Here is a 112,784-nt window from a genome sequence, read left to right as displayed (position 1 = left end):
TTTTTTTTATATTTTACTCACTTAATCATTATGTTCCTCTATAACATCTTCATCGCGATATTTACAACAAGGATGTACCGAATTATAAGCTAAATCTGTAGCTTTTATTTCTTTTGAATCATGCCCAACATCTGCAATACTCTGTGTTATTGTTTTAATATCTGTTTTGCGCTCATCAAAAATTAACTTAAGCTCGTGTGTTTCTACATTCCAAATAGCAGACTTAACGCCTTTAGTATTTAAACTCGCCTTTTCAATTCTTTTTTTACACATTAAACAAACGCCATCTACTTCTATAGAGGTTCTTGCATTTTTATTTTGAGCAAATGTTAAAGATGCCATTAGTAATGCTAAAACGAATACTGTACTTTTTAATATTTTCATTGATTTCATATTATTATAATTTAAAATTATGAGGCTCGAACCTCAACTCTAATTGTTTTACTTAATTTTATATCTCAGTCCTGCAAAATAGTTAGCTCCAAATATTGGGCCATATACAAAAGTAGTATCAAAACTTGAACCAAATGGATTATCTGCAGAAACTATTGGATTATCTTGTCTTACATTAGTTATATTTTCTCCTCCTAAATATATTTCAAATTTTGGAGAAAACACTCTTGTAATCTGAGCATTAACTGTTGCTAATGATGGTGAATACTCTGACAACTGATACGCTTCGGGATTATTTTCTGTTGAAGAAAAACGCTGTTTCCCTAACCAATTGTATGTCGCATCAAATTTCCAATTCGAATTATTTCTTACTACAGTTTCGTATGATGCATTAGCAAAAAAACGATGCTTAGCTGTTAACGCTTTTTCTAATTCACCAGAATCATATTGCGTTTTTACATCGTAATTCTTATATGCTATTCTCGTATTAAATTGATTAAAAGGCGAATAATTTAATTCTATTTGAAAGCTATTAGCATAACTATCTCCTTTTAAATTATAGAAATTCACTTCTTGAGCATTTTCATAATCTACAACCACTTGGTTTTTAAAATCTGTTCTATAAAAATCTGCCGTTACTTCTGCTTTTCTTCCAAAAACTCTAAAACCTTGTAAAAACGATACGCCATAATTCCATGCTATTTCAGGATCCAATCCGTAAATACTTCCTGTTGTATCTAAAATATTTATGTTTCTAGACGTTGCAAATATCTTTTGATTTTCGGCAAATATATTAGCACTACGCTTTCCTCTACCTACAGAGGCTCTAAACACACCTTTTTCCCATGTTGTATAACGTAAATGCAAACGCGGTGTAATAAATGTGCCTAATAAATTATGTCTATCTATTCTTAATCCAGCAGTAACATTTAACTTATCTAAATTAAAATAGTTATACTCTAAAAAGGCACCCACCGAATTTTCTGTACGTTTAAAATTAGAGGTATTTACTAACTCATCATAATGATCGTAAGTATAGCTTAACCCTGTTTTTATTTTATGCCTAGAATCACCAATAATACTGCTATACATTACATTTGCGTATAAACTATTATGCTTAATATCGTAGACATTTAAACCGTAATACGACTCCTGTTTATGCCCACTGTAAGCAGTTTGCACTCCAATACTTTGCCAAGGTAATTCCGGATTTACATAACCCAGTTTTGTTGAAAGTTCATAACGCTCTGTATCTATTTCACTTCCCCAATTATTGGCTGTTAATTTATCGGTATCAGGATCAAAATCTAGTTCTCCAGATTGTTTTTCATCATTTAAATACTTCAAATTAATAAAACTAACCAATCCTTTTTCTGGGTTTGTATATTGCCAACGGTTCATCACATTAACTTGATTATACATCGGCATATCTAAAAAGCCATCATTATTAACATCATGTTTTTTATTATGCGAATTACCATGTAAATAAATTCCAGTATCCCATTTATCGCTCACTTTTGTATTAAAATGTGTATTAAGCTCAAAACGCTCACTATTTGCACCATAAAGATTAAGAAAAAAGGTGTTATCTGTAGTAGGTTTAACCAACTCCGTGTTAATTTGGCCAGCAATACTCTCATAACCATTAACCACACTACCTGCTCCTTTTGTAATTTGAATACTTTCTACCCAAGTTCCCGGAATAAAACTAAGTCCAAAAGCTTGAGATGCACCACGAACAGATGGAATATTCTCTGTCGCTATTAAAATATACGGACTCGTTAAACCCAACATCTTAATTTGCTTAGTTCCTGTTACAGCATCTGCAAAATTCACATCTATAGAAGGATTGGTTTCAAAACTTTCAGCTAGATTGCAACAGGCCGCTTTTAACAACTCATCACTACTAACTGTAATAATATTTTGAGATGATAAATAAGAACTTGAAGTCGCTTTGTTTCTAGAGGTAATATTAATTTCTTCAAGTTCACTCGCTGGTTTTAAGCTATGTTTTATTGGTTTTACACTGCTAATAGTAAGCGTATCAGTTTTATAACCAACAAAACTAACTACTAACTTAGTGTACTCTTTTTTATAAGGTAAAGAGAATTCACCATTAAAATTAGTAACGTTTCCAACCTTTGTTCCTAACCAAAACACATTGGCTCCTGGTAATGGAGATTGATTACTACTCTTTTCTAAAATAACTCCTGACAATTGTTCTTGAGACAATGCAAACACGGGTAATAACAGTAGTATATAAATTATCCTTCTCATTATATATAAGTTTTTAATAGCATAATTATAGCCATAACAATCATGATTGTGTTTTCAATAAACGTGGCCTTCGTCATTGGTAATTTTAAAGCAGTACCCAAACAAGCACATTGTATTGCCTTTTTATCTAATAGTGTTTTTGTTACTCCAATTGTTGTAATTCCTAAAATAATAATGGTTATTATTAAAGCAACAGGAATTTGAATACGCATTAAAAACAGTACTCCTAATGCTAATTCTAAAAACGGATAAATTTTAGCGTAGGTAGGAATTGCTTTCGCTAAAGGATCGTACATTTTAAAAGACTCTGGAAACCCTTTTAAATCTAGTATTTTAAAGAAGCTAAAAACAACATAGAATAAACCCATAAAATCGAGCATAAAACTATTCCAGTTCCATTGTTTATAATGCAATAGTACCGATGCAACAGTTATATAACCAAAGATTATAAATAATGGTTTTAATTGCTGAAGGTCGCTTTTTACTTCATCATCATGTGAAGTTGAAAAGACGTTTTCTATTTGTTTTTCTGAAATTGAAAATTTTTCTGGTAAAGTATCCTTTAATGCTTCTATTGAAACATGTTGAGACATCTCAACGGTAGCTTCACTTTTTTCAAGATTTACTGAAGCGTTTATTACGCTTGGCAAAGCATTCAAATGTTTTTCAACCGAAGCTTTACAGCCATTACAGGTCATACCTGTAACTGTATATGTATGTATCATTGTGTGATTTTAATAAATTATTTCATGATTTAGTATTTCCGCAAAAGCGAAAAAAAAAAAAAATAAAATATCAAATTAAAAAAGTCTCATCCAGTACTTGGATATCGAGAATAAGGTTGGGTGGCCTATATTCCTCATGTAAAACAACTTGTTTTGGCAAGGTTACAAATAAAGAAACATAACTGTAAGTAAAAGATGTAAGAAATAGTTGGTGTTGTATATCTAGATCGTCAAAAGTATTTAACTTTAGTTTATCTTGACCTTTAACAACCTCAACTTCATGTTTACAACAATCTTTCATTGTAAACTCTTGGTCTATGGTATTGCCTCCACAAACTTTAACTTTTGTAAAAACTGCTGTATCTATTAAATAATCTCCACAATAATGAGACTCAACAGTAAATGATAGTGTTGAAAACAACACCACAAATGCCATTAAAAAAGACAATCCTTTATTTAATAAACTAATTTTCACATTGCAAAGTTAATGAAATCTCTTTTAAAAAACCTTAAATTTATGCTTAAGCACTTTTTCTTTGGTAGTAAAATGCTGGAAGCAATAACAATAGTAGTAATGGTTGTATTAAAAATCTTCGAATATTAAAAAACATATAATAATCTTCTTGCTTTGGATTGAAAACAAAGTATAGAAACAAAACTAAAAGAATAATATAAGAGAGTGTGTAAACAATTACCGAAAACTTAACAATACTCTTATCTTTAAAAAAGACATATAAAATTGCTAATGAAATTACCGTATTAATTAAATAACGTAATGTTGTAAATAACGTTAGCTTAAAAATTTCTCTTCTTGGAGAATCTAAATACAAATAATCATTTTGAAAAAATCGCAAGTAGGGATCATAAAACAATTTACTCTCGAAAGCGCGCACCAAAACCAAAAGCCCGAAAAGGAAAAACAGCCAAATATACTTTTTATACTTACCCATTTTTTTTACCAATATTAGAGAATTTATTTACCCAAAGCATCCATAACAAAAATACTATCCCATAAATAATTGCAGGAAAAACAACAGTATGTAAAATATTACTCCGCCATGGATAATGATATAAACCAATAGATAGAATTACAATTCTGATAAGATTTACAGCATAAATAAGTACGCTACCAGTTAATAAAAACAAAACAGTTGTTTTTAATTTACCTGAAAAAGCAATTATAAAAGATATAAATAAGATAATTACACTAATAGCATTGCAGCCCTCTATTATTTTAGCAATATACTTACCATTAACTAATAATTTCATAGAAGGTTCGTCTGGATGTCTTACAACCTCGGTATTATAACCTACTGTGTTTAATAATGCTTCACTTTGGTAAGCGACCAAATTAGTTACATAATCTGGATAATATTGAGAACCAACCGAAGCATTTAAATAGAGTTTATAAACTATCGATAAGCCTATATACACTGCTAAAAATGTAAGGATAAATTTTATTACAGACTTATATTTTATAAAGAGTGATTTCAAATTTATTTATGAAAAGATTTAGATTTTGAAAGGTTGAAATTACGTCTTTTTAAATACTTTTACCAAAATTTTTATTTTTATGATTTTCGATACATTAAAACCACAAGTTGAAGCAATACTTTCTAACAACAAAAACACCACAGATGAACGTTTATTGAAAGTTTGCGAATTATTAGATGCTAACATTAGTTACTACAATTGGGTAGGTTTTTATTTTAAAAATGGAGATAAAAACGAATTAAAAATTGGTCCTTACGTTGGAGAACCTACAGACCATACTATTATTCCTTTTGGAAAAGGTATATGTGGACAAGTTGCAGTTAGTAATGAAAATTTTGTTGTACCAGATGTTGCTGCTCAAGATAATTACATTGCTTGTAGCATATCGGTAAAAGCAGAAATAGTAGTTCCTATTTTTGTAAACGGAGAAAATATTGGACAAATAGATATTGATTCCGGTACACCAGATCCTTTTACAGAAAAAGACGAAAGATTTTTAGAATTTGTTTGCGCTAAAGTCTCAGAAATACTATAGTTGTTAATAACTAGTCGTTTTAGTTAAAAAGCTTTGTCTTTTTAGCTAAAACTCATTTCGTTTTTACGTAAATTTGCACGCTTATTAACACAACTACTAATGAGCAATAACAAAACAATTAAATCTGCATTAATTTCTGTATTTAGCAAAGACGGCTTAGAGCCAATTGTTAGAGAACTAGATAAACAAGGCGTTACCATATATTCTACTGGTGGCACAGAAAAATTTATTAATGATTTAGGCATAAAAGTCGTTCCTGTAGAGGACGTGACTTCATATCCTTCAATTCTTGGGGGTCGTGTAAAAACATTACACCCAAAAGTATTTGGTGGTATCTTAAACCGTCAGAATCATGAAGGTGATGTTGCCGAAATGAAAGAATTTGATATTCCACAAATAGACGTAGTAATCGTCGATTTATATCCTTTCGAAAAAACAGTAGCTTCTGGAGCTCCAAACCAAGATATTATTGAGAAAATTGATATTGGAGGTATTTCTTTAATTCGTGCAGCAGCAAAAAATTATGCTGATGTTATTTGTGTATCGTCTGTAGATGATTATGCTGAGTTTTTAGAATTAATTACAGACAAAAAAGGAGATTTAACTGAAGAAGACAGAAGAGCATTTGCTGCAAAAGCATTTAACGTTTCTTCTCACTACGATTCTGCAATCTTTAATTACTTTAATGCAGACCATAAAATAGCTGCTTTAAAAATTTCTGAAACTAACGGAAAAGTTTTACGTTATGGAGAAAACCCTCACCAACGTGGTTTTTTCTTCGGAAACTTTGACGAAATGTTCACCAAACTTCATGGTAAAGAATTAAGTTACAACAACCTTTTAGATGTTGATGCGGCAGTAAGTTTAATGGACGAGTTTAAAAACGATGCGCCAACTTTTGCTATTTTAAAACATAATAACGCTTGTGGTTTAGCACAACGCGACACCTTACACCAAGCCTATACAGATGCTTTAGCTGGTGATCCTGTTTCTGCTTTTGGTGGTGTATTAATTTCTAATACTGAAATTGATGCTGCAACTGCCGAAGAAATTCATAAGTTATTTTGCGAGGTTGTAATTGCTCCAAGTTTTTCTACTGAAGCTGAAGCTATTTTAAAAGGAAAGAAAAACAGAGTACTTTTAGTCTTAAAAGATGCTGCTTTTGCTCAAACAACAGTAAGAACATGCTTGAATGGTGTTTTAGTTCAAGATAGAAATAATATAACAGATAAATTAGAAGATCTTAAAACAGCAACAACAAAAGCACCAACATCTGCTGAGCTAGATGATTTAATTTTTGCATCTAAAATTTGTAAGCACACAAAATCTAATACTATTGTTTTAGTAAAAGGAAGACAATTATGTGCAAGTGGAACTGGACAAACTAGTCGTGTAGATGCTTTAAACCAAGCAATACACAAAGCTCAATCTTTTAAATTCGATTTAGAAGGATGTGTTATGGCAAGTGATGCATTCTTTCCGTTTCCAGATTGTGTAGAGATTGCTAAAAACGCAGGTGTTTCTGCAGTTATACAACCAGGTGGTTCTATAAAAGACCAATTAAGTATCGATTATTGTAATGATAATGAAGTTGCAATGGTATTTACTGGGACACGTCATTTTAAGCACTAAAACATCTCTTAAACTAAGGGAAATATATAAAGATTCTTCGCTCCGCTCTGAATGACAAAATAATTCTATTTGTTATTTATAAAGAAGCTTGCCAAAGAATCTAAAATAATTAAAAGCTTCAGTTTAAACTGAAGCTTTTTCTTTTAGTACAACTTAAAAAAACCCATCGTAAAAGAAACACTCAATTAATTAATCTCACCTTTAAAATTTCATCATTTAGCAATTCCGCGAAAGCGAAAAACAAAAAAATAAACGTCTAAAATTATTGTTCGTGCGTATATCTATTTTCGATTGTATTATAAATCGTTCAGTTATAAAAATTTATATTACAACTATCAACAATTAACGCTGTTTTTTTGGTTAGTTTTATTACTTTTACAGCAATTCAATAATAACTTCATAAATTACTACTTAACGCATGGGATTTTTTGACTTCCTAACAGAAGAAATCGCAATAGATTTAGGAACTGCAAATACACTAATTATACACAACGATAAGGTTGTTGTAGATGCACCTTCCATTGTGGCGAGAGATCGCATTTCTGGAAAAATAATAGCAGTTGGTCAAGAAGCCAATTTAATGCAAGGAAAAACGCACGAAAACATTAAAACAATTAGGCCATTAAAAGATGGTGTAATTGCAGATTTTGATGCTTCGGAGCAAATGATAAGCATGTTTATTAAAAACATTCCTGCGCTTAAAAAGAAGTTGTTTACACCGTCTTTACGTATGGTAGTTTGTATTCCTTCTGGAATTACAGAGGTAGAAATGCGTGCCGTAAAAGAATCTTGTGAACGTGTAAATGGTAAAGAAGTGTACTTAATACACGAACCAATGGCAGCGGCTATTGGTATTGGAGTTGACATTATGCAACCTAAAGGTAACATGATTGTTGATATTGGAGGTGGTACAACCGAAATTGCTGTTATTGCATTAGGTGGTATTGTTTGCGACAAGTCTGTTAAAATTGCAGGTGATGTTTTTACAAACGATATTATTTATTACATGCGCACACAACATAACCTTTATGTTGGTGAACGTACTGCCGAAAAAATTAAAATACAAATTGGGGCTGCTACCGAAGATTTAGATTTACCACCAGAAGATATGAGCGTTCAAGGACGTGATTTATTAACTGGAAAACCTAAGCAAGTACAAATTTCTTATAGAGAAATTGCTAAAGCTTTAGATAAATCTATTCTTAGAATTGAGGATGCTGTAATGGAAACATTATCGCAAACGCCTCCAGAATTGGCTGCAGACATTTATAATACGGGAATTTATTTAGCCGGTGGTGGTTCTATGCTTCGTGGTTTAGACAAACGTTTATCTCAAAAAACAGATTTACCAGTTTATATTGCTGAAGATCCTTTACGTGCTGTTGTACGTGGAACTGGAATTACGTTAAAAAACCTACCGAAATACAAAAGTGTATTGATAAAATAAAATCTAGTTTAATACATGCAACAAATAGTAAACTTTATACTTAGAAACAAATCGTTTCTTCTGTTTGCGCTATTGCTATTTATTTCGGTGATGTTAACCATACAATCTCATAGTTATCATAGAAGTAGGTTTATAAATTCGGCTAATTTTTTAAGCGGCGGTGTTTTTAACACTTCTAATAATATAAGTGACTATTTTGGTTTAAGAGAACAAAATAAATTACTTCAAGAAGAAAACAATAAATTAAAGTCTATTCTTTTTAATACTGAAAAAAATAAGGATTCTACTTTTGTAGATAGTTTAAGCTTTGCTAATCATTATAAATTTACAGCTGCACAAGTAATAAGAAATAGCTATGCTGCTACGAATAATATTCTACTTTTAAACAAAGGGAATAACGATAGTATTAAACAAGATTTTGGAGTTATTTCAAGCAAAGGTATTATTGGAATTATTGAAAAAACGAATGCTAAATACGCAACAGTACTATCTATATTAAATACCACAAGTAGTATAAGTGCTAAACTTAAAAAGACCAATCATTTTGGGTCTATAAAATGGAATGGAAAATCACCAAACCACATACAACTTAGTGAAATACCTAAAATTGCACCTGTAGCTACTGGAGATACCATTACTACTTCTGGGCGTTCTACAATTTTTCCTAAAGGAATTCCTATTGGTACCATTTCTAATTTTAAATTAGATACGGCTGAAAATTATTATGAAATTGAAGTTACTCTTTTTAATGACATGACAAATATTGAGCACGTTTACATTATTGAAAATACAGATTCGAAACATATAGAAAACTTATTAGATACTAATGACTAATATCTTATCTATACATACCGCCCGTTTTATAATATTGCTTTTATTACAAGTACTATTATTGAGTCATGTAAATTTTATGGGTTACATAAATCCGTATCCATATATTTTATTCATTTTACTATTTCCTATTAAAAACAACAGAATGCTCTTTATACTATTAAGCTTTCTATTAGGCTTATGCGTAGATATGTTTTTAGATTCTGGAGGTATACATGCTGCAGCAGCTGTAACAATAGCTTTTATTCGCCCAGTAGCTTTAAAGTTTACTTTTGGAGCGGTTTACGACCATCAATCAGTGAAGTTTAATAATGTCGATTTTGGGCAACGCATTACTTACATTTCAATATTAACAATTGTTCATCATTTTATTTTATTTTCATTAGAAATATTTAACTTTTCAAAAATACTTTTAGTCTTAAAAAACACGTTATTCTCTAGTATATTCACTATTTTATTGTGCTTGTTAATTTCAATAATTTTTAGTGGCACAAATAAAAAATGAGACAATTTCTACTCTTCCTTTCTGTTATTCTTGTTGGTATAATTTTTACTGTCAGACTATTCTATTTACAAGTTTATAATTCTGATGCTGATAGTATTCTAAATGACAATGCTATTAGAAAGGTTTACGATTACCCAAAAAGAGGTTTTGTTTACGACAGAAACGGAAAGCTTTTAGTAGCCAACCAGCCCTCTTACGATGTTATGGTTATACCAAGAGAAGTAGAACCATTAGATACTTTAGAGTTTTGTCGATTATTAAAGATCGATAAAGAACGTTTTGATAAGCAGTTAAAAAAAGCCAAACATTATTCTTGGCGACTACCTTCTCCTTTTGTTTCACATTTATCTAAAGAAGATTACGCTATACTTCAAGAAAAAATGAGAAAATTTACTGGATTTCATATTCAGAAACGTTCTTTACGTCAATACGAAACAACCATTGGAGCTAATGTATTAGGTGATATTGGAGAAGTAAATAATAAAGATATAAAAAATGACCCATACTATAAAATGGGTGATTTAATGGGAAAGCAGGGTGTCGAGAAATCTTACGACTCTATTCTTCGAGGAAGAAAAGGTATAAAATTTATTCAAAAAGACAGATTTAATAGAAATATTGGACCTTACAAAGAAGGAAAACTTGATACCATACCAGAACAAGGTAAGGATATAAAAATTACAATAGATTCTGAACTACAAGCCTATGGCGAATGGCTAATGCAGAACAAACGCGGTGGTATAATAGCTATAGAACCAAGCACTGGTGAAATTTTAGCTATGATTGCAGCACCAACTTACAATCCAAATGATTTAGTAGGTAGAAAGCGCTCTAAAAATTACACAAAACTATATAACGATTCTATTGCAAAACCACTTTTTAATAGAAGTTTGCAAGGTGTATATAGTCCTGGATCTCCATTTAAATTAATGAATGCATTAATTGCTTTACAAGAAAATGTAGTAACTACCAACGAGAAAATAGCTTGTAAAAACGGTTATAATTATGGTAATCGCCATATGGGTTGCCATTGTGGAAGTGGATTAAGAGATATGTCTTTAGGTATTCAAAAATCATGTAATGCATATTTCGCTACTGTTTATAGAAGAATTTTAGACAAACCAAAAAATGCAAGAGAAGGTATACAGTTATGGAGTAACCATGCAAAAAGTTTTGGCTTAGGAAACTTTTTAAATAATGATTTAGCCGTTGGACAAAAAGGAAGAATTCCTGACAAAGCCTATTATAAAAGAGCCTATCCAGAACGTTTCTACTCTACGTATACAATTTCTAATGCTATTGGTCAAGGAGAAGTATTAACTACTCCAATACAATTAGCAAACATGATTGCAGCTATAGCAAATAGAGGCTTCTATTACACACCACACATTGTAAAAGCAATAGAAGGAGAAACGCTTCCAGAAAATTTCACCAAGCCAAAATACACAACAATAGATAAAAAACATTTTGAACCTGTTATTGACGGTATGTTACAAGTTTACAAAAAAGGAACAGCAAACAGCCTTCAAATAGAAGGTCTTGATATTTGCGGAAAAACGGGTACTGTCGAAAATTTCATGAAAATTGATAGTGTAAAAACACAATTAACAGACCACTCTATTTTTGTTGCTTTTGCTCCAAAAGATAATCCTAAAATAGCTTTAGCAGTATTTGTAGAAAACGGTTATTTTGGAAGCCGCTTTGCTGGTAAAATTGCTAGTTTAATGATAGAAAAATATGTTAATAAAACCATTACTAGAAAAGATTTAGAGAAATGGCTACTAACTCATAGTTTAGAAAACGAATATGCAAAACCATATTCGGGTGAGCCTTTTCAAATTAATCGCGGATCGCAATATCAAGTGATTCCAATGGAAGACGTTATCGATTTACCTAAAGAAACAAATATTAAACTATAAAAGGTAAATGAGACAAACCGATAGACATTTTAAATTCGATTGGATTACCATTATGCTTTTCTTTATGTTAGCAGGTTTTGGGTGGCTAAACATATTATCTGCTTCACACACAGGTGAAATTATAGACTACTTAAGTTTTACAGAGTTTTATGGTAAGCAGTTAATCTTTATAATTCTTTCGGTTGTATTAATCATTCTTATTCTATCTATAGACGCCAAGTTTTACGAGCGGTTCTCGAGTGTAATATACTTTGCCTCCCTACTCTCCTTGGTTGGCTTATTTGTATTCGGAAAGAGCATCAATGGAGCAACTTCTTGGTACGACTTAGGAGGTATGACATTGCAACCAAGTGAATTTGCAAAAGCAGCAACAGCATTAGCTGTCGCAAAATATGTAAGTGATTTGCAAACAGACATAAGGCAATTTAAGCATCAAATTCGCATTTTCATTATTATTGTAATACCTGCATTTCTAATTTTACTTCAAAAAGATGCTGGTAGTACTCTAGTATATGGTGCCTTTTTCTTTGTATTATATCGCGAAGGTCTTCCTAAAATATATTTAATTATAGGATCACTATTAATCGGTTTGGCCATTTGCGCACTAAAATTTGGAGTTATAATCACGATGTTTATTAGTGCTATTATTGTATTTGGTTATTATTTTTCTAAAAAGAAAAAATCTTCTTTTTTACAACCAATTATAACTTTGGTTATTGCATTAATTATTTCGTTTCTAGTACGTTTTACTTACGATACACTTTTACCTTTCCATCAAAAAGATAGGATCACTATTTGGTTAAGTCTTGAAAAAGATGCTGCAAAACTAGAGCAGATGAAAAAGAAAGCGGCATACAATCTTTTAGAAAGTGAAAAAGCTATTAGTGCTGGAGGCTGGAAAGGGAAAGGCTTTATGGAAGGCACACGAACTACAGGTAAATTTGTACCAGAACAACATACAGATTATATTTTTACAACCGTAGGTGAAGAATGGGGATTTATAGGCAGCTTTGCCGTAGTACTCGTTTTTGTACTCCTTATTTTACGAATATTACATTTAGCCGAACTCCAGAAATCGCAATTTAGTCGTGTGTACGGTTATTCGGTTGGAGCAATACTATTTATTCACTTTTTAATAAATATAGGCATGGTTATGGGCTTAATACCAACTATTGGTATTCCATTACCTCTATTTAGTTATGGTGGCTCTGGCCTTTGGGGATTTACTATTCTAGTATTCATTTTTGTAAAACTAGATTCTAATCGAATTAATGAGTGGTAGATTATAAGTATATTAGCAGCTTTAAATAACCTATTTTTTAAAATTGAAAATAACTGAACAAATAAAACAACCTATTGCCTACGAAATGGACCTTTTTGAAAAAAAGTTCCGTTTAGCTATGGCATCTAAAGTTGCTTTATTAAACCGAATTACACACTACATAGTAAACCGTAAAGGCAAGCAAATGCGACCAATGTTCGTGTTTCTAGTTGCCAAAATGGTATCTAATGGCGATGTTAAAGACCGTACTTATCGCGGTGCTTCAGTTATAGAATTAATTCACACAGCTACTTTATTACATGACGATGTTGTAGACGATAGTAATAAACGTCGTGGTTTCTTTAGTATTAATGCACTTTGGAAAAATAAAATAGCAGTACTTATTGGTGATTTTCTATTATCTAAAGGTCTACTACTTTCTATAGATAATGAGGATTTCGATTTACTAAAAATTATCTCTGTTGCAGTAAGAGAAATGAGTGAAGGCGAATTACTTCAAATTGAAAAAGCCAGACGATTAGATATTACCGAAGACATTTATTACGAAATCATAAGGCAAAAAACAGCGACGCTTATAGCTGCTTGTTGTAGTCTTGGTGCAGCCTCTGTAAAACCTGGATCACCAGAAGTTGAAACCATGCGCAAGTTTGGAGAACTTATAGGTATGGCTTTTCAGATTAAAGACGATTTATTCGATTACGGATCTACAAGCATAGGCAAACCCGTAGGAATAGATATCAAAGAACAAAAAATGACTTTACCACTTATTCACGTGCTTAACACCGTGAGTAAAAAGGAGAAAAAGTGGGTAATTAATTCTATTAAAAACCATAACAAAGACAAGAAACGTGTAAACGAGGTAATTGCTTTTGTTAAAAATAATGGTGGCTTAGAATATGCTGTTACAAAAATGAAAGCCTTTCAAGCTGAAGCCTTACAAATACTACAACAATTCCCAGAATCTGATTATAAATCTTCTTTAGAATTGATGGTGAATTACGTGATTGAGAGAAAGAAGTAAAAGGTCTTTTACACTGTAATAAACTATCTTTATAGAATAACGACAACTATAACGTTTACTTATCCTGTTTTATTTACGAAATATCGACAATAAAAACACCTATATATAGAGAGAGAGTTAACAAAGCAAGACAAACATTGAGAACATTATTAAACTTACTACTTATCCTTTTGTTTGTGATTTCTTGCAAACCTAAAAACACGGAACTGAATTCAGCCGAACCTCAAACCTTTAAACGAATCAATGGCAATAAAACTTGGGGATTTCTAAACCAAAATGGAGACACAATTATACCTCTTAACAAATATAAATTTCTCAATCCAATTGACGAGGAAGGTATGATTCTAGCGCATAAAAATGGAAAAGATGGCTACATTGATATAAATGAGAACATCTTAATTCCTTTTGTATTTAACGATATTGGAGTTTTTGGAGAAGGTCTTGCACCTGTTCGTAAAACTAAAAACGGTAAAGAAGGATATATTAATAGAAAAGGTAAAATAGTTATTGAGTACCAATTTGATAATGCCTCATACTTTTATAAAAATGGAATTGCTGAAATTCAAGTCAATAATAAGATTGGATACATAAACAAAAAAGGAGACAGAATAATACCTGCAATTTACGATTACGGAATACATACAAAAACTGATGATTTTGTAGCCGTAAGTAAAAATAAAAAATTGGCTTTTTTTTCTAATAAAGGAGAACAAAAAACTAAGTTCGAATTTGATAAAGTGTTTAAACATTCCGAGAATAAGGGATATGTTGTTGGTGCAAACGGTTTAATTTTAGTTGAAAAGTCTGGACAATTTGCTTATCTAGACTCTAACTTTAGTATTGTTGTTCCTTATGGTAGGTACGATAATGCATTCCCTTTTAATGTAAACCATTTAGCAATTGTACAAGCGAATAAAAAATATGGAATTATTGATAGTTTAGGAACTTTAATAATTCCTTTAAAATATGACCTAATCGAACATCCAGCGATATACTCAAATAAATTTGCAGAATTTTTAACCAATGATTCGGGAAAGTATGGATTACTTGATTCCAATGGAGATACTCTTCTCGAAAACAAATACGAAGAAATTATCTGGGATAGACTCAAACGAGGTGAAAACCAACAAAACTATTTTATCTATAAAGAGAAAGGAAAATTTGGAGCTATAAGTACTAAAGGAGAAATAATTATACCTTTTGAATATGAACAATTATCAAATTTTAGATATCAAGATTTTACGATAGCAAAAAAGAATGGCAAATTTGGCGTTATTAACTCATTTGCCAAAACTATTATTCCTTTCGAATATAACTCAATAACTTGTAATGAAAGAAAACAATGGTGCAACCTTTTAATACTTGAAAAAGATGGTAATGTAGCTTTATCAGACTTAAAAGGACAATTAAAAATCCCTGCTATTTACCAAGAAATATTACCTTGCTTTTACGATGAAACCAATAGGTTTATTGTAAAAAAAAGCAACCTTTTTGGGATAATAGATATTGATGAAAATATAATTATTCCAATAGAATATGATGAAATATCTAATTGGGTGGAATATGGTCCAGATGAACATTTTGTAACAAAGAACAAAAAGAAAGGATTAATTAGCAGAGAGGGAGAAATAGTAATTCCACCTATTTATGATAAGATTTTAGTAAATAACTCTAAACTAATTAAAGTTAAAAAAAACAATTTATTTGGAACAATCAATTGGAAAAACGAAATAGTTAATCCAATTGAATACGAACAAATTTTATGGGAATGGCCTTATCTTACAAATAAAGAATTGGATACTATTTATTTAAAAAAGAATGGTAAATATTTTTCAGCTGACACTAAAGGAAAAGTTTTAGAGCAAAAGGTTAGCACGAAATTGATTAATGAAAAATTTAGTTATATATTAAATCACCGATAAAGCCCAGTTACTAACATCGCAATAAAAATCTACAAAATACAACTATTAATAAACATTAAATTTAATTTATATTCACAAAAAAAAAGTCAGCAACTAAAATTAGTTACTGATCTTTTTTTTATTTATTATCAATAGAAAACCTTTTAATCTAAAATTATAAAAACATGGTAATATCTAAGCTCCAACCCTACTTTTTAAATTAATTGTAAATTACATTCTTTTAACAAAATATTTTTTTTCAATCCTCAGGCAACCTTTTCTATAAAGTTTGCGTCTTTATAAATAGAACCACTAAACTAACTGTTTTTTGAAAGTTATTCAACTCTATAAAAATGAACCGAAGCTCATAAAAAGAGCTCAAAAAAACAATCGTGAAGCACAGCACGTATTGTATGAATTACATGCACCAAAAATGTTAAGCGTTTGCAGATATTACATTAAGGATTTACAACATGCAGAAGAAGCGATGTTAAATGGATTCTTTAAAGTATTTACAAATATAAAAAGTTTTAAAAACGAAGGTAGTTTTGAAGGTTGGATAAGACGTATTATGGTAAGAGAGTCTATTTCTTTTTTAAGACAGAAAAAAAACATAGAATTTGCTGTTGAAAATGTAGACATTAAACACGACCATACTAACAATATTAATAGCGAAATTGAGGTAGAACATATCCAAAAACTAATAGATAAACTACCCGAAGGCTATAAAGTGGTTTTTGTTATGTATGCAATAGAAGGCTATAAACACAGTGAGATTGCAACCTTATTAAATATAAATGAAGGCACCTCTAAATCACAATTATTTAAAGCACGAAAAATGCTTCAGCAAGAGATTAATAAATTAAATACATCGAGTTATGGCACCAATTAAATATGAAGAAGACATAAAAAGCAGGCTCGATAAAAGAACTATTAAGCCTTCTGTTAAATCTTGGGATACTTTATCGCAACGTTTAGATAACGAAGAAAAAAAGAACAATAAAAAAGGCTTTTGGTGGCTTGGTATTGCTGCTAGTGTAATTGGTGTGTTATTGGTTTCTAATTTCTTTTTAAATATTAAAACAACAAACAATATAAACACTACTGTAGTTGAAGAGATCACTACAATAGATACTTTAAAAACTGAAATTGAAAACAAAAAAAATAATTATAAAACTGAAGAAGTTATTGTTGACACAGAAGAAAGTTTAAAAGTAAAAAACAGTACAAAGTCAGCTAGAAAAAATATTAAAACTAACAATTATTTAGCTAAAAACAAAAGCTCTAAAAAAGTAATTACCAACAAAAAAGAAGCTTCTAATATTCAAATTGTAAAGTCTTTAGTTTTAGAAGAAAGCACTATTACAACCAATCAACCTTTAGTTTCTATTGAAAACACTAAACAAGAAGTAAAAACTAAAAAACTTAATATAATAGATAACGAAATAAATAACTTACTCGCTCAAGCAACAGAAGATATTGCTAGAGAAAAATCTAAAATCGTTAAAATACCAATAGACTATAACGGTTTACTTATAGCCGTAGAAGATAATATAGACGAAAGCTTTAGAGATAAGATTCTAAAAGCAGTAAAAAAAGGTTACGAGACAGTTAAGGAATCTGTTGCCGAACATAACGATTAACATAAAGAAATCATCAATTTAAAATCAATATCAACAACTGCTGATAGTCCTATCAGCGTCAAAAAACGAACAATTATGCAAACAATTACAAAGTACATTATCGCTCTATTATTAAGTTTATATATTTCAAATGTTACAGCACAAGAAACTAATGAAACATTAGCTAAATCTAAAAAAGAGGAGCAAATAATACTTTTAAAAGACAAAATAAGAGCACATGAAAAAGACGCTTTAAAAGTTGAAGTAGAGAACATTAATGATCGTGTTATAAAAAAGGAAATTACTTACGAGAAAGGAGAAGATTTAAAACAAGAAGCTGCAAAAAAACGAGCACTAAATATTGAAAACAGAATTGCACTTTTTGAAAACAAATTAGCCTTCCATGAGAGAAATAATCTACCAACACCTTTTGATGAAGACGGAAACTTGAAGAGAAAAGAATTTGACCTCACCTTTAAAAATTTAAATGACGTAAGCAACTTTACCGGTTTTACCGTCATAGACTCAGTAAAGACTCAAGTAAAATATGATCTTCGTACAACAAACGAATTGATGTTTGCTGGAGGTTATAATAATGCTATTGTAGATGGAGGGAGTTTAAAAAGTTCTCCTTACAAAATAAACCAATCTGGTTTTATGGAAATAGGTTGGAACTGGAAAACAAGATTAGGATTATCTGGAAACTCACCAAGAATTAAATATGGTCTTGCATTGCAAGTAAACCGATATCAACTTGAGGATAACAAAATTTTTGTTCAAAACGGAAATACAACAACACTAGAAACCTTTAGCGAAGACTTAAAACTGTCTGAACTAAGAATTACAAATTTAGTTGTACCTGTATATTTCGAATTTGGAAAAATGCGTAAAATTGAAAAACCAGATCGTGTACGTTACATTAATGATGGGAAATTTAAATTTGGGCTTGGTGGTTATGCTGGTTTAAGAACAGGTACTATGCTAAAACTAAAATACAAACAAGAAGGTGATAATGTAAAAGAAAAAATAAAACGCAATTACAATACTAATCCTTTTATTTATGGTGTTGGTGCTTATGTTGGCGTTGGAGATTACAGTCTATATATGAAATATGATTTATCTGAAACATTTAAAAATGATGCTCTAAAACAAAACAACATCTCACTTGGTGTGAGAATGGATTTCGATTAGTTTTTAACTGAATTAGTTAATTTAAAAAGCCGCTTCATATAACTTTGAAGCGGCTTTTGTTTATAAACTTATTTCATAAAATAAGTTTATAAAGCATAGATATTTTCAAAAACCTCTCGAAATATATTACATTTACAGCGTAATTCCGCGCAAGCGATAAACCCTCCACAATTGATATCAAAATCCTCCATAGACCAAGTATACGAAACTGCTCGATTAGAAGAGGTTATTGGCGATTTTGTTAATTTAAAAAAAGCGGGAAGTAATTTTAAAGGTCTAAGTCCGTTTAGTGAGGAGCGTTCACCAAGTTTTATGGTATCGCCTGTTAAGCAGATTTGGAAAGATTTCTCTACTGGAAAAGGAGGAAATGTAGTTGCTTTTTTAATGGAGCACGAACATTTTACGTATCCTGAAGCTATAAAATACTTAGCTAAAAAATACAATATTGAAATTGAAGAAACCGAGCAGTCTAACGAGCAAAAAGAAGCACAAGACAAACGAGAAAGTCTTTACTTAGTTAGTGAATATGCAAATACTTATTTTAAGCATATTTTGCATAATACCGATAAAGGTAAAGCTATTGGTTTGAGCTATTTTAAAGAGCGTGGCTTTACAGATGAAACCATTAAAAAATTCGAATTAGGCTATTGTACTGATGCCTGGAGTGCTTTTACAGATGAAGCTTTAAGGAAAGGTTACAAGATGGAATTTCTTGCAGGAACCGGACTAACTATAGACAAAGGAGATAAGCAGTTCGATAGGTTTAAAGGACGAGTAATGTTCCCAATACAAAGTATGAGTGGCCGCGTTTTAGGCTACGGAGGACGTATTTTAACCAACGATAAAAAAGCTGCTAAATACTTAAACTCACCAGAGAGCGATATTTACCATAAAAGTAAAGTGTTATATGGTATTTACCATGCAAAACAAGCCATTGCAAAAGAGGACAATTGTTATTTGGTAGAAGGTTATACAGATGTAATACAATTTCATCAAACTGGAGTAACTAACGTCGTTTCTTCTTCGGGAACTGCTTTAACAAGCGACCAAATTAGGTTAATAAACAGACTTACAAAAAACATAACTGTTCTTTTTGATGGTGATGCTGCTGGACTGCGTGCCTCTTTAAAAGGTATCGATCTTATTCTAGAACAAGGCATGAATGTTAGAGTTTGCTCATTCCCTGAAGGCGAAGATCCGGATAGTTTCGCCAAAACAAATACATTAGAAGAATTAAAGCATTATCTAGATGAAAATGCTAAAGACTTTATACAGTTTAAAGCTAATATTTTATTTGAAGATTCTAAAAACGATCCTATAAAAAAGGCAGATACTATTAGAGATATTATTAATAGTATTGCCAAAATTCCAGATCGTATTAAGCGTGAAGTGTACATTCAGGAATGTTCAAGAATTATGGATATTAGTGAAGGTGTTCTTTTTAGCACATTAGACCAGCTTACTCAAAAAGAAGCAAACAAAAGCAATAAATCTAGCCAAGAAAGACCACCAGAAGCTTTTGAGGTTATTAGGCATGAACAACCACCAGAAAAGGTAGACGTACAATATATTTTAGAACGAAAAATTATAGAGATTCTTTTACTTTACGGTAATAAAACTGAAGATTTTGAAGATTTGGTTTTAAAAGAAAATGAAAGCGGAGCTCTTGTTTTAGAACCTGTAACACATGAAGCTAAAGTTTTTGAGAAAGTGTTTTTAGACTTGCAAGACGATGAAATGGAATTCTCGAATCCACAGTTTAAAGATATTTACTATAAAATTATAGAAACACTTAATCAAAATCCAGATTTCTCTTCTGAGCGTTTAATAAATACTGTAGACGCTAAAATTGGACATGAAATTACAAACATTTTAATGGAAGACGAACGTCATTTTCTATCCGATTGGGAACGAAAAGATATTTTTCCGAAACTTAAAAAAGATTCAGTTGCACAATTTGTAAGCGAAACGATTCTATGCTTGCGTTGCCATTTAATTGATAGAAAAGTTATTGGCTTCCAACAACAAACTCTAGAAAACAGAAACGAGGTTAATAGAAGTGTTTTAGAAGAAGTTAAAGACTATTCTGGATTAAAAATGCTACTGTCTAGAAAATTAAATCGCGTATTATAATTGCATTGTATTAGATTGATTAACAAGATCAACTAAATTATCTACATTTAGTTTTTTCATTAATCGCGCGCGATAAGTACTTACCGTTTTCTCGTTAATTTCAAGTTCTTTAGCAATATCTTTATTACGTTTACCTGAAGCTAACAACTTTAAAACCTCTACTTCTCTTGTAGATAGTTTCTTGTAATAAGCACTCCCTTTTAAGCCTTTAGAGTTTTTATTTAAATGCTGCATTAACGTATCGCTTAAATACATACCGTCTTTATAAACTTTTAAAATAGCCTCTCTTAGTGTAATTATTCCTGCTGTTTTAGGAATAAAACCATCTGCTCCAGCTTTTATAGAACTAACGGCATAAACCTCTTCAGACTGCCCACTAAACATAATAACTTTTGTGTCTGGAAATTCACTTTTAATTCTCCTAATTGCGGTGAGTCCATTAAGTTTAGGCAAATCGATTTCTGTTAACACAACATCAACAGGAGTACTTTTAAGAAATTCGAAGATAGCCTCTCCATTATCTACACTGCCCATAAACTTTATATCGCGCGTCGCGTTAAATACAAGTTCTAGACCTTTGCTTACAATAGGATGCTGATCAACCACAAGAAGTTTGACCATAATATTTTTAAGTTTTTATTTTATTTTAAGTAGTTAAACTCAAAAAAAATTGATAATAGATAAATAAATAGCAGCGTAAAGATAAGTAATATTATAATATTTTTAACTTTTACTTAAATTCATTAGGAATTCCGCAAATTGGAATAGGTATCATCTTGTGTTTGTTAGAGTTATTGTAATTCTTAAAAATTTTAAACACTTCCTTTTCTCTTCCTTCAAAATCATTTTCTGTCATACCATTCTCACTTTTTCGCATTGCCCATTCTAGTTCTGGATATGATGCTCCTATTTGATCTTCATCACTTCTAGTATCGCCAAAAAGGCCATCGCTTGGAGCCGCTTTCATAATTGAGCTTGAAACGCCTAAATACTCTCCAATAGCATAAACTTCACTTTTTAGCAAATCGGCAATCGGACTTAAATCTACTCCTCCATCTCCGTATTTTGTATAAAAACCAACACCAAAGTCTTCCACTTTATTACCAGTTCCTGCAACAAGTAAACCTAGTAGTCCTGCATGATAATACAACGTTGTCATCCTTAAACGTGCACGTGTATTTGCTAAGGCCATATCTACAGTTTCTTGTTTACCGTCAAGAGACACTTCTGTTTTAAACTCCTCGAAAACAGGTGTTAAATCTGTTCTTGTTTCGCTAACATTAGGAAATTGTGCTTTTAACAACTTAATATGTTCTTGTGCTCTCGACACATGGCTAGCAGCTTGATGAATAGGCATTTCTACACATAAAACATCTAAACCTGTTTTTGCACATAACATAGAAGTTACTGCAGAATCTATTCCGCCAGAAATTCCCACAACAAAACCATTAACTCTTGCGTTAAGAGCATAGTCTTTTAACCAATTAACGATATGATTTACTACTTTTTCTGTTTGCATTTTCTTAAGTATTTTAAACAAAGAATAGTACCTTTGCCTAACAAAAATAAAGCAAACACTTTAGGAATAAAAATGAAAAGCCTTTTGAAACCTATTTATTTTCTTCTACTTACCTTTTTAAGCATTCTTTCTTGCGAAAAAGAAGATAAAACTGAAACCGAAATTGCCAAAATAAACATCGATTTTACTATTGAACGTTTTGACAAAGCTTTCGCTGAAGCTAAGCCTGAAAACTTACCTGAATTGAAAGAAACGTTTCCTTTTATGTTTCCTCAAAAATATGATGATTCTTTTTGGGCTAACCAAATGGTAGATACATTACAACTTGAAATACAAAGTGAGGTTCTTAAAAAGTTTAAAGACTTAAAAACGGAAACGTCAGAAATAAAATCTTTATTTCAACATTTAAAATATTATTTTCCTCAGTTTAAAACACCTAGAATAGTTTCTGTGGCCTCAGATGTAGATTATAGGAACAAAGTTATTGTTACAGATACTATTGTAATTTTACCTTTAGCCAACTATTTAGGTAATGAACATTACTTCTACCAAGGCATCCAAGAATATATTATAGAAGATTTAGAACCTGAGTTTATGACAGTAGATTTAGCTGATAACTATGCTAAATACTATACTTTTCAGCAAAGAAGAAAAACCTTTTTAGACGATTTAATCTACGAAGGAAAACTACTGTATTTTAAAGATAAAGTAATTCCGTTTAAAACAGATGCTGAGAAATTAAACTATACAGAAGACGAATATAAATGGACACAAGCTAACGAAGAGTACATTTGGCGTTATTTTGTGGACAAAGAAGTACTTTTTAGTACAGACGCAAAGTTACCAAGCCGTTTTATTAATCCTGCTCCTTTTTCTAAATTCTATCTCGAACAAATAGACACTGAATCTCCTGGAGAAATTGGTAAATATATCGGTTGGCAAATAGTACGTGCTTATATGGATAAGAATACAATATCCTTTAAACAAATGCTTACAAAAAGTACGGAAGAAATTTATGATAACGCAAATTACAAACCAAAAAAATAATGGCAAATTTAAAATCTAAAATAACTTTAAACGTAGAGTTAGACGAAAATAGAGTACCAGAAAAAATTAACTGGACTGCACAAGATGGAGGTATTACAAATGCTGAAGCTAAAGCGATGATGTTATCGGTTTGGGATAGCGAAGCGCAGGAATCTTTACGTATAGATTTATGGACAAAAGATATGCCTGTAGACGAAATGAAAGTTTTCTTTCACCAAACATTAGTTGCTATGAGTAGTACTTTTAATCGTGCAACACAGGACGAAAAAATGACTGCTACAATGAAGGACTTTTGTGACTATTTTGCTGAAAAATTAGATCTTAATAAAAAATAGGCTCATCTCACATTGAACGATTTACTTAAAAAAACCATTAAACCCATAATTATGCTTTTAGTCGATTTAAGTATGTTTTAACTCTTTGAATTTCATAAATTTAGTTTTTAACCCACAAAACTAAATTTATGAAAAAAATTACATTATTACTTACTTGTATCGCTATAAGCGTTAATGCTTTCGCACAACAAACTATATCTTTTGAAGCCTCCGAAGGTTTTACAACAGGAGATATTAACACACAAAATGGTTGGGCAGTTACTGGTTGTGGAGATAGTTGTTACATTGCTAATCAAGAAATCTCTAGCGAGCAAGTTTCCACTGGAACTCTTTCTCTTAAAACAGCTGTTGACCCTGCTTTTGGAGGACAAACTGGAGGACCTATAATGGGCGGTTTTTACGACTTCGCAACTCCGGTACCTTACGCAACTGCTGTGATTTCTTATGATATTTTTATTACACAACAAGACGCTAATAGCTCTGACTTTAGATTTGGAGTTGCCGGACCTGATACTCTTGGTGATTTATTTTTTACTCTTATCGTTGATTTTGACTTTCAAGGAAACATAAAAATTATTGATGCTGCTGGTGCTTTTCAAAATATTAGTACATGGTCTGCTAATACATGGTATAATGTAAGAGCAGAGGTAACTGGTTCAAACGTCGTTTACTTTATAAATGACACACAAGTAGGAGCATCTGTATTATTAAACGATTATGATTTTACAACATTTAGATTTGTACATGATAACTATGGTGGTGATGGCTTTATTGATAATATTAGAATAAATGATGAAATTCCGTTATCTACAAAAGAGTTTGATGCTTCGACAATTACTACTTTTTATAATAAGCAATTAAATTCTTTAATTCTAGAGTCTTCTAATTCTGCTTTCACAACTATTGAAGTTTACGATATCTTAGGTAAAAGAATAGTATCTAAAAAATTAAATTCAAAAGAAGAAACAATTAATTTAGAAACCTTACAACAAGGTGCATACATAACTAAAGTAAGCACTCTAAATGGGACAAAAACTATTAAATTTATTAAGAGCTAATCACTTTTAATAATTTAATTATAATAAAAAAAGCGACCAATTGGTCGCTTTTTTATTATGATTTATTTGCTAATTGCCCACAAGCAGCATCGATATCTTTACCTCTACTTCTTCTAACATTTACAACAATACGATTACGTTCTAATTCTTGAATGTAATTGTTTATTGCGCGACTTGAAGCTTGCTGAAACTCGCCATCATCTATAGGATTGTATTCTATTAAATTAACCTTACAAGGCACATGTTTACAAAACTTAACTAAGGCATCGATATCTTCCATTCTATCGTTAATGCCATCCCAAACTATATATTCGTAAGTAATTTTACGTTCTGTTTTCTCGTACCAATACTCTAAAGCTTCTTTTAAATCTTTAAGCGGAAAGGTTTCATTAAACGGCATAATCTTAGTTCTCACCTCATCTATTGCAGAATGAAGAGATACAGCTAAATTAAATTTAACTTCATCGTCTGCCATTTTTTTAATAATCTTAGGGACACCAGAAGTAGACACTACTATTCGTTTTGGTGACATTCCTAAACCTTCGGGAGATGTAATTTTATCTATAGACTTAATAACATTATTGTAGTTCATAAGTGGCTCTCCCATACCCATAAATACAATATTACTTAGCGGTCTATTAAAGTACAATTTGCTTTCTCTATCTATAGCAACTACCTGATCGTAAATTTCATCAGGATTTAAGTTACGCATACGTTTTAAACGCGAAGTCGCACAGAATTTACAATCTAAACTACAACCAACTTGACTAGAAACACAGGCTGTTGTTCGGGTTTCGGTTGGAATAAGTACAGATTCTACAATTAATCCATCATGTAATTTTACTGCATTTTTTACTGTACCATCGCTACTACGTTGCATAGTATCGACTTCTATATGATTAATTACAAAGTTATCTTCTAGCATTTGACGTGTTTCCTTAGAAACATTCGTCATATCCTCAAAAGCATGTGCTCCTTTACTCCATAACCATTCGTAAACTTGATTGCCACGAAAAGCTTTGTCTCCTTCTTTTACAAAAAAGTCTCTAAGTTGCTCTTTTGTTAATGCTCGTATGTCTTTTTTCTTATCTGCCATTTCATTTGCAAAAATAGAATAATTTAAGTTCTTAACTTAATGAGTGAGGCAAAACTAATAAATGAGCACATGTGCTATTTTAACTTTTTTGTATTCTTTTGAAATACTAATGACTTGTTCTATTATAAAAATCATCATTTAAAATAACAATTACAATCCTTCTTTTAAATTGTAAAAAACAGCGTTATCTAATTGTTCTTTTAAATAAGAAATAGCGCTATTACTTCTTTTTCCTGATTTGCAATACACAACAATAGGTAAAGAAATATCAATTTCTTGAAATCGTTTTGATAACTGCCCTAAAGGAATATGCTGTCCTCCAATATGATATTCTTCTCTTTCACAAGCTTCCCTAACATCCAGCAAATTATAGTTTGCTTTGTTTTTATTTAATTCATCTCGTGTGATTTCTTTGGTTGAAGTCATTCCGCAGAAAAAATCGTAATCTGTTTCTAAAGCTATAATTTCTGAAGCTTCATCTTTTTCAAATCCTAATATTTGCTGATTCAAACTTAAAGCATCAAACAACAACAGCTTATTCGTTAATACTTCTCCTATACCACAAATAATTTTAATGGCTTCATTTGCTTGTAAACTTCCAATAATACCTGGCAAAACACCTAGGACACCTATTTCTGAACAATTGGGAGACGCTTCAGGTTTTGGAGGTGTTGGATATAAACATCTATAAGTTGCACTCCCTAAATAATTAAAGACACTCACTTGACCTTCAAATTTAAAAATAGCACCGTAAACTAAAGGTTTGTTAGTAATTATTGCGGCATCATTTGTTAAGTATCTTGTTGAAAAATTATCGCTTCCATCTATTATAATATCATATTTAGAAAATAGTGCAATAGCATTTTCATGTGTTAATGCTTTGTTATAAGTGTTAAAAAGTACAAACGGATTTAATTGAGATAATCGCTTAGCAGCAGTTTCTGCTTTAGACAAACCAACATCATTAACAGTATATAGAATTTGACGCTGTAAATTACTTTGATCCACTATATCATGGTCTATTATGCCAATAGTTCCAACACCAGCAGCTGTTAAATACTGTAAAACAGGACAACCTAAACCACCAGCACCAATGACTAAAACCTTCGCCTGCTTCAATTTTAACTGTCCAGCTTCTCCTATTTTATCTAAAATAAGATGACGACTGTATTGCTTTCGTTCTTCTGCGGTAAGACTCATTACTTTTCTATTGCTTCAAAATGTTCCCAATCTTTCCAAATCACTTCTAAGCCTTGACCTTTTAACATTTTAACGATCTCTTCTGTACTTCTTTCATCGGAAATTTCAAACTGTTCTAACGATTGTGGTTCTACAGTATAACCGCCTGGATTTGTTTTAGATTCTGCGCTAATTGAAGTGGCACCTAATTGCACAATATTATTTCTAAATATTTCATTTTCTCTTGTAGACATAGATAATTCTATATCTTCATCTAACAAACGAAAAGCACAAATTAGCTGCACCAAATCACTATCGGTCATTTCTACTTTTGGTTCTAAACCTCCAGAATGCGGCCGCAACCTTGGAAATGAAATGGAGAACTTTGTCTTCCAATACGTTTTTTGTAAATATTTTAAATGTAAGGCTGTAAAGAAACTATCTGCACGCCAATCTTCTAAACCAAACAAAGCACCTAATCCAATTTTATGAACGCCTGCTTTTCCTAATCTATCTGGCGTATCTAAACGGTAATTAAAATTAGATTTTTTTCCTTTTGGATGGTGTTTCTTATACTCTTCTCTGTGATATGTTTCTTGATATACCAATACGGCGTACAATCCGTTTTCAATTAACAACTCATATTCTTCTTGATCTAAAGGCTGTACTTCGATAGTAATATTTGAAAATTGAGAACGTATTAATTTAATCGCATTTTTAATATAGCTTACTCCCACTGTTTTATTAGCTTCTCCAGTAACTAACAAGATATGGTCGTAACCTTTTGCTTTTAAAAACGCTACTTCTTTTAAAATCTCTGCATCTGTTAATGTCCGTCTTGGTATTTTATTAGTCATACTAAATCCGCAATACGTACAGATATTCTGGCACTCGTTACTTAAGTACATTGGCGCATACATTTGTATGGTATTTCCAAAGCGTTTTTTAGTCAACATACTGCTTTTCTGCGCCATTTGTTCTAAAAATGGTTTTGCAGCAGGAGAAATTAAGGCTTTAAAATCTTCTAAATCTAGTTTTTCTTTTGCTAAGGCATTTTCTACCTCAACGGTCGTTTTATTGAAGATACTTTCTAATGTGTTATCCCAATTATAAGTATCGAAAAGTGTTATAAAATTTGCCATATTTTAGTTTAAAAAACTCGTTAACGGACTACTAGCCTCTGCTTTGTTTTTAATAGGCGCTAGTTTGGCTTCAAAAGCCATTCTACCTGCTTCCACTGCCAATTTAAATGCTTTTGCCATAGCTACTGGATCTTTAGATACTGCAATTGCCGTATTTACTAAGACAGCATCTGCACCTAATTCCATTGCATAAGCCGCATGCGAAGGTGCTCCAATACCTGCATCTACAATAACAGGCACATTGGATTGCTCGATAATAATGTCTAAAAAATCTTGTGTTTTTAATCCTTTATTACTTCCTATTGGCGCTCCCAATGGCATAACACATTGCACTCCCACATCCTCTAATCGCTTACATAATACAGGATCCGCATGAATGTAAGGCATTACTACAAATCCCAATTTCACTAATGCTTCTGCTGCTTTTAAAGTCTCTATAGGATCTGGTAATAAATATCTAGGATCTGGATGAATCTCTAATTTAACCCAGTTAGTCCCTAAAGCCTCTCTTGATAATTCTGCTGCAAAAATGGCTTCTTTTGCAGTTCTAACACCAGATGTATTTGGTAATAAATTAATATGTGCATGTTGTAAATGCGTTAAAATATCATCTTCATTATTTTGAACGTCTACTCTTTTTAAAGCAACCGTTATGAGTTCGCTTTCTGAAGCCAATAAAGCTTCTTTCATTACTTCTGAAGCGCTAAATTTTCCAGTTCCTGTGAATAATCTAGAGGTAAATTCTTTATCTGCTATTTTTAATATTTTATTCATTTTTACTTTTTTGAATCTTTGTTAGATTAAGAATACTTATGCTTTTACTTCTGATGTATTTAAGATTTCACGAAACTTAGAAATGCTTGTAAAATCTTTAGTTATTGTTCCAGAAACTGCTATTCCGTAGACACCTGTTTTTATAATTGACGAAACATCTTCCATGCCAATACCGCCAATAGCAATTATAGGCGTGCCTTTTCCTAATTTATCTATTAATTGTTTGTAACCTTGGACACCCAAAACTGGACTTAAATTCTTTTTAGTTTCTGTAAATTGAAAAGGTCCTAAACCAATATAATCTACTTCTTTTTTTATTAGAACTTTGCAATCTTCCAAAGTATTTGCTGTACCTCCTATTATAAATGAATTACCTAAATAAGCTCTAACAATTAACGGACATGCGTCTGTTTTCCCTAAATGAACGCCGTCTGCTTTTACTGCTTTAGCTATTTTATAATGATCGTTTATAATTAGTTTTACTTTAAAATGACTGGTGATTTCTCTAACTTTTTTAGCGGTTTCTAAAATAGTCTCTATTGCCATTTCTTTTAAACGAAGCTGTACTAACGCTGCTCCGTTTTCACATGCTTTTTGTATGTTTCTTAAATGATCTTGAGATGTTTTACCTTGAGAAATATAATGTAGTTTACTTAGCATTTTCTATGTATTTATGTGTTCCTAGCAAGGTGTTGTTTGAATTTAAAAACTGTTCTGTATACCATTTTACATTTTTACAAGCATCTTCTATGTTCATTCCTTTTTCTAAATTAGAAGCCAATGAAGCCGATAATACACAACCACTTCCATGCTTTTGAAAAACGGTTTCTGCAATTGGCAGAATGTTTAGTTTTACTATTTTACTGTAATAGACTTCATCCCATCCTTTTTTATCTTTTCTATGACCTCCTTTTAAGTAGATATTTGTTCTTTCTGAAATAAAACCGATGGTTTCTTCTATAGATTTCTCCGGAAACAAAGCTTTAATTTCATCATAATTTGGTGTAATAAAATCGCAGTTTCTCAAGACTTCTTCTAAAACTTTTAAATCTTGTTTATTATGAAAACTAAAACCTGCACTTGCTTTTAAAACAGGATCCAGTACTATTTTTATAGTTGGATTTAGCTTTTTTAATGTTTGAATAACTGCTAATAAAACGTCCCAAGACTGGATGATTCCTATTTTTACTACAGCAATTGAAAACCGTTGAAACAATACTTCTATCTGATTTAAAATGATTTCTTTTTCAATCCAAATACAATCTTTAAATTCAATATCGTTTTGAACAGTAACTGCAGTACACACAGACAAACCGTACAAACCATGAGCTTCAAATGTTTTAATATCTGAAGTAATTCCGGCGCCACTGGATGGATCTAAACCTGCTATTGTTAATATGTAGTTTTTTTGATTCATTTTAATGGATACAGCTTATTACTCTATTTTATTAAATAAGAATTCGTGAGTGTTACACAATTACAGTGGCATCCTTTTGCCGTCAGTTCAAGTTAATTTATATAGTGTAACGCTATAAATTTGTATCAAGAACTAGCAAAAGATATAACAGAAAGTTCGACCACGCTTTTTTTTAAAGCGTGGGAACTTCCTTATAATTTTACAAATAGACTTCTGATCCTTTTTCTTTGAACTCTTTAGATTTCTCTTCCATTCCTTTTGCAATAACCTCGTTATCTACGATATCGTTAACAGCAGCAAAATCGCGTACTTCTTGAGAAATTTTCATGGAACAGAATTTTGGTCCGCACATAGAGCAAAAATGAGCAATTTTAGCACCTGCCGCAGGTAAAGTCTCATCATGATATTCGCGAGCTCGCTCTGGGTCTAATCCTAAATTAAACTGATCTTCCCAACGGAACTCGAAACGCGCCATACTTAGGGCATTGTCTCTGTGTTGCGAACCTGGATGACCTTTTGCTAAATCGGCAGCATGCGCAGCCAATTTGTAAGTCACCACACCTACGCGAACATCTTCTTTGTTTGGTAAACCTAAGTGCTCTTTTGGCGTTACGTAGCACAACATAGCGCAACCGTACCAACCTATCATTGCTGCTCCAATACCTGAAGTAATATGGTCGTAACCTGGTGCAATATCTGTAGTCAAAGGACCTAAAGTGTAAAAAGGAGCTTCATCGCAAAGTTCTATTTGCTTCTCCATATTTTCTTTAATCATGTGCATTGGCACGTGCCCTGGTCCTTCTATAAAACACTGAACTTCGTGTTTACGTGCAATTTGCGTAAGTTCTCCTAAAGTTTCTAATTCTGCAAATTGTGCTTCGTCATTAGCATCTGCAACAGAACCTGGACGAAGACCGTCTCCTAAAGAAAAGGCAACATCGTACTGTTTTAAGATCTCGCAAATATCTTCGAAATGCGTATATAAAAAACTTTCTTTATGATGTGCCAAACACCACTTTGCCATAATAGATCCACCACGAGATACAATACCAGTAACACGTTTTGCGGTCATTGGTACATAACGTAATAATACGCCTGCGTGAATGGTAAAATAATCGACGCCTTGTTCGGCTTGCTCTATTAATGTATCGCGAAAAATCTCCCATGTTAAGTCTTCGGCAACACCATTTACTTTTTCTAATGCTTGGTAAATAGGCACAGTACCCACTGGCACTGGAGAATTACGAATAATCCATTCGCGTGTTTCGTGAATATTTTCTCCGGTAGATAAATCCATAATATTATCCGCTCCCCAACGGCAAGCCCACACAGCTTTTTCAACTTCTTCTTCTATAGAAGAGGTAACGGCAGAGTTTCCAATATTTGCATTTATTTTTACTAAGAAGTTTCGACCTAAAATCATAGGTTCTGCTTCTGGGTGATTTATGTTTGATGGAATTATTGCACGACCTCTTGCAACTTCTGATCTTACAAATTCAGGTGTAATTTTATCTGGAATAGAAGCACCAAAATGTTCGCCTTTGTGTTGCTTTCTAATCTCTGTCATTTCATCTATTCGTTGGTTTTCTCGAATAGCGATATACTCCATTTCTGGTGTAATTATTCCTTTTTTAGCATAATGTAATTGGGTTACATTTTGACCTTTTTTAGCTCTTAACGGATTCTTTAATAACTTAAAACGCATATGATCTAAACTCGCATCGTTTAAACGCTCGTTGCAATATTCTGAAGAAAATGAAGCTAATTCCTCTACATCACCACGTTCTTTAATCCATGGCTCTCTAATTCTTTCGATACCACTATGCACATCTATAGCTTTGTCTGGATCTGTGTAAGGTCCAGAAGTATCATAAATAGTTACGGGCTCGTTGGGTGTTTTCTTTTTTGTCATTGAGTCTACCGTATCACTCAATGTAATTTCACGCATGGCCACTTTAATTTGTGGGTGCATTTTTCCGTTGACATAGATTTTCTTAGAATTCGGAAACGGATGTCTTGTAATACCGTTTTGCTTGGGCGCTGTGTCTTTGTTCTTCATTTGATAATTGGTTTCCTTTTAAAATAAAAATCATCCTCCTTGAGTAGATTTTATAATTAAAATATCATCATTATTGTGAAGTAATCTTGAAGACCAATTTGTTTTTTTAACCACAGTATTATTTATAGCAATAGCAATTCCGTTTGTTTGAATTTTTAAATTTTCAACAAACTCTTCTAATGTTACGTGTTCTAAAATGTGGTGATCTTCTTGGTTTACTTTTATAGTAATCATATTTATAAAATATTACTGTAAACCAAAATGGTAGTATTTCGATGTCTTATCGAACATAACTTTTTCCTACGTTGGTATTAACCAAATCAGGTTCTAAGGATGTTTCTCAAACTAATTTAATAGCTACTCCTAAAGTTTACACATCAAATATAGAAGATTATTTATGACTTTAATACCCTTTTGAATTTATTTTTTGAAATCGTTGGTTTTTGAAAAACACATTTTAACTAAAATCTATTTCCATAAAAATGAAACAAATTGAAGTCATAAAAAAAGGGATTCATAATTGTTTTCCAATTACGAATCCCTTTTATTACACACATAAGTATGTGTATAATACTATTATAAATTTAATAGCTTAGTAACTTTTCTATCTTAGCTTTTACTTTTTCTGTTGAAGGAATCATGGTTTGCTCTAAAGTAGAATTTAATGGTATTGCTGGCATATTTTCACTACCAATAGTCATTACTGGAGCATCTAAATACTTAAAGCATTCTTCTTGAATTTTCCCAGATAATGCTCTTGCAAAACTATTATCTGAAGGCTCTTCTGTTACAACAAGACACTTTCCTGTTTTCTTAACCGATTTCATAATCGTGTCTTCATCTAAAGGATATAAAGTACGTAAATCGATAACTTCTATCTGATCTTGCATCCCTAATTCTTCCGATGCATTCATTGCCCAATGCACTCCCATACCGTAGGTAACAATAGTTAATGTTTCTACATTTTCTTGTTTCCAAATTTCTTGTAAAACCCATGCTTTACCAAAAGGCAATACATAATCTTCGCTTGGCTCGACAGATGTTGCACCTTGTGTTCCTGGCACTTTAGACCAATACAAACCTTTGTGTTCTAAAATCACTACAGGATTTGGGTCGTAATATGCCGCTTTCATTAATCCTTTTAAATCGGCACCATTACTTGGATACGCTATTTTAATACCACGAATATTTGTGATTACAGATTCTACTGAAGAAGAATGGTAAGGTCCACCACTTCCATAAGCACCAATTGGCACTCTAAGAATCATAGACACTGGCCATTTACCATTAGATAAATAACAACTTCTACTCACTTCTGTAAACAACTGATTTAAGCCAGGCCAAATATAATCGGCAAACTGAACCTCAACAATTGGTTTTAATCCAACGGCACTCATACCAACGGTAGAACCTACAATAAAAGCTTCTTGTATTGGTGTATTAAACACACGATCGTCTCCAAATTTTTGTGCTAATGTTGCTGCTTCTCTAAAAACACCACCAAGTCGTCCACCAACATCTTGTCCGTAAAGCAAACATTCTTTGTGCTTTTTCATCAGTTCTTCGACTGCAAATAAAGCGCAATCTACCATGACTACTTTCTCTGCGCCTTCTGGTGAACGTGTTCCTTTTTCCTCGGTAATTGGTGTGGGTACAAAATCGTTTGTAAATAAATCTTCAGGTTTTGGATCTTCGGCTAATAATGCTCTTTCAAAATCGGATTGCACTTTCGCTTTCGCGGAATTTTCAATGTCTAAAACGTCTTGTTCTGAAAATCCTGCATCTAGTAATTGTTTTTTAATAACTGGATAAGGATCACGAGAACGTGCCTCTTCTAAATCGTCGCGATACCATTCCATTCTTACACCAGAAGTATGGTGATTTAATAACGGTACTTTTGCGTGTACTAAAAATGGTCTACGCTCTGTACGAATAGTTTCTATTACTTTTTCTAAGGCTTCGTAACTTTCTGTAAAGTTTGCACCATCTATTGAGATAGCATCTAGTCCTTTAAATCCTGCTGCATATTCGAAAGCATTTTGCGCTCTCGTTTCTGCTGCATTGGCACTAATATCCCAACCGTTATCTTGTACTAAATATAAAATTGGCATTTGCTTTAAAGCCGCCATTTGAAAAGCTTCTGCTATTTCTCCTTCGGTTACAGAGGCGTCTCCTAAAGAACACACCACGAATGGTAAATCTTTAAGTGTTTTATCGTCTAATCCTTGTAATTCTTTATACTGCATTCCCATAGCAACTCCTGTTGCTGGAATGGTTTGCATTCCTGTTGCAGAGGATTGGTGTGGTATTTTTGGTTTATCGTCGTCCTTTAAACTTGGATGTGAATAGTATGTTCTTCCTCCAGAAAATGGATCGTCTTTTTTGGCTAACAATTGCAACATTAAATCGTAAGGTTCTAAACCAAAAGATAATAACATGGCATCGTCTCTGTAATATGGAAATGCATAATCTTGAGGTAATAATTGTAAACCTAAAGCAATTTGAATGGCTTCGTGTCCACGAGATGTTGCATGTACGTATTTTGAAACTTGTTTAAAATTAGCTTCGTATAATTCTGCCATTGCTTTTGCTGTGCAGAGTTTTGAAAATCCTTTTTTTAGTGTTTCTTTTTTCATCTTTAGTGACCGCGAAAGCGGTTATCTTTTGTCATTCCTGCGTAGGCAGGAATCTATTTTTAATTACTTGGTTTCTGTGGTTTCCTGCCTGCGCAGGAATGACAAACTCTGTATCAGTTCGAGTGAAATTGCTTTTACTGCAATTTTGTATCGAGAACTTTTATTGCTTCTCGATACAATTCCGATAAAAAATCGAAATCACTAGAAGTGACATTGCGCACGCGTTAGGGATTGAGGCATTTGTTGAAGCTCTTTTTTGTTTTTCTCAAAAAAAGCGACTGCCGAAAGCCCGACCCTTGTGGTAACGCCCAAATGACTTTAAGCCTTAATCATCCATCCAAATTTATCTTCTACCTTTCCTGTTTTTATAGCATTTAAGGTGTTATTTACTTCTAAACCAACTGGGCTTTCGTTAGAGACATGAATGGTTTCGCCTTCTAATCCGATTTCTTGAATGTAAGCGATACCAACAGCTGTACCTGTCCCGAAAGCTTCTTCTAAGGTTTTATTTTTTGATGCTTCTTGAACCTCATCGATTGTGATGGCACGTTCTATAACTTCGTAACCTTTATCTCTTAAAACGTCGATAACACTCATGCGCGTGATGCCGTCTAATATAGAACCGTCGCGTTTTGGCGTGATGAATTTACCATCGATTTTAAAGAAAATATTCATGGTTCCTACTTCCTGAATATATTTATGTTCTACTGCGTCTAGCCACAATACTTGGTCATAACCTTTAGCTTTTGCTAACTCTGTTGGACGAATGGCTGCCGCGTAATTACCTGCTGCTTTTGCCTCTCCTGTTCCTCCTGCTGCTGCACGTATATACTGTTTTTCGGCCCACAATTTAATACGATTACTAAAAAATGGTCCTGCTGGAGATGCCATGATTATAAACTTATAATGATTTGCTGCACGCATACCAATAAATGGCTCGTCGGCATACATGAATGGCCTTAAGTATAGAGCACTTCCGTCTGCTGGTGGAATCCAACTACGTTCGATATCTACTAATTGTTTTAAACCTTCTACGAATAAATCTTCTGGAAAATTAGGCATTCCCATTCGGTCTGCACTTGTATTTAATCGTGCTGCATTTTTATCTGCTCTAAATAACATTGGGTTTCCATTTGCATCTATAGTTGCTTTCATGCCTTCGAAAATGGCTTGCCCATAATGTAATGCCATTGCTGCTGGATGTGTTGGAATCATTCCCATTGGGATTATTCTTGGGTTTACCCATGTGCCATTATCGTAATCGCAAATAAACATGTGATCTGTGAATGTTGTGCCTAATGGTATGTTGTTGAAGTCTATGTTTGTGACTTGAGATTCCGTTACTTTTTGTATTGATATGTTGTGGCTCATAATTTTTGTCATTCCTGCAAAAGCAGGAATCTATATTTATTTAGTACTTATTTTGTGGATTCCTACCTACGCAGGAATGACAAAACGTTTATATTGTTCTGTTTACATCGAATTGTTCGAAATAATCTGCAACTCTTTTTACGAAGCTTCCTCCTAAGAATCCGTCTACTACACGATGATCGAAAGAGAGTGATAAATACATCATGCTACGAATAGCTATTTCGTCGCCTTTCTCGGTAGTGATTACTTCTGGTCTTTTTTTGATGATTCCTAAAGCTAAAATGGCAACTTCGGGTTGATTGATAATTGGTGTTCCCATGACGCTTCCAAAGGTTCCAACGTTAGAAATGGTGAAGGTGCTGCCTTTAATATCGTCGCCTGACAATTTATTTTCTCTAGCTTTTCCTGCTAGTTCGTTTACGTTAGCCGCAATTTGTTTTAGGTCTTTTGTATCTGCGTTTCTAACCACAGGAACTATTAAATTCCCGCTTGGTAAAGCTGTTGCCATACCAATATTAATATCTTCTTTTACAATAATGTTATTACCATCTACCGAAGCATTGATATTCGGAAAATCTTTAACCGCTTTCGCTACCGCTTCTACAAATAATGGTGTAAAAGTTAAACGTTCTCCGTGCTTTTCTTGAAAAGCTACTTTGTTTGCATTTCTCCAATTCACCATATTCGTTAAATCGGCTTCTACATACGCCGTAACGTGTGGTGATGTGTGTTTTGAGTACACCATATGATCTGCAATCATTTGGCGCATACGGTCCATTTCGATTACTTTTCCTTTGCCTTTATCGAAGTTTAATTGTGGGATTCTATATGCTGTTGGATCTTTTTCTGCTACTGGTTGTGCGAATTTGTATGGTCGTCCGTCGTCTATATATTGAAATACATCACTTTTACGTAACCTACCTTCGTTTCCAGTTGCTGGAATACGTGCTAACTCTTCGAAACTAATGTGATGTTCTTTTGCTATTTTTATAATTAGTGGCGAAAAGAACGTGTTACTGTTTGATGTTGAAAATGACGTTGAAGTTGAAGTCGAAGCTGCCTGAACAGGTTTTTGTCTTTTTACTTCTTTTTTCTTTTTCTGTGGTTCTTCGCTATCGCTTTTGCCAACATGCTTCTTGTTTGAAGATTTTACTTCTTCTGATACTTCAAGAATTGCCATAACTTCTCCAACAGGCACAACATCTTTTGCTTGAAACATGGTTTTTACTAAAGTTCCTGCTGCTGGTGCAGGCACTTCGTTATCAACCTTATCTGTTGCTACTTCTAGTATAATATCTCCTTCTTCGAAAGCGTCTCCTTCTGATATTAACCAATTGATAATTGTTCCTTCGGTTATACTTTCGCCCATTTTAGGCATTTTTAATTCAAAATTCTTCAAGCTAGATTTGTTTTTATTTCAAGAAATAAAGATAAGATATAATAGAATTCTCAATTGTTAAAAACTTACAAATTAACTCGTAAAAGAATTATATTCTTTTAAACAAAATAAATAAAGATTATTTTTCTTTTATACTTACTTTTGAAGACGCTAAAAAAATTATATTCTTATGTCGAATACTCTTGATAAAATAGACACACAAATTCTAGACATTCTCCAAACAGATAGTAACAGAACTACAAAAAGTATTGCAACAGAATTAGGCATGACAACGTCACCTATTTTTGAGCGTATTAAAAAACTTGAAAAAGAAGGTTATATAAAAAAATATGTAGCCGTTTTAGACAACAAGAAAATAGGTTTAAAACTTACCGTATTTATAGGTATTACCTTGCAAGGTCACACTAGAAGCTATTTAGAGAAGTTTGTAAAGGAAATAAACAACTTTCCTGAAGTTGTGGAATGCCACAGAGTAAGTGGGAATTTTGATTACTTATTAAAATTAGTAGTTGAAGATATTGAGGCTTATGAAACTTTTATAATAACGAAACTTACACTACTTCCATATTTAGGAAATGTACAGAGTTTAATTGCTTTATCGACAAGTAAAGAAACTAATAAGATTGATTTGAGTGCAGTTTTATAACTCTTAATTATTGGATAAAAAATAAAACAAAAGCGCCTAAATTCAATTACAAAAAAATAGATAGAAGCTCACGAAGGCTACAACACTTTATTTTTTAAATGTATCACGAAGTGTTTTATAAACATCATCTTGCATTTTCATATCCTCAGGCACTTCTCTTAAAGGCTCGACAGCTTTTAAACTCTCATGGCAATCTGCTGGTAATTGTTGGTATAATTGTGTTCCTTTAGTTTTCCAAGCAATCATCTCGTCGCTTACTTGCTTAATAACTTTTGCTGGATTACCAACAACTAAACTACGCTTAGGAATCTTGGTTTCTGCTTTTACAAAAGCCATTGCTCCTACTATAGATTCATCACCAATTTCGGCATCGTCCATAATCACTGTGTTCATTCCGATTAGACAGTTTCTACCCAAATTTGCACCATGAATAATAGCACCATGACCAACGTGTGCGCTTTCTTTAAGCGTAATCGACTTACCTGGAAACATATGTACAGTACAGTTTTCTTGTACGTTTACACCATCTTCTAAAATAATTTGCCCCCAATCTCCACGAATGGCAGCGCCTGGACCAATGTAACAGTTTTTACCAATAATAACATTTCCTGTTACGGCTGCTAATGGATGTATAAAACTAGACTCATGAACAACCGGTGTATAACCTTTAAAACTGTAAACCATAATTTTATTAATAATTATTAAACTGTTAAATACTCATAAAAATGACAAAGAAACGTAAGGTTTTGTATATTTAAACCTACTACTCCCAAATAAACATATCAAATTATGAATCACACAACATCATCTTATACTATACAAAAAGAGGACATCCCTCAATTAAAATTTTCTAAAACAGAAATTTTAAGTAGCGCTAAAAAAAGAAAATTAAGATCTCATTATTTAGAGCGTGCTTCACAACTAGGCAACTTATTAAAAACTAAAGTGAAAATTTATTTTATAGATAGCACCAATAAATTGATAAGTGTAAACACAACTATTTGGGCTGTAACTTCTAATTTTGTTGTTTTAAAACAAGGAATTACAATCCCAAAACATAGTATTATTTACATAGAGTAAATCCTGTTTTATTTAAATCCTTTTAGTTTTTCTTTTGTAAAATCTGAAAGCACCAATCTACCACTAGTTTGAGCGCGTTCTGCTAAAAGTGAATCCCAATCGTCTGTGCCTTGCCAGAAGACCTTTTTCATTTCTAGCATAGCCTCAGTATTGTAAGTACATAAATGTTCTGCTGTTGTTTTCACAGCTTCATCTAACATTTCTGTGCTTTCATAAACTTGGGTAAATAATCCTTTTTGTTTAGCCCATTCTGCAGGATAAAACGTGTTTGCATCTATTGCTATTTGCGACATTGCACTTAATCCCATTTTACGCTCAATGGCTGGTCCAACAACAAATGGTCCAATTCCAATATTTAATTCACTAAGCTTAATAGCTGCGAATTTTGAAGCCATACAATAATCTGTTGAAGCAGCTAAACCAACACCACCACCAACAGTTTTTCCTTGAATGCGTCCAATAATAAATTTCGGACATTTACGCATCGCATTAATCACGTTTGCAAAACCAGAAAAGAATACTTTTCCTGTTGCTGCATCGTTAATGTTTATTAACTCTTCGAAGCTTGCTCCTGCACAAAATGTTCTATCGCCTCCACTTTTTAAAACAACAACTTTAATAGCGTCATTTGTTCCCGCATCTGTAATGGTTTGCGCTAGTTTTGCTAATACATCTCCTGGCAACGAGTTATGCGCAGGATGAAAGAATTCTATATATCCTACTTCGTTTTGTATAACTAATTTTACGTATGGTGTGTTCATGTTATTTATTCTTTTGTCATTCCTGTGAAGACAGGAATCTATTTTATATTACAACTTTCTATTGTGGATTCCTGCCTGCGCAGGAATGACAAACTATATTAATCCGAATTGTTCAAAATGATGATTAAGATGCTTTCTTTCTAGTAAATATGATTCGTATTTATTTAATTCACCGAAAACTAAATTCTTTAATTTAGCTTTTGGATTTTCTTTAAAATACTCTAAATACTTTTCTCGTTGTATTTTAAACTTTTCAATAGCTGTAGCTAAATCAGAATGCTTTAATGTATCTAAAGTATCTTTTTCAAGATGCGGAAATTGCGTTTTAAGCGGAAACTTCTCAAAGCTCCACAAACTATTATGTACTTTTTCTAGAATCTTTTCTGGTGTCGCTATTTCAAAATCTTGAATTTCTCCTGAAGCAATTTTATAAGTATATTCTAAATGCTCAATCATATGCTGAGGTGTCATAATTCCCCATTTTGGCTTAGCATCTTCTTTTAATGCGTAAAGACAATCGTTGATTTTGTCCTCAGTCATTTCAGTTAAAACTTCTTGCTTTTTCTGAACCATAGTTAAGACTGTTGCAAAAGCGACTTTCTCATCGGTATTCGCATCGAAAATTTCTGCATACCATTTTACAATTCCGCTTGGATGCTCTGCAGAAGCAACATCTCTATCTACTTTCTGCTTACATGTTAAACGTACATAAATAGTATCGTTGTGATATAAGGGACGTAAGAATCGACATTCTTCTAATCCGTAATTAGCTGAAACTGGGCCTTTATTTGGGTATACAAATAGTCCGGCTGCTGCTGAAATAATAAAATAACCATGCGCTGTTCTTTGTTCGAAAATACTTCCGTCTAAAGATGTAATATCTGTATGCGCATAGAAATGATCCCAAGTAACATTTGCAAAATTGATAATATCTGTATCTGTAAATGTACGTCTGTGGGTTTTCATAGACATTCCTGGCTGAATATCTTCCCAATGGTATTTAAATGGATGCTGTGGTGCTTCCTTATATTTTGCATTTTGCTGATAAATACCTGTAATTTCTGTTATTGTTGTTGGCGAACCTTGGATTGCGGTACGTTGCAAATAATGCTTTATTCCTCGCATGCCTCCCATTTCTTCTCCACCTCCTGCTCGTCCTGGACCTCCATGCACCAAGTATGGCAATGGTGAACCATGACCTGTACTTTCTTTAGCCATATCGCGATTTACAACCATAATTCTTCCATGATGACTTGCGGCGTTTATAACATACTCTTTAGCAATTTTATCGTCGTTTGTTGCTATTGACGACACTAAAGACCCTTTACCCATTTGCGCTAACAAAATAGCTTCATCTAAGTTTTTATAAGGCATTATTGTACTTACTGGACCAAAAGCCTCACGTTCGTGAATTATTGTATTTTCAAAAGGATGATCAGAGCGTAATAAAATTGGACTAATAAAAGCACCTTTTTTAGGATCTGCTCCAATGGTATTTATTTCATCTAAACTTCCATAAACAATTTGTGCTTCTTTAGATAAATCATTTACAGAATCTCTAACTGCCTGCACTTGTTGATGACTAACTAAAGATCCCATTCTAACTTCTTTTAATCTTGGATCTCCAATAGTTATCTTATCTAATGCTTTTGACAATGCTGTTTGCACATCTTCCACTAAATTTTGCGGAACAATTATTCTACGTATTGCAGTACATTTTTGTCCTGCTTTAACCGTCATTTCTTTTCTAACTTCTTTTATAAACAAGTCGAATTCTGGTGTTCCCGGAACTGCGTCTTCTCCTAAAATAGATGCATTTAAAGAATCAGCTTCCATAGTAAATGGTACTGACTCTTGTATTAATTGCGGATGCGCTTTTAATAAGCGTCCTACTTTTGCTGAACCTGTAAAAGTGACTACATCCTGAGACTCTACAGTGTCAAGAATTGTTTTTACGGTTCCGTTTATAATTTGTAATGCACCTTCTGGTAAAATACCAGATGCTATAATTTCTTTTGCTACAGCTTCGGCTAAATAAGATGTTGAAGGTGCTGGTAAAACTACAGCAGGCACTCCAGCCATCCAGTTTACTGCACATTTTTCTAACATTCCCCAGACTGGGAAGTTGAATGCATTAATATGAACTGCAACTCCTCTTTTAGGCACCATAATATGATGCGCCATAAAACGACCACCTCGAGACAAATCTATAGCATCGCCTTCTACGTGATATGGTTGGTTTGGAAACAACTTTCTAAGTGAAGCGTTTGCGAATAAATTTCCGAAACCACCTTCGATGTCAATCCAACTATCTACTTTAGTTGCTCCTGTTCTGTAACTTAAATCGTAAAAAGCATTTTTTCTTTTAGTAAGGTATAATGCTAATTTTTTAAGCATGTTTCCACGTTCTTGGAAAGTCATTTTTCTAAGAACCTCTCCTCCCTTTGTTCTTCCGTAATTAAGAATTTCGGGAACATCTAAACCTTCGATAGCAATACTAGTGAAGGCTTCACCTGTTACTGCGTCTAGAATTGGTGTTCCTTCTTCTTTTCCTGTTGTCCATTGACCTTGAACGTAATGCTGAATTTTATTCATCTTACTTTTTACTTTATAGTGGATTCCGCATTAAGTACGGAATGACAAATCTTTAATTAATCACTAATCTTAGTTAGCATGCGCGTTAAGGATTGAGGCATTTGTTGAAGCTCTTTTTTATTTTTCTCAAAAAAAGCGACTGCCGAAAGCCTGACCCTTGTGGTAACGCCCAAATTTTAAATATTCACATTTTCGATAATCGCTGCATAACCTTGCCCAACGCCAATACACATAGTAATTAACGCGTATTTTTTGTTCTGATTTTGCAACTCTAAAGCTGCCGAATGTGCAACTCTTGCTCCTGTAACTCCCAACGGATGACCTATTGCAATAGCTCCACCATTTGGATTGATTCTTGGGTCGTTATCCGCAATTCCCCAAGCACGAATGCAGGCCAAAGCTTGTGCTGCAAAGGCTTCGTTAAGCTCGATAATATCGATATCGTCCATTGTTAAACCTGCTTTTGCTAATGCTTTATTTGATGCTTGCACTGGACCAATGCCCATAATTCTTGGCTCGACACCAACTACTGCAGAACTTACGATTCTTGCTAATGGTTTTAGGTTGTATTTTTTTACTGCATCTGCTGATGCTATAATTGTTGCTGCTGCTCCATCGTTTAATCCTGAAGAATTTCCGGCTGTTACGCTTCCGCCTTCTTTTTTAAAGGCTGCTCTTAGTTTTCCTAAAACCTCTAAAGAAGATGTAGGCTTTATAAACTCGTCTTTAGAAAATTGTATTGGATCTTTTTTACGTTGTGGAATCTCTACAGTAACTATTTCTTTTGCTAATCGACCGCTTTCTTGTGCTTTGGTTGCTTTTTGCTGACTCCAAAGTGCGAATTTATCTTGGTCTTCGCGAGAGATATTATATTTTTCGACTAGGTTTTCAGCAGTATTCCCCATACCGTCTGTTCCGTATAATGCTTGCATTTTAGGATTTATGAAACGCCATCCAAAAGTGGAATCGTACATTTTAGAGTCGCCTCCAAATGCGGTTGATGGTTTTGCCATTACGTATGGTCCACGCGTCATGTTCTCTACACCTCCAGAAATAAACACGTCTCCATCTCCTGCTTTTATAGCACGATTTGCGTGTATAATTGCTGATAAACCTGAGCTACATAAACGATTTACTGTTTCTCCTGGAACTGTAAATGGTAACCCTGCTAAAAGTGATGACATTCTCGCAACGTTACGATTGTCTTCTCCTGCTTGATTGGCGCAGCCCATAATAACATCGTCATACGCTTCTTTTGGAATACTTGGATTACGTTTTACAATTTCTGAAATCACTAATGCTCCTAAATCATCTGTACGAACAGCTGATAATGTGCCTTTGTAGTTTCCTATTGGTGTCCTGATTCCGTCTATTATGTATGCTTCTTTCATAATTATTTTAATTTTGCAGAAAACGCAGCTTTTTGTATTAAATCTAAATATTTATTCTCTTTATTTTTTTCAAAATAAGAAGTAATCATAATTGAAGATTCTTCATCATTTTCTTTACAATAAATGAACATGATATATACTTCTCCTTCTCTCTCTAGACTACTTTTAGTAAAAAGTATCTTTTTACCATCTTCATGAGTCACTTCTCCTTTATCTAGTATTGTCATACCAGCTTTTGCCTTCTGATTTTCTAAATCTTTTTTCATATCCGCATAAGAAGAAGGTACAACCATACCAATGATAGCAGATTTTTGATCTTCAGTTAAATATGAATTCCCTTGTACTATTGAATAAACTTTTTCGTCTATCTCCATGTCAATATCTGACTTATACATCAAAGATAAAGCCTGTTCTAATTTTTCATCTTCAGGTTTTGAAGTATCATCTTGTTGCGAAAATCCAAATGCACAAATACAGAGTGTAATTAATAGTATACTTTTTTTTATCATTTTCTTATTTTTTAATTATTAAAATATTTCACTAACATTACTTCACTCTCTATTCGAAGTAATTATTCCCAATCTTTTTGGTCACGATAAACGACACCTTTAAAAAATGCAACCCTTTCATCTCCTCTTTTTACTTCAATAATATTGAAGCCTAATCTATTTTTTACAGTTTCTATTATTGATTCTGCAACTATATAATCGCCTTCGCTTAACGTTTTTATAGCCCTTTTTGCTTGAGTAATTCCTAATAACCCAAAGCTATACAAACGGCTATGTATGCTTCCATTTTTGAAATTGAAGTCAAAAATTGAAACTTCTATTTCTAATTAATATTTTTATTTTACAAATTAGATTCCCGTCTTCTCAAGTTTTTTTTAGTTTATTAGCGCAGAAAATGTATCTCCATTTCTAATATCTCCTGTATTGTACCCTTTCATAAACCACTCCATTCGCTGAGCAGATGTACCGTGTGTAAAGCTATCGGAATTCGCAGTTCCACTGGATCTTTTTTGAATGGTATCATCTCCAACAGCATTTGCAGCACTAAGTGCTTCTTCAATATCTCCTGCTTCTAAATATTCTTTATTATGATGTGCCCAAACACCTGCATAAAAATCGGCTTGTAATTCTTGTGCTACAGATAATTTGTTACCTCCAACAGCATCGGTTTGCTGTTGTAACTGTCTTACTTTAGTAGAAGTCCCAAGGATAGTTTGAATGTGATGTCCAACTTCGTGAGCCGTAACATAAGCAATAGCGAAATCGCCTCCTTTAGCACCAAAACGTGTTTTTAGCTCATCGAAAAAAGCTAAATCCATATATAATTTTTGATCTCCAGGACAATAAAACGGACCTGATGCAGAGGTTGCATTACCACAAGCTGTAGAAACAGCATCTGTAAATAATACCATTTTAGGTTCTTTGTAATCACCTAAGTTATATTCTTGAAAAATACCGTTCCAGACATCTTCAGTATCTGCTAAAACGGTCGCCATAAAATTACCCATGACTTTTTCTTCATTAGTTAACACTCTTGTTTGAACTTGTTGTGTGGTTTGGCTATTTCCTATTTGTTCTACTAATGGTGCTATTTGCTGCCCTGTTTCGCCACCAAAAAGCTGCAAAAGAATAACTACAACAGCTACTAAACCGCCACCTGCAACTATTTTACCTTTACTTCCTTTTGCGCGTTGATCTTCAACATTACCACTTTGTCTTCTACCTTGCCATTTCATATTTTAACGCTACGCTTTATTTGTTATATTTATTTTACTCCCAATCTTTTTGCGTTCTGTAAACTACTCCTTTAAAAAGCGCCACTAACTCTTCTCCTCTTTTTACTTCAATAATATTAAAACCTAATCTATTTTTTACGTTTTCAATAACAGATTCTGCTATAATATAATCTCCTTCGTTTAATGCTTCAATATGATTAATACTTGTTTCTATAGAAACCGCATATTTACCATGCGTGTTTGCTGCAAATCCAAAAGCTGTATCTGCTAATGAGTAGCTAATTCCACCATGTGCTTTCCTCATGCTATTTAGCATTTCTTTTCTAATCGTCATTCCGACTTTGCATCGTCCGATTTCGCATTCTAGAATTTCTATTCCTAACCAAGTGCTGTAAGCATCTTGAGATAGCATTTTATGTGGAATTTGTTCGCCTTTCATATTCTGTTTTGTAATTGCGAGGACGAAGGACGTAGCAATCTCATTATAAGATTCTTCGCTTCGCTCTGAATGACTCTCTATTAAAAAAATGTTTTATTTTCTTTATTCATTTTACGCAATAATGGACTACAACGGTATCTATCTTCGTGATATTCGTTATACAATGCATCTAATTTTGATACACACCAATCGATTCCTTTTTCGTCTGCCCAAGCTAATAATCCTTTAGGATAATTTACACCTTTAGTCATTGCAATGTCTATATCTTCTGCTGATGCTATGTTTAAAAATAATGCATCTGCTGCTTCATTGATTAGCATTACTAAAACTCTATCGAAAATAGTTTGTGACAAAGCTGGATCTTCTGTTGGCTCTGGTTTTATAGCTCCTTCTGAATAATCATAAAATCCTTTTCCAGATTTACGTCCTAAATAACCTGCTTCTGAAAAACGTTTTTGAGTAAATGATGGCTTGTATCTTGGATCGAAATAAAATGCTGTAAAAACTGTCTCGGTTACTGTGTAATTAACATCGTTTCCTATGAAATCCATAAGCTCGAATGCTCCCATTCTAAAATGACCTAAAGATTTTAAACTATGATCTATCGTTGCAAAGTCGGCTAAACCTTCTTCGTAAATTCTTAATGACTCTCCGTAAAATGGTCTTGCCACTCTGTTTACTATAAATCCTGGAGTATCTTTAGCGACTGCTACTACTTTTTTCCAATCTTTAATAGTTTCTATTGCTTTTGCAAGCACATCTTTTGATGTTTGAATAGCTGGAATAACCTCAACCAACTTCATTAAAGGTGCTGGATTAAAAAAGTGAATTCCAACACAACGTTCTGGTTTATTAAGTGATGCTGCAATGGATGCTATTGATAAACTGGATGTGTTTGATGCAATTATACAATCATCAGCAACATAGCTTTCTAATTCTGAAAACACTTTTTTCTTGATGTCTAGGTTTTCAATAATAGCTTCGATAGTAAGATTTGAATCTGCTAAATCTTTTAAATTATTGACATAAGAGATGTTAGATTGGATTCTATTTTTTTCTTCAGAATCTATTCTTCCTTTTTCAATTAAACGATTTAGAATTTTTTCTAAAGCTGCTTTAGCCTTATCTAATGCTGCTTGATTGGTATCGTATAATTTTACTTTACAACCAGAAGTTGCAGCAACTTGCGCGATACCACTTCCCATTGTTCCTCCTCCAATGATTCCTACGTTCATATGTTTTCTTTTATTGTGGATTCCTGCTTTCGCAGGAATGACAAAACTGATTATTTTATTTATCCTCGATATGAAATTGCAGAAAAAGCAATTTTATTCGAACTGACAACTTTTATTTTCCTTTGAATTCTGGTTTTCTCTTTTCTATAAATGCAGCAACTCCTTCTGCATAATCTTCACTTTGTGCTGCTTCAATTTGAAATTTTGATTCTAATGCTAATTGCGCTTCTAAATCATTTGTCATAGATTGATTAAATAATTCTTTAATCATACCTAATGCTTTGGTTGGCATATTTGCTAGTTTTAAAGCTAGTTTATTTACGTCATCTTCAAAACTTTCTAGTGGAATCATTTTATAAATCATTCCCATTTTTTCTGCTTCTTCAGCTCCAATTTTATCACCTAACATCGCTAATGCTAATGCTTTTTGAAAACCTATTAGTCTTGGTAAAAAGAAAGTTCCTGCACTATCTGGAACTAAACCAATTAAACTAAAGGCTTGAATAAAACTTACTTTTTCATGCGCTACAACAATATCACAAGCTAAAGCTATATTTGCACCTGCTCCTGCTGCTACTCCATTTACAGCTGCGATTACTGGTTTTTTAATATTTCTTATTCTTGTTATAATTGGATTATAATGCTCTTCTAATATTTTTTTAAATCCTGGATTTAAATCTGGATCTGTAACTTCTTTTAAATCTTGTCCTGCACAAAAAGCTTTTCCGTTTCCTGTAAGAACGATTGCTCTCACTTCTTCCTTTTTTTCGCAAGTATCCAATGTGTCGTGTAATAAAAATGCCATTTCACGATTGAAACTATTAAATACTTCAGGCCTGTTAAGCGTGATGTATGCTACTTTATTTTCTATTTTTAAAAGAATTGAATTATTACTCATACCTTATTTTATTATTTCTGAATCCCGTATCTAGTGCGGAATGACAAATTTTTCAATTTATAACCTCACTACTATTTTGTGAGATTCTTCACTTCCCTATGAATGACAATCTAATTATGAGATTGCTTCGTTCCTCGCAATGATGATCATTTAAGGCATTTAAAATAATCAAATGGTTCTTGGCAATCATCGCACTGAAATTGTGCTTTGCATGCTGTCGACCCAAATTGACTTACTAATTTTGTGTTTGTAGACCCACAATTGGTACACTTTACCAAACGTTTACCTTCTAACAAAACACTTATGTCTGCTTCTGCGCTTAAAGGTGCAGCAATACCATAATCTTCTAGAGCTTTTCTTCCTCTTGGCGTAATCCAATCGGTTGTCCAAGCTGGTGCAAGAATTAAATCTATTTCTGAATTATATCCTGCTACTTTTAATGCTGCTTTAATATCGTCTCCAATAACATCCATTGCTGGACAACCACTGTAGGTTGGTGTTATTTGAACTTTTACAATATTATTTTCGATAACAGCTGTACGGACAACTCCCATATCCATAATTGATAAAACAGGAATTTCAGGATCTGAAACTTGTTCCAGAATTGGAATTAAGATTTTATCTATATTTTGCTCTGTTGTTGTCATCTTTATTTCCGTAAAAACGGGAATTTTTTTTTATTGCTTCTCGATACAATTCCGATTTTTTATCGGAATTACTCGAAGTGACATTTTTTTTCAATTTATCAGATTCCTGATTTCGCAGAAATAGTTTACCATTCCATATTTGGATACGCTCTTTGCATGTATTGAAGCTCTGCTAACAAATAACCTAAATGCTCTGTATGAACTCCTTTTTTTCCTCCTTTTTGGAACCATTTAGATTCTGGAATTTGTAAAGTAGATTCTTCTAAAACAGCATTTACCTTATTATAATATACTTCTTTTAGCTTAGTAACATCTACACCAACTCCTTCTTGAGCCATTGCTATATCAGCTTCTGTTTGATGAAATAACTCGTCTGTGTACGTCCATAAACCATCTATAGCATCTTGCATTTTTTGACGACTTACTTCCGTACCATCTCCTAAACGTTTTATCCAGTCTGTAGAAAAACGCAAATGATAGCTTACTTCTTTTATGGATTTGTTTGCAATTGCAGACAATGTTAAGTCTTTACTCTTCTGTAATTCTTGTAAAAAAAGTAAATGATATACATCGAATAAAAACTGACGCGCCATTGTATATGCAAAATCTGTATTTGGTTGTTCTACCAATAATACATTTACATATTCTCTTTCTTTACGAAGCATTGCAATATCATCTTCGGTTCTATTATCTCCTGCAATTTTAGCTGCATATTGATAGTAACTTCTCACTTGTCCAAATAAATCTAAAGACATATTTGTGCATGCGATATCTGTTTCTAGACTTGGTCCATGACCTGTTAATTCCCCTAATCTTTGTCCGAGAATTAAGCTATTGTCTGCTATACTAAGTATATAGTTATATAAGTTTTCGTTTTTCATCTTAAGTGCCCACGAAAGTGGATATCTATTTAATTACTTCTCGATACAATTCTGATAAAAAATCGGAATCACTCGAAGTGACGATTATTTTCAATTTATGAGATTCTTGCCTTCACAGGAATTTTACATGTGCTTTACTTCGTCTGGTAAATCGTAAAATGTTGGATGACGGTATACTTTATCATGAGCAGGCTCAAACATTTCGCCATTATTCTCAGGATTTGATGCTGTGATATTTTTAGATTCTACAACCCATATACTAACACCTTCGCTTCTTCTTGTGTACACATCGCGTGCATTTTCTAAAGCCATGTCTTCGTCTGCTGCGTGTAAACTTCCGCAGTGACGATGTTCTAATCCGTTTTTACTTCTTACGAAGACTTCCCAAAGTGGCCAGTTTTTTTTATCAGACATAATTTATATGAATTAATTTGAAATCGAATTTGAACTTAAAATCGAAAAATCTTCAATTTCAAATTCAGTTTCAAGTTCAAGTTCAAGTTACTTTTATATTGCTTGTTTTTGTTTTCTTTCTTGTTTCTTATCTGCGTAAGCCATTGCTGCATCACGAACCCATTCTCCTTCTTCCCATGCGCCAACTCGTGCTTTCATTCTTTCCTTATTCATTGGTCCATGACCTTTTACTACTTGCCAAAATTCGTCCCAATCGATTTCTCCGAAGTCGTACATTCCTTTTTCTTCATTCCATTTTAAATCTGGATCCGGAATGGTGAGTCCGATTAATTCGGCTTGAGGTACGGTTTGATCTATAAATTGCTGACGTAAATCGTCGTTAGACTTACGCTTTAATTTCCATTTCATGGATTGCTCTGTGTGAATAGACTCAGCATCCGTAGGACCTAACATCATTAAACTTGGCCACCACCAGCGGTTTAGCGCATCTTGAGCTAATTCTTTTTGCTCAGGTGTTCCGTTAGCTAATTTTATCATGATTTCGTAACCTTGACGCTGATGAAAACTTTCTTCTTTACATACACGAACCATTGCTCTTGCGTATGGCCCATAAGAGGTATTACATAATGGCACTTGATTTATAATTGCTGCTCCATCTACTAACCAACCTACGGCTCCCATATCTGCCCAAGTTACTGTTGGGTAATTGAATATTGAAGAGTATTTTGCTTTGCCAGAGTGCAGTTGCTCGTATAATTCTTCGCGAGAAACACCTAATGTTTCGCAGGCAGAATACAAATATAATCCGTGTCCTGCTTCGTCTTGTACTTTTGCCAATAAGGCAACTTTACGACGTAAAGATGGTGCACGAGTGATCCAGTTTCCTTCTGGAAGCATGCCTACAATTTCGGAATGTGCGTGTTGCGACATTTGCCTAATATGCGTTTTACGATATTTTTCTGGCATCCAATCTTTTGGTTCGATTTTCTCGTCTCTTGCAATACGTGCTTCGAATTGCGTTTCTAGATTCTTTATTTGTTCTTCACTCATAATATATAGCTGTTCGTGAATAGTTATTAGTTTTTAGTGGATTCCTGCCTACGCAGGAATGACAAATTATAGAGATTCCTTTTTTCAAAGAGATTTATTACACATCGAAATCTACTATTACTCTATCTGTTGTTGGTACTGCTTGACAGCTTAATACCAGATTTTGAGAGACTTCTTTATCGCTTAATGCGTAATTTATTTTCATTTCTACGGCTCCTTCCTTGACTTCGCATTTGCAAGTGCTACAAACGCCTCCTTTACATGCGAATGGCAAATCTGCTCCTGCTCCCAAGGCTGCGTCTAGAATATTATCGTAGTCTTTGGTCATGGTGAAAGAGAATTCTTTTCCGCCATCTACAATGGTTACTTCTACACCTTCTACATTTTGTTTTGCTAGACGCTCTGCTCTTTTAATATCTTCGTCTGAAAGCCCTGTTACAAAAAGCTCGAAGTGTACTAATTCTTTTGGCAGGCCTGCATTTATTAGATACTCGCTTACGTAGTTTACCATTTTTTCTGGTCCGCAAAGAAAGACTTCGTTAGTATCTGGAATGTCGATAAACGTTTTTGTTAATACTTGCATTTTATCGTCGTCGAATCTGCCGTTAAACAACTCGATATCTCTGCGCTCTTTGGTTAAGAAATAATAGATTTCTAGTCTGCCGAAAAATGTATTACGCAGTTGCTCTAACTCTTCTTTAAAGATAATGGATTTTGCTGTTTTATTTACATAAAACAGTTTACAAGTTGCATTTGGCTCTGCTGTTAAGTGTGCTTTTATCATTGAAAGCACAGGTGTTACACCACTTCCTGCTGCAAAGAATAAGTAATTTTTAGTTTGCTCCGGTTGCACCGGAACTCCGAAGTTTCCACTTGGAGCCATTACTTCTAGTTCATCTCCTGTTTTTAAACTTTCGTTTATGTACGTTGAAAATTTACCTCCTGGAATTAGCTTTACAGCGACTTTCCATTTTTTATCTGTGGGACTTGAACAAAGGGAATAAGAACGACGAACATCTTCTCCATTAATGTCTGCTTTTAGTGTTAAATGCTGACCTTGACGGAAAATGAATTCGTTTTCAAGTTCTGTAGGAACGTGAAAATCTATAACAGAAGTATCTTCTGTTTCTTTGTATATATCCTTGATTTTAAGCTTATAAAATTGAGCCATAGTTGTACTTAATGTAAAAACTAACACTTGTTAGTCTGCTCAACAAAGCTACAAAATTATTTTATAACTTTTTGTTAATTCCTTGAATTAGGATTTCGCTTAGGTTGGTTGCAAGTTCACTTACGTTAAGATCTTCTTTTTTGGGAATCCAAAGAAATAGTGATCGTAAAGTGGAAAGCATTGTAAACATTATAATTTCTGGATTGACTGGTTTTATTTCGGAAGACGAAATACCTTCATTAATAATTTTTATAAAAGTTGCTTCGTAGTTGTTTCTTAGTCTTAAATAATGATCTAACTGCCCTTCCAAATGCATCCAATCGTTATTTAGTGATGCCATTTCGTTTGTGCTATTAGTTGTAATTTTTACGTGAAGTGCAATCACTTGACTCAACTTATCGAGACTATTATTATAGGAATTATAAATTACATCTATGCCTTTGGTAAATTCTTCGGCTATAGAAATAATAATGATTTTTAATATTTCTTGTTTTGAATTTATGTGATTATACAAGCTTGCAGCCTTCATTCCCATTGCTGTTGCCAAATCTCGCATTGTTACTGCACTGTAGCCTTTCTCTTTAAAAAGTTTGGCTGCTGTTTTTATAATTTCGTCTTTTCGTGTTTGTTGCATCATATTGCGGATGAAGATAAAAAAATATGTTGTAACTTTTGTTACTTAGCTTTTGAAAAAAATAAATGTAATTTGTAGAAAAAATAAAACTATGGGATTTTTAAGCTTCTTATCTGGGAATAAAAACGAAAAAATTAAAGAATTACAATCTAAAGGTGCAATAATTATAGATGTTAGAACTAAAGGAGAATATAGCCAAGGCGCTATTGCTGGTTCAAAAAACATCCCTCTACAAGAGATATCAAGTAAAATTAATACTATTAAGAAATTAAACAAACCTGTAATTACTTGTTGCGCTAGTGGTATGCGTTCTGCAAATGCAGCAAGCATTTTAAAAGCTCAAGGTATTGAGGCTGTTAATGGAGGTGGATGGTCTAGTTTAAGTAAAAAACTATAGTTTAAAGTCTTTAAGTGCTTCTAAATTATTAATTGGGTTTTCGTTGTATTTTAATGTCCAACCTAATGAATTTGTTAGAATATAAAACTTAGACAATTCGCTAATTAGTCTGTTTTTAGCATTAGATTTTAATTCTGAAGCCTCAATTTTCTTTAGCAATTGTTTATTTACAGTTTCTTTTATTGTATTATAATCTTTGGCTTCGAACGGATTTAAATAATCTGCTTGAATGTCATAATACTCGAAATCTGGACTAATTTTTATTTCTTCTTTAGGAATACTTACAATAGTTAGCGTTTTAGTTTCCTCATCTATTTTATATTCAATTTTGCTCAAATCATAAGCAATAGAAACATCTGCATTAACAACAACTAATGCCTTTTTTTCTGCTGATATTAAATTAGAAAACAAATCTTTAGAATTGTTATAATTAAAGACTTGGCTAAAATGACCTTCTGTAACAACAAGCTTTCCAACATTTTTAAAGGATTCTTGAATTAATGCAGAACTCTCTTTTAAAATTAATTTTTCATTATGCTGATCTCCACAATATTTGAAAGTAAAAAGAACCATTAGCGTAACAACAACTCCAAAAAATATTTTTTTCATATATCTAAGATAAGTAAAAAATAAGGCATAAAAAAAACACCAATTACATTAAGAGATTGACTTAATAAAGTAATTGATGTTTTAACAAATTAATGATTAATAGCATGTGAATTTAATTTTAAATTAATAGGTTCAATTATTTTTTCGTTAAAACGAAATGTAAAAACGTTAAAATCATTAATTGTAGTCCTTATACTACTACAGCACTGTAATTGAGATGTTTAAAACCTCAAACACTTAACAGTTGATTCTATTTTCAATTTCTTTTTTTCAAGTTGTAAAAGAAATTTTTTATGGGCTTCGGAATTCTCATTAAACGGCTTGTGCTGCAATCCTTTTTGAATAACATCAACATCTCCCATTGTTTTAAGTGCGTCTGAAGCGATCCAAACGTGTTGAAACTTTTGCCATATATATTCTACAGCAGTCTCATTAGGATGTAACATGTCGCTTTTATAAAAACGATAATCACGAAGTTCGTCCAACATTATTTCAAAAGAAGGGAAATAAGATACTTGGCTATTTGTTACTTGATGAATAGCAGAAATTAAATGCGACTTACTAAGCGTATTCTCTACAAAACCATCTTTTATATGCCTTACAGGAGATACTGTAAATACAATAGATGCGTTTTTATTTACAGATTGAATAGCCTCAATAATAGATTGTAAACTTTGCTTTATTTCTTCTGTAGACAATAAAATCTTACGAAACTCTTTTTGAGGTACTTTATGACAATTAGCAACTATCTTATCGCTTTCAACTAATTTATAAACCCAAGATGTACCAAGTGTTATTATAATGTGTGTTGACTCTAATATTTGCTGATTTGTTAATTGAATTTGAGTATTTAAATCGGATAATATTTTTTCTTTTGAAACATTACTATGTTGTGAATGCGCATCGAAACAATGCCATTGCTCGTTATGAAAAAAAACATCACTTTCTACATATTCCGTTTGCTGAATAGCTCTTAAAACTAAATTCTCTATTGCTTTAGGATGAAATAATATTCCGAAAGGATTAGAGATGCTTTGAAATTTGAAATACTCGAATTTGTTGCCAATATTTTCTGAAAAACACGAACCCAAAAGCAAGAGCTTAGCATTATAATCGATAAGACTACGCTCTTGCTTTTTGAGTTTTATATGTGTTTGTAATTTCAATTAGTTTTTATATTAAGTTTCTATTCAATATAACCTTTCGCTTCACTTAAAGCTTTTTCTATTCCTGCAGGATTTTTTCCACCAGCAGTTGCAAAGAAAGGCTGTCCACCTCCACCTCCTTGAATATGCTTACCAAGTTCTCTAACTACAGTCCCGGCATTTAAACCTTTATCTGCCACTAGTTCTTTAGAAATATAGCAAGACAATAATGCTTTTCCGTTTTGTTCTGTAGCAAAAAGTAAGAATACATTATTTTGATTCTGACCTAAATCGAAACAAACGTCTTTAATTCCGCCAGCATCTAAATCTAATTTTTTAGCTAAAAACTGAATACCATTAATTTCGGTTAATTCGTTCTTTAAATCACCAACAATATTTTTTGCTTTATCCCTTAATAAACCTTCAATTTGCTTTTTTAAGTCAGTATTTTCATTTTGAATTTTAACCAAAGCATCTTTTGGATCCTTTGCGTTGTTTAAAAGTGATTTCATTTCAGAAAACACTTTACTATTCGCTGTATAATAATCTTTAACAGCATCGCTAGTTATAGCTTCAATTCTTCTAATACCAGAAGCTACTGCGCCTTCGCTAGTTATTTTAAAATGCCAAATATCGCTTGTATTTTTAACATGCGTTCCACCACACAATTCTATAGATTGCCCGTAACGAATGGTACGCACTGTGTCTCCATATTTCTCTCCAAACAATGCCATTGCTCCATCTGCAATTGCTTTATCCATTGGCACATTTCTATTTTCTTCTAATGGTAATTTTCCTTCAATTCTACGGTTTACAAAGTTCTCTACCTCTTGCAATTGCTCTGCAGTTACTTTAGAAAAATGAGAAAAATCGAAACGTAAATACTTTGAATGTACAGCACTACCTTTTTGCTCAACGTGAGTTCCTAAAACCTCTCGTAAACCTTGATGTAATAAATGGGTTGCAGTATGATTACATTCTGTTCTATAACGTTGTTTAGTATCTACAACTGCTTTAAACGTTTCATTTATATGCTTAGGTAAGTTTTTCGCAAAATGAATAATCACATTGTTTTCTCTTTTAGTATCTAAAATATAAACAACATCTCCATGCTCATCTTCCAAATACCCTTTATCTCCTACTTGACCTCCACCTTCGGCATAAAACGGTGTTAAGCTAAATACTAATTGATACATTTCACCATCTTTTTTAGAGGTTACTTTTCTATATCTTGTAATTTTAACATTGGCTTCTAAAGCATCGTAACCAATAAACTCTTGTTCTGCATCATCTATTAAAGTAGTCCAATCGTCAGATTTTAAAGCAGACGACTCTCTACCACGGCTTTTCTGCTTTTCTAATTCTGCATTAAATTCACTTACATTATAAGTATATCCTTTTTCACGTAAAATTAAATCGGTTAAATCTTCAGGAAAACCATAAGTATCTTTTAATTCAAAAACCTTAGCGCCTAAAACTTCTTTACCTTTTGTTGTTTCTACAATACGATCCAATAATAATAAACCTTGATCTAATGTTCTTAAAAAAGAAGTTTCTTCCTCTTTAATAACGTTTTCAATAAGTTGCTTCTGTAATTTCAGCTCTGGGAAAGCCTCTCCCATTCTACTACTTAACACCTCTACTAACCTGTAAATAAATGGCTCTTTTTTGTCTAAAAAAGTAAACCCATAACGTACAGCACGACGTAAAATTCTACGTATTACATAACCAGCTCCTGTATTACTAGGCAATTGTCCATCTGCAATCGAGAATGCAACTGCACGAACATGATCACTAATAACACGAATAGCAATATCTATTTTTTCGTCTTTATTATATTCTTTATCTGTAATAGTTTCTATTTCACGAATAATTGGTGTAAAAACATCAGTATCGTAATTAGATTTTACATCCTGCATTACCATACATAAACGCTCGAATCCCATTCCTGTATCAATATGTTTGTTAGGTAAGTTTTCAAGAGATCCGTTAGCTTTTCGGTTAAACTCCATAAATACCAAATTCCAAATCTCTACAACTTGAGGATGATCTAGGTTTACTAAATCTTTACCATCAACCTTTGCTTTTTCTTCTGGAGTACGAATATCTACATGGATTTCACTACAAGGTCCACAAGGTCCTTGATCTCCCATTTCCCAGAAATTATCTTTTTTATTACCTTTTAGAATACGATCTTCAGATATGTATTGTTTCCAAATATCGTAAGCTTCCATATCCATACCAAGCTTATCGTCATCCTCGCTACCTTCAAAAACAGTAACATATAAAATATCTTTATCAATTTTATAAACTTCGGTTAACAACTCCCAAGCCCAAGCTATTGCTTCTTTTTTAAAGTAATCTCCAAAAGACCAATTACCTAACATTTCGAATAAAGTGTGGTGGTACGTATCGTAACCAACCTCTTCTAAATCGTTATGCTTTCCTGATACACGTAAACATTTTTGACTATCTGTTAATCGTGTATTCTTAGGCTCTCCATTTCCTAAAAAGTATTCTTTAAATGGCACCATTCCAGCGTTAACGAACATTAACGTTGGGTCATCCTTTAAGACCATTGGTGCAGATTGCACAATGCTATGTTTTTTATTTTCGAAAAAACTTAAAAATGTAGAGCGAATATCTTGAGATTTCATCTGTTTATTTATTATTTTATTGTCAATTAAAATTCATCAAACCTCTTTTTTTAGTTATCACTAAACTTTTGATATGATGTACTTTATATACTATTGTTAATAATCTTACTTTAACTAATTACTAACGTTAGAAAACAATTTATATATTTGTTTTGCGTTTGTAAATAATGTTGCTTGATTTTGAGCTTCATTTCATTGCAAAAATAGTATAATTTACATAATGAGTAAGGTAAAATATTATTATGATTCTGATACCTTGTCGTATCGCAAAATTACACGTAAAAAACGTCGTACTTTTAAGTACGTTTTAGCTTTTTTATTTTCTTCAGCTTTATTAGCATTTTTCTTTGTCTTTTTAGGAAGTCAGTTTTTTGAATCCCCAAACGAGAAAGCATTAAAACGTGAATTAAGCAACATGCAATTACAATTCGATTTATTGAATAAAAAAATGGCTGAAGCCGAAACTGTACTTGCTAATGTAGAAGATAGAGACAACAATATATACCGCTTATATTTTGAAGCAAATCCTATTCCTGAAGAACAAAGAAAAGCAGGTTTTGGAGGAGTTAATAGATACAAAGCCCTTGAAGGTTTTGACAACTCTAAACTAATAAAAGAAAGCAATAAACGTATTGACATTCTTCAAAAAAGAATAGTTGTACAATCTAAATCTTTAGATGAAATTGCTGTTTTAGCCGAAGAAAAAGAAAAATTCCTAGCTACTATTCCAGCAATTCAACCTGTTAATAATGAAGACTTAACACGAATGGCTTCTGGTTATGGTATGCGTACAGACCCATTTAATAAAACTCGAAAAATGCATTGGGGAATGGACTTTACTGCTCCAAGAGGCACACCTATTTATGCTGCTGGTGATGGTGTTGTGGAACGTGCAGACAGTAATAGTTCTGGTTACGGAAACCATATTAGAATAGACCATGGTTATGGTTATGTTTCGCTATATGCGCATATGTACAAATACAATGTTGGAAAAAACCAAAAAGTAAAACGTGGAGACTTAATAGGTTTTGTAGGAAGTACAGGTCGCTCTGAAGCACCACATTTACATTACGAAGTTTTTAAAGATGGAAAACGCATAAATCCTATAAACTTCTATTATGGTAGTTTGACTGCTGAAGAATATAGCAAATTGCTAGACCGTTCTTCTATAGAAAACCAATCTTTAGATTAATGCTAATAGATCTTCCAGAAAAACGATATTATGCTATTGGAGAAGTCGCTAAAGCTTTTGGAGTAAACACCTCATTAATTAGGTTTTGGGAAAAAGAATTCGAAGCTTTAAAGCCTAAAAAAAACGCAAAAGGCAATCGTAAATTTACTCCAGAGGATGTGAAAAATCTTCAATTTATTTATCATTTAGTAAAAGAACGCGGCTTTACCTTAGAAGGTGCAAAAGTTCATATTAAAGAAGAAAAGCAGAAAAGTCTTACTAATTTTGAAATTATTAGTAAATTAGAAGGCGTTAAAGCACAACTTATAAAACTTAAAAATGAATTATAAACAACTACCAGAAGACTCAACTAAAAAACCGAATACTATGAAAAAATGGCTTATACCTGTAATTGTTATTGGATTAATAATTTTCGCAGTCTTTAAATGGGGAATAGGAATTAATAACGAGATTATTGAAAAAGAAGGTTTAGCGAAAGCACAATGGGCTAACGTTGAGAGTTCTTACCAAAGAAGATCAGATTTAATACCAAATCTTGTTTCAACTGTAAAAGGTTACGCAAACCATGAAAGAGAAACTTTAGAAGCTGTTATTAAGGCAAGAGCTGAAGCGACTAAACCAACAATAAACATTGACCAAAGCGCACTTACTCCAGAAAATATGGCTAAGTTTCAACAAGCACAACAAGGTCTTAGTGGAGCACTATCTAGATTATTAGTTTCTGTAGAACGTTACCCTGAACTAAAAGCAGACCGTAGCTTTTTAGAATTGCAAAGTCAATTAGAAAGCACAGAGAATAGAATAAATGTAGAACGTAATAGATTTAATGATTTAGCAGGAGCATATAACATCTTTATTGCTAAATTCCCAACAAGCTTTGTAGCTAATTACATTAATAAAGGTGCGTTATCTTTATTTAAATCTGCACCAGGAAGTGAAAATGCACCAAAAGTAGAATTTTAAACTATGCAAGATTCTGTTGAAGCATTTTTAACGACTATCGAAGAACAAGAAATTGTCGCAGCCATTAGAGAGGCCGAGCAGCAAACTTCGGGAGAGATTAGAGTACATATTGAGAACACTTCTAAAGCCGATATAGAAACGCGAGCTTTAGAAGTGTTTTCTATTTTAAAAATGCAAAATACAGAGCTACATAATGCTGTACTAATATATATTGCTGTAAAAGATAAAGCTTTTGCTATTTATGGAGACAGAGGCATTAATGCAGTAGTACCAGATTCTTTTTGGGACGACACAAAAAACATTATACAAAACCATCTTAAAAACGGAAATAATAAACAAGCCTTAGTAGATGGTATTTTACTTGCTGGACAGCAATTAAAAGAATATTTTCCTATTTCTAAAAACGATAGAAATGAATTAAGTAATACCATTTCTAAAGGATGAAATTAAATAGGCAGTATTCAGCAAATAGTAAGCACTACTTACTCCAATTAAAAAAAAAATCATTTGTATTATTAATAATTGGCTTATTATTAAGCAGTCAATTTTCATTTTCACAATATAAAATTCCAGAAAAACCAAGTAAAGCTAATGGCGGACAAACTAGTGTTTACGATTATGCTGGACTACTTTCTTCTTCTCAAAAAAGCACTTTAGAACATAAGCTTATAAAATATTCTGACACCACCTCAACTCAAATAGTAGTTGCTATTATTCCATCTACAAATGGAGAATACATTAATTATTTAGGTGCACAATGGGCACAAAACTGGGGCATTGGAGATAAAGAAAAAGACAATGGTATTTTTATATTACTAGCAAGTAACGACAGAAAAATAGGCATAAGCACTGGTTATGGTACAGAACATTTAATGACCGATGCAATCTCTCGTCGTATTATTGAACGCGACATTATTCCTTACTTTAAACAGAACGATTATTTTGGCGGACTTAACCGTGGCGCAGATGCTATTTTTGAAGTCATGCAAGGCGAATACAAAGGTTCGAGACAAAGCGATGGTGGTGAGTTCCCATTTGGCGTTGCCTTATTTTTATTTATAGTCTTTATTATCATACTAATATCAATTTCTAAAAACCGTCGCGGTGGAAATGGCACTGATAATTTTGGAGGTGGAAGCAATACTACTCGAGACATCCTTGAAGCTATTATACTTAGTAATTCTGGTCGTGGAGGTTACAGAAGCGGCTCTGGAGGTTTTGGAGGTGGCTTTGGTGGCGGAAGCTCTTCTGGCGGTGGCGGTTTTGGAGGTGGCTTCGGTGGAGGTGGCTTTGGAGGCGGTGGTGCTTCAGGAGGATGGTAAACGCTATCTTGAGTTTTCTTAAAATGAAAAAACTCTATTTTATCACCTGCTTGCTATTAGTTGTTTCATGTAATAATGATACATCAAAAACGTTCATTTCTGATGCTATAGTTCAAGATTACAGCGACTGAAGAACAAAAACTTTCAGAAAAAATAATAAATTACGAAAAACTAACTACCAACCAAATTTGTATCTACATTATGATTCTATTCCTAGTAATGAGAAAATTCTCTATCACGCCACTACTTTAGCACAGAAGCTTGGTGTTGGCATAAAAAGAAAAGGATAATGGATTGATTATTAATCTTGATTTCATATCACGATAGAGACATGGCAATTGCTACTGGTTATGGAGTTGAAAAAGTAATTACAGATTCAATTGCTAAAACAATTATTAAACAAACTATTGTACCAAGGTTTAAAGACAATCTATATTTTGAAGGTGCAACTATTGGTTTAGATTCTATTATTAGTAAGTGAAAATAAATTAATTTTCTTTAGCTGTATAGCACCAAATCTTTTTTTCATTATCATAGTTCCATACCACATTCTCCTTAGTAGAAGTATTTACTACTCTATATTCTATACGTGTATTTTTAATATAATAATCAGCACATTTAAGACTATAACAGTTTTCTAATGGTTTAGAGTTCCCATAAGCTGAAATTAGTAACTGCTTAGTATTTATACCTTCTGTATCTAAATAGCTGAATAAAGCTTTTCCATTTTGAATGGATCTTAATTGATTTATAGAATCTGATCTATTAGAATAATAATGAGAGAGGAGCTCAACAGTAAATCCTTTTTTAAGGATTTTAACGAGTTTCTTTTTTATAACCTTCCTGTCCTTTTCACTAAAAACACCTTTACTAAGGTTTTCTATTTCTAACAGACTCCCTTCATTAACCAAATCACAATCAATCTTTTTCCATTCTAGCAATTTACTATTATTGTCGCGACATCTTACATAACATTCTCCTGCTTTAGGATTACTAGGCATGGTTTGAGAAAAACCTATGTATGTAAAACATAGCGACAATAAAAGTATATAAAATTTCATGTATGCAATTTAGTCAAAAAAGTACATACCATTATCTTTAGATTCTCCTTTAGATCCTAAACTATTAAATTTCCAACTGAAACTTAACATAAAGTACTGCTCTAACACTGTACTTTGTGAATCTTGAATATAATCTTGAGTAGCTATGCGCCTAGCATTGGTGTTTTGATTTAATAAATCGTACACTTTTAATGTTACAGTTCCTTGATCTTTTAACACAGAATATGCTAAAGTAGAATTCCAGAACCATGCTGTTTTTTGAAAACTGTCTGCGATGTTTGGATTATAATTAAAGCTAATATCGTTTCTCCATTCTAGCTTTTTAGGTAAAAAAGTAGCCGTTCTAATTCCTGCGTCATGACTTGTAAAGTTTCTATCTTCGAAAGCCTCGATATCGTATTTATTTTTAGTAAAAGTAATTCTGTAGTATGGTTTAAATTCTAAAACTTTATCCCAAATAAAATCAACACCAATATTTGGTGTAACTGAAGTTACATTACTAGCATACTGCACATCATTATTAAAATTTATATTTTTCGATAAATTAGTCCAAGCACCTGCTTTAAATTTTATTTTTCTAATAGAGTCTAACTTAAAATCTTTACTATAACGACCATATAATCCTACATTATAGTTCCCATCTACATTTTCATAAGTAGTGATTCTTTTTAATGTTTCTGCATCTACTGTCGTTTTAGAGATTACTTGATTATTTGTTATTTCTGCATTTGCATTTACATACAAACCAGTTTTCTTTTGCCAATCGAAACCATTATAACCAATATATACGCTATGGCTCTTTGCAGGCTCTAAATTTGAATTACCCACAATAGTATTTAACGGATTAGAAACATCTGTAAATGCTTGCAATTGTTTTAATGCTGGCGGATCATTACTTAATCTATAGTTCGCATAAATTGAAGATTTCGGACTGAAACGATAGTTTACATAAGAGCTAATTTGCATGTTATTAAAATCGCGTTCTACATTAAACTCGGGTCTTAATAAATCTTGATTTTTAAGTGTACGCATATTGTAGCTTAACTTAAAACGACTTGAAAACTTCTCGCCTCTATAACTTAAAGCAACTCCAGGAATACTTCTAGAATCGGTATATTCGAAATCGGTACTTAATTCTGTATTGAAATCTGAATACTCTTGAGACGTAGTATTAAAATCGTATGTACTTTCTCTATCTTCATCTTTATCTCGTGCATATTCGTATTCAAAATTTAAGAATAACTTCTTATCAACCAATGGTAATCTATAGGTTAACTCCGCATTTAAGCCATTACTATTTTTTTCACCATCTGTAAATTGGTTTCTATTAATAGTTTCTGGACTAGAACCAAACACCTCAGTATTTGAACTAAGAAAATCGTCGCTCTCATTTTTGTTAATACTATTCTCTAATTCAAAACGTAAAAATGCTCCTTTACTTCCAAAACGTTTAGTTACACTTAACTCATTAGAAAAATCTCTTCCAACACTTTCTACATTTGAGTTAACAGCAGATTGATTAGTAAGCACTCTATCCTCATCTAAAGTCTCATCACTACTATTATATAATGTTCTACTCTTAGAATAGTTAAATGATGGCGCTATATTAATTTGAAAAGTTGAATCTGTTTCAATTTCAAAATCTAGGTTTGCTGTGTGACTATCTGTATCATTATCTGAGTTTGATGATGAATTTGTAAAGAATCGAGAGTCAGACAAAATCGTTTCTCGTTGAGAAGAAGATTCGTTTACAGAGTTACTAGAAGAGTAAAAATAATCTCCAGACACTTCTGTTTTCTCACCTATTTTATCGGCATAATTTAAACCAGTGTTTTGAGAAGTAGTAATACCAGCTCCTCCTCCAAAAGATCGTCCTCCAATTGAAAAAGAACCATTACTATTCCATGAGGTACTACCTCCACGACCAAACATTTTAGAAATCTCTCCAAAACTAAATCCTGGTGAGTTGGTATTATTTCCACCAGCCAATACACTAATACGTTGGTCGTTGTCAAATATATTAACCATACCTGCAAACTCATAACGTTCGTCTGTTCCTCCTCCTGCAGAAACTCTACCAAACACACCTTTATTATTCTCCTCTTTTATAGTAAGGTTTATTGTTTTGTTTTCCTTGTCTCCAGCTTCTCCTGAAAAAGCTTCTGCTTTAGTTTTAGTATCTACAATTTGAATTTTTTCAATAATATCTTTAGTTAAATTCTTAGTTGTAATTGATGGATCGTTTCCAAAGAAGGGTTTCCCATTTACTAAAATCTTATTCACTTCCTTACCGTTTACTTTAATCTTACCTTCTTCATCTATCTCGACACCTGGTAATTCTTTTAGTAAATCTTCTACATTTGCATCTTTTTTAGTTTTAAAAGACTTAACGTTAAACTCTAAAGTATCTTTTTTAATAGTAACAGGAGCGGTAGATTTTAATACAATTTCATCTAAAGCATTAGAAATATCTAAAGCTATTGTACCAATATCCTGTGCTTCTTTGTCCATTTTAATTTTCTTAGAATAGGATTTATAACCTATGTAAGACACAAAAAAGTTTAAATATTCATCTGAAGTTGATTCTTCCAACGTAAACATTCCGTCTTTATCCGAAATAGTATAAGTTACTAGAGAACTATCTTTAACACGTTGTAAGAAAACTGTAGCGGCTTCCATTGGATATTGATCCTCTGCATCAACTAGTTTACCTGTAACTTTAAAATCTTTAGATTGAGAAAATGAGAATGACACACATAAAAGTGTTGCAAAAAATAATAGTTTGCGCATGATTGGGTTGGTTTAGTGATTGATGGTTATTTTAAGCGTAAAATAAAAAAACGAAAGTAATATAGTTATAGTATGAAAATCTTAAAGAAATTATAAAGTTTCAACCTATTGTGTTATTTATTAGACAGATGTTAATTTTTTTATGCTCTTGCATCTGTTTTATTACTAATAATACAAACCTTCTTTACATCAAAAAAAATAATGAAGCTTCTATTTAACTATTAAATAGAAGCTTCATTATAATTTATTATTTATATTCTTAATTTTTATCTAGAATACAAACTCAACACACTTTTTAAGTGCTTATTTTTTACGCATGTATACACTTACCGGCACACCTTTAAAATCGAATAAATCACGTAATTTATTCTCTAAGAAACGCTTATAAGGATCACGAACATACTGTGGTAAATTACAAAAGAATGCAAACTGAGGTTGCGCTGTTGGCAACTGCATAATGTATTTAATTTTCACAAATTTACCTTTGTAAGCTGGCGGTGGATAATTTTCTATTATTGGTAAGAATGTATCGTTTAAAACACTTGTTTTAATTTTCTTAGTTCTGTTTTTATAAACCTCTACAGCAGTTTCAATTGCTTTATAAATACGTTGTTTTGTTAAAGCTGAAATAAATACAATTGGCACATCTGTAAATGGTTCGCACTGCTTACGTATGTGCTTTTCGAATGCATTAGTTGTTTTATGGTCTTTCTCTACTAAATCCCACTTATTTACTAATATTACAATACCTTTTCTGTTTTTTTGAGCTAACCAAAAGATATTTTGTACTTGTCCATCAAAACCTCTATTAGCATCTACAACTATTAAACATACATCTGCATGCTCTATAGCACGCACACTTCGCATTACAGAATAGAATTCTAAATCTTCTTTTACTTTAGATTTTTTTCTAATTCCAGCGGTATCAACTAAATTAAAATCGAAACCAAAACGGTTGTATTTAGTATCAATAGAATCTCTTGTTGTACCAGCTATATCTGTTACAATGTATCTGTCTTCACCAATTAAAGCATTAATAAAAGAAGACTTCCCTGCATTAGGACGACCAACTACTGCAAATCTTGGTAATTCGTCTTTTTCTTCTTCTTGTTCTTTTTCTGGAAGCGCTTCAACTAAAGCATCTAATAAATCTCCAGTTCCACTACCATTAATACTTGCAATAGTAAAATAATTTCCTAAACCTAAACTGTAAAACTCTACAGCATCTTCGGCACGTTTTCCATTATCTACTTTATTTACAACTAAAAAAACAGGTTTTGTAACTTTACGTAATAGCTTAGCAACATCCTCATCCATTCCAGTAATTCCATCTTCAACATCTACCATAAATATAATGGCATCTGCTTCGTCGATAGCCAATTCTACTTGCTTATCGATTTCTGCTTCGAAAATATCATCACTTCCTTTTACATAACCTCCGGTGTCTATTAATGAAAACTCCTTTCCATTCCAGTCACTTTTACCGTAATGACGATCTCTTGTAACACCACTTACGGCATCTACAATCGCCTCACGACGTTGAATTAAACGATTAAAAAATGTTGATTTTCCAACGTTTGGTCTTCCTACAATTGCTACTATATTACTCATATTTTTCGTTTTAGTCTGCATTACATATCCTGTAAGCGCCTGCAAAGGTAGTGTTTAGTTATAGAAAAAAATGTAAATTGAATTTTTAAAACATTAAAAATGTCATTATCTAACGAAATAATTTTAAGACCGCGTTTTAAACATGAGGTTAATGAGGACAACGAGGCGCTTTTAAGCCTTTTTGAGCACTCTAAAACAACACAAAAAGATTTTATAGTTTCTAGGGTCGATGATCATGTATTTATTAGAATTCCTAAAGAAAAACAACACTTTTGGTCACCTCAACTACATTTGGAGATTAATGAAAATGAAGATAAAAAAACCAGTACTATTCATGGTTTATTTGGACCAAACCCAACAATATGGACGCTTTTTATGTTTCTTCACTTTATCGTTATCTGTTTATTTATTGGCTTTGGCACTTGGGCATACGCAAATTGGTCTTTACAAAACAGTTATTCTATTCAACTAACTTTAGCTTTTTTTATGGTTATTATTTGGTTTGCACTTTATTTTAGTGGTCGGTTAGGAAAATCTAAAGGCAATGCCGAAATGCATTTATTAAATAATTTTATGAATGGCGTATTAAAAAAGCCTTAGTAAAAACTAAGGCCTTTGTAAAATGTATATATTATGTATTACTACTGCTGATTTTCGTAAAATGTAACTGTACCACTATCTTCATTAGACACAATTAATAAGTCTTTTCCATTAGGACTATCCTCTGCAGGAACAACTAGCAAGCCTTCTGGCGCTTCGTCTCCACTATGAGATAAAATTGCTAAAAAAGTTGGAGCAGTTGGATTTGTTATATCATACACCATAACTTGATCTGTACGCTCTAAACCTACAAAAAGAATATAACGTTGATCTCCTATATTTAAAACATCTACACTTTCTGGCTCTGCTCCTTTATCATCGCTTCTACCATCTTCATCGTTAAATTGATTTGGAGTTAATGCTAATGTTTCTGTTGCTATACTATTACCACTATCGTAAGCCAATGTTCCGTTAGCATTCCAAATACTAAACGAACGCGCTCCATAGCTATAAATCTCTTCTAAATCGCCATCATTATCTGTATCTCCTAAGGCTGTTGTTATTTTTAATCTTCCTAGATTTTCATTGTTTAAATAATTTAAAGCAGCAGGGAAATTAGCTTCATCTAAAGTTAAATCTTTAAGCCTTTCTTCTTCACTAAAGCCATCGTAATCTCTCGAATCGCCTTCGTTTGCAGAAATCACATATTCTGTTCCTCCAATATTTACATAAACAATAGCATCTGGTTGGTACATCCCTTTTACAGGCCAGTTTTTAAGCTCAGTCACCAAATCTTTATCACTAGCATCTAAAGAGTTTTGCGCTAAACTATAATCTTTAAAACCTAACGGATAAATAGCCTCTATCGTTTTAGTTAATAGATTTATTTTTGCAATTCCGTTATTCTCTTGTAAAGTTACCCAAGCGTTTTGCGAATCATCTGAAATAGCAATATATTCTGGCTCAACATCTGTTGCTAAATTAGCATTTGGTCCAAAAACTCTAAAACCTTGAGCTTCTAAAGAAGCTTCTTGTCCGTTAAATGCTGAGAAATCTAAAGTTGTAACAGAATCATCATTAATATCTATAATACTAACAGTTCCCATAGGATCAACCGTATAATCATCATTAGGCTCTCCTTCATTTGCCGATACAATAATATTACCATTATTAGAAAACGTAACCATATCTGGAAGCGCCCCAACAGTATATTGATTAATTAAAGATGCATCTGAAGTATTATAAACTAAAATTTTACCTGGGTTTTGCTTAACACCGGCCTCTACTGCAATGGCTAGTTTTCCATTTGAAACCGCAACACTATTAGGAGCTCCATAAGCACTTAAATTTATTGAAGCTTCTTGTATAGGCGCGTCTAAATCTGAAATATTATAAATAGAAATCTCATTAGACTCACTATTAGTAACAAACAACTTCTTTGTTAAAGCATCGAATGCAGAAATCTCTGCAGAAGCCTCACCTCCAACATTAATTGTTGTTTTGTACTGAAAATTAACTTCTGTATTTACGTTATTGTTTTGGCTTACAGTATTGTCATCATCATCTTGACAAGCAAATGTAAATAGCGCTAGACACGCAATAGTAGTTTGTTTTAAAAATTTCATTATTTGGTTTGTTAATTAGCAACAAAAATGAAACTCTAACGTAAACTAAACGTCAAGCCAAAATAAAGAAATGATTAGTATTTAATAAAAATATAGGTTTAAAATTAACCAAAGGTTAATTAAACTTTAATTACTGGTTATACCCAAAACGCTTTAACTGCCTTTGGTTACTTCTCCAGTTTTTATTTACTTTAACATAAAGCTCTAAGTGAATTTGCTTGCCAAAGAATTTTTCTAAATCCTTTCTAGCTTCTACTCCTACTCTTTTTAAAGCAGCGCCTTTATGTCCAATAATAATACCTTTTTGTGTTTCGCGCTCGACCATAATTACAGAACGTATTCTAATAATTTTTTCTTCTTCAAAAAACTCTTCGGTATCTATTTCTACAGCGTAAGGAATTTCTTTTTTGTAGTGTATTAAAATCTTCTCACGAATGGTTTCGTTTATAAAAAAACGTTCAGGCTTATCTGTTAATTGATCTTTTGGATAATAAGGAGGAGATTCTGGAAGTAACTCAATAATTCTATCGAATACTTCTTTTACATTAAATCCTTCTAAAGCAGAAATGGCAATAATTTCAGCATTTGGCACTTTTTCTGCCCATAACTGTACTTGCTCTTCTAATTGTGCCTGATCAGACTTATCGATTTTATTCAATAATAATAAAACAGGAATTTTAGCGCTAGTAATTTTATTAAAAAAGGCCTCATCTTTTAATTCCTTTTCTCCAATCTCTACCATGTAAATAAGTAAATCTGCATCATCGAAAGCCGACTTAACAAAATCCATCATAGAAGCTTGTAACTCGTATGCTGGCTTAATAATTCCAGGAGTATCACTTAATACTACTTGAAAGTTTTCACCATTTACAATACCCAAAATACGATGTCTCGTTGTTTGCGCTTTAGATGTGATTATTGATAGTTTTTCACCTACAAAGGCATTCATTAATGTCGATTTACCAACATTAGGATTACCTATAATATTTACAAAACCTGCTTTATGACTCATTATCTTCTTATTTTACAGACTACAAAGTTACGACCTTGGTTTGTTTATTCCTCTATCGTAAAGCACAATACTTCCAGCAACGGAAACATTTAAGCTTAATTCGCTTTTAAATTTTACTAAAAAATGACTTTTTTCTATGGCTTGTTTAGACAATCCATGATCTTCGGCACCTAACAAATAGACACAACGTCTTGGATGATGAAAGGTTTCTAAATCTACCGCAGTATCATCTAGCTCAACTCCTACCAATCTTGCTCCTTTAGGGATATTGTTATAGAAATCTTCGAAAGTATTATAATGAAAGTACGGCATAGACTTTACTGCATTGTGCGTATCGCAAGCCTGTTTAGCATAGCGATTACCAATAGTAAAAATATAACTCGCTCCTAAATTTTGAGCCGTTCGCCAGAGAACACCTAAGTTTTCTGGTGTTTTACCATTTTGAATTCCTATTCCAAAATATTCATTTTCAAAGTTATCTACCATATTGCAAAAATATAAAAGTTAAATAAATTAGTCTTAAAAGACTTTATTATTTAATTTTAATAAAAATTGAAGATGAAAAACGAAGACCTGGAAACAAAAAACTACTGGACGCAACGTTATAAAGAAGATAAAACCGGTTGGGATATTGGCTATCCTTCTACACCATTGAAAGTTTATTTCGATCAATTAGAAAATAAAGAATTAAAAATTTTAATTCCGGGAGCTGGCAATGCTTATGAAGCTGAATATCTTTTTAACAATGGCTTTAAAAATGTATTTATTTTAGATATTTCTGAAATTCCTCTCGTTGCTTTTAAAAAAAGAAATCCAGATTTTCCTGAAACTCAATTAATACAAGCTGATTTTTTTACTCATAATAAAACTTACGATCTAATTATCGAGCAAACCTTTTTCTGTTCCTTCCCTCCTATAGAAGGAACCCGAAAAGCCTACGCTAAACAGATGTCTAAATTATTAAACACAAATGGAAAACTTGCTGGTTTATGGTTTGACATTCCGCTTACAGACGATTTTGTAAAGCGTCCTTTTGGAGGAGACAAAGCACTATACTTATCTTACTTAGAACCTTATTTTAAGATAAAAACCTTTGAAACATGTTATAATTCTATTTCTAATAGAAAGGAGTTTTTTGGGATTTTTGTAAAGCAGTAAATAACTTCCAATAAAAAGGCTTCTTTATTGGAAGCCTTTTTTATTAATTTTTTATATTTTCTGGAAGCTCAAGCTTAGCTTCTGGCGGAATTCGTTTTGCTAAAAACAATATCTGACCTAAGTGACTAGATTGATGTTCCATAACATGAAACCAGCAGTACTCGTTTGTCCAACCAAAACTTGGCTGTTGTTCTTCAAACCATTTATCATCTCGCTTTTTTAATTCTTCAATGGTTTTTGCTCTAACTTCATTATAAATATCTAAATAATATTTTGCATCGTGACCTTTAAATTGGTCTCTACCAGCTTGATCTAAAGACATTGCTGCTCCCCATTTTTCATTTTCTTCATCATTAAAATTTCTTCCTTCGAAAGTTGCAACTTGGTAATACGCTTCGGCAGCAGCCAAATGCATAATTAATGCACCAATTCTATTCGCATTCTCGTCGTGTAAATGATCTAGTTCATAAATAGACATATTTTTCACCCTACTTTCAACACGGTTTTTTAAATCTTCTAACATAGAAATCATATTTCCAATTTGAGGAGAAGCACCTTCGATGTCTCCTATAGAGACTATTTCTGGCACAATACCACTTCCTTCTATTAGTAAAGCGGAATTACCTTCGGCTGTGTCTATAGTTGAAGTAACGTTATACTCTTCGACTTTAACTATTTTTCCTTTTGAAACTCCCTGACTCCATTTTGGAATGACATTATTGTCTACAACAGTTTCAAAACTTGCATTATCGACTGGCACTTCTTCTAAAACACCTTTATCATTTTCTATAAATAGTTTATAATCATCGAAATAAAATTTTCCATTCATTAAACATAATCCTCCAAAATTTAATCTTTTTGAGCTGTTATCTATTGTTCCTTCAACTGTATACGACTGCCATTTATTTGATGTAATTGGGCGATCTCCCATATTATCGAAAAAACCCATCCCGCCTTCGCTATTATCTACTCTTGCCCAAACGCCTGCCCAAGCTTGTTCGTCTTCTGTTACTACTTTTACAGAAGCTGTAACTTTGAATTTCTTTTTTGTTTTTGATTGAATATCTAAGAACTGACTAAAAGAAGTCCATTCTCTTGATACTGTTACTGACGATTGCGCAGTTACCATAATACTAAACAGTAATGTTGCAAAAAGCATTGTTACTTTTTTCATTGGTTGGTTAATTTATGTTGCTATTTAAACTATACGTCTATATCTGCAATATATTGTTACGGTTTCTTTTTTTTTAAACTTATGCTATCGATTAAAAGGATACTCGTTTACCCAATTAAAACCTCTATTCATTAATAAGAAATCTTCTTTTTGCTTAGTGTTACCAAAAGCTTTGATTGTATCGCCTTTAAAAACAGCATCAACTCTAAAGGTTGGGCCTGTATTTATTAGTTTTAAATTAAAAGTATCTGATGCATCATTGTAACTTTCTAATTTTAGACTATTGGTTAAAGAATCTATTTCTGTTTTATAATATAATTTAGAATGATCCATAGTTTGAATCTGTATTAAACCTTCCCATTCAATAATTATATACTTCCAACGATTTGTATTATTTTCATCTGCAGTAATTGCCTTATTATTTTTTTCAAAATAAGTAATTTCATACAAACCATAATTTTTAGGCTTTGCAGCCATGTCGCCATTGCTATACAGTGATTTTACACCTCCAACAACTCCATAAATTAAGACAAAACCAATAGTAAGCAATTTAAAGATTAACGCTAAAGGCTTAAACCAATTATTACTTTAAACTGGTTGATTAACAGTTGTTAATCGAACAGCATTATCTGTAAAAAAGAATTGAAATAGCTTTTTAATATCATGAGATAAAAGCAACAAAGTAAAAAGCACTAAATGTGTTGACATAATTTTAACAGGCACATCGAAGAAGTAATTTACAGCCATAACATTAGAAGCCGTCATAAGCGTAATAATAACTCCTACTGTCATTGTGCGTCTAAACAATAGCAATATTGCTAGCAACTCTGCAATTCCCATAAAAAGATTGTAGCCTTTAGAAAAACCAAGAAAGGTCCATGCTAATCCCATTGGAGAAGAATCTCCATAAGATTCTAATAACCGATAGAAATATGGAGAAGGAAATTGTAACTTTATAACTTTTGCAAGCCCATAATTAATAAGCATAAATGCAATATAAAATCGTATTGCTACTGTTATCCAGTAATACAATGTCTTATAGTTTGGTTTATTTCTGTCTGCAATTGACCAAACAACCGTAGCTATTAAAGCAAGAATAAAAAATACTAAAACACAAACATAATCGTAAGTAGTATCTCCACTTCCATTAGTAAATACCGTAATTGGTTTTTGGAGATTTAAAAATGTTTTTGCAAACCAAGGAATGAACTGTTGCATCCACTCCGTTGGCTTAACCATAATGAATTCCCAAAATGGATAAGCTCCGTTATTTTGTAAAATGATAAAAAGAGAGCAATAAATAAAACTGAATCTAAAGCCTATTTTCTCTAATACAGACCATTTAACAATCGTAGTTGGGTTTTGCATATTTGGTTGGTTTTTGCTTTTAACAAGATTTAAAAATAAAAACCAATACCTAAAAACAATAGCAATTAACAGTAAGTTAACTACTTATTATTTTTCAGGAGGATAACCTGCTAACATTTTTTCTACAATAGCTTTAAAACGTGCTTCTCGTTTTTCTGGTTTTTGATTTTGTTTAAAACCAGACTCACTAGTGGCTTGCCAAAACAATCCTGTTTTAGATTCGTCTACAAACTCAACAGTAATTTGTTTATTAATATTAGTTTGACCAAAAGGAATACCAACAGAAATGCCACTATAACCTCCACCAACGCCTAAACCAACAGCACTGTTAGAATTAGACTCAAACTCCTCACTCTTTATATCTATAAAAAAACTTGCATTTTCAGTTTTCTCTAAACCCATTGCATTTAGCTTTGTTTCTAATGCTGAAATTAAGCGTTTTTCATCTAACCCATTTAAACCAGATTCTATATTACTAAAGAAATTATAGGTTTTGTATTCTGAAAAATTAGTCGCTTTCTCGTAATCGTAGTTTACGTAAATTGGAGCACAAGAAGTAACACAAAGAACTAATAGTAAATATTTTAAAAATTTCATAATTGCTTTTTTTATAAAAATAACAAAAATAATACCATTTACTATGCCTGTAGACCGTTCGTTATAACTTTAACTTTTTAATACCATTTGCTTTTTATATTTGATGTATAATTACTAAATTACACACAGCATGACACTCTATAAAAAAACACAATACGGAAAATTAATAACAGGAATTATAAGTATAGTTGCTATTTCTATAGCCACTCTTTTTATTCTACAAACCGGAAGTAACCCAATACCTTTATCTGTTTTAGTAATTCTTATGCTACTCTTCCTTTTAATTGGTTTAACATTTTATAAATTAACCATTACAATTGATAGCAAAAAAATAGAAGCTAAATTTGGAATAGGACTACTTAAACATTCGCTAAAAATTAAAGATATTAATTACGATTCTATAGAAAACATTAATACACCTGCTCTTTATGGCATTGGTATTAGATTAACACCACATGGCTTATTATATAATGTAAGCACCGGCAGTGCTATTAAAATAAAATCTAATTCGAAAACATTTTTTGTAGGCACTGATGATTTTGACACTATACATGCCGTTTTATTAAGACTGAAAAAATATCATAAAAAAAGCTACTATTAATTGAATTTAGGCATTTTTAATTAAATTTTTTTTATATAGTTTAAAAAATTTTAAGGATTTAATGCTCCCCAAAGTAAATCTTTAAGTTCAAGTAAGCCTTGTTGCGCTACAGATGAGATAAACACATAAGGTATTGGCAACTCGTTATCAAGTTCTTCCTTAAGTTCTGCCTGAAGCTCATCGTCTAACATATCGCATTTAGAAATGGCAATAAATCTATCTTTATCTAACATTTCTGGATTGTAACGACGTAGTTCATCTAATAAAATATCGTATTGTTTTTTAACATCTGGCGCATCTGCTGGAATTAAAAACAATAGAATAGAGTTACGTTCTATATGGCGTAAAAAGTAATAACCTAAACCTTTACCTTCGGCTGCACCTTCTATAATACCAGGAATATCTGCCATTACAAAACTCTGAAACTCACGATGCTTTACAATACCTAAATTAGGTTTTAGTGTTGTAAACTCGTAATCTGCAATTTTTGGTTTTGCTGAAGTAACTACAGATAATAGCGTAGACTTTCCTGCGTTTGGAAAACCAACTAAACCAACATCTGCTAATAATTTAAGCTCTAAAGTAATATCCCTTTCTTCCATAGGAATTCCTGGCTGTGCATAACGTGGTGTTTGATTTGTAGACGTTTTAAAATGCCAGTTACCACGACCACCTTTTCCTCCAGTAGCCACAATTCTCTCCTCACCTTCTTCGGTGATTTCAAAAAGTGTTTCGTCAGTTTCTGTATCTTTAACAACTGTACCTAAAGGCACATCTACATACATATCTTCTCCATCTGCACCAGAACTTCTTCCACTACTACCGTTTCCTCCATGTCCAGCACGAACATGTCTTTTAAACTTTAAATGTATTAAAGTCCAAAGATTAGGATTCCCTCTTAATATTATATGGCCTCCACGTCCACCATCTCCACCATCTGGTCCACCTTTTGCAAGATACTTCTCGCGGTGTAAATGCGTAGAACCCGAACCTCCTTTACCTGAGGTTACGTGCATTTTTACGTAATCAACAAAATTTCCTTCTGTCATAATTATTATCCTTTACTCTATTTGTTAATAAGCAATTATGCTCTTTTTATTCTCCCTTTTCTTCCAATAGCAAAATATACAATTGGTCCAAAAAAAGGCACAAGTAATATTACTAACACCCACATTAACTTATCATTACCCTTGAATTTATTTAAAATAACACTTATAAACGCTAAGAAAAATAAAACAAAAGACAATAACGCTACAAACAGTATTATAACCTGAAATGTACCGATGGGACTATGTAATACTACTAAATTCAATTTTTATAATGCGTCTATACTAGCACACAAACGTTCTGTAATATCGCTAACACTACCAAAACCATCTACACCGTAATACTTATTTTGCGCAGAATAGTAATCTTTTAATATTGCTGTTTCGTTATAATAAACCTTTATTCTATTACGAATTATACTCTCGTCTGAATCATCCTTACGACCGCTAGTTTTTCCTCTTTCTAGTAATCTCTCTACTAAAATCTCATCTTCAACCTCTAAAGCAATCATTGCGTTTACTTTAGAATCCTTAGCATCTAACATTTTATCTAGTGCTTCTGCTTGTGTTTCATTTCGTGGAAAACCATCAAAAATAAATCCTTTAGCATCTGCATTTTTTTCAACTTCTGCTTCAAGCATATCTATAGTTACTTGATCTGGAACTAATGCACCTTTATCTATGTACGATTTTGCTAAATTACCTAAAGCGGTTTCGTTTTTCATGTTAAACCTAAACACATCTCCTGTCGAGATATGTACAAGGTTATACTTTTCCTTTAAAAAATTAGCCTGTGTTCCTTTACCTGCTCCTGGAGGACCAAATAATACTAGATTAGTCATGTGTTGTATTGTTTTTAATTGATATACTTCTGGTAAATCTCTTCCTAATCCATCATAATCCAGACCATAGCCTACAATAAATTTATTAGGAATTTCTATACCAACATAATGTAATTTAAAATCTTTTTTATAAGCTTCTGGTTTATAAAACAATGTTGCTATTAGTAGTTGTTTTACACCTTCATTTTTAAAAATTCTGTGAATTTCGTGAAGCGTTTTTCCTGTATCGATAATATCTTCAAGAATAACTACTGTTCTACCCGTTAAGTCTTGAGTTAAACCTATTAAACGTTGTATATCGTCTGAAGATTTAACACCTTCATAAGAAGCAAGTTTAATAAAAGTAACTTCACATGGTTTAGGATATTTTTTTACAAAATCACTAACCACCATAAACGAACCATTAAGAACGCCAATAAATACAGGAATTTCATCTCCTAAATCGTTAGCTAAATCTGCAGCCATTTTAGACACAGCTGTATCTATTTCTTTAGCAGAAATAAAAGGCTTAAAATATTTGTCGTGTAGCTTAATCATTATATTCGTTTTAGGAAAGTGGCAAAGATACGTATTTGTTAATCGAAATACGATTTTTGACCCATCATTTTAGGGCATTTTCACTTTATAAAATGTATTTTTGCCTCTCTAATTTCAACAATAAAATGAACTATTTCTCTTCAAATTTCAAATTAGGTATTCTTGGTGGTGGACAATTAGGCAAAATGATGCTTTACAACACTAGAAAATTCGACATACAAACTTATGTTTTAGATCCTAGCGATGAAGCGCCTTCTAAAATGGCCTGTAATGCTTTCACTCAAGGTGATTTAATGGATTTTGACACTGTTTATAATTTTGGGAAACAAGTAGATATTTTAACTTTCGAGATTGAAAACGTTAATGTTGATGCCCTTGAAAAATTAGAAAAAGAAGGAATAAAAGTATACCCAAGTTCTAAGAATTTAAGAATAATTCAGAATAAAGCGAAACAGAAATTATTTTATTTAGACAACAATTTACCAACTTCAGAGTTTTCCAGATTTGCTTATGCTTCAGAAATTGAAGATGCTATTTTAAATGGCGGATTAGAGTTTCCTTTTGTTTGGAAAAGTGCTCAATTTGGCTACGATGGCACTGGTGTAAAAGTTGTTCGCGTAATGGATGATTTAAAAGATTTACCAAAAGGAGAATGTATTACAGAAGAGCTTATCGATTTTAAAAATGAACTTGCCGTTATTGTCTCTAGAAATCCAGACGGAGATGTAAAAACATATCCTGTTGTAGAAATGGAGTTTCATCCAGAAGCCAACCAAGTAGAGTATGTTATTTGTCCTGCTAGAATTTCGGAAGAAGTTGCTTTAAAGGCTCAAGAAATTGCTTTAAAAGTATCTAAAGCTTTTAATCATGTTGGTCTTTTAGCAGTAGAAATGTTTCAAACTAAAGACGATGACATTTTAATAAACGAAGTAGCGCCAAGGCCACATAATTCTGGCCATCAAACTATAGAAGCGAGTTACACATCTCAATTTGAACAACATATTCGAGCCATTTTAAATTTACCTTTAGGCAAAACTGATAGCAAAGTTGGTGGTATTATGGTGAACTTAGTGGGTGCCGAAGGTTATACTGGTGATGTTATTTATGAAAACATTGCAGAGATTATGAAAATGGATGGTGTAACACCACATATTTATGGCAAAAAACAAACACGACCTTTTCGTAAAATGGGTCATGTTACTATTGTAAATGAAGATTTAAATATTGCACGTAAAATTGCTGAAGAAGTGAAGAATACCATTAGAGTAATTGCAAAGTAATCTAGAATTTGAAACCTCTGGATAATGGTATTGCTTCTCCATTTTCCATAAAAACTTCAGTGCTTGAAAATTGTTTTATAAAATTCTGATTCACAATATAAGAGCGATGGCATTTTACAAAGTTTGGTGGTAGTTGTTTTTCAATTTCTGAAACTTTACCTCTCACAAATTCCTTTTTGGTGGTTGTGAACAAATTTAAATAGTGACCATCGGATTTTACATAAATTAACTCACTTAAATAGACCTTAGACTTATTTTTTAGTAGAATATAATCGTTAGTTACTAAGGACTTTACCGTTTCTAATTCTGTTTTCGTTTTTTCATTTTCTATTCCTAAATTTCTATTTTCTGCATCTAAAAGCTTCTTATTTCTATCTGACTTTTTCCAGCGTACAAAAGAATATAAAGCTAGTAGAAACACTAGAAATAGCAAAACACCAAATACTATTCTATTCTTTTTTGAAGCCTCTTGAAGCAAATCTAATTCTTTAATTTTTTTGTCTTTTTCTTTGGTTTGGAAGGCTACATCTATCTCATAGAAATTACTGTTTTTTCTAAAGTCATCTACTAAGCTATCGTATTTTTGAACATACAATGTTTGAATCCTCTCATTTTCAACATCTCCAATACTATCATAAACTCGCTTTTTAAGCCTGTGTACAATTCTATTTATTTTAACTAAATACTTTTTATTCGGAATGGTTTCAACTTCATTTAAATTATTGATAGCAGCTAAATAATTTTGTTGATACAATTGATTTACTGCCATGTTAACTTTAGCATACGATTGATGTAGATGATCTTCATTTTGTGATGCAATTAGATAACACTCATTTAACAAACTTGAAGCTGTCTCATAATCTTTTAATGTAATACTAAAATTACCTAACGTAGATAATGTTGCTGCTTTAAACTCCTTATTATTTTTGTAATAATTAGAATGCTGTACTGCCAACAATTTTGGGTAACCAACTTTGTAATTAGAAGAATCTACAAAATAATCAATTGCTAATTCTTGATCTGTTTTGGCTCTCCACTTATCGTTACTATCATTTTTAGAAAGTGATCTTAATTCGTTTAAAAAATGACGTGTTTCTTTATCGTAATTATGCTTGCTTGTTTCTACTTTATGTAATTGGAATAGTAGCTCTTTATACTCTTCTTTTTTAAAGGTTCTAGCAACTTTTTCGTGCTCATATATTTTGTAATAGGTTGCGTAAGCAGAATCTTCGCAATTAATACGCTGGTAGGTTTCGGCTATTTCATACTGCTTTTTCGCATTAAATGGTTTGCTTTTAAACTGTTGCTTTAACTGCACAATTTGTTGTAGCTCTTTTTCGTAAAAATACTCGTAAGAGATTGAATCTATTGGAATTTGTTGGGCGAAAACAAATTGTGTAAGTAGTATGAAAATTAGTTTTTTCAAAAATTTAACAAGATGTTACTCCAACTACTCCACCGTTTCCTGATTGCTCTGGAGTTGCTATTCCTTTATTTTTATTGTCATTATACAATAATGCTATTTTGTATTTCATATCAATTTCCGTATCAATTTCGTAATTAACACCATGGCTAGATTCACCTTTATTAATTGTAATACCATCAAAATGCGAAATCTGAATAATGACTAATTCAAAACCATCTAAATTTATATTTTTAACACTTTTAATTTTAAATTCCTTAAGCTCCTTAAGTTCATTAGATACACACTGAAAAGTTATTTTAAGTTTTTTAGTATTGTCTTTACAAATTTCTACTTTGGCATTAAATGGTATCATCTTTTTGGTTTTAATTAGTTAGTTTATAAATATAATAGTTTATTCTTTAGTAAAAAGATTGAAAGGTATTCCTACACTTATTTTCACAGAAGCATCTTTAAATGTTTTTTGGCTGTAAAGCAAATCTTCTGCTCCTGCTAAAATTCTAAAACTAGCTTTATTCACATCATCCTTTTGGACTCTAAATACTAATCCTACTTGTGCTGTATATCTATTTTTATAGTCTATGTTTTCTAAATCTTGTAAAGCAAACCGATGATTAAAGATGCTTGTTAAACCAATATGCTTAGAGAATGGAAAACTTGTAAAATTACCACCTATTGTTGAGGTCCAATAGGCTCTTTTTAAATCTGAGTATTTACCTAATTGTGTTCCTAAATCATCAAAAACAAAAACTTCGTTATCTAATTCTAGTAATGTTGGTGTTCTATCTTTTTGAATGGATTGTAGAAAGCTACTCATTTCTACGTTTACAAATAGTTGTGCAAATCCATTTAAACGACTACTGTTTAAAGCATTATTTTCTCTGGACCAGTTAAATGCAGTTCCAAATTTTAATGTTGGTATATTTTTAATTGGATCTTTCAAAGCCTCCATATTTAAAGAATCCAAACTCAAGTTTTGATTTTCAATATTACCAGTAAAAGACCACCATTTTAAATAATGCCCTTGTAAAACATCATTTTCCTCGTCAAATTTCTCAATTTTATCATCAATATATTTAGTCGTATTTCTTGATATTTTATCATACTCTGCTTGCTTCTTGTTATACACAACTAACATTGAATCAATTTTGTCAATTCGATTTATATTATCAATAGAAAGTGAGTTATTATTTCTAATAATTTTTTTCTTTTCAACTTCTAATTCTTTTATCTCATTCTTTATAGAAATATACTGATTACTGTAAATTATAATTTCCTCTTTAAGTTTTTTATAGTAATCCTTTCTTTTTCCCTCTAAGATTTCACATGTATTTCTATCAAAAAATTGAGAGGCGTACTTTACATAATTATAAGTTAGACTTGCACCAATATTATCTTGCCATCCACCATCTTTAAAAAAGGAACTTCCTTTGGAACTTTTATAAATACTTGTATTCAAAAAATGATTTTGTTTATAAGCATAGTTAAAACCAACATTAATTTTATCACCATCAGTTCCATTTAAATAACTTATTGCAGTATTACTACTAACAGCATCCTCGTTACCAAAAAAGACTGCATTTTTAATACCAGCTAAATTATTATCAAGGACATTTTCAGAAACCACTTGACTCTTTTCACAATCATAGTTTACGTTTAAGGTATAGACGTAACCATTAGCAATACTTGATACTATATTGTTATGCTTTTTTAAGAAAACACCATTATTTTTATTAACGAAATAAATTATTTTATTATTTGCTTCAATTTTATATGCTTCTAAAATTTTATCTCCGTAGAATAAGTTCTCTTTTTTTTGACTCAAAATTATATATAAATCATCTTGAGGAATATTAAATTTAGTAATTTGCGACAAGCTTAAACCATCCATAGACAAATTTAACTCAGCCATAAATAAATCAGAAATACTTCTATAATTGGTTAATCCTGGATTTTGAAAAGTCTTTAATAAAGTTTGAGTATTATGGTTTGTATTTACATAGTCTTTGTAGGTTAAAACTTTTGCTGAACTTATATAGCTAGACAAAGACAATCTAATACTCCCATCAACCTTATCCTCATCGTGAATCTCCTGCCCAAATCCATTTAAAACAAATAAGCAAAGCACCAATAATAGCTTGAAATTTTTCATAGTTTGCCTGTATTAAGTAAATTAATATTTAAAAAATTATAATAAAATTTAGTTGTTAAATTAGGTTACTCCTTCACAACCTTCTTCACACTCACACCAGCCTCCGTTTCTATTTTTAAAAAATACAAACCAGAATTATAAGTACTCATATCTAATTGTTGTAAAGCTTCATTCGTTTTATAAATAGTTTTTCCATTTATATCACTTAATTCTATAGAACTAATAGCTTTAGAGCTTTTAACATTTAAAACATCAACCGCTGGATTGGGATATATAGTCAACTTATGTTCTATATTTTGAGTTTGAACACTTAAAGTACTACAATCTTCAGAAAAAACAGTTGCAGCGTCTTTATACCAAGTACTATTTGTTACATTTTGGTTTGCCTGAATAACATTATCAACTTGCACGCAACTAAGGTTAGAATTCATACCTATACTAATTGTCTGCAAAATGTTATTTGCGCCATTTTTCAAATTTAAAGTTGTCATATTTGTGTTATACAGAAAAACGCTTGTTAATTTATTATTTGCACTTAAGTCCACATTTTCTATATCTTGAAATGACAGGTTTAAAGACTCTAATTCCAGATTGTTTGCCAAATCTATTGTTGTAAACTTATAGCTTGGATGCGGATCATAGACATTTAGTAGCTTTAAATTAGGAAGCACACTATAGTCAAAGTAACTTATTAAGTTGGCTCCCATCCACAATCTTTCTAATTGCTCATTATCTGTTAAGATTAATGTTGTTAAATTACTATTGAAAACAGCTAATTCCTTTAGTAAAGTATTCGATGATAAATCTAAACTACCTAAGGGCACATTACCATGATAATAATATTCTAATAATAGGTTTTGTGTTAAATCTACACTAGTTACTTGTGTATTCTCCAAAGACAACAACTGAAGCTTGGGATTTTGACTAACGTTTAAACTAGATAAATTTACATTACCACCCACATCTAATTGGAATAATTCACTAAAACTAGATACATCAATCATAATTAAATTAGAACTATCTAAATTTATATTTTCAATTAAATTACTTGTAGAAAAACTTACTGACGATACTTGATTATTATCTGCGTATAAGTTTCTTAAATTGGTATTATTAGCTAAATCTAGAACTCCAACTAAACTACACGTTTGAACATTTAATGTTTCTAAATTTATTAGACCCGAAACATCAACACTATTCAAGCTGTTAAATGCACTATTTAAATAAGTTAAATTAACAAAACTATTTATACCTTCTAAATCTACAATGCCTTTACTAGAAACATCTAAAAAAGTAAGAGAAAGTGCATCACCATTTAATCCATTAGTATCAATTCCTTGATCTATTAAGGCTTGTTCAAAATTAGCGTCTGGAATAGCTGTTGTCTGTGCATTTAAAATTGCAGAAATTGCAAGACATAATAAAGTAATTTTCAGTTTCATATATATAGTTATTAGTTACATTTATAATTAAAACCCTCGACTTAAATTAAAGCAAAGGGCCTTAAAACAATTGATTAATAGCAAATCAAAACTGCAACAAAATCAAGGCTTATGGAAATAAATGTCACGAAATACAGGTTATATATCACGAAATGCATTTGTTAAATAATTGCAAAAACCATTATTAATGCAGAGGTTTAAATTCTTTAACAAATTTTAGAAAAAAATGAACAAAAAAAATACCCTTTAGAGGGTATTTAACTACAAAAAACACTTTCAAAAATTAAACCTAAAACTTCAATACTTTCAAAGCCAAATTAAAATTTATTAACTCTACTATATTTTTACACCCTGTTTTAAAGTAAATATTTTTTCTATGAGTAGACACTGTTCGTTCGGAAATAAATAATTGTTCTGAAACTACTTTTGTTGAATGTCCCTGCCCTAATAAATCTAATATTTCTTTTTCTCTTTTGGTTAAACTCTGAAAACATTGCCAATCAATATTTGATTTTTGCAACACTATAAATATAGAATTAAAAACACTCCCCAAAGCACCTAAATCGTCCATAAAGTTTGAGATATTAAAAAAATATTCTGAATTTAAATGAAGCTTATTAGAATAAAAAAAAGTCATTTTATCGCTTACTTTAAGATGTTGAGGATAAGATACTACCTCTTTAAAATCTTGATTAACTTTAAATTGTTTTGCTTTTTTCTTAGCTAAGTTTAATAGTTTAGGACACGATATTTTATCTAAGTAAGTCGCTCCAACTTCTTTAAGCGTTACCATTTCTGGACCCTTACTCAACAACTTATCATTACAATAAATTAAGTCTAATGTTTCTTTATTATTAACATGAATACTATAAGGTAAATACTCTTCTAACTGATTAAATAAATCGCGATTAGCTAAAAACAAATCGCGAAGTTTAAATGCAAATTGCTGATTGGTGATTAAAAATTCTTTTTCATTTAAAACACTCATATTGCGAATACATTATCGCACACTTTACTAAGTGTATTATTTAATATTTTAGGCTGTTCCAAACTAGGATAATGTCCACACTTATCTATTGTAATTAATTCGCAATGTATACTACAGGCGTTGACAACTTTTTTTAAGTATTCTATGTTAACCGAAGGATCCTGCAACCCATGAATTATATATTTATTACACTTTAAACTCACGAACAATTCTCTTTGATCACTCCAATTACCACTCATAATATCATTAGCAGTATGAGACCTAACTAATGGATCTGTATCATTAAAATAACCCTTTATTGTCTCTAAATGATTTTGATTAGACAAAGTAACTTTACAAGCTTCTATTACAGAGGCTTTATCTGGTTTTGGAGTTAAGAACGTTTGTAGCGCTTGAACAGGTAAAAAAGCTTCATCAAAATTAATAGGCTTCTCTATTGGAGGAGCACCAAAAATCATTAAACCTTTCAAAGCATTAATCTCATGAGCGATTTCTATCGCTAAATGACCACCTAGGGAATTTCCAATTAAAAATACAGGAATATCTAATGCGTTAATAAATGAAATAAGTTGTTCTTTATATTTAGTTAGTGAATAGTCTGCGTTCTCATTAACACAAAACTTATCAACTTCATGCCCTGGTAATGTTATACTATATTTAGTGTATTCCGATACAATTGTATCAAATATATTAGAAGAAGAGGAATTACCATGAATACAAATTAATGCACCTCCTTTGTTACCAATAGCGACTTTAAAGTTCATTTTTAATAGATTAGGTTACGTCTAACCTAATAAATTCATCATTATAATCAAAATTTTATATTTTAAAAATCCAAAAAATAACATTTCAAAACTGTATTTTTGTATGTATATAAAATATAATTTTTTATCAATAATTATGAGCAAAGTAGGCGTAATAATGGGAAGCGATAGCGACCTTCCAGTAATGCAAGAAGCAATAGACATTTTAAAAAGTTTTGATATAGAAGTTGAAGTAGATATAGTTTCTGCACACAGAACACCAGAAAAACTATTCGATTACAGTAAAAATGCACACACACGTGGCATAAAAGTAATTGTTGCTGGTGCTGGTGGTGCTGCACATTTACCAGGAATGGTAGCTTCTTTATCTCCTTTACCTATAATTGGTGTTCCTGTAAAAAGCAGAAATTCTATAGATGGTTGGGATTCTATTCTATCAATCTTACAAATGCCTGGAGGAGTTCCTGTTGCAACAGTTGCATTAAATGGAGCTAAAAATGCTGGTATTTTAGCAGCACAAATAATAGGATCTAGTGATCTAGTTGTTTTAGATAAAATTATAGCTTATAAAGAAGAATTAAAAATAAAAGTGGAGACTGCTTCTAAGAATATTAAATAGTATAAAATATAAAAGCCCAGTCTCCTGGGCTTTTAATCGCTATTAATCTTTCTATATATGAGTAAGATCCCACATCAAAAAAACTTAATACAAAACTCCATCTTTTACTTGTTATTCTATTGGTGCCAGTAAAAATTATATGAATAATCGATTAAGAGTGAAAATAACCGTTAAAAAACACGATTACGTATTAAAATTTACATTTATATCAAAAAAAGGCATAAAAAAAAGCCTCAAATAAATTTGAGGCTTTTCATCGCTATTAATCAATAATTTTTAAGAGAGTAACCAACTCTCGAGAAAAAATCTGATGCAAATTTATAACTTATTTCGATTTTTTACATGCTTACTATTAAAATATACGAAAAATAAAAACTATATTATTGAAAATGAATACATTAACAACATTTTTTTCGACAAAATACAATTCAGCGCCATTCATTCGAATTGAAAACGAGCACTTTAAGCCTGCTATTTTAAAACTTATTGAAGAAACAAAGTCCGAAATTGACGCAATCATCAATAATAAAGAAAATCCAACGTTCAAAAATACAATTGAAGCTTTAGAATTTTCTGGTCAACAATTAGATCGTGTTACTAGTATCTTTTTTAACCTTAACTCTGCTGAGACAAGCGAAGAAATTCAAAAAATAGCTCAAGAAATTTCTCCAATACTTTCTGAATTTGGAAATGATATCACTTTAAACGAAGACTTATTTAAACGTGTAAAAGCTATTTACGATATAAAAGAAAGTTTAGACCTTACTACAGAGCAACAAACTTTATTAGATAAAAAATACAAAAGCTTTTCTAGAAACGGAGCTAATTTAAACGAAGTAGATAAAAATAAACTTCGAGAAATAGACAAAAAACTATCTAAATTAAAATTACAATTTGGAGAAAACATTTTAGCTGAAACTAATAAATACGAACTACACCTTACAAACGAAGACGATTTATCTGGCTTACCCGAAGGTGCAAAAGAAGCCGCAAAGCAATTAGCTGAAAGCAAAGAAAAAGAAGGCTGGTTAATTACATTAGACTACCCTAGCTATATTCCTTTTATGACTTATGCAGACAATAGGAAACTTAGAGAGCAATTATCTAAAGTAGCAGGAAGTAAAGCTTTTAAAGGTGATGCTTTAGACAACCAACAAATAGTTTTAGATATTGTAAACTTACGTTTTGAGCGCGCCAACTTATTAGGCTATAAAACACATTCGCATTTTGTTTTAGAAGAACGTATGGCACAAACGCCAGAAACAGTTTTAAACTTCTCGAACGATTTACTTGCTAAAGCAAAACCAGCTGCTGAAGAAGAATTTAAAAATTTAGAAGATTTTGCAAAAGAGTTAGACGGAATAGATCGATTAGAAAAATGGGATTCGGCTTATTATTCTGAAAAACTAAAACAAAAATTATTCAGTTTAGATGACGAGCAACTAAAACCATATTTTAAACTAGAAAATGTAATTGATGGTGCTTTTGAAATCGCTGGAAAACTTTTCGACTTAAAATTTGAAGAGATAAGCGATATCGATAAATATCATGAAGACGTTTTAACATACAAAGTAACTAATAACAACGGAGACTTAGTTTCTATTTTTTATGCAGATTTCTTCCCAAGAAAAGGAAAAAGAAATGGTGCTTGGATGACGAGTTACAAGCCACAATTTGTTAAAGACGGCACTGAAGAAAGACCTCACGTTTCTATAGTTTGTAATTTCACAAAACCAACAAAAAGCAAACCTTCTCTTTTAACTTTTAATGAGGTTACTACTCTATTTCATGAATTTGGACATGCTTTACATGGCATGCTTGCTAACACTATTTACCCAAGTTTATCTGGTACAAGTGTATTTTGGGATTTTGTCGAGTTACCAAGTCAGGTAATGGAAAACTGGTGTTTCGAACAAGAAGCTTTAGAGCTATTTGCTAAACATTACGAGACAGGAGAAGTAATACCTATGGAGTTGGTAAACAAAATTAAAGAGTCTGCAACTTTCCATGAAGGTATGCAAACTTTAAGACAACTTAGCTTTGGACTCTTAGACATGTCTTGGCACGCTGGAGAATCTCCAAACACCATAAAAAGTGTAAAAGAATTTGAAACCGAAGCTTTTAAAGACACTAATTTATTTCCAGATGTTAAAGAGAATTGCATGAGTACCGCTTTTGCTCATATTTTTCAAGGTGGTTACAGTTCTGGATATTACAGCTACAAATGGGCTGAAGTATTAGATGCAGATGCTTTCGATTACTTTAAACAAAACGGTATTTTTAATAAAGAGATTGCAACTAAGTTTAAAGACAATGTCTTGTCTCAAGGTGGAACAGAAAACCCAATGGTTTTATACAAACGTTTTAGAGGTCAAGAGCCAAAACCTGAAGCTTTATTAAAGCGCGCAGGATTGATTAAGTAGAATTTTGTAATTAAATAGCAAAGCATCTATATATTAAAAGACGTTGAATTAAAAACCAACGTCTTTTCTATTTAATGAAACTACTTAAAATATTACTACACATTACATGGATTACCTTTCTAACTGTTTTTACACAAGTTGGAGGCTTAATTTGGGTTATAGCCTTATTACTTTGTAAAGCAAAAAAATGGAAAAAGAGATACGTATTTACAACATTGTATTTAATTTCAAATTTATTAATTGTTCCTCCTTTAGCAAAACAATTTGGTCGTGAACAATTGCCTATTTTAAATAAAAACCTAAAACCAAGAAACTTATTTTATCCATTACTATTTAGGAATTATGTAACACCTGACTTAAAGACATTACTTAAAAAATCTTCTGAAGAATTAAATAAAGACAACATTAACATCACTTATTTAGATGCTAACTTTCCTTTTTATAACGGTTTTCCGCTGCTACCACACAGAAGTCATAATGACGGTAAAAAGGTAGACATCTCTTTTACCTATAAAAGTAAAAAAGGAATTGTTACAGATAAAAAACCAGGTCTTTCAGGATATGGCATTTTTGTAAACGAAAAAAATTACTCAAACGAAAGTTGCTTAAAAAAAGGCTATTGGCAATACGATTTCACCAAATACATGACTTTTGGAGAAATTAACAATCTAGATTTTGATACAACTAATACAAAAAAAGTACTTCTCTCGTTCTTGTCTCAAAATGAAACTCAGAAAATATTTATTGAACCTTATTTAAAACAAAACTTAGGTTTAAGTAACTACAGCAAAATACGTTTTCAAGGCTGCAAAGCAGTTAGGCATGATGATCATATTCATTTGCAAGTGAAATAATAATTATATCTAAACTTATATTCCTTTTTCTAATGTTTCACAAATTAAACTTTCAATAATTACTGAAAATTTAAAAATTATCATATATTTGCTGTATGGAATACAAAGAAGCAAAAGATAAATTTATAAGTACTTGGGGAAGTTTAGGCTCTCTTTGGGGAATTAATAAGGCAATGGCGCAAATTCAAGCCTTGCTTTTTATCTCTACAAAACCCTTATCTATGGAAGATATTATGGAGGAACTAAAAATTTCTCGTGGTAATACTTCTATGAATTTACGTCAGTTAATGGATTGGGGCATTGTAACAAAAACATTAGTTGCTGGTGAACGTAAAGAGTTTTTTACTACTGAAAAAGACGTACAAGAATTAGCTAGAATTGTAGCTAAAGAAAGAAGCAGACGCGAAATAAAACCTGTTATTAAAGTTTTAGAAGAAGTATCATCTATTAAAAATGATGGTTCTGAAAAAACAAAAGAACTTATTAAACAAACAAAAGCATTACACGAATTAACAGAAACAATGGATGTAATGATTAACAAATTGGTAGACCAAAAACAAAACTGGATTACTAAGTCTGTTTTAAAATTATTCAAATAAAAAAATTTAAACTAAACTTTCAATTTTTTCTGAAAGTTTAAAATAATTAGAAATTATGAAAATCGCATTCAAAATCACAAAAGTAATAAACTACATTGCATTACTACTATTATTTCTTGGACCCTATGGTATTGCATTTACTGGCGGACTGCAAGTTTTAGCAAGTTTAATCTTTGTTATCCTTTTTCCAAAAAACAAGTTTATATACGTTTATTTTGGTTTAGTAATCACCTTCTTTTTGCTTTGGAATGGTGAATTTAACTGGCTCTTTGGTATTCCAATTTTTCTAATAGTTTTTTTAACCTATATAATTCAAACTCAGAAAATACAATTATAAAAGAAAGCAATTATTAAGCAATAACATCACTTTTAAAGCTCTTTATACATGAAAACACTAACACTAAATCATTTAGAAAAAGTACAGCAAACAAAAATAGAGATGATAGATTTCTATGATGGAGCAACCAACGATTATGCGTTTTGGAGTAAAGATTTAAACATGCATTTTGGATATTTTATTCCGTTTAAAAATAGTCCGTTTGCAAGAAACACAATGCTTAACGAAATGAACAATCAGGTTTTAAAACGTTTAAACATAACCAAAGAAAAATCGAATTTAATAGATTTAGGCTGTGGTGTTGGAGGCACAATGCGTTACGCTTTAAAAAAGCACAACAACTTAACGGCTTTTGGCGTAACGCTTTCAAGTTTTCAAGTTTTCAAGTAGAAAAAGGAAATAGCTTACTTAAAGACAAGAAAGGAACTATTGTAAACGAGAACTACAACCATACTTCATTTAAATCTAATACTTTTAATTCTGCTTTAGCAATAGAAAGCTTATGCCATTCTGGACATAAAAAAGAATCTTTGCAAGAGGCTTACCGCATATTAAAACCTGGAGGACGTTTTGTAATTGCAGATGCGTTTTTAAAAAAAGATGAAACAGAACTATGTCATGGTGCAAACTATTCGCATCGCAGACTGTGCGACCACTGGAGTTTAACCAATTTAGGCTCTATAAACAATGTAAAAAAAGATTTAGAGAGCCTAGGCTTTAAAAATATAAAAATAGAAGACATTTCTTTTAGGGTAGCGCCGTCTGTACTACACGTACCATTTGCAATCGTTGGGTTTATTTTAAAAAAAATCTTTACTTTAAAATCAATAAAACGAGAAAGCTTACACAATTTAAAAGGTTCATTTTATGCATTATTATCTGGATTGCACATGCAGAGTTTTGGATATTATATTATAAGTTGCACTAAATAAACAAATTAATGAAACGTTCAGTTCTACATAAAATTATTACCACTATTATAGCTTCTGTTTGGCTTATAAATGGTTTGTATTGTAAGATACTAAATCAAGTACCAAGACATGAAGCCATTGTTGCTCATGTTTTAAACACTGAACATTCAAGATTATTAATTTTAACAATAGGTGTTTTAGAAGTGTGTTTAGCGATTTGGATTCTGACTCGTTATAAGCAAAAACTGAATGCTGTTTTTCAAATAACAATTGTAATATCTATGAATATTATTGAATTTACAGCTGCTCCGGATTTACTACTCTGGAAAAAACTAAATATTGTTTTCGCTTTACTGTTTGCTGTTTTAGTTTACGTAAATGCTTTTTATTTTAATAAAAAAGAAAATAACAACTATGCTACCAAAGCTTAAAAATCATCCTTTTGCCGTAGAAGCTTTTTTTAAAAGCTCTACCGTTTTAACTTTTGCTGTACCAAAAGAACAATTACAAAACCTAATTCCGGAGTGTTTAACTTTAGACACCTTTAAAGACAAATGGGCTTTTGTTGCAGTTGCAATGGTACAAACAACAGGTTTAAGACCTAAAGGCTTTCCTAAATTTATGGGAAACGATTTCTTTTTAATTGGTTACCGCATATTTGTGCGTTACACCAACAAAAACGGCAAAAATTTACGTGGTCTATATATTATAAAATCTGAAACAGATAAAAAGAAAATGGCATTTATGGGTAATATTTTTACTCACTATAATTATACAACTACAGATATAAATATAAAAACAACTACTAGTGAAACTGAAATATCGTCAAAACATTCAAACTTTAAAATAGAAATAAACAATCTTGAAAAAGAAGTAAAACTACCAATAAATTCTCCTTTCGAGAACTGGAAAGAAGCAAGGCGCTTTGCAGGCCCACTTCCTTTTACTTTTACTTATAATGAAGCCACAAAAGAAGTTTTAATAATACAAGGTGTAAGACAAAATTGGAAACCTAAGCCAATTAAAATTGAAGATTACTCTATAAATTTATTAAACACATTAAATCTTAAAAACCATGTTTTAGCAAATGCTTTTGTAATAAAAAACATTCCATACTACTGGAAAAAAGGAGAAATAGAATTATGGAAATAAAAAGAAAAAAGTTTCAAGGAGTTTTAAATATTTTAAGTTTTAACAGGCATTTCTATGTTATTGGTTTAAGCGTATTAGCAATTATAATTTTAAGTCTCATCTTTATTGGTTGCTCAAACACCTTACTTTATAGTATTATCGCATTATTTATTTACGGCCTTTTAATGCCATTAATTATATCTGCGTACGTTTATGATTACTCTGGATACTATAACTTAAATTGGCTCAAAGCATGCGATATAGACACTCAAGCTAAAAACATTGTTAATATTAATGCTGGTTTTGATGAAACGAGCTTTATAATAAAAAATAGATTTCCAGAAGCTAATTTACAGGTGTTTGATTTTTATAATCAAGAAAAACACACAGAACCAGCAATTGTACGAGCACGAAAAGTTAGTATAACTTATCCTAACACAAGGCAAATCTCTACTAACCATATTCCTTTAGAAGACAACGCTACAGATATTGTATTTTTACTATCGACTGCACATGAAATAAGAAACAATACTGAGAAAGTTCAATTTTTAAAAGAATGTCATCGTATTTGTAAACCAACAGGAAAAGTAATTATGGTAGAACATTTAAGAAATTTGCCAAATTTCTTTGCTTTCTCTATTGGCTTTACTCATTTCTTCTCAAATAAAACATGGAAAACCGTTTATAAAAAAGCTGGGTTTTCACCTTTTAAAAACATAAAATTCACACCTTTTATGTCTATAATTATTAATAAGCCTTAATTTAAAAAAACAGCAAGTATGGACATCCATTTAAAAATAATAGGCATTCTCTTAATTACATTATCTATAATACACATTCCATTTCCAAAGTATTTTAAATGGCATTTAGAATTAAAACATCTAAGCTTAATAAATAAGCAAATGATGACTACTCACACCTTTTTTATTGCGCTTACCGTTTTCTTAATGGGTTTATTATGCTTAACCTGTTCGCACGAATTAACAACTACACCTTTAGGAAAAAAAATAGCTCTTGGCCTTGGTGCATTTTGGAGTATTAGATTGTTTTTTCAATTCTTTGTTTATTCTCCCAAACTCTGGAAAGGCAAATTATTTGAAACCATAATGCATATTCTATTTTCAATATTATGGATTTATTTAACTACTGTGTTTTTCTTCATATTTTTAAAATAGCTATAAAACAATTCTTTTTCTTTACTTTTGAAAAAAAATTGCCAACTATGCCAGATCACAAAATAGATCCAAATCAATGGATTAATTTGTATTCAGACTACCTTTTTAACTATACCATTTCTCGTGTTAACGATAGAGATATGGCTCAAGATTTGGTTTCCGAAACATTTTTAGCAGGTTTAAAGTCTATGAAAAACTTTAAAGGCGAAGCAAGCGAACGCACATGGCTTATTTCAATATTAAAAAGAAAAATTATAGATCATTATCGTAAAACAAATTCGAATAAAGGTAAAGCCGAGGTTAGAATGAGTTACAATAGCGATACAGAAACTGAAGGCGATTGGCTAGAGGAACGTGTTGCAGATCCTTTTGATAAAACTGCAGAAGACACAATAGAGAATACAGAACTTGGTACAGCAATACAAAACTGTCTTGGAAAATTACCAAACAAACAAGCGCAAGTTTTCGAGATGAAAACTATTTTAAATTACGATACAGAAGCTATTTGTAATGAATTAAATATTACTGCGTCTAACCTTTGGGTAATCATTCACAGAGCAAGAACAGCTATGGCTGGTTGCTTAGAAAAAAATTGGTTTTAAGATGAGTAATAAAATATATCTAAGTTGTGAAGAAGCAAATCACACATGTGATAAAGCACAATATAAAGAGGCTTCACTTTGGGAAAAAATTAAACTAAATTTACATTTAGTCTTTTGCGCTGCTTGTAGAAAATATTCTAGAAACAATGCAAAGCTAACTAAGTTAATGAAAAAGAAACCTGTAAAATTAGAAACTACAGAAAAATCTAAACTACAGTCTGCTTTCGAAAAAGAATTAGCAAAACAAAATAATTAATAACCATATAATTGGAATACTTTCAACCCAAAAGGAACTGTAATAACGGTTCCTTTTTTTATTTGTAAAAACCACAAAACATAATGTTATTAATACAACAATTAAGGTTTTAAGTAAGCTCTCATAACTTAATTCATTTTTAAAAAATTCAGATAAAAACAAAAGGAGTAGTAAAAAAAAACCTATTAATTTAGTGTATTTCACTCCTATTTTCTGAGGAATAGTTGCCAGCTTTAAGCTATCAAATTTTAAATCTCTAATTTCGAAAGGCAACATTAAAACAACTACAAAAACAAATCTTTGAAATGCCGTTATGTATACATCTGCATTTAAATGTACATCATCATTAATTAAGGGCAAAAAGACGGTTACACCTGTCCAAACTAAAGCTATAACATAAACCTTAAGCCCACTAACATCTCGAAGGTTTTGTTGGTTATCTAAATAAAAGTTTTTAGGAAGAAAAGGAATAGCATATAAGAAAGTAATCAACCCAAAAACTCCAATAGAAATCAATGTCTTTAATTGCAATTGCATTGCGAAATAGCACAGCAAGAGAAAGCAAACAAGCGAAAACACTTGAATAATTTTTAATGCATCTGTTAAACTTCTATGATGGAATTTTGCTATCCCAAAATACTTCACAAAATTATAACCTGTAATAGTTGCAAAAAAAATAAAATAAAGAATGTTTTCATCATAAGAAACATCAAACTGTATTAACGTAATCCAACCCAAAGCATACACGGCTAAAGCCACGTGAATACTACTATTCAAATAAAAATCGAAAAGTTGTTTAATTAATCGCATTACACAAAGTTAATTCATAAAAAATAGTATCTGTTAATAAAGGCGTTAAATGGTTAAAAACTTTAGTTTTTTTTAAGAAATAACATTTTTAATTTTCATTATTTTTGCTAGACAAAATCACACACAACTACAATGAATACAAATACTTTCGCACTACGCCATATTGGCCCAAGAGAAAACGATCAAAAACTAATGCTCGATGCCATTGGTGTAGACAGTATGGAACAACTTATTTACGAAACGATTCCAGACGATATTCGATTACAAACCGATTTAAACTTGGATGTTGCTATGAGCGAATTCGAATATTCTTCGCACATTAACGAGCTTTCAAAATTAAATAGTATTTACAAAACTTATATAGGCTTAGGCTACCACCCTACTATTTTACCTGCTGTTATACAACGTAACATTTTAGAAAATCCGGGTTGGTATACAGCATATACTCCTTACCAAGCAGAAATAGCTCAAGGAAGATTAGAAGCTTTACTAAACTTCCAAACTATGGTTACAGACCTTACTGGAATGGAGTTAGCTAATGCTTCGCTTTTAGATGAAAGTACAGCTGCAGCAGAAGCAATGAGTTTATTATTTGCCGTTCGCGAACGTGCACAAAAAAAAGCAGGTGTAAATAAGTTTTTTGTTTCTGAAACTATTTTACCTCAAACATTATCTCTTTTACAAACAAGATCTACACCAATTGATGTAGAATTAGTTATTGGTAATGAAAATGAATTCGATTTTTCTTCTGATTTTTTTGGAGCAATTTTACAATATCCAGGAAAAAATGGACAAGTTAGCGACATTAAAACATTTATAGAAAAAGCAAAAGCAGCAGATATTAAAGTTGCCGTTGCCGCAGATATATTAAGTTTAGTAAAATTAGAAGCACCAGGTAAATTTGGTGCAGATGTTGTTGTTGGTACAACGCAACGTTTTGGTATACCATTAGGTTACGGTGGACCACATGCCGCTTATTTTGCAACAAAGGAAACTTATAAAAGAGATATTCCTGGTCGTATTATTGGTGTTTCTAAAGATAAGAATGGAAACCGTGCGCTACGTATGGCTTTGCAAACACGTGAACAACATATAAAAAGAGACAGAGCAACATCTAATATTTGTACAGCTCAAGTATTATTAGCTGTTATGGCAGGTATGTATGCTGTATATCATGGTCCAAAAGGTCTAGATTTTATTGCTAGCCAAGTACACAACACAGCTTCTGCTTTAGCAAATGCATTAACTAAATTAGGTGTAGAACAAACAAACACTTCGTTTTTTGATACTATACAGTTAAAAGCAAATGCATCAGTTGTAAAGCCTTTAGCAGAAAAAAGCAACGTAAACTTTTACTATCCAAATGAAGATACAGTTACTATTGCTGTAAATGAAACAACAAGGCTAGTAGATTTAAATGAGATTATTTCAATTTTTGCTGAAGCTTTAGGAAAAGAAACGTTTACTATCGATAGTATTTTAGAAGTAAATAACATTCAAGAAACTCTTCAACGTAAAACAGACTTTTTAACGTTAGACGTTTTCAATACGCACCATTCTGAAACAGAATTAATGCGTTATATAAAAACTTTAGAGCGTAAAGATTTATCATTAAACCACTCAATGATTTCTTTAGGTTCTTGTACAATGAAATTAAATGCTGCAGCAGAAATGTTGCCATTAAGTAATCCTAATTGGGGAAACATACATCCTTTTGTTCCAATAGAACAAGCTAACGGTTACTTAACAGTCTTAAAAGAATTAGAAGATCAGTTAACAGAAATTACTGGTTTTTCTGGCACTTCTTTACAACCAAACTCTGGTGCTCAAGGTGAGTATGCTGGATTAATGGTTATAAAAGCGTATCACGAATCTCGCGAAGATCATCATAGAAATATTTGTTTAATTCCATCTTCAGCACACGGTACAAATCCGGCAAGTGCTGTAATGGCAGGAATGAAAGTTGTTGTTACAAAAGCAACTGCAGAAGGAAATATTGATGTAGACGATTTACGCCAGAAAGCAGAATTACACAAAGATAATTTAGCTGCCTTAATGGTAACGTACCCATCTACTCATGGTGTTTACGAATCTGCGATTAAAGAAATTACGCAAATTGTACACGATAACGGCGGACAAGTATACATGGACGGAGCAAATATGAATGCTCAAGTAGGATTAACAAATCCTGGAAACATTGGCGCAGATGTTTGTCACTTAAACTTACATAAAACCTTTGCTATACCTCATGGAGGTGGTGGTCCTGGTGTAGGTCCAATTTGTGTTGCAAAACAATTGGTTCCTTTTTTACCTGGAAATCCAATTATAAAAACTGGAGGAGAACATGCTATTACAGCTATTTCTGCTGCACCTTATGGTTCTGCATTAGCCTGTTTAATTTCTTATGGTTATATTAAAATGCTTGGTGTTAAAGGCTTAAAAAAATCGACAGAAGTTGCTATATTAAATGCTAACTACATTAAGCAACGTTTACAAGGTGCTTTCGAGACATTGTACTCTGGAGAACGAGGTCGTGCAGCACATGAGATGATTATAGATTGCCGTCCGTTTAAAGCTAATGGTATTGAAGTTGTTGATATTGCTAAGCGTTTAATGGATTATGGTTTTCATGCTCCAACGGTATCTTTTCCTGTTGCAGGAACAATGATGATTGAACCAACAGAAAGTGAAAGTAAAGCAGAAATGGATCGTTTTTGTGATGCTATGATTTCTATTAGAAAGGAAATTTCGGAAGCATCGAAGGATGATCATAATAATCCGTTAAAAAATGCACCGCACACAATGGCTATGGTTACAAGTGACGAATGGTTATTGCCTTATTCTAGAGAAAAAGCTGCTTTTCCTTTAGAATACGTACATGACACAAAGTTTTGGCCAAGTGTAAGACGTGTTGACGATGCCTATGGAGATAGGAATTTAATCTGTACTTGTGCACCTATAGAAGCCTATATGGAAGCATAACACGTGCTTGAACGTCGTAAAAATAAATAACTAAAAAATTGCCTTTAATTTATGATGCTTATCTTAGCCAATTAATTAAAGGCAATTCCCTTTTTATATGAATATTAAAATTACTGGAACCGGAAGTTTTATTCCGAGTACTGTTGAGAAAAATGAAGATTTCTATAATCATGAGTTTTTAAATGCAGATGGTTCAAAAATAAATAGCCCAAATGAAATTATCGTTGATAAATTTAAAGCGATAACAGGAATTCAAGAAAGGCGTTATATAAAGCCAGAATTACTAAATTCTGACATTGCCTTTTTTGCTGCTGAAAAAGCCATTGCAGATGCAAAAATTGATAAAGAAACATTAGATTATATTATTGTTGCACACAATTATGGTGATGTAAGACATGATGCTGAACAGAGTGATACTGTACCAAGTTTAGCCTCTCGTGTAAAACATTTACTTCAAATTAAAAATCCAAAATGTGTAGGTTACGATTTACTTTTTGGATGTCCAGGTTGGATTGAAGGTGTAATACAAGCTAATGCATTTATTAAAGCAGGAATAGCAAAACGCTGTTTAGTTATTGGCTCTGAAACACTATCTCGTGTTATAGATAAGCACGATAGAGATTCTATGATTTATAGTGATGGCTCTGGAGCTGTTATTATTGAAGAAACAAATGATGAAGGTGGAATTATTGCACACGAATCTGCAACTTATGCTTTAGACGAAGCTCATTTTATCTATTTTGGAGAAACTAATAAACCAGAAAACACAAGCCAAAGAAGATACATTAAAATGTTTGGTAGAAAAATTTACGAATTTGCCCTAACAAATGTACCTCTAGCTCTAAAAGCTTGCTTAGAAAAAAGTGGTTTCGGCATAAATGATGTCAAAAAAATATTAATCCATCAAGCAAATGAAAAAATGGATGAAGCTATTGTAAAGCGTTTTTACAAGCTTCACGACATGAAAGTGCCAGAAGGGATTATGCCAATGTCTATAAATAAATTGGGAAATTCTAGTGTAGCAACAGTACCTACATTATTAGACCTCATTTTAAAAGGAGAAATTGAAAATCAAGAAATTAATAAAGGAGATGTTATTCTTTTTGCTAGTGTTGGTGCGGGCATGAATATTAACGCTATAGTTTATAAATATTAAAACAACATTTCTTTGTACGAAGGCAAATTTCCACATAAAAGATATAAACTTACTTATCAATTTTTAGAAAAACATATTTCTACTGAAGAAACAATTCTAGATTTAGGTGTAGAAAATCCGTTTACAGAAGTCATGAAAAATGGTGGCTTTAAAATTAAAAACACTTCTGGAGAAGATATTGATGAGGACACTTCAGCTATTGAAAATTCTGATGCTACAGTGGTAACAGCTTTCGAAATTTTCGAACATTTACTTTCTCCGTATACTGTTTTAAAATCTATTAAAGCTGACAAATTGGTTGCTAGTATTCCAATGCGTTTATGGTTTTCTTCAGCTTACAGAAGTAAAACCGATAAATGGGACAGACATTATCATGAGTTTGAAGATTGGCAATTTGATTGGCTTTTAGAAAAAGCAGGATGGAAAATAATTGACCGTCAACAATGGACTAACCCAACTAAAAAAATTGGTATTCGTCCAATTTTAAGATGGTTTACCAATCGTTACTATATTGTTTATGCTGAAAGAATAAAGTAAATTCTAAAAACAGAATGATTTCATTAAATTTTAGTTTCAAAAAGTTGTAATTTGTGATTTTTACATTGAAATTTCATAAGTGAATATATACATCGTCATTCCTGCTCACAACGAAGAAAATTGCATTTCATTAATGCTGGAATCTTTAGTAAAACAAACACTTTTACCAAAGAAAGTAGTTGTAGTAAATGATAATTCTACAGATAGGACACAGCAAATAGTTGATGACTTTTCAAATAAGAACAATTGGATTAAAAGTATTTCTATTCAATCTTCAAAAGATCATATTCCTGGTAGTAAAGTTATTAATGCCTTCTATAAAGGACTTGAAATATTGGATAGCGACTATGATATTATTTGCAAATTTGATGCAGATATTATTCTTCCTAAAAATTATTTAGAATCTATTATAGCTCTTTTTAACACAGATAGCAAAGTTGGAATAGCTGGAGGATTAGCATACATTAATAAAAACAACCAGTGGGTTTACGAAACTATCGCATCTAAAAACCATGTTCGTGGGCCATTTAAAGCATATAGAAAAGAGTGTTTTCAAGATATTGGAGGCTTAAAACCTAGTATTGGATGGGATTCTATAGATGTAATGTTGGCTCAATATTATGGTTGGACTATAAAAACCGACAAGCTATTAATAGTTAAACATTTAAAACCAACCGGTAAAACTTACCATAAAAGCAGCAAATACTTACAAGGAGAAGCATTGTACAAAATGCGTTTTGGATTACCCTTAACTATATTATCGGCTTTAAAAAGTGCAATTAGCAAAAGAAGTTTTCTTTATTTTAAAAACACCATTTTTGGCTATATTAAATCTAAAAATAATAACATTGAACCACTAGTAACTGTAGAGCAAGGTGATTTTATTAGAAAACTTAGATGGGAAGGTGTTAGGAAAAAATTAAAAATATAGTAGAAATACCATTTTAATTAAAACTCCAATTCTTATAATTGCTCGAAGCCTCTAATCTGTTTTCTTTTTCATCTTCTAATTCTGAAAAGAAGTCGATTCCTGTTAGTTTTTCAACTTCGTCTACAGATACCACAAATTTATATAAAGGCTCTTTAGACGCTTCGTGATCCATTAAAAAAGCTAGCATCTTAGTGTCTCCAGAGTTATTATCTATAATAACTTTATAAAACTGATTAGGAACCGCCACTTTTTCGCTTCCAATAGTTTTCATATTACCTTTTAAAACACCTCCAGACACTACAAAAACACCATCGTACTTACTTGCCCAATAGCGTGTTTTTTGTTCTAATCGATTCCAAACACCTGCATTAAACTCGTGTGTTTGTGGAGAAATATTACTGGTTAAAAAAGTTTCATCGTGTGCTGCTTGACTATATTTTCGATCTCCAGCAGGACACAAATGTCCTCGATCGTAACCCGATTTCTTATAGTTACGCCAGTGTGCAGCTGTTGTTTTTACAGCGTTATCAATTTCAAAATATGGCCGTTTAAAATTGGTGCTACTTAAATGAGATTTCTTTAATTCGTATGCAACCCATTCGGCTTGCTCGTGTGGTTCACTATAACTTAAACTGTAACCATCATGATGCACAATTTGTCCTGTTGTACTGGTTGGTAAAAAGTATTCGTTGGTATCGTTTTTTACAATTGTTCCTCCATTTACAATTTTTACTTGTTCCTCATTAATTAAGTATTCTTTAGTTAATAACGTTGCTATTATAACTATTGCGGTAAGGATGGAATATTTTGTTTTGTTAGTCATTAATTTAAATATTTATTCTGTAAACCCATTTAAGTTTAAAACTTCAAACTCTTTAGCTTCATTTTCAAAAATAATATAAGCTTTTAATTCTGGGTGTCTAAATAAAAAATCTTTAGCATCTTCTATTCCCATTGCTTGTATAGCTGTAGCGTAACCATCTGCCAACATACAAGTATCGGCAATTATAGAAACACTTAAAATACTTGTTTTACTTGGAAAGCCTGTTTTAGTATTAATAATATGAGCATAACGATTTCCACTAGCATCTAGTTTAAATTTTCTATACGTTCCTGAAGTTGCCATTGCTTTATCTTTAAGACCTAAAACAATATTAGTACTTTGGGTGTCATCGAAATTAGGATTTTCAACACCTACGGTCCATGGATTTTGTTTATCTATATTTACTCCTTTTGTCCTTAATTCTCCGCCAATATTTACCATGTAATTTTCGATAGCTTTAGATTCTAAAAATTCTCCAATTACATCTACAGCATAACCTTTTGCAATAGCATTAAAATCTAAAAATGCACCATCTTCTTTTTTTACTGTACTATCGACTAATCCCATTTTATTAAATCCAACATAACGTTTTAAGCTGTCTATTTTTACGCTATCGAGTTTTGCCTTAGGTTTCTCTGAACCAAAATCCCAAGCATTAACCAACTTACCTATTGTAGGATCGAAAACACCTTCAGTTTCTCGATATAGCTTTTTTGAAGCGTAGAAAACTTTTGTAAAATGATTATCAACATTTACTACTTCATTTCTATTTAACTTAGAAATATCTGAATCTGCTTGATAATTAGACATCGATTTATTGATAATAAAAAACAAGCTATCAATCTGTTTTTGATAGTTCTCATTACTTTGCGAAGCAAAAGTAATCTCGTAAAATGTTCCGAATACAGGACCCGAAACTTTTGTGTTTTTAAGTTCTTGTTCACAAGAAAATATTGAAAATACAAACAGTAAAATTATAACTTTTTTCATGATAGTTTTTTATACTCGTCACTAGATTTTAAAATAGAAACTTAGTATTAATAAGGATTGTAATGTTAGTTTAAATTTGTCTCTAATACTTGAATACCGTTATACTCGATTAAGTATTCTTCGTTTAAAAATATAGGCAAAGATTCTCCATTTGGATTTACTAAACCAACTCCAGCATATAATACTTTTGCATTATGTTCCCGAGCATGTTCTTTAAAAGATTCCATCCAAACCACATCGTAATTATTAGCATTATCTGGTAATAATACTGCTTTTACAATTACAAAAAAGTGCTGCTTATTAGCATCCATACAAACAAACTGAGGATGTCTTTTAAGTTTACTATTTATAGCAATAAACTCGAATCCACGTTTCTCGAGGTCTTTACCTACATGGTTCATCGCTAGATTGTGAAGTTCTTGTGGTGTTAATGGTTTACTCATATTTATTTCCATCTTTCGACTACGCTAAATATAAATTCTAGCGAAAATCTCATTAATTAAAAAACAAAAATACAATAAAGCATTATCAATAGAAAGTGGATTCCGTAGCAAGTAAGGATTGACATTGGTTAATTAAACCTAGCAAATTTAGAATCGTAAAACGTGTAGTTAGATACTGGAATTACAGCATTCATTCTTAAATTATACCAAGGTGAAATAGAACTGTCTTCAAGATTTTTAACTAAATGAACACTTTGTGCTGGAGTATTACCTTGAAATAATAGAAATAACTTTTCTCCTTTATCATTTATAACAACATCACCAAGCATTACAATATGACCAGGACTCCCTCCTTTAATAAGCATATCTCCAATTTCTAAATTTTTAACAGAATTGATTGTTTCTAATTCTTGAGACAAAGACAAAGTACCAGAATACATATAAATAAGATTAAGGTATTTGTAGAAATTTTCTTTAGAAGTATTAGCTGAAGCCGATTTATTAAACGTTACTTTATTACCTATAATATTTGGTCTATAACCTTGAGCATATTTATTCCATGAACAATAATGACCTGAGGTAAAATTAAAGCCTATCTCACTCTTTCTATTAGTTTCCCAAAGGTATTCACTTCTTATTCTAATTAATGCATCGGCACATTGTTGTAATCCGTTTTTAGGTACAGGAATATCTAATATACCTATATGTCCTTTTTGCCAATAATACTCACTCTCATCATAATTAATAATCTTACTACCAAATGGCTTTAAACTATAATTACGTAAATACTCCTGAAATGATCCTTTTTTGTACTCTATACGTTTATAACCTTTAGGTATTTTAACTCTAGAACTTATAGTCAAACTGTCTTTATAAATTAGACTTGTTTGGGGAACAACAGACTTAGAAACATAATTAACAGTTTCTTTTATCGGTTTAAATTGAAACGCTAAAGCAACAATTGTAATTAGCAATATAAGAACAAGTAGTACTTTCTTCATATTAATATCAACGAAAAAACCCAATACTTTCGTATTGGGCTTTTATATATTATAAAAAACTCTTTTTGAGATTTTTCATTTCAATCTTAATGACATTTAAAAACAAATGTCTTTAAGAGATCTATCCTCCAAAATCATCAAAACGGATATTTTCATCATCAAGACCAAAATCTTCACCCATTTTCTGAACTGCTTGGTTCATTAATGGTGGTCCACAGAAATATAATTCGATATCTTCTGGTGTTTCATGCTTAGATAAATATTGATCGATTACTACTTGGTGAATAAACCCAGTAAATCCATCTCCATTAGGATCTTCAACACTCTGTTTTAGTTGCCAGTTATCTGCTTCCGTTGGATCAGATAATGCAATAAAGAATTTAAAGTTTGGAAAATCTTTTTCTAATGCTCTAAAGTAATGGATGTAGAATAATTCTGCTTTAGAACGTCCACCATACCAATACGTTACTTTTCTTCCTGTTTTTAATGTTCTAAACAATTCATATAAATGAGAACGCATTGGTGCCATACCTGCTCCACCACCTACATATAACATTTCGGCATCAGACTCATTAATGAAGAATTCACCGTAAGGTCCAGAGATAGTTACTTTATCTCCTACCTTTTGGTTGAAAATATAAGAAGAAGCTACACCAGGATTTACATCCATCCATCCGCCTTTAGCGCGATCGAAAGGTGGTGTTGCTACACGTACATTAAGCATAATCTTTCTTCCTTCTGCAGGATAAGAAGCCATAGAATAAGCACGTTCTACCAATTCGTCATTTTTCATAACTAATGGTCTTAAACCAAACTTGTCCCAATCTGCTTCAAATTTATTTGGTTCACCTGGATGATCTTCTGGGTGAGCCGTAACATCCATTTCTGAATATTTAATTTCACAGTTAGGTATTTCAATTTGAATATATCCTCCTGCTTTATAGTTCATATCCTCAGGGATTTCTACTACAAACTCTTTAATAAAGGTTGCTACATTATAATTTGAAACTACTGTTGCTTCCCATTTTTTGATTCCGAAAACTTCTTCTGGAATTGTAATTTCCATATCCGCCTTTACTTTAACTTGGCAAGATAAACGTGCTCCATGAGCTAATTCTTTTCTAGAGAAGTGAGGTGTTTCTGTAGGTAATGCTTCACCACCTCCAGATAACACGTGACATTCACACTGAATACATGTACCACCTCCACCACAAGCAGATGGTAAGAAAATTTTATTACTACCTAACGTAGATAATAATGTATCTCCAGATGCTACTTCTATCTCGCGTTCACCGTTAATTAAGATCTTTACTGGACCTGATGGTGATAGTTTTTGCTTTACAAATAATAATAAACTAATTAGTATTAAAGCGATAATTAAAAACGCTACTACTGTTGTTATTACTGTTGCTCCTGTTCCTGCTGCTAAAATCATACTATTCTGCTATTTTAGTGTTTTCAGCTAATTCCTTAGCGTCTTCAGTTTGTATTTTTTCTACTTGTGCTGTTGGCTCTGGAGATGGTGTTTCGTCCTCACCACCAGTTAACATACCACCAAAACTTAAGAAACCTATTCCCATTAAACCTGTAATGATAAATGTAATTCCTAATCCTCTTAAAGGTGCTGGCACATTAGAATATCTAATTTTCTCACGAATAGCTGCAATTGCAAGAATTGCTAAAAACCATCCTATTCCCGAAGATACTCCGTAGTTTACTGCTAAACCAAATGTTTCAATTTCACGAGATTGCATGAATAATGAACCACCTAAAATGGCACAATTTACTGCAATTAATGGTAAGAAAATACCAAGTGAATTATATAATGATGGTGAGAATTTCTCTACCACTATTTCTACTAATTGTACCATTGTTGCAATAGTTGCAATAAACATAATGAAAGAAAGGAAACCTAAATCCATCCCAGAGAAACCTTCTCCGTTTGCACTTCCATCTGCCCAAGCTAATGCTCCAGGTTGTAGTAAATATTGATCTAATAACCAGTTTAATGGTACCGTGATCGCTAATACAAATATTACGGCTGCTCCAAGTCCAACTGCTGTTGCAACTTTTTTAGAAACGGCTAAGTATGAACACATACCCAAGAAAACCGCAAACACCATATTGTCAACAAAAATTGACTTGAAAAATAATTCTAAATGTTCTATCATTTTTTTATAATTTTCGTCTTCAACTCTCTTTTAATTAAAAGTTGAAGAGGATTTTAATCCTCGATTAAATCTTTATTTCTACTACGCTGCACCCAGATAATTAATCCAACAATTATTAAAGCCATTGGAGGCATTAACATAAAACCATTGTTTTCGTAACCTAAACCATATACTCCAGTCATTTCGATAGGATCTCCTAATACAGGAATTCCGAATAGTGTACCAGAACCTAAAAGTTCTCTAAAGAAACCAACAATTACTAAAATAATTGCATATCCTAAAGCATTACCAATACCATCTAAAAATGATTGCCATGGTTTGTTTGCTAAAGCAAAAGCTTCAAAACGTCCCATAATAATACAGTTGGTAATAATTAATCCAATAAATACAGACAACGTTTTACTTAACTCGAAAGCAAAAGCTTTTAGTACTTGATCTACAATAATTACTAAAGCAGCAACTACTATTAATTGAACAATAATTCTAATTTTTGAAGGAATGATATTTCTCATTAAAGAGATTACTACATTACCTACACTTAATACAAACAATACAGCTATTCCCATTACTAACGAAGCTTTAAGCTCTGCTGTAATTGCTAATGCAGAACAAATACCTAATACTTGTATAGTAATTGGGTTATTATCTGCTAATGGATCTGTGATTAACTTTGCGTCTTTTTTTGAAAGTAGTCCCATATTATTTTAAGTTTTTAAAGTAAGGTAAATACAATTTTAAATCTTTCTTTATCATTGCAGATACACCATCTCCTGTAATTGTTGCTCCAGCAAGAGCATCAACTTCGTTATCGTCTTTTATTAAATTTTTAGGATCGTTGTTACCTTTAGCAACTGTAATACCTTTAAAAGCACCAGCATCATTTAATAGTTTTTCACCATCAAAATCGTCCATAAAGTAACGTTGCTTAATGTTAGCTCCTAAACCAGGTGTTTCACCAGCGTGATCGAAAAATGCACCTTGAACAACCATATTTTTATCTAGAGCAACAAAACCCCAAATAGCATCCCAAAGCCCTTTTCCTCTAATTGGTACGATATAAGATGTTTTACCATCTTTCTCTCCAATAAATAAAGGCAAACGTCTTGTTCCTCCATTTTTAGCTTTCGCTTGTTCTTTTTTAACATCAATTAAGTAAGCTTGGTCATCTACTTTAGCAACACCATTTTCGATTACTAATTGTTCTTTAATGTAAGTTGAAAATTCACCTGCAACTTTATCTGTAGAGACAAAAGTAATATCTCCTGTACCTTCATTTCCATTAACTCCCATAGCATACAGAATATTCTGCTGCTTTTCCATTCTTTTATTCTCTTCAATATTAGGCTTTAAAGACGAAGCTGTAAAGGCTAATAATGAACCTACTATTACAACCATTGCTACTGCAAAGATTATAGTATATGAGTTTTTATCTGTATTAACTGCCATAATTATGCTGTTTTAACTTTTAAACGTTTCATTCTACGCTTTACATTTCCTTGTACCACATAGTGATCGATAGTTGGAGCAAAGACATTCATTAATAGAATGGCTAACATTACTCCCTCAGGGTATGCTGGATTGAATACACGAATCATAATTGAAAGTATACCAATTAAGAATCCATAAACTATTTTTCCTTTATTTGTTTGCGATGCAGTAACAGGATCTGTTGCCATATAAACTGTACCAAAAGCAAAACCACCAATTAATAAATGCATCCAGAAATCTGTACTCATTAAACCGTAAAACTTACTAGATTCTGTAACCCATTCTGCAGAAACAATACCGTTAAATATTAATCCCATAGCAATAGCACCTGCAACAGATGATAACATTATTCTCCAGCTTCCTACTTTAGTAAACACTAAAAACAAACCTCCTAATATTATTAATAACGTTGATGTTTCTCCAACAGAACCAGGAATAAAGCCAAAAAAGGCATTCCAGATATCTCCTGCTGAATCTAACATGCTAGAATTGTTTTGTGCTAAACCACCTAAAATAGTTTCTCCAGACAATGCATCTGGTGTTGCTCCAGCGGCAAGATCTTGAACTCTAGGATCTGCTCCATGTACCCATACTTTATCTCCAGACATCCAAGTTGGATATGCAAAGAATAAAAAAGCACGTATAGTTAATGCTGGATTAAGAATATTCATTCCTGTTCCACCAAATACTTCTTTTCCTATTACTACACCAAAAATAACTGCAACTGCCAACATCCATAATGGAATATCGATTGGTACAATTAATGGCACTAACATTCCTGTTACTAAGTAACCTTCCTCTACTTCGTGTCCTTTTATTACTGCAAAAATAAATTCTACTAATAAACCAACTCCATAAGAAACAATTACTAATGGCAACACTTGCCATGCTCCAATAACAAAATTATCCCAAGTTAAAAAGTTTCCAAATAAAGAAACCTCTCTTGCAACGCCCGCTAAAGCATCTATTGCAGAATAATGTTGATAACCTGCGTTAAACATTCCGAAGATTAAACACGGTATCATAGCCATAATAACTATGTTCATGGTACGTTTTAAATCATCGGCAGCCTTAATATGAGTTCCGTTATGCGTCGTCTCATTTGGCAAGTATAAAAAGGTATGGATTGCATTAAATGCAGGAGCCATTTTAGTTCCTTTATACTTTTCTTTTAAATTATGTAAATTACTTTTTAAACCCATTATCCTATTTCTTTAAGCATTAAGTCTAAACCTTTTCTAATTATTTCTTGATGTGGTTGCTTAGACACACAAACAAATTCTGTTAAGGCGAAATCTTCTGGTGCAACTTCGTACATTCCTAAAGCTTCCATTTCATCTAAATCTTGATACATACAAGCTTTTAGAATCTGCATTGGAAAAATATCTAAAGGAAAAACAGCTTCGTAAGTTCCTGTTGTTACAAAATTTCTATGTTCTCCGTTTGTATTTGTATTTAAAGCAAATTCCTTTTTAGGTGTTAACCAAGAAAAAGTTAATGCTCTAGAAGTAGATACTTTATTAAAGATTGGCTTATTCCATCCAAAAAATTCGTAATCATCACCTTCTGGTATTACAGATATTACATTACTGTAATAATCTAAAGCACCGTCTGGTTTTACTTGCTTCCCAGATAAAACGTTTCCAGAAATAATTCTATCGTTCCCGTCTTTGTCTACACCGTTATCGTAAACCATAGTTGCAATTTCGCTTCCTATTTTGGTTCTAAAATAACGAGGTTTTTTAACCGACGATCCTGCTAAAGCTACTAAACGCTCTGCATTAAACTTACCTGTTAATAATAACTCACCAATAATAACCAAGTCTTGTGCTGCAACAGTCCAAACTGATTCACCTTTATTAACTGGGTCTATTTTATTTATAAGTGTTCCTACATTTCCTGCTGGATGTGGACCAGATACATTGTGGATACTAACATTAGATAATCCTGCCAGTGGAGAATTTCCTTTTTTATTAACTCCAACATGTACTTTTCCTGCTGTTAATTTAGCTAAAGCTGAAACTGCTGCTTGCAACTCTGCTTCTTTACCTACTAACGTATAGTCTAAATCAGCAGCTAAAGGCGCACTTGCGTATGCCGAAACAAAAATTGCTTTTGGAGCAACTTCTGGATTTGCTATCACATCATAAGGACGTTGTTTTACAAATGCCCAACAACCTGAAGCTAATAATTTCGCTTTAATATCTTCAGCTTTTGCCGAATCTACGTTCAAAGCTCCAAAATCTTCAAAAGATTGCTCTTTGTCTGCTTGAATTTTTACTGAAAGAATTTTTCGCTTTTCACCACGAGCAATTTCAACAACTTCTCCAGAAACTGGTGAAGCAAATTTCACGTTTTCGTTGGTTTTATTGAAAAACAAAGCTTGTCCAGCCTTTACTTTTTCTCCAACTTTTACCGTTAATTTTGGAATTACACTGTGAAAGTCTTCTGGTCTAACTGTACAAGTGTTGCTTATTATGGCATTTTCAATTGCCTTTTCCGCAGCTCCTTTAAGTTTTATATCTAGACCTTTTTTAATCTTAATGTCGTTTGACATATGTATAAATCTATTTGTTAATAGTTTAGCTAACTGATTTTTTGATGGTCAAAAATCGATGCGAAAATACGAATTAATAATAAAAATTCTTTCTTATTACACACACAGATAACTTATTTATAATTATTCTAAATAAAGCTCTAAAATTAGGCATAGATTTTGTTTATCTTTACACTAAGAAAACCCTTATTAATGACACTAAACATTAAACATTTTTTAATCTTTTTATTCATTTCAACTTCTGTATTTAGTCAAGTTGAAGAAATAAATCCTACTGAAGAAATAAAAACCATAACTTTTAAAGGAGACACGCCCGAAAGCCAACTACCTATTTTAAAAATTGGAGAATCTTTAGTTTTAGAATTTGATGTTTTAAACGGAAACGAAGACGATTACTATTACGAGATTAAACATTATAATTACGATTGGACACCTTCGGTCTTAGTACAATCTGAATATTTACAAGGTTTTAATGAGCAACGTATTAGGACTTGGGACAACTCTTTTAATACTTATCAAATTTTTTCTCACTTTACTTTAACCATCCCAAATGAGCAAACGCGTGCAATAACAAAATCTGGAAACTATCTTATTACCGTTTACAATGAAGATGATGATATAGAGTTTACAAGAAAATTTATGGTTTACGAAGATATTGCTTCCGTTGGTGTGGCTATAAAACGTTCTCGAGATGTTTCAGATATAAAAGAAAAACACACTGTTGATATTGCTATTAGCTCTTCAACTTTAAGATTTAACAACCCATTAGAAACTGTAAAAACAGTAATAATTCAGAATAATAATTTAAGAACCGCTATTAAAAACATTAAACCGCAATACGTTTTAGGTAACGAATTACAATATCGTTATGTAAAAGGGACTAGTTTTTATGCAGGTAATGAATACCGTTATTTTGAAAACAAAGATTTAAGAGGAGCAAATACCGGCGTTCAATTTATACAACTAAAAGATTTATACAATAGCTACCTATACAAAGATGTTATGAGAGCAAACAGAGCTTACACGTACAATCCTGATATTAATGGTAACTTTTTAATTACTGCTTTAGACACAAACAACCCAACTACAGAAGCAGACTACGCTCAAGTTCATTTTATGTTAGAATTAAACAAACTACAAAAAGGACAAACTGTACATGTTTATGGCAATTTTAACAATTACGCTGTAGACGAAACTACTCAACTAACCTATAACGACGAAGGCAGCACCTACGAAGGCAAACTACTTTTAAAACAAGGTTTTTACAGCTACAAATACGTTATTAAAAATAAAGATGGTAGTATAGACGAAAATGCTATTAGTGGTAATTTTCATCAAACTGAAAATAGTTACAAAGTACTAGTGTACTATAGAGATTTAGGTGCTAGATACGATAGAATAATTGGTTTAGGAGAAGGTAATTCGGTTAATATTACGAACTAAACGTTAATAGATAGTTAATAATCACTTGCAATTGACTGCTATTATTGGGATAATTAATGTTATATTAGTACTTTAGCTCAGTAGATTATAAAGAAAAATGGTTCAACAAGTAACAAGAGGCATAAAAATTTCGGTAATAACCAATTTTGAAGGCACATTTTATAAAAACTATAAAATACATTACGCCTTTGGATACAAGGTTACTATAGAAAACCAGAGCAAGGACTCTGTGCAACTCAATGCTAGACATTGGATAATTCTTGATGCTCTAAATAATGTCGAAACCGTTTCTGGAGAAGGCGTAATTGGAAAAAAACCAGTATTAAAACCTGGCGAATCTCACACCTATACTTCAGGATGCTTACTAACTGCTCCTTTCGGAGCTATGCGAGGTCATTACAGCATGGTAAATTTCACAACAACTAAAAAGTTTGACGTTGCAATTCCTTCATTTAAATTAAGCGCTCCTTTTGCTATAAATTAAGCTTCTTTTCTATTAAACCTAATAACTTTATCATTCTGTTCTAAATGAAAGAAATGACAGTTTGAATAATGAATAATTTGGTAATCATCCTCATAATTAAAACTTGAATCTTCTGTAACATATATAGCATCGCAATCTATATTCCCATGAGGAGAAATACGCTTGTAACGATATTCGTTAATCATTTCTGTTTTATAAATTTCGTACCAAGCACCAGCAGCAATCCCAGAAAGCCACTG

The 112,784-nt window shown here is 32.0% G+C and carries 115 protein-coding genes, 3 pseudogenes and 1 riboswitch (1 of these 119 only partly in view); of the genes and pseudogenes, 49 read left to right on the top strand and 69 right to left on the bottom strand.

Annotated features, from left to right (window positions below; all coding sequences use genetic code 11):
* Positions 1 to 21: 21 nt before the first annotated feature.
* From ASC41_RS02540 to xrtF, 6 genes are all read right to left on the bottom strand, one after another.
* Positions 22 to 384 carry a heavy-metal-associated domain-containing protein gene (locus ASC41_RS02540; RefSeq protein ID WP_055435062.1) on the bottom strand — a complete coding sequence of 121 codons (363 nt, stop codon included), beginning with the start codon at positions 382 to 384 and terminating at the stop codon, positions 22 to 24.
* 57 nt (positions 385 to 441) lie between these two features.
* Positions 442 to 2,670 (bottom strand): TonB-dependent receptor, encoded by a 2,229-nt coding sequence (locus ASC41_RS02535; RefSeq protein ID WP_055435061.1) that lies wholly within the window; start codon positions 2,668 to 2,670, stop codon positions 442 to 444.
* A complete protein-coding gene (locus tag ASC41_RS02530; RefSeq protein WP_055435060.1) occupies positions 2,670 to 3,395 on the bottom strand; it encodes a heavy-metal-associated domain-containing protein in 726 nt (241 codons plus the stop codon). Before ASC41_RS02530 ends, ASC41_RS02535 begins: the two co-directional genes overlap by 1 nt.
* Positions 3,396 to 3,465: 70 nt before the next feature.
* Positions 3,466 to 3,870 carry an HYC_CC_PP family protein gene (locus ASC41_RS02525; RefSeq protein WP_241489619.1) on the bottom strand — a complete coding sequence of 135 codons (405 nt, stop codon included), beginning with the start codon at positions 3,868 to 3,870 and terminating at the stop codon, positions 3,466 to 3,468.
* A gap of 46 nt (positions 3,871 to 3,916) precedes the next feature.
* Positions 3,917 to 4,345 carry an exosortase F system-associated membrane protein gene (locus tag ASC41_RS02520; protein ID WP_055435080.1) on the bottom strand — a complete coding sequence of 143 codons (429 nt, stop codon included), beginning with the start codon at positions 4,343 to 4,345 and terminating at the stop codon, positions 3,917 to 3,919.
* Positions 4,338 to 4,889 (bottom strand): exosortase family protein XrtF, encoded by a 552-nt coding sequence (gene xrtF / locus ASC41_RS02515; protein WP_055435059.1) that lies wholly within the window; start codon positions 4,887 to 4,889, stop codon positions 4,338 to 4,340. The genes ASC41_RS02520 and xrtF overlap by 8 nt, the downstream gene beginning before the upstream one ends.
* Positions 4,890 to 4,968: 79 nt before the next feature.
* Here xrtF and ASC41_RS02510 point away from each other — a divergent pair, with 79 nt between their 5' ends.
* The 13 genes from ASC41_RS02510 (at position 4,969) to dnaG (ending at position 20,908) form a co-directional block, all read left to right on the top strand.
* On the top strand, positions 4,969 to 5,424 hold the full coding sequence (locus tag ASC41_RS02510; protein ID WP_055435058.1) for a GAF domain-containing protein: 456 nt from the start codon (positions 4,969 to 4,971) through the stop codon (positions 5,422 to 5,424).
* Between the two features lie 99 nt (positions 5,425 to 5,523).
* On the top strand, positions 5,524 to 7,056 hold the full coding sequence (purH, locus tag ASC41_RS02505; RefSeq protein WP_055435057.1) for a bifunctional phosphoribosylaminoimidazolecarboxamide formyltransferase/IMP cyclohydrolase: 1,533 nt from the start codon (positions 5,524 to 5,526) through the stop codon (positions 7,054 to 7,056).
* A 418-nt stretch (positions 7,057 to 7,474) separates the two neighbouring features.
* Positions 7,475 to 8,503 (top strand): rod shape-determining protein, encoded by a 1,029-nt coding sequence (locus ASC41_RS02500; RefSeq protein WP_055435056.1) that lies wholly within the window; start codon positions 7,475 to 7,477, stop codon positions 8,501 to 8,503.
* Positions 8,504 to 8,518: 15 nt separating this feature from the next.
* Positions 8,519 to 9,337 carry a rod shape-determining protein MreC gene (gene mreC, locus ASC41_RS02495; protein WP_055435055.1) on the top strand — a complete coding sequence of 273 codons (819 nt, stop codon included), beginning with the start codon at positions 8,519 to 8,521 and terminating at the stop codon, positions 9,335 to 9,337.
* Positions 9,330 to 9,839 (top strand): hypothetical protein, encoded by a 510-nt coding sequence (locus ASC41_RS02490; RefSeq protein WP_055435054.1) that lies wholly within the window; start codon positions 9,330 to 9,332, stop codon positions 9,837 to 9,839. Before mreC ends, ASC41_RS02490 begins: the two co-directional genes overlap by 8 nt.
* On the top strand, positions 9,836 to 11,758 hold the full coding sequence (mrdA, locus tag ASC41_RS02485) for a penicillin-binding protein 2 (protein WP_055435053.1): 1,923 nt from the start codon (positions 9,836 to 9,838) through the stop codon (positions 11,756 to 11,758). Before ASC41_RS02490 ends, mrdA begins: the two co-directional genes overlap by 4 nt.
* 7 nt (positions 11,759 to 11,765) lie before the next feature.
* Positions 11,766 to 13,040 (top strand): rod shape-determining protein RodA, encoded by a 1,275-nt coding sequence (rodA, locus tag ASC41_RS02480; RefSeq protein ID WP_055435052.1) that lies wholly within the window; start codon positions 11,766 to 11,768, stop codon positions 13,038 to 13,040.
* A 43-nt stretch (positions 13,041 to 13,083) separates the two neighbouring features.
* Complete coding sequence (locus ASC41_RS02475) at positions 13,084 to 14,061, top strand: polyprenyl synthetase family protein (RefSeq protein WP_055435051.1); 978 nt, start codon at positions 13,084 to 13,086, stop codon at positions 14,059 to 14,061.
* A gap of 137 nt (positions 14,062 to 14,198) precedes the next feature.
* On the top strand, positions 14,199 to 15,983 hold the full coding sequence (locus tag ASC41_RS02470; protein WP_083477119.1) for a WG repeat-containing protein: 1,785 nt from the start codon (positions 14,199 to 14,201) through the stop codon (positions 15,981 to 15,983).
* Between the two features lie 307 nt (positions 15,984 to 16,290).
* Positions 16,291 to 16,854 (top strand): RNA polymerase sigma factor, encoded by a 564-nt coding sequence (locus ASC41_RS02465; RefSeq protein ID WP_055435049.1) that lies wholly within the window; start codon positions 16,291 to 16,293, stop codon positions 16,852 to 16,854.
* Positions 16,841 to 17,605 (top strand): hypothetical protein, encoded by a 765-nt coding sequence (locus ASC41_RS02460; protein ID WP_055435048.1) that lies wholly within the window; start codon positions 16,841 to 16,843, stop codon positions 17,603 to 17,605. Before ASC41_RS02465 ends, ASC41_RS02460 begins: the two co-directional genes overlap by 14 nt.
* 75 nt (positions 17,606 to 17,680) lie before the next feature.
* Positions 17,681 to 18,775: a carbohydrate-binding protein gene (locus ASC41_RS02455; protein ID WP_055435047.1), complete on the top strand. Its 1,095-nt coding sequence runs from the start codon at positions 17,681 to 17,683 to the stop codon at positions 18,773 to 18,775.
* A 171-nt stretch (positions 18,776 to 18,946) separates the two neighbouring features.
* Entirely contained in the window at positions 18,947 to 20,908 is a 1,962-nt protein-coding gene (dnaG, locus tag ASC41_RS02450; RefSeq protein ID WP_055435046.1) for a DNA primase, read from the top strand.
* Here dnaG and ASC41_RS02445 read toward each other — a convergent pair.
* Together ASC41_RS02445 and nadE are read right to left on the bottom strand one after the other, a co-directional pair.
* Positions 20,903 to 21,529 (bottom strand): response regulator, encoded by a 627-nt coding sequence (locus ASC41_RS02445; protein WP_055435045.1) that lies wholly within the window; start codon positions 21,527 to 21,529, stop codon positions 20,903 to 20,905. The two genes, dnaG and ASC41_RS02445, sit on opposite strands and share 6 nt — an antisense overlap.
* A gap of 109 nt (positions 21,530 to 21,638) precedes the next feature.
* Positions 21,639 to 22,427, bottom strand: coding sequence for an NAD(+) synthase (gene nadE / locus ASC41_RS02440; RefSeq protein ID WP_055435079.1), 789 nt, complete (start codon positions 22,425 to 22,427; stop codon positions 21,639 to 21,641).
* Positions 22,428 to 22,511: 84 nt separating this feature from the next.
* On the opposite strand from nadE, the gene gldB reads away from it, so the two are divergent.
* The 3 genes from gldB to ASC41_RS02425 all read left to right on the top strand — a co-directional run bounded on the left by gldB (position 22,512) and on the right by ASC41_RS02425 (position 24,867).
* Positions 22,512 to 23,474, top strand: coding sequence for a gliding motility lipoprotein GldB (gene gldB, locus ASC41_RS02435; RefSeq protein ID WP_476737416.1), 963 nt, complete (start codon positions 22,512 to 22,514; stop codon positions 23,472 to 23,474).
* The gene (gene gldC, locus ASC41_RS02430) at positions 23,474 to 23,809 is read left to right on the top strand and encodes a gliding motility protein GldC (RefSeq protein ID WP_055435044.1); all 336 of its coding nucleotides are present in this window, start codon (positions 23,474 to 23,476) and stop codon (positions 23,807 to 23,809) included. Before gldB ends, gldC begins: the two co-directional genes overlap by 1 nt.
* Positions 23,810 to 23,937: 128 nt before the next feature.
* Positions 23,938 to 24,867 carry a T9SS type A sorting domain-containing protein gene (locus ASC41_RS02425; RefSeq protein ID WP_055435043.1) on the top strand — a complete coding sequence of 310 codons (930 nt, stop codon included), beginning with the start codon at positions 23,938 to 23,940 and terminating at the stop codon, positions 24,865 to 24,867.
* Between the two features lie 55 nt (positions 24,868 to 24,922).
* Here ASC41_RS02425 and rlmN read toward each other — a convergent pair whose 3' ends face one another.
* The 11 genes from rlmN to ASC41_RS02370 all read right to left on the bottom strand — a co-directional run bounded on the left by rlmN (position 24,923) and on the right by ASC41_RS02370 (position 37,910).
* Entirely contained in the window at positions 24,923 to 25,963 is a 1,041-nt protein-coding gene (rlmN, locus tag ASC41_RS02420) for a dual-specificity RNA methyltransferase RlmN (protein WP_055435042.1), read from the bottom strand.
* Between the two features lie 150 nt (positions 25,964 to 26,113).
* The gene (moeB, locus tag ASC41_RS02415) at positions 26,114 to 27,163 is read right to left on the bottom strand and encodes a HesA/MoeB/ThiF family protein (protein WP_055435041.1); all 1,050 of its coding nucleotides are present in this window, start codon (positions 27,161 to 27,163) and stop codon (positions 26,114 to 26,116) included.
* A complete protein-coding gene (thiH, locus tag ASC41_RS02410; protein WP_055435040.1) occupies positions 27,163 to 28,284 on the bottom strand; it encodes a 2-iminoacetate synthase ThiH in 1,122 nt (373 codons plus the stop codon). The genes moeB and thiH overlap by 1 nt, the downstream gene beginning before the upstream one ends.
* A gap of 3 nt (positions 28,285 to 28,287) precedes the next feature.
* Positions 28,288 to 29,058 (bottom strand): thiazole synthase, encoded by a 771-nt coding sequence (locus ASC41_RS02405; RefSeq protein WP_055435039.1) that lies wholly within the window; start codon positions 29,056 to 29,058, stop codon positions 28,288 to 28,290.
* Between the two features lie 36 nt (positions 29,059 to 29,094).
* Positions 29,095 to 29,718 (bottom strand): thiamine phosphate synthase, encoded by a 624-nt coding sequence (gene thiE / locus ASC41_RS02400; protein ID WP_055435038.1) that lies wholly within the window; start codon positions 29,716 to 29,718, stop codon positions 29,095 to 29,097.
* A complete protein-coding gene (locus ASC41_RS02395) occupies positions 29,708 to 30,475 on the bottom strand; it encodes a hydroxymethylpyrimidine/phosphomethylpyrimidine kinase (protein WP_055435037.1) in 768 nt (255 codons plus the stop codon). The genes thiE and ASC41_RS02395 overlap by 11 nt, the downstream gene beginning before the upstream one ends.
* A 199-nt stretch (positions 30,476 to 30,674) precedes the next feature.
* Positions 30,675 to 32,534 (bottom strand): phosphomethylpyrimidine synthase ThiC, encoded by a 1,860-nt coding sequence (thiC, locus tag ASC41_RS02390; protein ID WP_055435036.1) that lies wholly within the window; start codon positions 32,532 to 32,534, stop codon positions 30,675 to 30,677.
* Between the two features lie 30 nt (positions 32,535 to 32,564).
* Positions 32,565 to 32,768, bottom strand: a complete 204-nt coding sequence (gene thiS, locus ASC41_RS02385) for a sulfur carrier protein ThiS (RefSeq protein WP_055435035.1) — start codon at positions 32,766 to 32,768, stop codon at positions 32,565 to 32,567.
* A gap of 46 nt (positions 32,769 to 32,814) precedes the next feature.
* Positions 32,815 to 32,909, bottom strand: a riboswitch (TPP riboswitch).
* A 209-nt stretch (positions 32,910 to 33,118) separates the two neighbouring features.
* On the bottom strand, positions 33,119 to 35,170 hold the full coding sequence (locus ASC41_RS02380; protein ID WP_055435034.1) for an alpha-ketoacid dehydrogenase subunit alpha/beta: 2,052 nt from the start codon (positions 35,168 to 35,170) through the stop codon (positions 33,119 to 33,121).
* A gap of 318 nt (positions 35,171 to 35,488) precedes the next feature.
* Positions 35,489 to 36,541 (bottom strand): branched-chain amino acid aminotransferase, encoded by a 1,053-nt coding sequence (locus ASC41_RS02375; RefSeq protein ID WP_055435033.1) that lies wholly within the window; start codon positions 36,539 to 36,541, stop codon positions 35,489 to 35,491.
* 88 nt (positions 36,542 to 36,629) lie between these two features.
* The gene (locus ASC41_RS02370) at positions 36,630 to 37,910 is read right to left on the bottom strand and encodes a dihydrolipoamide acetyltransferase family protein (protein WP_241489621.1); all 1,281 of its coding nucleotides are present in this window, start codon (positions 37,908 to 37,910) and stop codon (positions 36,630 to 36,632) included.
* A gap of 199 nt (positions 37,911 to 38,109) precedes the next feature.
* On the opposite strand from ASC41_RS02370, the gene ASC41_RS02365 reads away from it, so the two are divergent.
* Positions 38,110 to 38,586: an Lrp/AsnC family transcriptional regulator gene (locus tag ASC41_RS02365; RefSeq protein WP_055435031.1), complete on the top strand. Its 477-nt coding sequence runs from the start codon at positions 38,110 to 38,112 to the stop codon at positions 38,584 to 38,586.
* An 87-nt stretch (positions 38,587 to 38,673) separates the two neighbouring features.
* Here ASC41_RS02365 and ASC41_RS02360 read toward each other — a convergent pair whose 3' ends face one another.
* A complete protein-coding gene (locus ASC41_RS02360; RefSeq protein ID WP_055435030.1) occupies positions 38,674 to 39,270 on the bottom strand; it encodes an acyltransferase in 597 nt (198 codons plus the stop codon).
* Between the two features lie 105 nt (positions 39,271 to 39,375).
* Here ASC41_RS02360 and ASC41_RS02355 point away from each other — a divergent pair, with 105 nt between their 5' ends.
* Positions 39,376 to 39,666 (top strand): hypothetical protein, encoded by a 291-nt coding sequence (locus ASC41_RS02355; protein WP_055435029.1) that lies wholly within the window; start codon positions 39,376 to 39,378, stop codon positions 39,664 to 39,666.
* 8 nt (positions 39,667 to 39,674) lie between these two features.
* On the opposite strand, the gene ASC41_RS02350 is transcribed toward ASC41_RS02355, so the two are convergent.
* From ASC41_RS02350 to ASC41_RS02280, 15 genes and pseudogenes are all read right to left on the bottom strand, one after another.
* On the bottom strand, positions 39,675 to 40,427 hold the full coding sequence (locus ASC41_RS02350) for an enoyl-CoA hydratase/isomerase family protein (protein ID WP_055435028.1): 753 nt from the start codon (positions 40,425 to 40,427) through the stop codon (positions 39,675 to 39,677).
* Between the two features lie 93 nt (positions 40,428 to 40,520).
* Positions 40,521 to 43,022 (bottom strand): phenylacetic acid degradation bifunctional protein PaaZ, encoded by a 2,502-nt coding sequence (paaZ, locus tag ASC41_RS02345; protein ID WP_055435027.1) that lies wholly within the window; start codon positions 43,020 to 43,022, stop codon positions 40,521 to 40,523.
* 176 nt (positions 43,023 to 43,198) lie between these two features.
* Positions 43,199 to 44,413, bottom strand: a complete 1,215-nt coding sequence (pcaF, locus tag ASC41_RS02340) for a 3-oxoadipyl-CoA thiolase (protein WP_055435026.1) — start codon at positions 44,411 to 44,413, stop codon at positions 43,199 to 43,201.
* A 2-nt stretch (positions 44,414 to 44,415) separates the two neighbouring features.
* Positions 44,416 to 44,922 carry a hypothetical protein gene (locus tag ASC41_RS02335; RefSeq protein ID WP_055435025.1) on the bottom strand — a complete coding sequence of 169 codons (507 nt, stop codon included), beginning with the start codon at positions 44,920 to 44,922 and terminating at the stop codon, positions 44,416 to 44,418.
* A gap of 62 nt (positions 44,923 to 44,984) precedes the next feature.
* Positions 44,985 to 45,143, bottom strand: a pseudogene (locus tag ASC41_RS02330) (thioesterase); the annotation flags it as partial.
* 153 nt (positions 45,144 to 45,296) lie between these two features.
* A complete protein-coding gene (gene ypfJ, locus ASC41_RS02325) occupies positions 45,297 to 46,157 on the bottom strand; it encodes a KPN_02809 family neutral zinc metallopeptidase (RefSeq protein ID WP_055435024.1) in 861 nt (286 codons plus the stop codon).
* A 34-nt stretch (positions 46,158 to 46,191) separates the two neighbouring features.
* Positions 46,192 to 46,596: a PaaI family thioesterase gene (locus tag ASC41_RS02320; protein ID WP_055435023.1), complete on the bottom strand. Its 405-nt coding sequence runs from the start codon at positions 46,594 to 46,596 to the stop codon at positions 46,192 to 46,194.
* Between the two features lie 80 nt (positions 46,597 to 46,676).
* Positions 46,677 to 47,831 (bottom strand): 3-hydroxyacyl-CoA dehydrogenase NAD-binding domain-containing protein, encoded by a 1,155-nt coding sequence (locus ASC41_RS02315; RefSeq protein ID WP_055435022.1) that lies wholly within the window; start codon positions 47,829 to 47,831, stop codon positions 46,677 to 46,679.
* A gap of 112 nt (positions 47,832 to 47,943) precedes the next feature.
* Positions 47,944 to 48,729, bottom strand: a complete 786-nt coding sequence (locus ASC41_RS02310) for an enoyl-CoA hydratase-related protein (protein ID WP_055435021.1) — start codon at positions 48,727 to 48,729, stop codon at positions 47,944 to 47,946.
* Positions 48,730 to 48,875: 146 nt separating this feature from the next.
* A complete protein-coding gene (gene paaD / locus ASC41_RS02305; protein WP_055435020.1) occupies positions 48,876 to 49,376 on the bottom strand; it encodes a 1,2-phenylacetyl-CoA epoxidase subunit PaaD in 501 nt (166 codons plus the stop codon).
* A 125-nt stretch (positions 49,377 to 49,501) separates the two neighbouring features.
* Positions 49,502 to 50,260: pseudogene (gene paaC / locus ASC41_RS02300) on the bottom strand (1,2-phenylacetyl-CoA epoxidase subunit PaaC); the annotation flags it as partial.
* Between the two features lie 120 nt (positions 50,261 to 50,380).
* A complete protein-coding gene (gene paaB, locus ASC41_RS02295; protein ID WP_055435018.1) occupies positions 50,381 to 50,671 on the bottom strand; it encodes a 1,2-phenylacetyl-CoA epoxidase subunit PaaB in 291 nt (96 codons plus the stop codon).
* A 93-nt stretch (positions 50,672 to 50,764) separates the two neighbouring features.
* Positions 50,765 to 51,721, bottom strand: coding sequence for a 1,2-phenylacetyl-CoA epoxidase subunit PaaA (paaA, locus tag ASC41_RS02290; RefSeq protein ID WP_055435017.1), 957 nt, complete (start codon positions 51,719 to 51,721; stop codon positions 50,765 to 50,767).
* 97 nt (positions 51,722 to 51,818) lie between these two features.
* Positions 51,819 to 52,892 carry a 2Fe-2S iron-sulfur cluster-binding protein gene (locus ASC41_RS02285; RefSeq protein WP_055435016.1) on the bottom strand — a complete coding sequence of 358 codons (1,074 nt, stop codon included), beginning with the start codon at positions 52,890 to 52,892 and terminating at the stop codon, positions 51,819 to 51,821.
* A gap of 61 nt (positions 52,893 to 52,953) precedes the next feature.
* Complete coding sequence (locus ASC41_RS02280) at positions 52,954 to 53,529, bottom strand: TetR/AcrR family transcriptional regulator (RefSeq protein ID WP_055435015.1); 576 nt, start codon at positions 53,527 to 53,529, stop codon at positions 52,954 to 52,956.
* Between the two features lie 88 nt (positions 53,530 to 53,617).
* On the opposite strand from ASC41_RS02280, the gene ASC41_RS02275 reads away from it, so the two are divergent.
* Positions 53,618 to 53,923: a rhodanese-like domain-containing protein gene (locus tag ASC41_RS02275; RefSeq protein ID WP_055435014.1), complete on the top strand. Its 306-nt coding sequence runs from the start codon at positions 53,618 to 53,620 to the stop codon at positions 53,921 to 53,923.
* Here ASC41_RS02275 and ASC41_RS02270 read toward each other — a convergent pair.
* The 3 genes from ASC41_RS02270 to alaS all read right to left on the bottom strand — a co-directional run bounded on the left by ASC41_RS02270 (position 53,918) and on the right by alaS (position 58,334).
* Positions 53,918 to 54,532, bottom strand: coding sequence for a DUF4230 domain-containing protein (locus tag ASC41_RS02270; RefSeq protein WP_055435013.1), 615 nt, complete (start codon positions 54,530 to 54,532; stop codon positions 53,918 to 53,920). The two genes, ASC41_RS02275 and ASC41_RS02270, sit on opposite strands and share 6 nt — an antisense overlap.
* Before the next feature lie 221 nt (positions 54,533 to 54,753).
* On the bottom strand, positions 54,754 to 55,698 hold the full coding sequence (locus tag ASC41_RS02265) for a GSCFA domain-containing protein (RefSeq protein ID WP_055435012.1): 945 nt from the start codon (positions 55,696 to 55,698) through the stop codon (positions 54,754 to 54,756).
* A gap of 20 nt (positions 55,699 to 55,718) precedes the next feature.
* Entirely contained in the window at positions 55,719 to 58,334 is a 2,616-nt protein-coding gene (gene alaS / locus ASC41_RS02260) for an alanine--tRNA ligase (protein WP_055435011.1), read from the bottom strand.
* Between the two features lie 220 nt (positions 58,335 to 58,554).
* Between alaS and ASC41_RS02255 the strand changes: the two genes are divergently transcribed.
* The 6 genes from ASC41_RS02255 to ASC41_RS16570 all read left to right on the top strand — a co-directional run bounded on the left by ASC41_RS02255 (position 58,555) and on the right by ASC41_RS16570 (position 62,292).
* Positions 58,555 to 59,526: a M23 family metallopeptidase gene (locus ASC41_RS02255; protein WP_055435010.1), complete on the top strand. Its 972-nt coding sequence runs from the start codon at positions 58,555 to 58,557 to the stop codon at positions 59,524 to 59,526.
* A complete protein-coding gene (locus ASC41_RS02250; RefSeq protein WP_055435009.1) occupies positions 59,526 to 59,855 on the top strand; it encodes a MerR family transcriptional regulator in 330 nt (109 codons plus the stop codon). The genes ASC41_RS02255 and ASC41_RS02250 overlap by 1 nt, the downstream gene beginning before the upstream one ends.
* A 37-nt stretch (positions 59,856 to 59,892) precedes the next feature.
* Positions 59,893 to 60,489: a LemA family protein gene (locus ASC41_RS02245; protein WP_055435077.1), complete on the top strand. Its 597-nt coding sequence runs from the start codon at positions 59,893 to 59,895 to the stop codon at positions 60,487 to 60,489.
* Between the two features lie 3 nt (positions 60,490 to 60,492).
* Positions 60,493 to 60,933 (top strand): TPM domain-containing protein, encoded by a 441-nt coding sequence (locus tag ASC41_RS02240; protein ID WP_055435008.1) that lies wholly within the window; start codon positions 60,493 to 60,495, stop codon positions 60,931 to 60,933.
* Positions 60,930 to 61,811, top strand: a complete 882-nt coding sequence (locus ASC41_RS02235; RefSeq protein WP_055435007.1) for a TPM domain-containing protein — start codon at positions 60,930 to 60,932, stop codon at positions 61,809 to 61,811. Before ASC41_RS02240 ends, ASC41_RS02235 begins: the two co-directional genes overlap by 4 nt.
* A 307-nt stretch (positions 61,812 to 62,118) precedes the next feature.
* Complete coding sequence (locus ASC41_RS16570; protein WP_152971398.1) at positions 62,119 to 62,292, top strand: TPM domain-containing protein; 174 nt, start codon at positions 62,119 to 62,121, stop codon at positions 62,290 to 62,292.
* Between the two features lie 7 nt (positions 62,293 to 62,299).
* On the opposite strand, the gene ASC41_RS02230 is transcribed toward ASC41_RS16570, so the two are convergent.
* The 3 genes from ASC41_RS02230 to der form a co-directional block, all read right to left on the bottom strand.
* A complete protein-coding gene (locus ASC41_RS02230) occupies positions 62,300 to 62,872 on the bottom strand; it encodes a hypothetical protein (protein ID WP_152971397.1) in 573 nt (190 codons plus the stop codon).
* Positions 62,873 to 62,881: 9 nt separating this feature from the next.
* Complete coding sequence (locus ASC41_RS02225; RefSeq protein ID WP_055435005.1) at positions 62,882 to 65,662, bottom strand: outer membrane beta-barrel protein; 2,781 nt, start codon at positions 65,660 to 65,662, stop codon at positions 62,882 to 62,884.
* Between the two features lie 303 nt (positions 65,663 to 65,965).
* Complete coding sequence (gene der / locus ASC41_RS02220) at positions 65,966 to 67,273, bottom strand: ribosome biogenesis GTPase Der (protein WP_055435076.1); 1,308 nt, start codon at positions 67,271 to 67,273, stop codon at positions 65,966 to 65,968.
* Positions 67,274 to 67,372: 99 nt separating this feature from the next.
* On the opposite strand from der, the gene ASC41_RS02215 reads away from it, so the two are divergent.
* Positions 67,373 to 67,873: a hypothetical protein gene (locus ASC41_RS02215; protein WP_055435004.1), complete on the top strand. Its 501-nt coding sequence runs from the start codon at positions 67,373 to 67,375 to the stop codon at positions 67,871 to 67,873.
* Between the two features lie 41 nt (positions 67,874 to 67,914).
* On the opposite strand, the gene ASC41_RS02210 is transcribed toward ASC41_RS02215, so the two are convergent.
* The 3 genes from ASC41_RS02210 to ASC41_RS02200 all read right to left on the bottom strand — a co-directional run bounded on the left by ASC41_RS02210 (position 67,915) and on the right by ASC41_RS02200 (position 70,936).
* Positions 67,915 to 69,438: a choice-of-anchor I family protein gene (locus ASC41_RS02210; RefSeq protein WP_055435003.1), complete on the bottom strand. Its 1,524-nt coding sequence runs from the start codon at positions 69,436 to 69,438 to the stop codon at positions 67,915 to 67,917.
* A gap of 130 nt (positions 69,439 to 69,568) precedes the next feature.
* Positions 69,569 to 70,450, bottom strand: a complete 882-nt coding sequence (era, locus tag ASC41_RS02205; RefSeq protein WP_055435002.1) for a GTPase Era — start codon at positions 70,448 to 70,450, stop codon at positions 69,569 to 69,571.
* Positions 70,451 to 70,477: 27 nt separating this feature from the next.
* Entirely contained in the window at positions 70,478 to 70,936 is a 459-nt protein-coding gene (locus tag ASC41_RS02200; protein WP_055435001.1) for an RNA methyltransferase, read from the bottom strand.
* Positions 70,937 to 71,008: 72 nt separating this feature from the next.
* Here ASC41_RS02200 and ASC41_RS02195 point away from each other — a divergent pair, with 72 nt between their 5' ends.
* Positions 71,009 to 71,608 (top strand): methyltransferase domain-containing protein, encoded by a 600-nt coding sequence (locus ASC41_RS02195; RefSeq protein WP_055435000.1) that lies wholly within the window; start codon positions 71,009 to 71,011, stop codon positions 71,606 to 71,608.
* A 43-nt stretch (positions 71,609 to 71,651) separates the two neighbouring features.
* Here ASC41_RS02195 and ASC41_RS02190 read toward each other — a convergent pair whose 3' ends face one another.
* The 4 genes from ASC41_RS02190 to ASC41_RS02175 form a co-directional block, all read right to left on the bottom strand.
* Complete coding sequence (locus ASC41_RS02190) at positions 71,652 to 72,782, bottom strand: DinB family protein (RefSeq protein WP_055434999.1); 1,131 nt, start codon at positions 72,780 to 72,782, stop codon at positions 71,652 to 71,654.
* Positions 72,783 to 72,866: 84 nt separating this feature from the next.
* Positions 72,867 to 73,331, bottom strand: coding sequence for a hypothetical protein (locus tag ASC41_RS02185; RefSeq protein WP_055434998.1), 465 nt, complete (start codon positions 73,329 to 73,331; stop codon positions 72,867 to 72,869).
* Positions 73,332 to 73,370: 39 nt separating this feature from the next.
* Complete coding sequence (locus ASC41_RS02180) at positions 73,371 to 74,150, bottom strand: hypothetical protein (RefSeq protein ID WP_055434997.1); 780 nt, start codon at positions 74,148 to 74,150, stop codon at positions 73,371 to 73,373.
* Positions 74,151 to 74,237: 87 nt separating this feature from the next.
* Positions 74,238 to 74,747, bottom strand: coding sequence for a DUF4136 domain-containing protein (locus ASC41_RS02175; RefSeq protein WP_055434996.1), 510 nt, complete (start codon positions 74,745 to 74,747; stop codon positions 74,238 to 74,240).
* Positions 74,748 to 74,877: 130 nt separating this feature from the next.
* On the opposite strand from ASC41_RS02175, the gene ASC41_RS02170 reads away from it, so the two are divergent.
* Positions 74,878 to 75,348, top strand: coding sequence for a hypothetical protein (locus ASC41_RS02170; RefSeq protein ID WP_055434995.1), 471 nt, complete (start codon positions 74,878 to 74,880; stop codon positions 75,346 to 75,348).
* 50 nt (positions 75,349 to 75,398) lie between these two features.
* On the opposite strand, the gene obgE is transcribed toward ASC41_RS02170, so the two are convergent.
* Genes obgE through ASC41_RS16565 form a run of 3 tightly spaced genes read right to left on the bottom strand, consistent with a single transcriptional unit; the run spans position 75,399 to position 77,773 of the window.
* Positions 75,399 to 76,397 carry a GTPase ObgE gene (gene obgE, locus ASC41_RS02165; protein WP_055434994.1) on the bottom strand — a complete coding sequence of 333 codons (999 nt, stop codon included), beginning with the start codon at positions 76,395 to 76,397 and terminating at the stop codon, positions 75,399 to 75,401.
* Between the two features lie 35 nt (positions 76,398 to 76,432).
* Positions 76,433 to 76,660: a PLD nuclease N-terminal domain-containing protein gene (locus ASC41_RS02160; protein WP_055434993.1), complete on the bottom strand. Its 228-nt coding sequence runs from the start codon at positions 76,658 to 76,660 to the stop codon at positions 76,433 to 76,435.
* A 3-nt stretch (positions 76,661 to 76,663) separates the two neighbouring features.
* The gene (locus ASC41_RS16565; protein ID WP_083477117.1) at positions 76,664 to 77,773 is read right to left on the bottom strand and encodes an adenylate kinase; all 1,110 of its coding nucleotides are present in this window, start codon (positions 77,771 to 77,773) and stop codon (positions 76,664 to 76,666) included.
* 125 nt (positions 77,774 to 77,898) lie between these two features.
* Between ASC41_RS16565 and ASC41_RS02150 the strand changes: the two genes are divergently transcribed.
* Positions 77,899 to 79,053 (top strand): 5-(carboxyamino)imidazole ribonucleotide synthase, encoded by a 1,155-nt coding sequence (locus tag ASC41_RS02150; protein WP_055434992.1) that lies wholly within the window; start codon positions 77,899 to 77,901, stop codon positions 79,051 to 79,053.
* 1 nt (position 79,054) lies between these two features.
* Here the strand turns inward: ASC41_RS02150 and ASC41_RS02145 are convergent, their stop codons facing one another.
* The 6 genes from ASC41_RS02145 to ASC41_RS02120 form a co-directional block, all read right to left on the bottom strand.
* A complete protein-coding gene (locus ASC41_RS02145) occupies positions 79,055 to 80,479 on the bottom strand; it encodes a LytTR family transcriptional regulator (protein ID WP_055434991.1) in 1,425 nt (474 codons plus the stop codon).
* 4 nt (positions 80,480 to 80,483) lie between these two features.
* Positions 80,484 to 80,831 carry a hypothetical protein gene (locus tag ASC41_RS02140; RefSeq protein ID WP_055434990.1) on the bottom strand — a complete coding sequence of 116 codons (348 nt, stop codon included), beginning with the start codon at positions 80,829 to 80,831 and terminating at the stop codon, positions 80,484 to 80,486.
* Between the two features lie 39 nt (positions 80,832 to 80,870).
* On the bottom strand, positions 80,871 to 82,628 hold the full coding sequence (locus ASC41_RS02135; protein ID WP_055434989.1) for a hypothetical protein: 1,758 nt from the start codon (positions 82,626 to 82,628) through the stop codon (positions 80,871 to 80,873).
* A gap of 65 nt (positions 82,629 to 82,693) precedes the next feature.
* Positions 82,694 to 84,070 carry a T9SS type A sorting domain-containing protein gene (locus tag ASC41_RS02130; protein WP_055434988.1) on the bottom strand — a complete coding sequence of 459 codons (1,377 nt, stop codon included), beginning with the start codon at positions 84,068 to 84,070 and terminating at the stop codon, positions 82,694 to 82,696.
* A gap of 289 nt (positions 84,071 to 84,359) precedes the next feature.
* On the bottom strand, positions 84,360 to 85,058 hold the full coding sequence (locus ASC41_RS02125; RefSeq protein WP_055434987.1) for a helix-turn-helix domain-containing protein: 699 nt from the start codon (positions 85,056 to 85,058) through the stop codon (positions 84,360 to 84,362).
* Positions 85,055 to 85,822: an alpha/beta fold hydrolase gene (locus tag ASC41_RS02120; RefSeq protein ID WP_055434986.1), complete on the bottom strand. Its 768-nt coding sequence runs from the start codon at positions 85,820 to 85,822 to the stop codon at positions 85,055 to 85,057. Before ASC41_RS02120 ends, ASC41_RS02125 begins: the two co-directional genes overlap by 4 nt.
* Positions 85,823 to 85,958: 136 nt before the next feature.
* Between ASC41_RS02120 and purE the strand changes: the two genes are divergently transcribed.
* The 14 genes and pseudogenes from purE (at position 85,959) to ASC41_RS02060 (ending at position 94,729) form a co-directional block, all read left to right on the top strand.
* Entirely contained in the window at positions 85,959 to 86,441 is a 483-nt protein-coding gene (purE, locus tag ASC41_RS02115) for a 5-(carboxyamino)imidazole ribonucleotide mutase (RefSeq protein WP_055434985.1), read from the top strand.
* A 389-nt stretch (positions 86,442 to 86,830) separates the two neighbouring features.
* Entirely contained in the window at positions 86,831 to 88,864 is a 2,034-nt protein-coding gene (locus ASC41_RS02110) for a M3 family metallopeptidase (RefSeq protein WP_055434984.1), read from the top strand.
* A 74-nt stretch (positions 88,865 to 88,938) separates the two neighbouring features.
* The gene (locus ASC41_RS02105) at positions 88,939 to 89,718 is read left to right on the top strand and encodes a hypothetical protein (RefSeq protein ID WP_055434983.1); all 780 of its coding nucleotides are present in this window, start codon (positions 88,939 to 88,941) and stop codon (positions 89,716 to 89,718) included.
* Between the two features lie 95 nt (positions 89,719 to 89,813).
* On the top strand, positions 89,814 to 90,317 hold the full coding sequence (locus ASC41_RS02100) for a GbsR/MarR family transcriptional regulator (protein ID WP_055434982.1): 504 nt from the start codon (positions 89,814 to 89,816) through the stop codon (positions 90,315 to 90,317).
* 55 nt (positions 90,318 to 90,372) lie between these two features.
* Positions 90,373 to 90,654, top strand: coding sequence for a hypothetical protein (locus tag ASC41_RS02095; RefSeq protein WP_055434981.1), 282 nt, complete (start codon positions 90,373 to 90,375; stop codon positions 90,652 to 90,654).
* Positions 90,655 to 90,702: 48 nt separating this feature from the next.
* A complete protein-coding gene (locus ASC41_RS17090) occupies positions 90,703 to 91,044 on the top strand; it encodes an SAM-dependent methyltransferase (protein ID WP_241489618.1) in 342 nt (113 codons plus the stop codon).
* Positions 90,927 to 91,172, top strand: a pseudogene (locus tag ASC41_RS17320) (hypothetical protein); the annotation flags it as partial. The gene ASC41_RS17090 and the pseudogene ASC41_RS17320, both read left to right, overlap by 118 nt.
* 12 nt (positions 91,173 to 91,184) lie before the next feature.
* A complete protein-coding gene (locus ASC41_RS17315; protein WP_241489617.1) occupies positions 91,185 to 91,586 on the top strand; it encodes a class I SAM-dependent methyltransferase in 402 nt (133 codons plus the stop codon).
* An 8-nt stretch (positions 91,587 to 91,594) separates the two neighbouring features.
* On the top strand, positions 91,595 to 91,996 hold the full coding sequence (locus tag ASC41_RS02085) for a DoxX-like family protein (RefSeq protein ID WP_055434980.1): 402 nt from the start codon (positions 91,595 to 91,597) through the stop codon (positions 91,994 to 91,996).
* Positions 91,980 to 92,717: a DUF2071 domain-containing protein gene (locus ASC41_RS02080; protein WP_055435074.1), complete on the top strand. Its 738-nt coding sequence runs from the start codon at positions 91,980 to 91,982 to the stop codon at positions 92,715 to 92,717. The genes ASC41_RS02085 and ASC41_RS02080 overlap by 17 nt, the downstream gene beginning before the upstream one ends.
* Positions 92,708 to 93,457, top strand: a complete 750-nt coding sequence (locus ASC41_RS02075; RefSeq protein ID WP_055434979.1) for a class I SAM-dependent methyltransferase — start codon at positions 92,708 to 92,710, stop codon at positions 93,455 to 93,457. The genes ASC41_RS02080 and ASC41_RS02075 overlap by 10 nt, the downstream gene beginning before the upstream one ends.
* A gap of 18 nt (positions 93,458 to 93,475) precedes the next feature.
* Positions 93,476 to 93,871 carry a hypothetical protein gene (locus ASC41_RS02070; protein ID WP_055434978.1) on the top strand — a complete coding sequence of 132 codons (396 nt, stop codon included), beginning with the start codon at positions 93,476 to 93,478 and terminating at the stop codon, positions 93,869 to 93,871.
* A gap of 47 nt (positions 93,872 to 93,918) precedes the next feature.
* A complete protein-coding gene (locus ASC41_RS02065; protein WP_055435073.1) occupies positions 93,919 to 94,473 on the top strand; it encodes a sigma-70 family RNA polymerase sigma factor in 555 nt (184 codons plus the stop codon).
* 1 nt (position 94,474) lies between these two features.
* On the top strand, positions 94,475 to 94,729 hold the full coding sequence (locus ASC41_RS02060; protein WP_055434977.1) for a hypothetical protein: 255 nt from the start codon (positions 94,475 to 94,477) through the stop codon (positions 94,727 to 94,729).
* On the opposite strand, the gene ASC41_RS02055 is transcribed toward ASC41_RS02060, so the two are convergent.
* Positions 94,709 to 95,539, bottom strand: a complete 831-nt coding sequence (locus ASC41_RS02055) for a UbiA prenyltransferase family protein (RefSeq protein WP_055434976.1) — start codon at positions 95,537 to 95,539, stop codon at positions 94,709 to 94,711. The two genes, ASC41_RS02060 and ASC41_RS02055, sit on opposite strands and share 21 nt — an antisense overlap.
* 132 nt (positions 95,540 to 95,671) lie before the next feature.
* On the opposite strand from ASC41_RS02055, the gene gcvP reads away from it, so the two are divergent.
* The 4 genes from gcvP to ASC41_RS02035 all read left to right on the top strand — a co-directional run bounded on the left by gcvP (position 95,672) and on the right by ASC41_RS02035 (position 101,145).
* Complete coding sequence (gene gcvP, locus ASC41_RS02050; RefSeq protein WP_055434975.1) at positions 95,672 to 98,521, top strand: aminomethyl-transferring glycine dehydrogenase; 2,850 nt, start codon at positions 95,672 to 95,674, stop codon at positions 98,519 to 98,521.
* 97 nt (positions 98,522 to 98,618) lie between these two features.
* Positions 98,619 to 99,677 (top strand): 3-oxoacyl-ACP synthase III family protein, encoded by a 1,059-nt coding sequence (locus ASC41_RS02045; protein ID WP_055434974.1) that lies wholly within the window; start codon positions 98,619 to 98,621, stop codon positions 99,675 to 99,677.
* A 12-nt stretch (positions 99,678 to 99,689) separates the two neighbouring features.
* Positions 99,690 to 100,214, top strand: coding sequence for a methyltransferase (locus ASC41_RS02040; protein ID WP_055434973.1), 525 nt, complete (start codon positions 99,690 to 99,692; stop codon positions 100,212 to 100,214).
* A 79-nt stretch (positions 100,215 to 100,293) separates the two neighbouring features.
* On the top strand, positions 100,294 to 101,145 hold the full coding sequence (locus ASC41_RS02035; RefSeq protein WP_055434972.1) for a glycosyltransferase family 2 protein: 852 nt from the start codon (positions 100,294 to 100,296) through the stop codon (positions 101,143 to 101,145).
* 13 nt (positions 101,146 to 101,158) lie between these two features.
* Here ASC41_RS02035 and ASC41_RS02030 read toward each other — a convergent pair whose 3' ends face one another.
* The 10 genes from ASC41_RS02030 to ASC41_RS01985 all read right to left on the bottom strand — a co-directional run bounded on the left by ASC41_RS02030 (position 101,159) and on the right by ASC41_RS01985 (position 110,618).
* Positions 101,159 to 101,968, bottom strand: coding sequence for a DNA/RNA non-specific endonuclease (locus ASC41_RS02030; RefSeq protein WP_055434971.1), 810 nt, complete (start codon positions 101,966 to 101,968; stop codon positions 101,159 to 101,161).
* A gap of 12 nt (positions 101,969 to 101,980) precedes the next feature.
* A complete protein-coding gene (locus ASC41_RS02025; protein ID WP_055434970.1) occupies positions 101,981 to 102,958 on the bottom strand; it encodes an FAD:protein FMN transferase in 978 nt (325 codons plus the stop codon).
* 65 nt (positions 102,959 to 103,023) lie between these two features.
* Positions 103,024 to 103,401 carry a hypothetical protein gene (locus tag ASC41_RS02020; RefSeq protein ID WP_055435072.1) on the bottom strand — a complete coding sequence of 126 codons (378 nt, stop codon included), beginning with the start codon at positions 103,399 to 103,401 and terminating at the stop codon, positions 103,024 to 103,026.
* A gap of 128 nt (positions 103,402 to 103,529) precedes the next feature.
* Entirely contained in the window at positions 103,530 to 104,402 is an 873-nt protein-coding gene (locus tag ASC41_RS02015) for a DUF4846 domain-containing protein (protein WP_055434969.1), read from the bottom strand.
* Positions 104,403 to 104,523: 121 nt separating this feature from the next.
* On the bottom strand, positions 104,524 to 105,837 hold the full coding sequence (gene nqrF / locus ASC41_RS02010) for an NADH:ubiquinone reductase (Na(+)-transporting) subunit F (protein ID WP_055434968.1): 1,314 nt from the start codon (positions 105,835 to 105,837) through the stop codon (positions 104,524 to 104,526).
* Position 105,838: 1 nt separating this feature from the next.
* On the bottom strand, positions 105,839 to 106,573 hold the full coding sequence (gene nqrE / locus ASC41_RS02005) for an NADH:ubiquinone reductase (Na(+)-transporting) subunit E (RefSeq protein ID WP_055434967.1): 735 nt from the start codon (positions 106,571 to 106,573) through the stop codon (positions 105,839 to 105,841).
* Positions 106,574 to 106,626: 53 nt separating this feature from the next.
* On the bottom strand, positions 106,627 to 107,271 hold the full coding sequence (locus ASC41_RS02000) for an NADH:ubiquinone reductase (Na(+)-transporting) subunit D (protein ID WP_055434966.1): 645 nt from the start codon (positions 107,269 to 107,271) through the stop codon (positions 106,627 to 106,629).
* Between the two features lies 1 nt (position 107,272).
* Entirely contained in the window at positions 107,273 to 108,019 is a 747-nt protein-coding gene (locus ASC41_RS01995) for a Na(+)-translocating NADH-quinone reductase subunit C (RefSeq protein ID WP_055434965.1), read from the bottom strand.
* Positions 108,020 to 108,021: 2 nt separating this feature from the next.
* Positions 108,022 to 109,263 (bottom strand): NADH:ubiquinone reductase (Na(+)-transporting) subunit B, encoded by a 1,242-nt coding sequence (locus ASC41_RS01990; protein ID WP_055434964.1) that lies wholly within the window; start codon positions 109,261 to 109,263, stop codon positions 108,022 to 108,024.
* Positions 109,263 to 110,618, bottom strand: a complete 1,356-nt coding sequence (locus ASC41_RS01985; RefSeq protein ID WP_055434963.1) for a Na(+)-translocating NADH-quinone reductase subunit A — start codon at positions 110,616 to 110,618, stop codon at positions 109,263 to 109,265. Before ASC41_RS01985 ends, ASC41_RS01990 begins: the two co-directional genes overlap by 1 nt.
* A 192-nt stretch (positions 110,619 to 110,810) precedes the next feature.
* On the opposite strand from ASC41_RS01985, the gene ASC41_RS01980 reads away from it, so the two are divergent.
* On the top strand, positions 110,811 to 112,061 hold the full coding sequence (locus ASC41_RS01980; RefSeq protein WP_055434962.1) for a type IX secretion system plug protein: 1,251 nt from the start codon (positions 110,811 to 110,813) through the stop codon (positions 112,059 to 112,061).
* Between the two features lie 97 nt (positions 112,062 to 112,158).
* The gene (gene apaG / locus ASC41_RS01975) at positions 112,159 to 112,545 is read left to right on the top strand and encodes a Co2+/Mg2+ efflux protein ApaG (protein ID WP_055434961.1); all 387 of its coding nucleotides are present in this window, start codon (positions 112,159 to 112,161) and stop codon (positions 112,543 to 112,545) included.
* Here apaG and ASC41_RS01970 read toward each other — a convergent pair.
* Positions 112,542 to 112,784, bottom strand: partial view of a DUF6695 family protein gene (locus ASC41_RS01970; protein WP_055434960.1) — the 3' portion only. 765 nt of this gene lie beyond the right edge of the window; 243 of the gene's 1,008 nt are visible here — the last part of the coding sequence; its start codon lies beyond the right edge, outside the window — the gene reads right to left on this strand; it ends in the stop codon at positions 112,542 to 112,544. The two genes, apaG and ASC41_RS01970, sit on opposite strands and share 4 nt — an antisense overlap.

Origin of the sequence: Lacinutrix algicola (assembly GCF_001418085.1) — a bacterium.
Taxonomy (GTDB): Bacteria; Bacteroidota; Bacteroidia; order Flavobacteriales; family Flavobacteriaceae; genus Lacinutrix; species Lacinutrix algicola.
This window is presented reverse-complemented; position numbering and strand designations above follow the sequence as displayed.

Excerpts from the sequence above, each read along its gene's own strand:
- ASC41_RS02200 (WP_055435001.1), bottom strand. The coding sequence starts at position 70,936 with ATGGTAGATAACTTTGAAAATGAATATTTTGGAATAGGAATTCAAAAT.
- ASC41_RS02535 (WP_055435061.1), bottom strand. The coding sequence starts at position 2,670 with ATGAGAAGGATAATTTATATACTACTGTTATTACCCGTGTTTGCATTG.
- era (WP_055435002.1), bottom strand. The coding sequence starts at position 70,450 with ATGAGTCATAAAGCAGGTTTTGTAAATATTATAGGTAATCCTAATGTT.
- ASC41_RS01985 (WP_055434963.1), bottom strand. The coding sequence starts at position 110,618 with ATGTCAAACGACATTAAGATTAAAAAAGGTCTAGATATAAAACTTAAA.
- ASC41_RS02285 (WP_055435016.1), bottom strand. The coding sequence starts at position 52,892 with ATGGCTCAATTTTATAAGCTTAAAATCAAGGATATATACAAAGAAACA.
- ASC41_RS02380 (WP_055435034.1), bottom strand. The coding sequence starts at position 35,170 with ATGAAAAAAGAAACACTAAAAAAAGGATTTTCAAAACTCTGCACAGCA.
- mrdA (WP_055435053.1), top strand. The coding sequence starts at position 9,836 with ATGAGACAATTTCTACTCTTCCTTTCTGTTATTCTTGTTGGTATAATT.
- ASC41_RS02110 (WP_055434984.1), top strand. The coding sequence starts at position 86,831 with ATGAATACATTAACAACATTTTTTTCGACAAAATACAATTCAGCGCCA.
- nqrE (WP_055434967.1), bottom strand. The coding sequence starts at position 106,573 with ATGATAGAACATTTAGAATTATTTTTCAAGTCAATTTTTGTTGACAAT.
- thiS (WP_055435035.1), bottom strand. The coding sequence starts at position 32,768 with ATGATTACTATAAAAGTAAACCAAGAAGATCACCACATTTTAGAACAC.
- ASC41_RS02245 (WP_055435077.1), top strand. The coding sequence starts at position 59,893 with ATGAAAAAATGGCTTATACCTGTAATTGTTATTGGATTAATAATTTTC.
- thiC (WP_055435036.1), bottom strand. The coding sequence starts at position 32,534 with ATGAAGAACAAAGACACAGCGCCCAAGCAAAACGGTATTACAAGACAT.
- ASC41_RS02360 (WP_055435030.1), bottom strand. The coding sequence starts at position 39,270 with ATGGTTTACAGTTTTAAAGGTTATACACCGGTTGTTCATGAGTCTAGT.
- ASC41_RS01990 (WP_055434964.1), bottom strand. The coding sequence starts at position 109,263 with ATGGGTTTAAAAAGTAATTTACATAATTTAAAAGAAAAGTATAAAGGA.
- ASC41_RS02015 (WP_055434969.1), bottom strand. The coding sequence starts at position 104,402 with ATGAAGAAAGTACTACTTGTTCTTATATTGCTAATTACAATTGTTGCT.
- ASC41_RS02225 (WP_055435005.1), bottom strand. The coding sequence starts at position 65,662 with ATGCGCAAACTATTATTTTTTGCAACACTTTTATGTGTGTCATTCTCA.
- ASC41_RS02085 (WP_055434980.1), top strand. The coding sequence starts at position 91,595 with ATGAAACGTTCAGTTCTACATAAAATTATTACCACTATTATAGCTTCT.
- ASC41_RS02060 (WP_055434977.1), top strand. The coding sequence starts at position 94,475 with ATGAGTAATAAAATATATCTAAGTTGTGAAGAAGCAAATCACACATGT.
- ASC41_RS02240 (WP_055435008.1), top strand. The coding sequence starts at position 60,493 with ATGCAAGATTCTGTTGAAGCATTTTTAACGACTATCGAAGAACAAGAA.
- ASC41_RS02455 (WP_055435047.1), top strand. The coding sequence starts at position 17,681 with ATGCAAACAATTACAAAGTACATTATCGCTCTATTATTAAGTTTATAT.
- ASC41_RS02150 (WP_055434992.1), top strand. The coding sequence starts at position 77,899 with ATGAACTATTTCTCTTCAAATTTCAAATTAGGTATTCTTGGTGGTGGA.
- thiH (WP_055435040.1), bottom strand. The coding sequence starts at position 28,284 with ATGGCAAATTTTATAACACTTTTCGATACTTATAATTGGGATAACACA.
- ASC41_RS02310 (WP_055435021.1), bottom strand. The coding sequence starts at position 48,729 with ATGAGTAATAATTCAATTCTTTTAAAAATAGAAAATAAAGTAGCATAC.
- ASC41_RS02215 (WP_055435004.1), top strand. The coding sequence starts at position 67,373 with ATGTCATTATCTAACGAAATAATTTTAAGACCGCGTTTTAAACATGAG.
- ASC41_RS02510 (WP_055435058.1), top strand. The coding sequence starts at position 4,969 with ATGATTTTCGATACATTAAAACCACAAGTTGAAGCAATACTTTCTAAC.
- ASC41_RS02195 (WP_055435000.1), top strand. The coding sequence starts at position 71,009 with ATGAAAAACGAAGACCTGGAAACAAAAAACTACTGGACGCAACGTTAT.
- ASC41_RS02120 (WP_055434986.1), bottom strand. The coding sequence starts at position 85,822 with ATGAACTTTAAAGTCGCTATTGGTAACAAAGGAGGTGCATTAATTTGT.
- ASC41_RS02125 (WP_055434987.1), bottom strand. The coding sequence starts at position 85,058 with ATGAGTGTTTTAAATGAAAAAGAATTTTTAATCACCAATCAGCAATTT.
- ASC41_RS01995 (WP_055434965.1), bottom strand. The coding sequence starts at position 108,019 with ATGGCAGTTAATACAGATAAAAACTCATATACTATAATCTTTGCAGTA.
- ASC41_RS02540 (WP_055435062.1), bottom strand. The coding sequence starts at position 384 with ATGAAAATATTAAAAAGTACAGTATTCGTTTTAGCATTACTAATGGCA.
- ASC41_RS02100 (WP_055434982.1), top strand. The coding sequence starts at position 89,814 with ATGGAATACAAAGAAGCAAAAGATAAATTTATAAGTACTTGGGGAAGT.
- ASC41_RS02490 (WP_055435054.1), top strand. The coding sequence starts at position 9,330 with ATGACTAATATCTTATCTATACATACCGCCCGTTTTATAATATTGCTT.
- ASC41_RS02235 (WP_055435007.1), top strand. The coding sequence starts at position 60,930 with ATGAAATTAAATAGGCAGTATTCAGCAAATAGTAAGCACTACTTACTC.
- ASC41_RS02425 (WP_055435043.1), top strand. The coding sequence starts at position 23,938 with ATGAAAAAAATTACATTATTACTTACTTGTATCGCTATAAGCGTTAAT.
- ASC41_RS02070 (WP_055434978.1), top strand. The coding sequence starts at position 93,476 with ATGGACATCCATTTAAAAATAATAGGCATTCTCTTAATTACATTATCT.
- obgE (WP_055434994.1), bottom strand. The coding sequence starts at position 76,397 with ATGACAGAAGGAAATTTTGTTGATTACGTAAAAATGCACGTAACCTCA.
- ASC41_RS02270 (WP_055435013.1), bottom strand. The coding sequence starts at position 54,532 with ATGAAAAAAATATTTTTTGGAGTTGTTGTTACGCTAATGGTTCTTTTT.
- ASC41_RS02020 (WP_055435072.1), bottom strand. The coding sequence starts at position 103,401 with ATGAGTAAACCATTAACACCACAAGAACTTCACAATCTAGCGATGAAC.
- ASC41_RS02530 (WP_055435060.1), bottom strand. The coding sequence starts at position 3,395 with ATGATACATACATATACAGTTACAGGTATGACCTGTAATGGCTGTAAA.
- ASC41_RS02045 (WP_055434974.1), top strand. The coding sequence starts at position 98,619 with ATGAATATTAAAATTACTGGAACCGGAAGTTTTATTCCGAGTACTGTT.
- ASC41_RS02190 (WP_055434999.1), bottom strand. The coding sequence starts at position 72,782 with ATGAAAAAAGTAACAATGCTTTTTGCAACATTACTGTTTAGTATTATG.
- ASC41_RS01980 (WP_055434962.1), top strand. The coding sequence starts at position 110,811 with ATGACACTAAACATTAAACATTTTTTAATCTTTTTATTCATTTCAACT.
- ASC41_RS02315 (WP_055435022.1), bottom strand. The coding sequence starts at position 47,831 with ATGAACGTAGGAATCATTGGAGGAGGAACAATGGGAAGTGGTATCGCG.
- purH (WP_055435057.1), top strand. The coding sequence starts at position 5,524 with ATGAGCAATAACAAAACAATTAAATCTGCATTAATTTCTGTATTTAGC.
- mreC (WP_055435055.1), top strand. The coding sequence starts at position 8,519 with ATGCAACAAATAGTAAACTTTATACTTAGAAACAAATCGTTTCTTCTG.
- ASC41_RS02355 (WP_055435029.1), top strand. The coding sequence starts at position 39,376 with ATGAATCACACAACATCATCTTATACTATACAAAAAGAGGACATCCCT.
- ASC41_RS02230 (WP_152971397.1), bottom strand. The coding sequence starts at position 62,872 with ATGAAATTTTATATACTTTTATTGTCGCTATGTTTTACATACATAGGT.
- ASC41_RS02275 (WP_055435014.1), top strand. The coding sequence starts at position 53,618 with ATGGGATTTTTAAGCTTCTTATCTGGGAATAAAAACGAAAAAATTAAA.
- ASC41_RS02520 (WP_055435080.1), bottom strand. The coding sequence starts at position 4,345 with ATGGGTAAGTATAAAAAGTATATTTGGCTGTTTTTCCTTTTCGGGCTT.
- thiE (WP_055435038.1), bottom strand. The coding sequence starts at position 29,718 with ATGCTAAGTAAACTACATTATATTTCTCAAGGTAAAACATCTCAAGAT.
- ASC41_RS02140 (WP_055434990.1), bottom strand. The coding sequence starts at position 80,831 with ATGATACCATTTAATGCCAAAGTAGAAATTTGTAAAGACAATACTAAA.
- ASC41_RS02500 (WP_055435056.1), top strand. The coding sequence starts at position 7,475 with ATGGGATTTTTTGACTTCCTAACAGAAGAAATCGCAATAGATTTAGGA.
- ASC41_RS02075 (WP_055434979.1), top strand. The coding sequence starts at position 92,708 with ATGGAAATAAAAAGAAAAAAGTTTCAAGGAGTTTTAAATATTTTAAGT.
- ASC41_RS02375 (WP_055435033.1), bottom strand. The coding sequence starts at position 36,541 with ATGAGCCACAACATATCAATACAAAAAGTAACGGAATCTCAAGTCACA.
- ASC41_RS02210 (WP_055435003.1), bottom strand. The coding sequence starts at position 69,438 with ATGAAATTTTTAAAACAAACTACTATTGCGTGTCTAGCGCTATTTACA.
- ASC41_RS02180 (WP_055434997.1), bottom strand. The coding sequence starts at position 74,150 with ATGCAAAACCCAACTACGATTGTTAAATGGTCTGTATTAGAGAAAATA.
- ASC41_RS02280 (WP_055435015.1), bottom strand. The coding sequence starts at position 53,529 with ATGATGCAACAAACACGAAAAGACGAAATTATAAAAACAGCAGCCAAA.
- ypfJ (WP_055435024.1), bottom strand. The coding sequence starts at position 46,157 with ATGAAATGGCAAGGTAGAAGACAAAGTGGTAATGTTGAAGATCAACGC.
- alaS (WP_055435011.1), bottom strand. The coding sequence starts at position 58,334 with ATGAAATCTCAAGATATTCGCTCTACATTTTTAAGTTTTTTCGAAAAT.
- ASC41_RS02445 (WP_055435045.1), bottom strand. The coding sequence starts at position 21,529 with ATGGTCAAACTTCTTGTGGTTGATCAGCATCCTATTGTAAGCAAAGGT.
- ASC41_RS02350 (WP_055435028.1), bottom strand. The coding sequence starts at position 40,427 with ATGAACACACCATACGTAAAATTAGTTATACAAAACGAAGTAGGATAT.
- ASC41_RS02395 (WP_055435037.1), bottom strand. The coding sequence starts at position 30,475 with ATGAATCAAAAAAACTACATATTAACAATAGCAGGTTTAGATCCATCC.
- paaB (WP_055435018.1), bottom strand. The coding sequence starts at position 50,671 with ATGTCTGATAAAAAAAACTGGCCACTTTGGGAAGTCTTCGTAAGAAGT.
- ASC41_RS02460 (WP_055435048.1), top strand. The coding sequence starts at position 16,841 with ATGGCACCAATTAAATATGAAGAAGACATAAAAAGCAGGCTCGATAAA.
- ASC41_RS02095 (WP_055434981.1), top strand. The coding sequence starts at position 90,373 with ATGAAAATCGCATTCAAAATCACAAAAGTAATAAACTACATTGCATTA.
- ASC41_RS02135 (WP_055434989.1), bottom strand. The coding sequence starts at position 82,628 with ATGAAAAATTTCAAGCTATTATTGGTGCTTTGCTTATTTGTTTTAAAT.
- moeB (WP_055435041.1), bottom strand. The coding sequence starts at position 27,163 with ATGAGTCTTACCGCAGAAGAACGAAAGCAATACAGTCGTCATCTTATT.
- ASC41_RS02370 (WP_241489621.1), bottom strand. The coding sequence starts at position 37,910 with ATGGGCGAAAGTATAACCGAAGGAACAATTATCAATTGGTTAATATCA.
- ASC41_RS02080 (WP_055435074.1), top strand. The coding sequence starts at position 91,980 with ATGCTACCAAAGCTTAAAAATCATCCTTTTGCCGTAGAAGCTTTTTTT.
- ASC41_RS17090 (WP_241489618.1), top strand. The coding sequence starts at position 90,703 with ATGAAAACACTAACACTAAATCATTTAGAAAAAGTACAGCAAACAAAA.
- ASC41_RS02055 (WP_055434976.1), bottom strand. The coding sequence starts at position 95,539 with ATGCGATTAATTAAACAACTTTTCGATTTTTATTTGAATAGTAGTATT.
- ASC41_RS02025 (WP_055434970.1), bottom strand. The coding sequence starts at position 102,958 with ATGAAAAAAGTTATAATTTTACTGTTTGTATTTTCAATATTTTCTTGT.
- purE (WP_055434985.1), top strand. The coding sequence starts at position 85,959 with ATGAGCAAAGTAGGCGTAATAATGGGAAGCGATAGCGACCTTCCAGTA.
- pcaF (WP_055435026.1), bottom strand. The coding sequence starts at position 44,413 with ATGAAAGAAGCATACATAATAGACGGAATCAGGACACCAATAGGAAAC.
- der (WP_055435076.1), bottom strand. The coding sequence starts at position 67,273 with ATGAGTAATATAGTAGCAATTGTAGGAAGACCAAACGTTGGAAAATCA.
- apaG (WP_055434961.1), top strand. The coding sequence starts at position 112,159 with ATGGTTCAACAAGTAACAAGAGGCATAAAAATTTCGGTAATAACCAAT.
- ASC41_RS02065 (WP_055435073.1), top strand. The coding sequence starts at position 93,919 with ATGCCAGATCACAAAATAGATCCAAATCAATGGATTAATTTGTATTCA.
- ASC41_RS02030 (WP_055434971.1), bottom strand. The coding sequence starts at position 101,968 with ATGACTAACAAAACAAAATATTCCATCCTTACCGCAATAGTTATAATA.
- ASC41_RS02335 (WP_055435025.1), bottom strand. The coding sequence starts at position 44,922 with ATGATAAAAAAAAGTATACTATTAATTACACTCTGTATTTGTGCATTT.
- ASC41_RS02170 (WP_055434995.1), top strand. The coding sequence starts at position 74,878 with ATGACACTCTATAAAAAAACACAATACGGAAAATTAATAACAGGAATT.
- ASC41_RS02255 (WP_055435010.1), top strand. The coding sequence starts at position 58,555 with ATGAGTAAGGTAAAATATTATTATGATTCTGATACCTTGTCGTATCGC.
- rodA (WP_055435052.1), top strand. The coding sequence starts at position 11,766 with ATGAGACAAACCGATAGACATTTTAAATTCGATTGGATTACCATTATG.
- rlmN (WP_055435042.1), bottom strand. The coding sequence starts at position 25,963 with ATGGCAGATAAGAAAAAAGACATACGAGCATTAACAAAAGAGCAACTT.
- ASC41_RS02130 (WP_055434988.1), bottom strand. The coding sequence starts at position 84,070 with ATGAAACTGAAAATTACTTTATTATGTCTTGCAATTTCTGCAATTTTA.
- ASC41_RS02250 (WP_055435009.1), top strand. The coding sequence starts at position 59,526 with ATGCTAATAGATCTTCCAGAAAAACGATATTATGCTATTGGAGAAGTC.
- paaZ (WP_055435027.1), bottom strand. The coding sequence starts at position 43,022 with ATGAATAAAATTCAGCATTACGTTCAAGGTCAATGGACAACAGGAAAA.
- ASC41_RS16565 (WP_083477117.1), bottom strand. The coding sequence starts at position 77,773 with ATGATTAAGCTACACGACAAATATTTTAAGCCTTTTATTTCTGCTAAA.
- ASC41_RS02000 (WP_055434966.1), bottom strand. The coding sequence starts at position 107,271 with ATGGGACTACTTTCAAAAAAAGACGCAAAGTTAATCACAGATCCATTA.
- ASC41_RS02175 (WP_055434996.1), bottom strand. The coding sequence starts at position 74,747 with ATGAAATTTTTAAAATATTTACTATTAGTTCTTTGTGTTACTTCTTGT.
- nqrF (WP_055434968.1), bottom strand. The coding sequence starts at position 105,837 with ATGATTTTAGCAGCAGGAACAGGAGCAACAGTAATAACAACAGTAGTA.
- ASC41_RS02365 (WP_055435031.1), top strand. The coding sequence starts at position 38,110 with ATGTCGAATACTCTTGATAAAATAGACACACAAATTCTAGACATTCTC.
- ASC41_RS02320 (WP_055435023.1), bottom strand. The coding sequence starts at position 46,596 with ATGAAAGGCGAACAAATTCCACATAAAATGCTATCTCAAGATGCTTAC.
- nadE (WP_055435079.1), bottom strand. The coding sequence starts at position 22,427 with ATGCAAACAGAAAAAGTAGTAAATCATATCGTTAATTGGTTAAAAGAC.
- paaA (WP_055435017.1), bottom strand. The coding sequence starts at position 51,721 with ATGAGTGAAGAACAAATAAAGAATCTAGAAACGCAATTCGAAGCACGT.
- gldC (WP_055435044.1), top strand. The coding sequence starts at position 23,474 with ATGGCAAATTTAAAATCTAAAATAACTTTAAACGTAGAGTTAGACGAA.
- ASC41_RS02405 (WP_055435039.1), bottom strand. The coding sequence starts at position 29,058 with ATGAATAAAATATTAAAAATAGCAGATAAAGAATTTACCTCTAGATTA.
- paaD (WP_055435020.1), bottom strand. The coding sequence starts at position 49,376 with ATGACAACAACAGAGCAAAATATAGATAAAATCTTAATTCCAATTCTG.
- ASC41_RS02105 (WP_055434983.1), top strand. The coding sequence starts at position 88,939 with ATGAAACTACTTAAAATATTACTACACATTACATGGATTACCTTTCTA.
- gcvP (WP_055434975.1), top strand. The coding sequence starts at position 95,672 with ATGAATACAAATACTTTCGCACTACGCCATATTGGCCCAAGAGAAAAC.